General features: G+C 73.9%; 97 protein-coding genes, 1 tRNA gene and 2 pseudogenes (2 of these 100 running past the window's edge). 61 read left to right on the top strand and 39 right to left on the bottom strand.

Annotated elements, in window-relative coordinates:
• The 4 genes from GXW83_RS06970 to GXW83_RS06955 all read right to left on the bottom strand — a co-directional run.
• On the bottom strand, positions 1-565 hold the 5' portion of the coding sequence (locus tag GXW83_RS06970; protein WP_182442003.1) for a DUF2637 domain-containing protein. Its footprint begins 92 nt before the window's first position; the window shows 565 of its 657 coding nt (coding positions 1-565); it begins with the start codon at positions 563-565; its stop codon lies off the left edge, out of view.
• A gap of 84 nt (positions 566-649) precedes the next feature.
• Positions 650-850, bottom strand: coding sequence for a hypothetical protein (locus GXW83_RS06965; RefSeq protein WP_182442002.1), 201 nt, complete (start codon positions 848-850; stop codon positions 650-652).
• An 87-nt stretch (positions 851-937) separates the two neighbouring features.
• Positions 938-2,311: an FtsK/SpoIIIE domain-containing protein gene (locus GXW83_RS06960; protein WP_182442001.1), complete on the bottom strand. Its 1,374-nt coding sequence runs from the start codon at positions 2,309-2,311 to the stop codon at positions 938-940.
• A gap of 5 nt (positions 2,312-2,316) precedes the next feature.
• Positions 2,317-2,664, bottom strand: coding sequence for a hypothetical protein (locus GXW83_RS06955; protein ID WP_182442000.1), 348 nt, complete (start codon positions 2,662-2,664; stop codon positions 2,317-2,319).
• Between the two features lie 159 nt (positions 2,665-2,823).
• Here GXW83_RS06955 and GXW83_RS06950 point away from each other — a divergent pair, with 159 nt between their 5' ends.
• Entirely contained in the window at positions 2,824-3,567 is a 744-nt protein-coding gene (locus GXW83_RS06950; protein ID WP_182441999.1) for a transposase family protein, read from the top strand.
• Positions 3,568-3,585: 18 nt separating this feature from the next.
• The gene (locus GXW83_RS06945) at positions 3,586-4,056 is read left to right on the top strand and encodes an NUDIX hydrolase (RefSeq protein ID WP_182441998.1); all 471 of its coding nucleotides are present in this window, start codon (positions 3,586-3,588) and stop codon (positions 4,054-4,056) included.
• Here the strand turns inward: GXW83_RS06945 and GXW83_RS06940 are convergent.
• Positions 4,053-4,613, bottom strand: a complete 561-nt coding sequence (locus GXW83_RS06940) for an HD domain-containing protein (RefSeq protein ID WP_182441997.1) — start codon at positions 4,611-4,613, stop codon at positions 4,053-4,055. The two genes, GXW83_RS06945 and GXW83_RS06940, sit on opposite strands and share 4 nt — an antisense overlap.
• Before the next feature lie 1,185 nt (positions 4,614-5,798).
• Here GXW83_RS06940 and GXW83_RS06935 point away from each other — a divergent pair.
• From GXW83_RS06935 to GXW83_RS06925, 3 genes are all read left to right on the top strand, one after another.
• Complete coding sequence (locus GXW83_RS06935; RefSeq protein ID WP_182441996.1) at positions 5,799-6,143, top strand: hypothetical protein; 345 nt, start codon at positions 5,799-5,801, stop codon at positions 6,141-6,143.
• Positions 6,144-6,155: 12 nt separating this feature from the next.
• Positions 6,156-6,557, top strand: a complete 402-nt coding sequence (locus GXW83_RS06930; protein ID WP_182441995.1) for a VOC family protein — start codon at positions 6,156-6,158, stop codon at positions 6,555-6,557.
• Positions 6,558-6,626: 69 nt separating this feature from the next.
• Positions 6,627-7,394: a DUF6348 family protein gene (locus tag GXW83_RS06925; protein WP_225446815.1), complete on the top strand. Its 768-nt coding sequence runs from the start codon at positions 6,627-6,629 to the stop codon at positions 7,392-7,394.
• Positions 7,395-7,462: 68 nt separating this feature from the next.
• Here the strand turns inward: GXW83_RS06925 and GXW83_RS06920 are convergent, their stop codons facing one another.
• From GXW83_RS06920 to GXW83_RS06895, 6 genes are all read right to left on the bottom strand, one after another.
• A complete protein-coding gene (locus GXW83_RS06920) occupies positions 7,463-7,660 on the bottom strand; it encodes a hypothetical protein (RefSeq protein ID WP_182441993.1) in 198 nt (65 codons plus the stop codon).
• Positions 7,661-7,918: 258 nt separating this feature from the next.
• Complete coding sequence (locus tag GXW83_RS06915) at positions 7,919-9,079, bottom strand: PP2C family protein-serine/threonine phosphatase (protein WP_182441992.1); 1,161 nt, start codon at positions 9,077-9,079, stop codon at positions 7,919-7,921.
• A 586-nt stretch (positions 9,080-9,665) separates the two neighbouring features.
• Positions 9,666-10,493 carry an Fpg/Nei family DNA glycosylase gene (locus GXW83_RS06910; protein WP_182441991.1) on the bottom strand — a complete coding sequence of 276 codons (828 nt, stop codon included), beginning with the start codon at positions 10,491-10,493 and terminating at the stop codon, positions 9,666-9,668.
• A 10-nt stretch (positions 10,494-10,503) separates the two neighbouring features.
• The gene (locus GXW83_RS06905; RefSeq protein WP_182441990.1) at positions 10,504-10,989 is read right to left on the bottom strand and encodes a ribose-5-phosphate isomerase; all 486 of its coding nucleotides are present in this window, start codon (positions 10,987-10,989) and stop codon (positions 10,504-10,506) included.
• 98 nt (positions 10,990-11,087) lie between these two features.
• Positions 11,088-11,684: a biotin transporter BioY gene (locus tag GXW83_RS06900; protein WP_182441989.1), complete on the bottom strand. Its 597-nt coding sequence runs from the start codon at positions 11,682-11,684 to the stop codon at positions 11,088-11,090.
• Between the two features lie 256 nt (positions 11,685-11,940).
• Entirely contained in the window at positions 11,941-12,579 is a 639-nt protein-coding gene (locus tag GXW83_RS06895; RefSeq protein WP_182441988.1) for a DsbA family protein, read from the bottom strand.
• A 243-nt stretch (positions 12,580-12,822) separates the two neighbouring features.
• Here GXW83_RS06895 and pepN (GXW83_RS06890) point away from each other — a divergent pair, with 243 nt between their 5' ends.
• Positions 12,823-15,429: an aminopeptidase N gene (pepN, locus tag GXW83_RS06890; protein WP_182441987.1), complete on the top strand. Its 2,607-nt coding sequence runs from the start codon at positions 12,823-12,825 to the stop codon at positions 15,427-15,429.
• Positions 15,430-15,507: 78 nt separating this feature from the next.
• Here pepN (GXW83_RS06890) and GXW83_RS06885 read toward each other — a convergent pair whose 3' ends face one another.
• The gene (locus tag GXW83_RS06885; RefSeq protein WP_182441986.1) at positions 15,508-16,155 is read right to left on the bottom strand and encodes an alpha/beta family hydrolase; all 648 of its coding nucleotides are present in this window, start codon (positions 16,153-16,155) and stop codon (positions 15,508-15,510) included.
• Between the two features lie 112 nt (positions 16,156-16,267).
• Here GXW83_RS06885 and pepN (GXW83_RS06880) point away from each other — a divergent pair, with 112 nt between their 5' ends.
• Complete coding sequence (pepN, locus tag GXW83_RS06880) at positions 16,268-18,868, top strand: aminopeptidase N (RefSeq protein ID WP_182441985.1); 2,601 nt, start codon at positions 16,268-16,270, stop codon at positions 18,866-18,868.
• Positions 18,869-18,960: 92 nt separating this feature from the next.
• Here the strand turns inward: pepN (GXW83_RS06880) and GXW83_RS06875 are convergent, their stop codons facing one another.
• The 3 genes from GXW83_RS06875 to GXW83_RS06865 form a co-directional block, all read right to left on the bottom strand.
• On the bottom strand, positions 18,961-19,122 hold the full coding sequence (locus tag GXW83_RS06875) for a hypothetical protein (protein ID WP_370466587.1): 162 nt from the start codon (positions 19,120-19,122) through the stop codon (positions 18,961-18,963).
• A gap of 183 nt (positions 19,123-19,305) precedes the next feature.
• Entirely contained in the window at positions 19,306-21,690 is a 2,385-nt protein-coding gene (malQ, locus tag GXW83_RS06870) for a 4-alpha-glucanotransferase (protein ID WP_225446814.1), read from the bottom strand.
• A 335-nt stretch (positions 21,691-22,025) separates the two neighbouring features.
• A complete protein-coding gene (locus GXW83_RS06865) occupies positions 22,026-22,592 on the bottom strand; it encodes an HNH endonuclease (protein ID WP_182441983.1) in 567 nt (188 codons plus the stop codon).
• Between the two features lie 373 nt (positions 22,593-22,965).
• Here GXW83_RS06865 and GXW83_RS06860 point away from each other — a divergent pair, with 373 nt between their 5' ends.
• From GXW83_RS06860 to GXW83_RS06845, 4 genes are all read left to right on the top strand, one after another.
• Positions 22,966-24,021: a mechanosensitive ion channel family protein gene (locus GXW83_RS06860; protein ID WP_182441982.1), complete on the top strand. Its 1,056-nt coding sequence runs from the start codon at positions 22,966-22,968 to the stop codon at positions 24,019-24,021.
• Positions 24,022-24,235: 214 nt separating this feature from the next.
• Positions 24,236-25,429 carry an ROK family transcriptional regulator gene (locus GXW83_RS06855; protein ID WP_182441981.1) on the top strand — a complete coding sequence of 398 codons (1,194 nt, stop codon included), beginning with the start codon at positions 24,236-24,238 and terminating at the stop codon, positions 25,427-25,429.
• 234 nt (positions 25,430-25,663) lie between these two features.
• Positions 25,664-27,019 (top strand): 6-phospho-beta-glucosidase, encoded by a 1,356-nt coding sequence (locus GXW83_RS06850; RefSeq protein ID WP_182441980.1) that lies wholly within the window; start codon positions 25,664-25,666, stop codon positions 27,017-27,019.
• The gene (locus tag GXW83_RS06845; protein ID WP_182441979.1) at positions 27,010-28,125 is read left to right on the top strand and encodes an N-acetylglucosamine kinase; all 1,116 of its coding nucleotides are present in this window, start codon (positions 27,010-27,012) and stop codon (positions 28,123-28,125) included. Before GXW83_RS06850 ends, GXW83_RS06845 begins: the two co-directional genes overlap by 10 nt.
• Before the next feature lie 94 nt (positions 28,126-28,219).
• Here GXW83_RS06845 and GXW83_RS06840 read toward each other — a convergent pair whose 3' ends face one another.
• A complete protein-coding gene (locus GXW83_RS06840) occupies positions 28,220-28,594 on the bottom strand; it encodes a cupin domain-containing protein (protein WP_182447141.1) in 375 nt (124 codons plus the stop codon).
• Between the two features lie 116 nt (positions 28,595-28,710).
• Between GXW83_RS06840 and GXW83_RS06835 the strand changes: the two genes are divergently transcribed.
• The 9 genes from GXW83_RS06835 to GXW83_RS06795 all read left to right on the top strand — a co-directional run bounded on the left by GXW83_RS06835 (position 28,711) and on the right by GXW83_RS06795 (position 40,584).
• Positions 28,711-29,160, top strand: a complete 450-nt coding sequence (locus GXW83_RS06835) for a MarR family winged helix-turn-helix transcriptional regulator (protein WP_182441978.1) — start codon at positions 28,711-28,713, stop codon at positions 29,158-29,160.
• Between the two features lie 157 nt (positions 29,161-29,317).
• A complete protein-coding gene (locus GXW83_RS06830; RefSeq protein WP_182441977.1) occupies positions 29,318-30,796 on the top strand; it encodes a hypothetical protein in 1,479 nt (492 codons plus the stop codon).
• Positions 30,797-30,864: 68 nt separating this feature from the next.
• Positions 30,865-31,875, top strand: a complete 1,011-nt coding sequence (locus GXW83_RS06825; RefSeq protein WP_225446813.1) for a glutamate ABC transporter substrate-binding protein — start codon at positions 30,865-30,867, stop codon at positions 31,873-31,875.
• Positions 31,876-32,052: 177 nt separating this feature from the next.
• Positions 32,053-33,453 carry a hypothetical protein gene (locus tag GXW83_RS06820; protein WP_225446812.1) on the top strand — a complete coding sequence of 467 codons (1,401 nt, stop codon included), beginning with the start codon at positions 32,053-32,055 and terminating at the stop codon, positions 33,451-33,453.
• Positions 33,454-33,467: 14 nt separating this feature from the next.
• Complete coding sequence (locus tag GXW83_RS06815; RefSeq protein WP_225446811.1) at positions 33,468-36,143, top strand: serine/threonine-protein kinase; 2,676 nt, start codon at positions 33,468-33,470, stop codon at positions 36,141-36,143.
• 6 nt (positions 36,144-36,149) lie between these two features.
• Positions 36,150-37,466, top strand: a complete 1,317-nt coding sequence (locus GXW83_RS06810; RefSeq protein ID WP_182441976.1) for a PP2C family serine/threonine-protein phosphatase — start codon at positions 36,150-36,152, stop codon at positions 37,464-37,466.
• A 3-nt stretch (positions 37,467-37,469) separates the two neighbouring features.
• Positions 37,470-38,810, top strand: a complete 1,341-nt coding sequence (locus GXW83_RS06805; protein WP_182441975.1) for a VWA domain-containing protein — start codon at positions 37,470-37,472, stop codon at positions 38,808-38,810.
• A gap of 46 nt (positions 38,811-38,856) precedes the next feature.
• On the top strand, positions 38,857-40,077 hold the full coding sequence (locus tag GXW83_RS06800) for an FHA domain-containing protein (protein WP_182441974.1): 1,221 nt from the start codon (positions 38,857-38,859) through the stop codon (positions 40,075-40,077).
• A gap of 102 nt (positions 40,078-40,179) precedes the next feature.
• Complete coding sequence (locus GXW83_RS06795) at positions 40,180-40,584, top strand: globin (RefSeq protein ID WP_182441973.1); 405 nt, start codon at positions 40,180-40,182, stop codon at positions 40,582-40,584.
• A gap of 10 nt (positions 40,585-40,594) precedes the next feature.
• Here the strand turns inward: GXW83_RS06795 and GXW83_RS06790 are convergent, their stop codons facing one another.
• Together GXW83_RS06790 and GXW83_RS06785 are read right to left on the bottom strand one after the other, a co-directional pair.
• Positions 40,595-41,755 carry a dihydrofolate reductase family protein gene (locus GXW83_RS06790; RefSeq protein ID WP_182441972.1) on the bottom strand — a complete coding sequence of 387 codons (1,161 nt, stop codon included), beginning with the start codon at positions 41,753-41,755 and terminating at the stop codon, positions 40,595-40,597.
• Positions 41,756-41,803: 48 nt separating this feature from the next.
• Positions 41,804-42,502: a 4'-phosphopantetheinyl transferase superfamily protein gene (locus GXW83_RS06785; protein ID WP_225446810.1), complete on the bottom strand. Its 699-nt coding sequence runs from the start codon at positions 42,500-42,502 to the stop codon at positions 41,804-41,806.
• A gap of 144 nt (positions 42,503-42,646) precedes the next feature.
• On the opposite strand from GXW83_RS06785, the gene GXW83_RS06780 reads away from it, so the two are divergent.
• A complete protein-coding gene (locus tag GXW83_RS06780; RefSeq protein ID WP_225446809.1) occupies positions 42,647-43,093 on the top strand; it encodes a YchJ family protein in 447 nt (148 codons plus the stop codon).
• 31 nt (positions 43,094-43,124) lie between these two features.
• Here the strand turns inward: GXW83_RS06780 and GXW83_RS06775 are convergent, their stop codons facing one another.
• Positions 43,125-43,424, bottom strand: coding sequence for an SCO5918 family protein (locus tag GXW83_RS06775; RefSeq protein ID WP_182447137.1), 300 nt, complete (start codon positions 43,422-43,424; stop codon positions 43,125-43,127).
• A gap of 311 nt (positions 43,425-43,735) precedes the next feature.
• On the opposite strand from GXW83_RS06775, the gene GXW83_RS06770 reads away from it, so the two are divergent.
• The gene (locus GXW83_RS06770; protein ID WP_034088259.1) at positions 43,736-43,939 is read left to right on the top strand and encodes a cold-shock protein; all 204 of its coding nucleotides are present in this window, start codon (positions 43,736-43,738) and stop codon (positions 43,937-43,939) included.
• A 151-nt stretch (positions 43,940-44,090) separates the two neighbouring features.
• On the opposite strand, the gene GXW83_RS06765 is transcribed toward GXW83_RS06770, so the two are convergent.
• Positions 44,091-44,834, bottom strand: coding sequence for a G1 family glutamic endopeptidase (locus tag GXW83_RS06765; RefSeq protein ID WP_182441970.1), 744 nt, complete (start codon positions 44,832-44,834; stop codon positions 44,091-44,093).
• 247 nt (positions 44,835-45,081) lie between these two features.
• Here GXW83_RS06765 and GXW83_RS06760 point away from each other — a divergent pair, with 247 nt between their 5' ends.
• Positions 45,082-46,083 (top strand): LuxR family transcriptional regulator, encoded by a 1,002-nt coding sequence (locus tag GXW83_RS06760; protein WP_182441969.1) that lies wholly within the window; start codon positions 45,082-45,084, stop codon positions 46,081-46,083.
• A 130-nt stretch (positions 46,084-46,213) separates the two neighbouring features.
• Here GXW83_RS06760 and GXW83_RS06755 read toward each other — a convergent pair whose 3' ends face one another.
• A complete protein-coding gene (locus GXW83_RS06755; RefSeq protein ID WP_182441968.1) occupies positions 46,214-46,546 on the bottom strand; it encodes a cupin in 333 nt (110 codons plus the stop codon).
• A gap of 311 nt (positions 46,547-46,857) precedes the next feature.
• On the opposite strand from GXW83_RS06755, the gene GXW83_RS34805 reads away from it, so the two are divergent.
• From GXW83_RS34805 to GXW83_RS06730, 6 genes are all read left to right on the top strand, one after another.
• Positions 46,858-46,989 (top strand): putative leader peptide, encoded by a 132-nt coding sequence (locus GXW83_RS34805; protein WP_255431287.1) that lies wholly within the window; start codon positions 46,858-46,860, stop codon positions 46,987-46,989.
• Between the two features lie 262 nt (positions 46,990-47,251).
• Complete coding sequence (locus GXW83_RS06750) at positions 47,252-48,514, top strand: LLM class flavin-dependent oxidoreductase (RefSeq protein WP_182441967.1); 1,263 nt, start codon at positions 47,252-47,254, stop codon at positions 48,512-48,514.
• A 21-nt stretch (positions 48,515-48,535) separates the two neighbouring features.
• Positions 48,536-49,912 carry an NtaA/DmoA family FMN-dependent monooxygenase gene (locus GXW83_RS06745; RefSeq protein ID WP_182441966.1) on the top strand — a complete coding sequence of 459 codons (1,377 nt, stop codon included), beginning with the start codon at positions 48,536-48,538 and terminating at the stop codon, positions 49,910-49,912.
• Positions 49,909-51,042 (top strand): LLM class flavin-dependent oxidoreductase, encoded by a 1,134-nt coding sequence (locus GXW83_RS06740; RefSeq protein WP_182441965.1) that lies wholly within the window; start codon positions 49,909-49,911, stop codon positions 51,040-51,042. Before GXW83_RS06745 ends, GXW83_RS06740 begins: the two co-directional genes overlap by 4 nt.
• A 213-nt stretch (positions 51,043-51,255) precedes the next feature.
• Positions 51,256-52,722 (top strand): MFS transporter, encoded by a 1,467-nt coding sequence (locus GXW83_RS06735; protein WP_182441964.1) that lies wholly within the window; start codon positions 51,256-51,258, stop codon positions 52,720-52,722.
• Positions 52,719-53,396, top strand: coding sequence for a TetR/AcrR family transcriptional regulator (locus GXW83_RS06730; protein WP_182441963.1), 678 nt, complete (start codon positions 52,719-52,721; stop codon positions 53,394-53,396). Before GXW83_RS06735 ends, GXW83_RS06730 begins: the two co-directional genes overlap by 4 nt.
• Before the next feature lie 7 nt (positions 53,397-53,403).
• Here GXW83_RS06730 and GXW83_RS06725 read toward each other — a convergent pair whose 3' ends face one another.
• From GXW83_RS06725 to GXW83_RS06715, 3 genes are read right to left on the bottom strand one after another with little or no spacing between them, the layout of a single operon-like run.
• Positions 53,404-53,988 carry an alpha/beta hydrolase gene (locus GXW83_RS06725; protein ID WP_182441962.1) on the bottom strand — a complete coding sequence of 195 codons (585 nt, stop codon included), beginning with the start codon at positions 53,986-53,988 and terminating at the stop codon, positions 53,404-53,406.
• Between the two features lie 57 nt (positions 53,989-54,045).
• Positions 54,046-55,413, bottom strand: a complete 1,368-nt coding sequence (locus GXW83_RS06720; protein ID WP_182441961.1) for a hypothetical protein — start codon at positions 55,411-55,413, stop codon at positions 54,046-54,048.
• Positions 55,410-56,480, bottom strand: a complete 1,071-nt coding sequence (locus GXW83_RS06715) for a ribonuclease BN (RefSeq protein ID WP_182441960.1) — start codon at positions 56,478-56,480, stop codon at positions 55,410-55,412. Before GXW83_RS06715 ends, GXW83_RS06720 begins: the two co-directional genes overlap by 4 nt.
• Positions 56,481-56,704: 224 nt before the next feature.
• Between GXW83_RS06715 and GXW83_RS06710 the strand changes: the two genes are divergently transcribed.
• Positions 56,705-57,382: a DedA family protein gene (locus GXW83_RS06710; protein WP_182441959.1), complete on the top strand. Its 678-nt coding sequence runs from the start codon at positions 56,705-56,707 to the stop codon at positions 57,380-57,382.
• Positions 57,383-57,515: 133 nt separating this feature from the next.
• A complete protein-coding gene (locus tag GXW83_RS06705; protein ID WP_225446808.1) occupies positions 57,516-57,785 on the top strand; it encodes a hypothetical protein in 270 nt (89 codons plus the stop codon).
• A gap of 13 nt (positions 57,786-57,798) precedes the next feature.
• Here GXW83_RS06705 and GXW83_RS06700 read toward each other — a convergent pair whose 3' ends face one another.
• A complete protein-coding gene (locus GXW83_RS06700; RefSeq protein WP_182441957.1) occupies positions 57,799-58,266 on the bottom strand; it encodes a hypothetical protein in 468 nt (155 codons plus the stop codon).
• A gap of 298 nt (positions 58,267-58,564) precedes the next feature.
• Here GXW83_RS06700 and hemC point away from each other — a divergent pair, with 298 nt between their 5' ends.
• The 4 genes from hemC to GXW83_RS06680 all read left to right on the top strand — a co-directional run bounded on the left by hemC (position 58,565) and on the right by GXW83_RS06680 (position 64,605).
• Complete coding sequence (hemC, locus tag GXW83_RS06695; RefSeq protein WP_182441956.1) at positions 58,565-59,524, top strand: hydroxymethylbilane synthase; 960 nt, start codon at positions 58,565-58,567, stop codon at positions 59,522-59,524.
• Between the two features lie 186 nt (positions 59,525-59,710).
• On the top strand, positions 59,711-60,751 hold the full coding sequence (locus GXW83_RS06690) for an Ig-like domain-containing protein (protein WP_182441955.1): 1,041 nt from the start codon (positions 59,711-59,713) through the stop codon (positions 60,749-60,751).
• 607 nt (positions 60,752-61,358) lie between these two features.
• Positions 61,359-63,644 (top strand): hypothetical protein, encoded by a 2,286-nt coding sequence (locus GXW83_RS06685; protein ID WP_182441954.1) that lies wholly within the window; start codon positions 61,359-61,361, stop codon positions 63,642-63,644.
• 244 nt (positions 63,645-63,888) lie between these two features.
• Positions 63,889-64,605, top strand: a complete 717-nt coding sequence (locus tag GXW83_RS06680; RefSeq protein ID WP_182441953.1) for a hypothetical protein — start codon at positions 63,889-63,891, stop codon at positions 64,603-64,605.
• A 183-nt stretch (positions 64,606-64,788) separates the two neighbouring features.
• Here GXW83_RS06680 and GXW83_RS06675 read toward each other — a convergent pair.
• Positions 64,789-64,861, bottom strand: a tRNA-Arg gene (locus tag GXW83_RS06675).
• Positions 64,862-65,321: 460 nt separating this feature from the next.
• On the opposite strand from GXW83_RS06675, the gene GXW83_RS06670 reads away from it, so the two are divergent.
• The 8 genes from GXW83_RS06670 to hrpA all read left to right on the top strand — a co-directional run bounded on the left by GXW83_RS06670 (position 65,322) and on the right by hrpA (position 77,036).
• The gene (locus GXW83_RS06670) at positions 65,322-65,882 is read left to right on the top strand and encodes a single-stranded DNA-binding protein (protein WP_182441952.1); all 561 of its coding nucleotides are present in this window, start codon (positions 65,322-65,324) and stop codon (positions 65,880-65,882) included.
• Between the two features lie 95 nt (positions 65,883-65,977).
• Entirely contained in the window at positions 65,978-67,642 is a 1,665-nt protein-coding gene (gene ettA / locus GXW83_RS06665; RefSeq protein WP_182447136.1) for an energy-dependent translational throttle protein EttA, read from the top strand.
• A 142-nt stretch (positions 67,643-67,784) separates the two neighbouring features.
• On the top strand, positions 67,785-68,207 hold the full coding sequence (locus tag GXW83_RS06660) for an acyl-CoA thioesterase (protein WP_370466582.1): 423 nt from the start codon (positions 67,785-67,787) through the stop codon (positions 68,205-68,207).
• Positions 68,204-68,896, top strand: a complete 693-nt coding sequence (locus GXW83_RS06655) for a hypothetical protein (protein WP_182441951.1) — start codon at positions 68,204-68,206, stop codon at positions 68,894-68,896. Before GXW83_RS06660 ends, GXW83_RS06655 begins: the two co-directional genes overlap by 4 nt.
• An 86-nt stretch (positions 68,897-68,982) precedes the next feature.
• The gene (locus GXW83_RS06650) at positions 68,983-70,149 is read left to right on the top strand and encodes a MerR family transcriptional regulator (protein WP_182447134.1); all 1,167 of its coding nucleotides are present in this window, start codon (positions 68,983-68,985) and stop codon (positions 70,147-70,149) included.
• A gap of 169 nt (positions 70,150-70,318) precedes the next feature.
• Positions 70,319-72,079, top strand: coding sequence for a bifunctional 3'-5' exonuclease/DNA polymerase (locus GXW83_RS06645; RefSeq protein ID WP_182441950.1), 1,761 nt, complete (start codon positions 70,319-70,321; stop codon positions 72,077-72,079).
• 64 nt (positions 72,080-72,143) lie between these two features.
• On the top strand, positions 72,144-72,641 hold the full coding sequence (locus tag GXW83_RS06640) for a GNAT family N-acetyltransferase (protein ID WP_225446806.1): 498 nt from the start codon (positions 72,144-72,146) through the stop codon (positions 72,639-72,641).
• A 30-nt stretch (positions 72,642-72,671) separates the two neighbouring features.
• Positions 72,672-77,036, top strand: coding sequence for an ATP-dependent RNA helicase HrpA (gene hrpA, locus GXW83_RS06635; protein WP_182441948.1), 4,365 nt, complete (start codon positions 72,672-72,674; stop codon positions 77,034-77,036).
• 75 nt (positions 77,037-77,111) lie between these two features.
• Here hrpA and GXW83_RS06630 read toward each other — a convergent pair whose 3' ends face one another.
• Positions 77,112-77,561 (bottom strand): MarR family winged helix-turn-helix transcriptional regulator, encoded by a 450-nt coding sequence (locus tag GXW83_RS06630; RefSeq protein ID WP_182441947.1) that lies wholly within the window; start codon positions 77,559-77,561, stop codon positions 77,112-77,114.
• A gap of 82 nt (positions 77,562-77,643) precedes the next feature.
• Here GXW83_RS06630 and GXW83_RS06625 point away from each other — a divergent pair, with 82 nt between their 5' ends.
• The 4 genes and pseudogenes from GXW83_RS06625 (at position 77,644) to GXW83_RS06610 (ending at position 80,993) form a co-directional block, all read left to right on the top strand.
• Positions 77,644-78,657 (top strand): hypothetical protein, encoded by a 1,014-nt coding sequence (locus GXW83_RS06625; RefSeq protein ID WP_182441946.1) that lies wholly within the window; start codon positions 77,644-77,646, stop codon positions 78,655-78,657.
• Positions 78,658-78,709: 52 nt separating this feature from the next.
• Complete coding sequence (locus GXW83_RS06620; RefSeq protein ID WP_182441945.1) at positions 78,710-79,564, top strand: MerR family transcriptional regulator; 855 nt, start codon at positions 78,710-78,712, stop codon at positions 79,562-79,564.
• A gap of 127 nt (positions 79,565-79,691) precedes the next feature.
• Positions 79,692-80,659 (top strand): annotated as a pseudogene (locus GXW83_RS06615) (aldo/keto reductase).
• Between the two features lie 97 nt (positions 80,660-80,756).
• Positions 80,757-80,993 (top strand): hypothetical protein, encoded by a 237-nt coding sequence (locus GXW83_RS06610; RefSeq protein WP_182441944.1) that lies wholly within the window; start codon positions 80,757-80,759, stop codon positions 80,991-80,993.
• A gap of 376 nt (positions 80,994-81,369) precedes the next feature.
• On the opposite strand, the gene GXW83_RS06605 is transcribed toward GXW83_RS06610, so the two are convergent.
• The 3 genes from GXW83_RS06605 to GXW83_RS06595 form a co-directional block, all read right to left on the bottom strand.
• A complete protein-coding gene (locus GXW83_RS06605; RefSeq protein WP_182441943.1) occupies positions 81,370-82,473 on the bottom strand; it encodes a hypothetical protein in 1,104 nt (367 codons plus the stop codon).
• Positions 82,474-82,504: 31 nt separating this feature from the next.
• Positions 82,505-82,774 carry a GlsB/YeaQ/YmgE family stress response membrane protein gene (locus GXW83_RS06600; protein ID WP_182441942.1) on the bottom strand — a complete coding sequence of 90 codons (270 nt, stop codon included), beginning with the start codon at positions 82,772-82,774 and terminating at the stop codon, positions 82,505-82,507.
• Positions 82,775-82,920: 146 nt separating this feature from the next.
• A complete protein-coding gene (locus tag GXW83_RS06595; RefSeq protein ID WP_225446805.1) occupies positions 82,921-84,102 on the bottom strand; it encodes a PP2C family protein-serine/threonine phosphatase in 1,182 nt (393 codons plus the stop codon).
• Between the two features lie 142 nt (positions 84,103-84,244).
• Here GXW83_RS06595 and GXW83_RS06590 point away from each other — a divergent pair, with 142 nt between their 5' ends.
• From GXW83_RS06590 to GXW83_RS06575, 4 genes are all read left to right on the top strand, one after another.
• Positions 84,245-85,231, top strand: a complete 987-nt coding sequence (locus tag GXW83_RS06590; protein ID WP_182441941.1) for a PrsW family intramembrane metalloprotease — start codon at positions 84,245-84,247, stop codon at positions 85,229-85,231.
• Positions 85,232-85,347: 116 nt separating this feature from the next.
• Entirely contained in the window at positions 85,348-86,145 is a 798-nt protein-coding gene (locus tag GXW83_RS06585) for an SGNH/GDSL hydrolase family protein (protein WP_182441940.1), read from the top strand.
• A gap of 287 nt (positions 86,146-86,432) precedes the next feature.
• Positions 86,433-86,645, top strand: a complete 213-nt coding sequence (locus GXW83_RS06580; RefSeq protein ID WP_182441939.1) for a heavy-metal-associated domain-containing protein — start codon at positions 86,433-86,435, stop codon at positions 86,643-86,645.
• 50 nt (positions 86,646-86,695) lie between these two features.
• A complete protein-coding gene (locus GXW83_RS06575; RefSeq protein ID WP_182441938.1) occupies positions 86,696-89,053 on the top strand; it encodes a cation-translocating P-type ATPase in 2,358 nt (785 codons plus the stop codon).
• A gap of 573 nt (positions 89,054-89,626) precedes the next feature.
• Here GXW83_RS06575 and GXW83_RS06570 read toward each other — a convergent pair.
• Together GXW83_RS06570 and GXW83_RS06565 are read right to left on the bottom strand one after the other, a co-directional pair.
• Positions 89,627-90,916 (bottom strand): citrate synthase, encoded by a 1,290-nt coding sequence (locus GXW83_RS06570; protein WP_182441937.1) that lies wholly within the window; start codon positions 90,914-90,916, stop codon positions 89,627-89,629.
• A 193-nt stretch (positions 90,917-91,109) separates the two neighbouring features.
• Complete coding sequence (locus tag GXW83_RS06565) at positions 91,110-93,371, bottom strand: ATP-dependent RecD-like DNA helicase (protein WP_182441936.1); 2,262 nt, start codon at positions 93,369-93,371, stop codon at positions 91,110-91,112.
• Positions 93,372-93,579: 208 nt separating this feature from the next.
• Between GXW83_RS06565 and GXW83_RS06560 the strand changes: the two genes are divergently transcribed.
• Complete coding sequence (locus GXW83_RS06560) at positions 93,580-94,068, top strand: glutathione peroxidase (RefSeq protein WP_182441935.1); 489 nt, start codon at positions 93,580-93,582, stop codon at positions 94,066-94,068.
• 87 nt (positions 94,069-94,155) lie between these two features.
• Here the strand turns inward: GXW83_RS06560 and GXW83_RS06555 are convergent, their stop codons facing one another.
• Complete coding sequence (locus GXW83_RS06555) at positions 94,156-94,494, bottom strand: DUF2218 domain-containing protein (protein WP_182441934.1); 339 nt, start codon at positions 94,492-94,494, stop codon at positions 94,156-94,158.
• Between the two features lie 170 nt (positions 94,495-94,664).
• On the opposite strand from GXW83_RS06555, the gene GXW83_RS06550 reads away from it, so the two are divergent.
• The 3 genes from GXW83_RS06550 to GXW83_RS06540 all read left to right on the top strand — a co-directional run bounded on the left by GXW83_RS06550 (position 94,665) and on the right by GXW83_RS06540 (position 97,114).
• Positions 94,665-95,216, top strand: a complete 552-nt coding sequence (locus GXW83_RS06550; protein ID WP_225446804.1) for a MarR family winged helix-turn-helix transcriptional regulator — start codon at positions 94,665-94,667, stop codon at positions 95,214-95,216.
• A 78-nt stretch (positions 95,217-95,294) separates the two neighbouring features.
• Positions 95,295-96,086: a serine protease gene (locus tag GXW83_RS06545; protein ID WP_182441933.1), complete on the top strand. Its 792-nt coding sequence runs from the start codon at positions 95,295-95,297 to the stop codon at positions 96,084-96,086.
• Between the two features lie 86 nt (positions 96,087-96,172).
• Entirely contained in the window at positions 96,173-97,114 is a 942-nt protein-coding gene (locus GXW83_RS06540) for a LysR family transcriptional regulator (RefSeq protein ID WP_182441932.1), read from the top strand.
• Here GXW83_RS06540 and GXW83_RS06535 read toward each other — a convergent pair.
• The 3 genes from GXW83_RS06535 to GXW83_RS06525 form a co-directional block, all read right to left on the bottom strand.
• A complete protein-coding gene (locus GXW83_RS06535; protein WP_225446803.1) occupies positions 97,095-97,955 on the bottom strand; it encodes a ZIP family metal transporter in 861 nt (286 codons plus the stop codon). The two genes, GXW83_RS06540 and GXW83_RS06535, sit on opposite strands and share 20 nt — an antisense overlap.
• A gap of 368 nt (positions 97,956-98,323) precedes the next feature.
• Entirely contained in the window at positions 98,324-99,688 is a 1,365-nt protein-coding gene (locus GXW83_RS06530; RefSeq protein ID WP_182441931.1) for a restriction endonuclease, read from the bottom strand.
• Positions 99,689-99,798: 110 nt separating this feature from the next.
• The gene (locus tag GXW83_RS06525; RefSeq protein ID WP_182441930.1) at positions 99,799-100,455 is read right to left on the bottom strand and encodes a helix-turn-helix domain-containing protein; all 657 of its coding nucleotides are present in this window, start codon (positions 100,453-100,455) and stop codon (positions 99,799-99,801) included.
• 97 nt (positions 100,456-100,552) lie between these two features.
• Here GXW83_RS06525 and GXW83_RS06520 point away from each other — a divergent pair, with 97 nt between their 5' ends.
• Positions 100,553-101,842 carry an MFS transporter gene (locus GXW83_RS06520; RefSeq protein WP_182441929.1) on the top strand — a complete coding sequence of 430 codons (1,290 nt, stop codon included), beginning with the start codon at positions 100,553-100,555 and terminating at the stop codon, positions 101,840-101,842.
• Positions 101,843-101,898: 56 nt separating this feature from the next.
• Entirely contained in the window at positions 101,899-102,768 is an 870-nt protein-coding gene (locus GXW83_RS06515) for a hypothetical protein (RefSeq protein ID WP_182441928.1), read from the top strand.
• Positions 102,769-102,870: 102 nt separating this feature from the next.
• On the opposite strand, the gene GXW83_RS06510 is transcribed toward GXW83_RS06515, so the two are convergent.
• From GXW83_RS06510 to GXW83_RS06500, 3 genes are all read right to left on the bottom strand, one after another.
• Complete coding sequence (locus GXW83_RS06510) at positions 102,871-106,908, bottom strand: ABC transporter ATP-binding protein (protein ID WP_182441927.1); 4,038 nt, start codon at positions 106,906-106,908, stop codon at positions 102,871-102,873.
• Between the two features lie 110 nt (positions 106,909-107,018).
• Positions 107,019-107,441 (bottom strand): PPOX class F420-dependent oxidoreductase, encoded by a 423-nt coding sequence (locus GXW83_RS06505; protein WP_182441926.1) that lies wholly within the window; start codon positions 107,439-107,441, stop codon positions 107,019-107,021.
• 202 nt (positions 107,442-107,643) lie between these two features.
• Entirely contained in the window at positions 107,644-108,243 is a 600-nt protein-coding gene (locus GXW83_RS06500; protein WP_182441925.1) for a TetR/AcrR family transcriptional regulator, read from the bottom strand.
• Positions 108,244-108,358: 115 nt separating this feature from the next.
• Here GXW83_RS06500 and GXW83_RS06495 point away from each other — a divergent pair, with 115 nt between their 5' ends.
• The 4 genes and pseudogenes from GXW83_RS06495 to GXW83_RS06480 form a co-directional block, all read left to right on the top strand.
• Complete coding sequence (locus tag GXW83_RS06495) at positions 108,359-109,987, top strand: carboxyl transferase domain-containing protein (RefSeq protein ID WP_370466865.1); 1,629 nt, start codon at positions 108,359-108,361, stop codon at positions 109,985-109,987.
• A gap of 16 nt (positions 109,988-110,003) precedes the next feature.
• Positions 110,004-112,090, top strand: a pseudogene (locus GXW83_RS06490) (biotin carboxylase N-terminal domain-containing protein).
• Positions 112,090-113,076 (top strand): hydroxymethylglutaryl-CoA lyase, encoded by a 987-nt coding sequence (locus GXW83_RS06485; protein WP_182441923.1) that lies wholly within the window; start codon positions 112,090-112,092, stop codon positions 113,074-113,076. The pseudogene GXW83_RS06490 and the gene GXW83_RS06485 overlap by 1 nt, the downstream one beginning before the upstream one ends.
• 95 nt (positions 113,077-113,171) lie before the next feature.
• Positions 113,172-113,883 carry the 5' portion of an acyl-CoA dehydrogenase family protein gene (locus GXW83_RS06480; RefSeq protein WP_225447445.1) on the top strand. 467 nt of this gene lie beyond the right edge of the window, so the window shows 712 of its 1,179 coding nt (coding positions 1-712); the start codon lies at positions 113,172-113,174; its stop codon lies beyond the right edge, outside the window.

The following is a 113,883-nucleotide window of genomic DNA, read 5'->3' as shown; positions in this document are numbered from 1 at the left end:
CGCGGTGGTCGGCGGCAACCTTGCGGGCGTGCGCCAGCAGCGCGGCCGGGACCTCCATGGCCGCAGCGGCGGGCGGTAGCGCGGGCACCGGGTCCGGCTCGGCGGGCAGAGCGGCCACCGGGTCCGGGACGGACACGGGCATCGGCGCGGGCGGGACGGGTGCGGGCTGGTCCGGTTCGGTGGCCGGGGTGGCGGGGGTGTGGGCGAGGAGGGTTCCGCCGAGGAACGCGGCGGCGGGCCACCCGGCGACCAGGATGCGCAGCCAGGCCGGGACGTTGCGCAGGTCCAGGAGTCCGGCGGTGGCGACGTTGGCACCCAGGGATGCGATCAGGGCGACCAGGAACCAGACCCACACCAGGCGGACCGGGGTACCGGCGGCGCGACCAGCGCGCAGGCGACGCCAGGCGGCGACGAACAGCAGGTCCACCGAGATCGGGTAGGCCCATGCCTTCCAGCCGGACTGACCGGCGGCGCTGGCGATGTCGTGCAGATGGGCGAAGGACAGGGACGCGGCGATCACGGCCTGCACCAGCACCGGGTCAACGCGGTGCAGTAGGCGGCGCATAGAGGTTCACCTCCAAAGTGGGGTTGGTGCCGGGGCCGGGCGGGGCGAGGAGCAACCGGCCGCCCGGTCCTGGCGGTCGAGGGTTCAGGCGGGGTCGGCAGCGGGGGCTTCGCCGCTGCCCCAGCAGGCCAGGCACGCGCCCTGCTGCTCGCCGACGTTGCGGTGTCGGCGGCCCACGCGGACGGGATTGCCGACCTGTCCGGTGCCCTGACAGGGCTCGCACGGCACGGGCACGGTCGGGGCGGGCACGGTCTTGGCTGCGGCGCGCTTGCAGGCGGTTGCCATCGGGCTCACCGGTCCTTCCGGGTCGAGGCATGGCGGGGGTAGGGACCTGGCGCGAAGCGGTCACGCCGACCGTGGTGCGGGAAGCTGCTACGGGGTGACCGGCACCGGCTTGACCAGCGGGACCGGGGCCAAGAGCGCGGCCGGGCGGAAGCGGGCCAGTTCGGGCAGGTCCGGGGTCATGTGCGCGTGAGCCCGGCACATAGCCGCGACCTCTTCCAGGGACCGAGCGGGAGTGCGGACCCGGGACCAGTGCCCGGAGGTGTCGCCCACCACCGCCGTCCCCGGACGCTCCGGAGCGATCTGGGTAGCGGCGTACACAGCGGCAGCGGCCACGTCCGCAAGCGCCATCTTGGCCGAGGCTTCGTCGTTGACCCGGTGGCACACCCGGCCGGTGAGCTGGGCGCGCAGTGCGGTTGCGCCCTTGCCCAGGTCGGAGCCGAAGCGCTGACCGGCGATCTCCATGTACATCCCGGCGGCGCGGCCGAGCTGGGCCAGCCGGATCAGGTCGGTGACCATCTGGTCCCGGCGCTTGTCGTCCTTGGCCGAGGCGGTCAAGAACACCTCCGCGATCTCGTCGATCAGCAGCACGACCGGCACCGGACGGATGTCCTCAGGCAAGCCCCAGATGTCGGAGGTGATCTCCTCATCCGGGGTGCTGCGAGCGATGCCCTGGCGCTCCCGGATCAGCTCGTACCGATCCTCCATCATCTGGATCAGGATCGGCAGCAACTCTGAGGCTTCCTGCGGGTCGATGGCCAGGGCGGAAAGCCGGGAGCCGAACGGGGCCAGCTCCACACCCCACTTGCAGTCGATCCCCACCAGCGCGACCGGCTGGGGAGCCAGGCCCCACAGCAGGTTCCGCAGCAGCATCGACTTGCCCGACTGGTTCGCCCCCAAGCTCAGCTCATGCGGGATCACCCGGAAGTCACGCACGAACACCGTGCCGTCCTCCCGCAACGCCACCGGCACCCGCAGCAGACCAGCCGCCTTGGCGCTGGCCCGCTTGGGCATCCGCACCGACCGCAGCACATCGAACGCGGTCAGCCGCAGCTCCACCATCCCGGGCCGGACCTCGGCCACATGGACGCCATGGACCTCCCAGGCGTGCCGTAGGCGCTCGGCCACCTCGGCCACATCAGCGGTCTCCTGCCCACGAGCCAGCCGCAGCCGAAGCCGCAACCCGGTCGCGGTCGGCACCACGCCCCGCACACGCGGCGGAACCGGACGAAGCTCACGCCGGGCAACGGCCGTCGAGGCCATCGTGCGCCACAGCGAGGGCTCGACCGTCAGCCCGCACGCCTCCATCACCCGGGCGTAGGAGTGCGCGATCCGGCCAGCGGTCACCGGCAGACCCACCACGGACCAGTACAGCCGGGGCGTCTTGGCCCGGGCCACCGCCAGACCGGCCCCGCCGACTACCAGCGGGGAGCCCAGCTCCAGCAGCGAAGCCAGCTCGGACACCGCACTCAGCCCTTCACCGCAGCGGGGACCATCGAGGTGATGGCGACGGCCCGGAACGAGATCCCGTGCCGCTTCTGCCCGTTGAACTCGTTCTCCCAGTCCCGAGCCCGCAGGCCCACGATGGTCACCGGGGTGCCGACCGCGATGTCCGGCGCGATCCCCGACTCCAGCACCGACACGGTGAGCAGGTTCGCCTCACCCTCGTCAGCCACGGTCAGACCCACCGTGACCATCCGACCACCGGTCTCCCGGTCCAACGCGATCTCACCCGTCTTCTGGTTCACGAGCTTGAGCTTCGGGGGGACCGCCACGAACGCGATGGCGGTCGAAGTGTCGATCTTGAAGGAAGGCATGTTCCCAACTCCCTTGCCGGGGACTTCTGATGGCTTCACCGGGCGACCCCGGCAACATCAGGAAACCGCTCGGAGGGGTGGACGTATCACGGTCGCCATGGACCTTTAGGGACGTCTGATGTATCGTCAAAACGTCCCTAGGTTCCGGGAAGGTGTCCCATGCCGAACGACCGGCTGCGCGCAACCATCGCCGCCAAGAACCACACGATTCAATCGGTCGCCGACCACGTTCAGGTCGATCCCAAGACAGTTGAGCGCTGGATCACGAGGGATCGCGTCCCGCACCGGGGGCATCGCTGGAAGACTGCCCAGTTGCTGGCGACGGATGAGCTGTACCTCTGGCCTTCGGTCGAGCCCGAGGCCAAGACCGCCAGCGCGGCCGAGTTGGCGACGTTCTACCCGAACAGGGGAGCGGTCCCCGGCTCCCTGTGGTCATCACTGATCGACAACGCCACCAGCCAGATCGACATCCTTGTGTACGCCGGGCTGTTCCTCTTCGACAGCCATCCTGACTTCGCCGATGATCTGGCGGACAAGGCCGCCGCGGGAGCCCAAGTTCGCATCCTCTTGGGTGACCCGAGCTCAGAGGCTATCCGCCACCGTGGCGAGGAGGAGGGCATAGGTGATGATCTCGCTGCCCGCGCGAGGCTCAGCCTGAAGTACCTGAGGCCCGCCACACGCACGCCCGGCGTGGAGGTGCGGCTGCACGACACGATCCTCTACAACTCGGTCTACCGGTTCGATGACGACGTGCTGGTCAACCCGCACGTCTTCGGGGCACCGGCCGGACAGAACCCCATGATGCACTTCCGCTACGTCCCCGGAGGGCGGACGTTCCGTCACTACCTGCGCAGCTTTGATCGAGTCTGGGAGCTCGGAACACCAGCACCCGCCGGACGATGATCGTGGCAGTCTTGGGGCATGGCTCGCGTCGACTACTTCAATGACCCGGATGCACCTGTGGCGAACAGCATCGTCCCCTCAGTGACTGTGGTTGCCCTGAACGACCTCGGAGAGGTCCTGCTCGTCCACAAGACCGACAACGATCTCTGGGCGCTGCCGGGCGGCGGTGTCGACCTCGGCGAGTCCGCCCCACAGGCGGCCGTACGCGAGACCAAGGAGGAAACCGGATTCGACGTCGAGATCAACGACATCGTCGGCACGTACACCAACCCGCACCACGTCATTGCCTACGACGATGGCGAGGTCCGGCAGCAGTTCTCGATCTGCTTCACTGCCACCATCCTCGGAGGAGAGCCCCACACCAGCAGCGAGACCAAGGAAGTTGCCTTCATCGCACCGAGCCGCTTGGACGAGCTGAACATCCACCCGTCCATGCGCCTTCGCATCGAACACGGGCTGAGCCACCGGACACGGCCCCACGTCGGCTAGACGCCGATACCGGCCAGCCGCTCACGGACCCGTGCCACCGCTGCACCCAGGTACGGACGGGCATTGCTGATCGCAGTGTGCACCTCGTTGCCTGGGGCGTAGCGGACGAGGATCTCGTCCACCCGCTCGTCGAAGTCGAAGGACTCGCCAGCGGGACCAGTGGTCATGTCGGCACAGATCAGCGCATCCAAGATCGGGCCGTCTTCTCGCTCGAATGCGCTCAGCTCGGCGGTGAGGCCACGCTGCTCGGCCTCGAACACGGCCCCGGAGTGGTGAGCCACCAGGCACACCAGCCTCCGAGGGGCACCCAGCGTCACCAGGTGCCGGGCACCGTCGATGGGGTGAAATCCCGTGTCGCGCAGCTCGGGGGCGTAGCCCAGATCATGCAGCCAGGCAGCGGCGACTAGCAGCTCTCGATCATCCACAGGGACGGCTGCACTGATCTCCGCCGCCCGCGCGGCTACGGCCTGCGTGTGCAGCCACCGATTGCCCAGCGGAGGCAAATACGCCTCGGCGAGCTGCGCCGCAGCACTCGGAGTGTCCAAGCTAGAACCCATGGCACCCACCGTAGTGGAGCCGCCCGCCACCGTAGGAGAGGCTGTCCGGCCAACCGCCGGAGCCCGGGGCGGCGGGGCGGCAGCGGGCGGGTGATGACTTTCCCTACTTCATCAAGGCACCCGGCGGTCGCTGACGCTCCGCCGGGCGCGCCGCTCGCCCCGCTCGCGCCCGCGCTCCTGTCTTCGCCCCGCGCTGGCGCGGCAGGTCGGCTCCGCGCCCGCTGGATAGGCCCCGAAGGGCATGAAGCAGGAATAACCCCGGTGCCGACGAGATAGACCGCTCAGGCCAAGACAGACGCCTCCGGCGGGGGCGCTCCGGCTCCGGGATGGGGAGCACTGCCCGCGAGTACCGGTTCGTTCATGGCTGAGGAGGAGGCTGCCATCCCGCCCACCACCGGCCCAGGCAAAGCCGAGCAGCCTTGCCCCCTGGTGTCCAGGTCGTTCGTCCAGCCGGGCGCTCCACCTGGACACCAGGGGGCAAGCCCGCTCCACTGCGTGTGGGCCGATGGCAGACGGGATGGCAGCAGGGGACGTCGTGGTTCCTGCGGAGGCGAATCGACTCCCGAAAGCCTTCGCTACATGGCAGACTTCATGCGTCGCTGAGCTGAGCCCGGCACTGCTGGGTTCCGCGCTGCTGCTGTCTGTCTCGCTCATTTGTCGCCTTCCTGCACGTGACGTTGCATCGACAAAGGTGCTGGCGAAGGGAGACAAGGTGGGCAAAGAAGAGAAGGCCCCCAAGCGGGGCTGGTGGGAATCCGTGCGTGATGTTGCTGCGGGCCTCGGTGAGGCGTGTGGTGGCGCTGTGATCTTCGCACTTCTAACAGGCGCAGCAGTGGCGGGCTGAGCCCAGCGGCAAGCCCTCTAACGTGCCCCTTCCGTGCCCGGGCGGAGGGGAAGCAGCAGGGAATCAGGGGGACTGTCGGCGCGATCGGCGCTCCGCCGCAGGTCAGCGGATCGCCAGGTCAGGCGCAATTCGGTAACGGACTCTTCCAAACTAGCTACGCGGGTTCGATTCCCGTCGCCCGCTCGGAATGGTTCGGCCCCAGCTCAGCGACTCGGTCGCAGGGCTGGGGCCGAACGTCGTTCCGGGGGGGCGGCAGTGTCCGGGCGGGCCCCCTGGGAGGGTGTCGGTGCTCGGGAGTAGGGTCGGGCCGTCTGATCATCGTGCCCGAGGGGGGTGGCGTCATGACGACGCCGAAGCACGTGCCGAAGGTGAGCGACGAACGCCTGTGCTGGCTGGCCGTACGCGACCAGCTCAACAAGAAGGCCAACAAACTGGGGCCGCTCGGCTGGCTCACCGCGCTGGCGGGGGCCGGCAACCGCGGGGGGCAGCGCGCCAGCGGGCTGGGCGGGGACATGCGGCGCGAGGGCCGCGCCGACACGATGGACGACTACGCCTTCGCCGTCGACGACGCGGCCGGCAAGCTCTCGGCCGAGGAGCGCGCCCACCTGCGGGCCACCGGCGAGTTGCCGGAGTGGTTCCTCGGCGAGGTGGAGCGGCTGGCGGCCGTGATCAAGAAGCAGCGCTAGGGGGCGCCGGCGATGGAACTGGTTCAGGTCCGGCTGGTGGTGCGGGACTTCGGGGAGTGCTTCCGGTTCTACCGGGACGTCCTCGGCCTCACCCCGCAGACGGACGACGAGGCGGGCCCGTACGGCAAGTTCACGCTCCCGGGGGGCACCGCGGCGGTCGCGTTGCAGCAGCGCGCGCACCTGGCGCGGGACGCGCCCTGGCTGCGCGGGCGCGCGACCGGCGGCGGCGATGCCGCGCTGCTGGTGCTCAAGGTGGACGACCTGGACGCGATCACCGCCGAACTGCGCTCGCGCGGGGCGCCGTTGGAGGCCGGGCCGGAGGACCGGTGGGAGCGGCTGCGGGTGGCCTACCTGCGCGATCCCGAGGGGAACCTGATCGAGCTGCAGCAGTGGACAGCCCCCCGGCAGGCGTGACCCGGACCGAACACCGGTACGCTCACCTGCAGTAGGTGCTCACCACTAGGCACAAGCGGAGATGCCCCCTTGCGCTCCTCCCGGCGGCTGCAGGTGATCCAGCACAGCATTGTGCGCGAAATGGCCTGCCTGGGTCTCGAGTTCGAGATCGACGGCAGTGTCGTCCGCGGGCCGGGGACCACGGCCGTGGCGGTGCGCGACCACGCCGACGACACCGGCGGGCATGTGGACCTCGGGTATGTGCTGCGGCTCGGCGACGGCGTCGGCCCGGTCGTGTGGGACTGCGCCGCCGGGCTCGGCCGCACCGAGGAGGAGCGGCTCAACAATGCCGTCCAGATGTGGCGCACCACCACCGCCTCGACCGTGGTCGAGCTGCTGGAGCGGCGCGGCGTCCACGGGGACCATTTCGCGCCGGGCGCGGTCGGCGGGGTGCCGGGGTGGCACGCCGTCCAGGGGCCTGCCTGCGTCTTCGGCTTCGACAGTGAGCCGCTGGGCGACTGGGTGGCCGAGCATCAGCTGCTCGCGGCCGTCGCCGGGGAGGTGCTCCCCCGGCTGCGCCAACCCGACCTCAACGGGGTGCGGTTCTTCTTCGGCGGCCGCTCCGGCGACGAGGTCGCCGAGGTCCGGGTGAACGGAGAGCCTGCGGCGGACGCCTCGGCGGCCCTGCGGCGGCTCGCCTGGCCCCGCGGCGAACGGCTGGCCTGGGCCCGCTGCTTCGTGCTGCTGGCTGCCGACCCCGAAGCGCTGGCGGGCGCCGAGGGACGCCCCGCGCAGCCCCGTACGCGCGTCGGGGCCGGAGCGGGCGCGCGGCTGCTCCGGCGCTGGCTCCAGGCATGACGGCGCGCAGCCTCGAAGGCGTGAGGGCGGGGAACTGGCGTACCAGCAGGTGATACGGCGTCAGCAGGCTACTTGACGATGCCGTTGATGGTGTTGGCCACCTGGTCGATGAAACTCTGCAGCGGGGCGGCGGCCGAGGTCTTCGCCAGGAAGAAGCCGAAGAGGATGGCAAGGATCGAGTATCCGAGCCGCATGCTCTTGTTCCTGATGAAGACGATCAGAAGGATGCCCAGCAGGACGACGGCGGAGACGGAGAAGGTTGTCACTCGGGTCCACTTCCTCGTTTGGGGCACGCTGAGGTCTGGGCCACCTGGCAGGCCGGTCCGCTGGGCCGTACTGCGGCACAGTTCCCCTCCTCCCCCTCGCCCGACCCCAAGTGTCTCCGGAGGGAACGACTCCGTAAAGCACTTCTGGGGTCACAGCTGCTCAAGGTGATCCAATTCGGCCGAGATTGGCCGAAGTCCGCGTGAAGATCTCGGAGGAAGATCTCAACGCGGATATTACAAGTCCAAGCTCAGGTAGGGCTATTCGCGCCAGATCAGCAGCAGCGCGCGGTCGTCGTTGAGGTCCTTGGCGACCGACTCGATGAGCCGCCAGGCCGTGCCCGCGAAGGCCGATCCCATCAGCCGGTCGGCCTCGCCCATCAACCGGTCCATGCCCTCGGCGAGATCGCGCCCGGGGACCTCCACCATCCCGTCCGTGCACAGCATCAGCAGATCGCCGTGGCGCAACTGCCCGCGCAGGCCGGTGAACTTGGCGCCCTCGTAGATGCCCAGCAGCGGGCCCTCGGCCTCCTTGGTCTCCCAGTTGCCGTCGCCCATGTGCCGCTGCATGCCCGGCAGATGGCCCGCCGAGAGCAGTTCGAACTCACCGGTGTCCAGATCCAGCACCAGGTGGACGGCGCTGGCGAAGCCCTCCTCCCACTCCTGCCGCAGCAGGTAGCCGTTGGCGGCGGGCAGGAAGTCGTGCGGCGGCAGCGAGCCCAGCAGGCCGCCGAAGGCGCCGGAGAGCAGCAGCGCGCGGGAGCCGGCGTCCATGCCCTTGCCGGAGACGTCCGCGAGGACGGCCTCCAGCACCCGCTTGCCCTCACCGGTCCGGGACGCCACCAGGAAGTCCCCGGAGAAGGACTGGCCACCGGCCGGGCGCAGCGCCATCTCGGCGTGCCAGCCCTCCGGCAGCGGCGGGATCTGGCTCTGCACCTTGAGCCGTTCCCGCAGGTCGAACAGCATCGACCCGCCGCCGCGCCAGGGCACGCCGACCCGGTTGCGCAGCTGGGCGACCAGCAGCCCGCCCGCGCCGACCGCGCCCACGACCAGCACGTCGCCGGGCGTGACCCGGCCCGGCCCGAGGCCGTTGTACGGACCGAGGACGGCCGACTCGACGCCGAGCGCGGTCGCGGCGACGGCGTACAGCAGCACCAGGCTGCCGGGGCGCAGCAGCAGCGCGCCGGTGAGGACCGGCAGGACCAGCGCCGGCGGCGGGCACCAGACCGGGGCGAGGAGCGTGGCGAGGGTGATCAGGGGCACGAGCAGCAGCAGCCCGGCGAAGGGCAGCCAGTCGGAGGCGTCGCCTCGGAAGTAGTCCACGGCGGATCGGCGCAGCTTGCGGCGGGCCCGGTAGAGCGCCCTGCGCCCGCGAGCCACGAGAGGGTCCGGGGGTGGTGACCCGGGCGATCCGCCTGCCATGGAGGCTGACCCTACCGAGCCGACGTGTCGGCCGTCGATGTCGCCGGTCACGCCGGTCCGATCATCGGCTCGCCTCCGGGGCATCCACGGTCTCCCCCGCCACTTCGTCACCGCCCCGGCGGGGTTGGTGGCTGGACAGTACCCCGGCTGTGGCCAGGGGCAGGGCCGTTCGCACGGAACCCCGCCGGGAACGTCGCCCGGAATGCGGCAGGCGGGGGCCGGAATCCGGCGGGATTCGGCTGGGCGCGCGGGGTGGATGCGGGGCGCGCACGGGCAGTCCCCACGCCGGAGCGGAGCGGCGCACGCCCGGCGCTGCTTCTACTCGAACGCGCCGGGGGTCGTGACGCGGCGGCAGGGGCGGCGTTGCGCGGCGAGGTCGGTTGCACGGCGGGGGGCGAGGGCGGCGAGGACGCCGTGAGGTGCGGGGAGGTGCGGCAGGGCGGGGCTGGCCGCAGCAGGCGTCGTGGGCGGTCGCGCCGGGCGGTGGTGCCGGGTCACGCCCCGGACAGCCCCGGCGGCGGCCACCCCGCTGCTGCCGCCCCGCGCGTCCTCCGGGCGGTTCCGGCTGCGGGGGGGCGGCTGCGGGTTACGGCGCGTGTCGGGGGCGGGGCGGCTGGCAGGTGGGGCACCAGAAGAGGTTGCGGGCGGCGTGGGTCTCGGTGCGGACGGGGGTGCCGCAGACCAGGCAGGGGCTGCCGGCGCGGCGGTAGACGTACACCTCGCCGCCGTGGGCGTCCTGCCGCGCGGCGCGGCCCATGGCCTCCGGGGTGTGCTCGGGGCGGACGGTGTCGATCCAGCCGTCCCGCACGCCGTCGCGCATCAGCCCGCGCAGGTCGGACCAGATGGCGTCCCACTCGGCGCGGTCGAGCTCGCGGCCGGGGCGGTGCGGATCGACGGCCTGCCGGAACAGCACCTCGGCGCGGTAGATGTTGCCGACCCCGGAGAGCACCTTCTGATCCATCAGCAGCGCCGCGACCGTGCTGCCGCTACGGCTGATCCGCTGCCAGGCCGGTTCCGGGGAGTCGTCCGGACGCAGCGGGTCGGGGCCGAGCCGCTGCTGGACCGCGTCCTTCTCGTCCTCGCCTATCAACGCGCAGGTGGTGGGTCCGCGCAGGTCGGCGTAGTGGCCGTCGGCGGCTATCCGCAGCCGGACCTGTCCGACCGGCGCCGGGGCCGGGCCCTCGCCGAAGCGGACCTTGCCGTACAGGCCGAGGTGGACGTGGATCCAGCCCACGCCCTCGAAGCCGAGGAAGAGGTTCTTGCCGTGCGCCTCGGCACCGGTGAACAGGCGGCCGTCCAGGCGCAGCGCGGACGGCGCGAAGGGCCCCTGCGGGCTGCTGACACGCACGGACTCGCCGCCGAACACCCGGTGGTATTCGGCGGCGAGTCGGTGCAGGGTGTGGCCTTCTGGCATGGGGTCCGGTTCAGCCCTGCGGGTGATGGGCCGGGACCGGGGGCAGCTCGCCGGTGGTCTCGTACTCGCTGATCATGTCGATCCGGCGGATGTGCCGGGGGTCCTGCGAGAACGGCGTGTTGATGAACACCTCGACGAACTTGGTGGCCTCGTCCAGGGTGTGCATCCGCGCGCCGACGCTGACGACGTTGGCGTTGTTGTGCTCCCGGCCCAGCTCGGCCGTCTCGACGCTCCAGGCCAGCGCCGCGCGGACGCCCTTGACCTTGTTGGCGGCGATGGCCTCGCCGTTGCCCGAGCCACCGATGACGATGCCCAGGGCCTCGGGGTCGGCGGCGGTGCGCTCGGCGGCCCGCAGGATGAACGGCGGGTAGTCGTCCACCGCGTCGTAGATGTGCGGGCCGCAGTCGACCGGCTCGTGACCGGCGCTGGTCAGCCACTGGACCAGGTGCTGCTTGAGTTCGTATCCGGCATGGTCGGATCCCAGGTACACGCGCATGGTCGCCAGTGTGGCACGACCGCAGCCGGTGCCGCGCGTCAGCCCTTGCGGCGTCGGCCCGTTCGGCGTCAGCCCTTGCAACCTCAGCCTTTGCAATCTCAGCCCTTGCGGCCGACCAGCTTCCAGGCGGCCGGGAGCAGGCCCATGGCGAGCACGATCTTCAGGGCGTCGCCGATCAGGTACGGGTACAGCCCGAGCGAGGCCGCCTCGGACACCGAGACGTGCAGGTCGGCCGCCAGGTAGCTGACGCCGACGGCGTAGATGGCCAGGTTGCCCAGGACCATGGCTCCGGCGGTGCGCAGCGCGCCGCGGTCCGCGCCGCGCCGGGCCAGCGCGCCGACCAGACCGGCCGCCGCCACGAAGCCGATGACGTAGCCGAAGGTCGCGCCCAGGCCGGAGGTGCCCTGCGCGAACCAGGGCAGCCCGGCCACGCCCGCCAGCAGGTACAGCGCCAGCGAGGCGATGCCGCGGCGGGCGCCCAGGGCGGTGCCGACCAGCAGCACGGCCAGGGTCTGGCCGGTCACCGGGACGGGCGAGCCGGGGACGGGCACCGCTATCTGGGCGGCCAGGCCGGTGACCGCCGCGCCGCCGACGACCAGCGCCAGGTCGCGGACGTGGCCACGGGCGCGGGTGGAGGCGGGGACGAGGTCGGCGAGGACGGTGCCGGGGCGCAGCGTGGCGCTGGTGAGGCTCATGGGTCATCTCCGCGAGGGCAGGAAGGAGGGGTGGACGGCGTGTGCGGTGAACGGCCGTTCACCTCCGTCCACCTCAGTGAACCTATCGGCTGCGGCGCGCGGCGCGCGTATGGCAATCCCCACAAAAAGGCAGGCCGAAGCCTTGGAGCGGGCCGCAGCAGGGCACGCCGGGCCGCGTCGCGGTACGGCCGGGGCGGGCCCCGGCCGTACCGCGGCGGGCCGTACCCGACGGGCGGGCCGTACCCGACGGGCGGGCCTACTCGAAGTTCGGGCCCACCGTGCGAGTGCGCTTCAGCTCGAAGAACCCCGGGGTGGCGGCCACCAGCAGCGTGCCGTCCCACAGCCGGGCGGCGGCCTCGCCGCGCGGGGTCGGGGTGACCACCGGGCCGAAGAACGCGACCTGCTCGCCGTCGGCGCCGGGCACGGCGATCACCGGGGTGCCGACGTCCTCGCCGACCAGGGTGATGCCCTCGGAGTGCGAGGCGCGCAGGGCCTCGTCGTACTCGGTCGAGTCGGCCGCGTCGGCCAGCTCCACCGGCAGGCCGGCCTCGGTCAGCGCGGCCTCGATGGTCTCCCGGGTGCGCGGCTGGCCGAGGTTGTGGAACCGGGTGCCGAGCGCGGTGTACAGCGGGCCGAGCACGTCGTCGCCGTGCTTCTGCGCGGCCGCGATACACACCCGGACCGGGCCCCACGCCTCGTCCATCAGCGCGCGGTACTTCTCCGGCAGGTCGCGGCCCTCGTTCAGCACGGCCAGGCTCATCACGTGCCAGTGCACCCGCACCGGACGCTGCTGCTCGACCTCCAGCATCCAGCGGGAGGTCATCCAGGCCCAGGGGCAGAGCGGGTCGAACCAGAAGTCGGCGGGCGTGGGGGTGGTCGCTTCCGCAGCGGACATGGGTGCTCCTCGTCAGTCTTGCCGGGCAGGTGAGAACAGGTGCCTCTGCAGCGGCAACATGCCGCCGCCGCCGTCCATTCCCGTCCCCCGCCGAGTGCTGTCCGCAGGTTCGCCCGCACGGCTGGGCCAAGCCGGTGGGCGCGGTCCGTGGCCCGTGAAAGGATGCGCGGGAGCCGTGCGCAGCGGTTCGACGTCCGGGCCCCTCACTTGGACGAACGACGCCGAAGGTTAGGGAGTAGCGCAGTGCCCGGGACCAATCTCACCCGCGACGAAGCCCGTGAGCGGGCCCGCATCCTCAGCGTCGACAGCTATGACGTCCGGCTCGACCTCCGCTCGGCCGTCCTGCCGATCGCGGACGGCCAGGGCGCGGGGCGCTTCGACTCGCGGACGGTGCTGCGGTTCCGCTGTTCGGAGCCGGGCGCGGACAGCTTCGCGGACCTGCTGGCCCCGTCGGTGAGCCGGGTCGTGCTGAACGGCGTCGAGCTGGACCCGGCCGTGGTCTTCGACGGCGCGCGCGTCGCCCTGCCCGGGCTGGCCGAGAGCAACGAGCTGGTGGTCGAGGCCGCGTGCGCGTACAGCCGCACCGGCGAGGGCCTGCACCGCTTCACCGACCCGGTCGACGGCGAGACGTACCTCTACACCCAGTACGAACCCGCCGACGCCCGCCGGGTGTTCGCCACCTTCGAGCAGCCCGACCTGAAGGCGCCGTTCAGCTTCACCGTGGTCGCGCCGACGCACTGGACGGTGTTCTCCAACTCCCCCGCCGGCGGCGACCCGGTGCCGGTGGAGTCCGGCCTGAGCTGGAGCTTCGCCCCCACGCCGCGGATCTCCAGCTACATCACCGCCGTCGTCGCCGGGCCGTACCACGTGGCCCGCGACCACTACAGCCGGGTGCTGGAGGACGGCCGCCGGCTGGAGATCCCGCTGGGCGCGCTGTGCCGGGCCTCGCTGGCGTCGTACTTCGACTCGGACGAGATCTTCACCGTCACCAAGCAGGGCCTGGACTTCTTCCACGAGGAGTTCGACTACCCGTACCCCTTCGGCAAGTACGACCAGGCGTTCGTGCCCGAGTACAACATCGGCGCGATGGAGAACCCGGGGCTGGTGACCTTCCGCGAGGAGTACGTCTTCCGCTCCAAGGTCACCGAGGCGGCCTACGAGGGGCGGGCCAACGTCATCCTGCACGAGATGGCGCACATGTGGTTCGGCGACCTGGTCACCATGCAGTGGTGGGACGACCTGTGGCTCAAGGAGTCCTTCGCCGACTTCATGGGGGCCTTCTCGCAGGTCGCGGCCACCAAGTACGGCGCCGGGTGGATCACCTTCGCCAACCGCCGCAAGGCGTGGGCGTACCGGCAGGACCAGCTGCCGACGACGCACCCGATCACCGCCGACATCCGCGACCTCGAGGACGCCAAGCTCAACTTCGACGGCATCACCTACGCCAAGGGCGCCTCGGTGCTCAAGCAGCTGGTGGCGTACGTCGGCCGGGACGCCTTCTTCGAGGGCGCGCGCCGCTACTTCAAGCGCCACGCGTACGGCAACACCACCCTGACCGATCTGCTGGCCGTGCTCGCCGAGACCTCCGGGCGCGGCGCGGACGCCATGGCGCAGTGGTCCAGCGCGTGGCTGCAGACGGCGGGCGTGAACGCGCTCACGCCCCAACTGGTGACCGACGCCGAGGGCGCCATCACCTCCTTCGCGGTGCTTCAGGACGCCGCCGCGAGCCACCCGACGCTGCGGCCGCACCGGATCGCCGTCGGCCTGTACGACCACGACGAGGAGGGGCGGCTGGTCCGCACCCACAAGGTCGAACTGGACGTCGCCGCCGCGCCGCGCACCGAGGTGCCGGAACTGGTCGGCGTGGCCCGGCCCGCGCTGGTCCTGGTCAACGACGAGGACCTGACCTACTGCAAGATCCGCTTCGACGAGCCCTCGCTGACGGCGCTGCGCGCGGGCCTCGGCGACCTGGCCGACCCGCTGGCGCGGGCGCTGGCCTGGTCCGCGCTGTGGAACCTGACCCGCGACGGCCTGATGCCCGCCCGGGACTACCTCGGCCTGGTGCTGGGCTTCGCCGGGCGCGAGAGCGACATCGGCGTCCTGCAGTCGCTGCACCAGCAGGCCAAGGCGGCGCTGGACCTGTACGTCGCCCCGGAGCACCGCGCCGCGTGGGCCGCGAAGCTCGCCGAGGGCGCGCTGACCGAACTGCGCGCAGCCGCGCCCGGCAGCGACCACCAGCTGGCCTGGGCCCGGTTCCTGACCCAGACCGCGACGTCCGAGACCGACCTGCAGCTGGTGTCCGGGCTGCTCGCGGGCACCGCCCGGATCGACGGCCTGGCCGTCGACCAGGAGCTGCGCTGGTCACTGCTGCACGCCCTCGCGTCGGGCGGCGCGGCCACCGGCGCCGAGCTGGAGGCGGAGCTTCAGCGCGACGACACCGCCAGCGGCAAGCGGCAGTTGACGGAATGTCAGGCCGCCCTGCCGGAGCCGCAGGCGAAGGCCGACACCTGGCGCCTGGTGGTCGACTCCGACGAACTGCCCAACGCCCTGGTCGAAGCCCGGATCTCGGGCTTCCAGCAGGCGGACCAGCGCGAGCTGCTGGAGCCGTACGCGGACCGGTACTTCGAGGTGCTGGAGAAGGTCTGGGCCGAGCGCTCCATCGAGATCGCCATGCGCATCGTCAGCGGCCTCTTCCCGCGCCTGGTCACCACCGAGGAGACGCTGACGCGCACCGACGAGTGGCTCACCACCCACGAGGACGCCGCCCCCGCCCTCCGCCGCCTCGTCCTCGAATGCCGCGACGACCTGGCCCGCGCCCTCCACGCCCAATCCACCGACACCACCAACTAACCCCGATTTTCTTTTTATTGACGCCCCGTCACCAACCCTTTGGTGGCGGGGCGTTACCCACTCAGCCGCCTTCGGCGGTCAGGTGGAGGTGGTGGTGAGGGCCCAGGGGGTGACGGTGGTGGTGATGAGGGCGAGGAGGGCGGTGGGGGTGAGGGGGGCGGATTTCGGTGCGGTGAAGGAGTGGTTGCCCTGGGGGAGGGCGAGGAGGCGGTGGGTCGGTGGGAGGTCGGGGAACTCGGCGGGGGTGCCGAAGGGGTCGGTGGCGCCCTGGACGATCAGGGTGGGCAGGTTGGAGGAGAGAAGTTCGTCGGCGCGGCTGCGCTCCGGCTTGCCCGGCGGGTGCAGCGGGAAGGCCAGGGCCAGGACGGCGGCCGCGCCGGACGCGGCGCCGGTGCGGCAGGCGACGCGGGCGCCCGCGCTGCGCCCGCCGACGATCAGCGGCAGGCCGGGGAACTGCGCGGTCAGCGCGGCGACCACCGGCAGCCAGCCGGCGTCCAGGGTCTTCGGCGCGGGCGCGACCTTGCGGCCGGCCACCCGCCAGGGCTGCTCGACCAGCGCCACCGCGATCCCGCGCGGGGGGAGCGCCTCGGCCAGCGCCTGCAGATCGGCGGATTCGATGCCGCCGCCCGCGCCGTGGCCGAGGGCGAGCAGGGCGCGGGGCGGGCCCTCGGCAGCACGGAGCGTGACCGCCGCGTCGCCCGCAGGTGTGGGAACGATGGTGCGCATGGGGAAGACGATAAGCCGTCCGGGCCCGGCCTCCCGGGAGGCTGCTCGGCCACGCGTCCGACGTGGGAGGATGCCGGGAAGCTGAGAGAACCTGACGAAGGAGTCACGCAGCGTGCCTGGCACCAACCTGACCCGTGAGGAGGCCCGTACCCGGGCCGCGCTCCTCACCGTGGACGCATACGCAGTCGAGCTGGACCTGAGCACCGCCCCCGAGGGCGGGACGTTCCGGTCGACCACCGTGGTCCGCTTCACAGCGTCCACTCCTGGCGCGTCCACATTCATCGACCTGATCGCGCCGACCGTGCACGAGGTCGTACTGAACGGCACGGCGCTGGACCCCACCGAGGTCTTCGCCGACAGCCGGATCGCGCTGCCCGAGCTGGCCGCCGAGAACGAGCTGCGCGTGGTCGCGGACTGCGCGTACAGCAACACCGGTGAGGGCCTGCACCGGTTCGTCGACCCGGTCGACAAGGAGACCTACCTCTACACCCAGTTCGAGGTCCCCGACGCCCGCCGGGTGTTCGCCACCTTCGAGCAGCCCGACCTCAAGGCGACCTTCGCGTTCACCGTCACCGCCCCCACCGGGTGGAAGGTGGTCAGCAACGAGGCCTCGCCCGAGCCCGAGAAGGGCGAGGTGCTGGGCACCCAGGTGCACCGGTTCGCGCCCACGCCGCGGATCTCCTCGTACATCACCGCGCTGATCGCCGGACCGTACTCGTCCGTCCACGACGAGTACGTCGACGCCAGGGACGGCCGCCGGGTGCCGCTCGGCGTCTTCTGCCGCGCCTCGCTGGCCTCCTACCTGGACGCCGACGCGATCTTCGAGGTCACCCGGCAGGGCTTCGACTACTTCCAGGAGAAGTTCGACACCCGCTACCCGTTCAGCAAGTACGACCAGCTGTTCGTGCCGGAGTTCAACGCCGGCGCGATGGAGAACGCGGGCGCGGTCACCTTCCGCGACCAGTACGTGTTCCGCTCCAAGGTCACCGACGCCGCGTACGAGACCCGCGCCGAGACGATCCTGCACGAGCTGGCGCACATGTGGTTCGGCGACCTGGTCACCATGGAATGGTGGAACGACCTGTGGCTGAACGAGTCGTTCGCCACCTTCACCAGCATCCTGTGCCAGGCCGACGCCCCCGGCAGCCGCTGGCCGCAGGCGTGGACGACCTTCGCCAACTCCATGAAGACCTGGGCGTACCGGCAGGACCAGCTGCCGTCCACGCACCCGATCATGGCGGAGATCAACGACCTGGAGGATGTCCAGGTCAACTTCGACGGCATCACCTACGCCAAGGGCGCCTCGGTGCTCAAGCAGCTGGTGGCGTACGTCGGCCAGGACGCGTTCTTCGCGGGCGTGCAGGCGTACATGAAGCGCCACGCCTGGGGCAACGCCCGGCTGTCCGACCTGCTGGGCGCGCTGGAGCAGACCTCCGGCCGCGACCTCAAGGCGTGGTCCAAGGCGTGGCTGGAGACCGCCGGGATCAACATCCTGCGCCCGGAGATCGAGGTGGACGCCGACGGCGTGCTGACCTCGCTCGCCGTCCGCCAGGAGGCCCCCGCGCTGCCCGCCGGCGCCGTCGGCCAGGCCGTGCTGCGCCCGCACCGCATCGCCGTCGGCCTGTACGACCTGGACGGCAGCGGCGCGCTGGTGCGCACCGACCGGATCGAGCTGGACGTCGACGGCGAGCTGACGGCCGTGCCGGTCCCGGCCGGACGCAAGCGGCCCGCGGTGGTGCTGCTCAACGACGACGACCTGTCGTACGCCAAGGTCCGGCTGGACGCCGAGTCGCTGGCCACGGTCACCGCGCACATCGCCGACTTCACCGAGTCGCTGCCGCGCGCGCTGTGCTGGGCCGCCGCCTGGGACATGACCCGCGACGGCGAGATGGCCGCCCGGGACTACCTGACGCTGGTGCTCAGCGGCGTCGGCCGGGAGTCCGACATCGGCGTCGTCCAGTCGTTGCAGCGGCAGGCCAAGACCGCCCTGGACATGTACGTGGCCGCCGAGTGGCGCGCCGAGGGGCTGGAGCAGTACGCGGCCGCCGCCCTGGAGCAGCTGCACGCGGCCCAGCCCGGAGGCGACCACCAGCTGGCGTGGGCGCGTTCGTTCGCCGGTGTCGCCCGCACCGAGGAGCAGCTCGCGCTGCTCGGCGGGCTGCTCGACGGCAGCGTGACCGTCCCCGGCCTGGCCGTCGACGACGAACTGCGCTGGAGCCTGCTGGAGCGGCTGTCCGCGGTCGGCCTCGCCGACGAGGACACCCTGATGGCCGAACTGGACCGCGACAACACCGCGGCCGGGCAGCAGCACGCGGCCACCTGCCGGGCGGCGCGCCCCACGGCCGAGGCCAAGGCCGAGGCGTGGGCGTCGATCGTCGAGGAGGAGCGGCTGACCAACACCGTCCAGGAGGCGGCGATCGTCGGCTTCGTCCAGGCGGACCAGCGGGAGCTGCTGGCCGGTTGGACGGACAAGTACTTCGCCGCGATCAAGGGCATCTTCGAGCAGCGCACGCACGAGATGGGCCAGCAGATCATCGTCGGCCTGTTCCCGGCGCTGCAGGTCACGCAGGCCACCCTGGACGCGACGGACGCCTGGCTGGCCTCGGCCGAGCCGGCCCCGGCGCTGCGGCGCATGGTCGTCGAGGCGCGGGCGGGCGTGGAGCGGGCGCTGCGCGCGCAGGAGGTCGACCGCGCGGCCGGTGCCCGGGGCTGACGGTCCCGCGCACGGCCGTCGGCGGCACGCAGGCAGACAGCAGCCCCCGCTGCTCCTCCCGAGGAGCGGCGGGGGCTGTGACGTGCCGTGGGTCAGATCTTCTTGTCGGGCTTGGTGAGCAAGAGGACCAGGCCGGAAATGATGACGAAGAGCGCGATCGGGCAGCCCACGTACAGGCCGAGGGACTCGGCCACGGTGAGGCCCGCCAGCTGTACGTCACCCGCCGGGGCGGCGGCGAACGACGGGGCAGTCATGAGAAGCAGCGTGAGCGCGGTGCCGGCGGCTACGGAACCGGCGCGCAGGGAGTTTCGAGTCATCACGCTCCAACGGTAGAGGCCCGGTCCGCAGCCCTGCGCGGCGGGGTGGCCCCTTTGGGTGGCCCTTTACTTTCCACCGGCCCGGTGGGCGGGGTGCGGGCGCGGCTCGTGCGGGCGGTTTTACCGGGCTCGGTCGGCCCGGGGGGCACTGTCGGGCCCGGGAGTGGGCTCGGGGACGGCGGGGACGGGTGTCGCGGGGGCGGGGCTGGACGGGCCCGGGTCGGCCGGGGCCGGGGTGTGGGCGGGGAGGGCGTTCATGAGGGCGGTGAGGGCGGCGGTGCGAGGGGATCGCGTCAGCTGGTCGAAGCTGACCGGGCGGCCTTGGGCGTCGGCGATCGGGAGCCGCCAGTTGGGGTACTCGGTGGAGGTGCCCGGGAGGTTCTGCGGGCGGGGGTCGCCCAGCGCGTCCGGCAGCCACACGCCGACCAGCTTCGCCGGCGTGCGCAGCAGGTAGCGGTGCAGGGCGGCGAACGCCTCGGGCAGGGCGTCCGCACCGGTCGGACCGGCCGCCTCCTCCGGGCCGTTCACGTCGGCGGCCGGGCCCTCGCCGTACGGGGAGACCGACAGCAGCCCCTCGCGGGCCAGCTCGCCCAGCCACTCCTCGCGGTCCGCGTCGGCGTCGGCCTGCTCCTCCGCCAGCGGGCGGCTGAGCAGCCCCAGCCGGTGCCGCAGGTCGACGTGCTCGCCGCTGAGCCGGGCGGCGGTGCTGGGCAGGTCGTGCGTGGTGAGCGTGGCCAGGCACTGCTCGCGCCAGCGCTCCGGCGGCAGCGGTCCGCCCTTGCCCTCGCCGTAGTCGCGTTCGAACCAGAGCACGGACGTCCCCAGGATGCCGCGTTCGGCCAGGTCCTCGCGGACGCCGGGCTCGACCGTGCCCAGGTCCTCGCCGATGACGGCGGTCCCGGCGCGGTGCGCCTCCAGTGCGAGCACGCCCAGCATCGCCTCGTGGTCGTACCTGACGTACGCGCCCTCGGTCGGCGGGCGGCCCTCCGGCACCCACCACAGCCGGAACAGGCCCATCACATGGTCGATCCGCAGCGCGCCCGCGTGCCGCATCGCGCCGCGCAGCAGGTCAGCGTAGGGGGCGTAGCCGGCGGCGGCCAGGGCGTCCGGGCGCCACGGCGGCAGGCCCCAGTCCTGGCCGTGCGAGGTGAAGGCGTCCGGCGGGGCGCCGACGGAGATGCCGGCCGCCAGGAATCCCTGGAGCGCCCAGGCGTCCGCGCCCTCGGGGTGGACGCCCACGGCCAGGTCGTGGACCAGGCCGACGGCCATGCCCGCGCCGCGCGCGGCGTCCCCGGCGGCGGCGAGCTGGTCGTCCACCAGCCAGGCCAGCCAGCGGTGGAACTCGACCCGCTCGCGGACGCCCGGGCTGTCGGCGGTCTGCCGGACGGCGGCGCTGCCCGGGTCGCGCAGCCCCTCCGGCCAGCTGCGCCAGGCCGGGCCGTGGATCTCGGCCAGCGCGCACCAGGTGGCGTAGTCGTCCAGCGGGCGGCCCTCGCGGTGCAGGAACGCGCGGTACGCGGCCTCCCGGCCGGGGCTGCGGGGGACGGCGTGCAGCAGGCCGAGGGCCTCGTGCTTCAGCGCCCACACCGCGTCCCGGTCGATCAGCCCGTCGTGCCGGAGCACCTCCTCGCGCAGCCGGGCCGCGCGCCCGGCCAGCCCGGCCACCTGCTCGCGGGCGGCGGGGGCCAGATAGGGGAATTCCGGCACGGCCTCGATCCGCAGGTGCACCGGGTCGGCGAAGCGGCGCGAGGAGGGCCGGTACGGCGAGGGGTCGGCCGGGTGCCCGCCCTCGCCGGGACGCCCCGCATGCAGCGGGTTGACCTGGACGAAGTCGGCGCCGTGGGCGTGGCCGGCCCACTGGGCCAGGTCGGCCAGGTCGCCGAGGTCGCCCATGCCCCAGGAGCGCCGGGACAGCACCGAGTACAGCTGGGCGAGGAAGCCCCAGCCGCGCCCGTCCGGGCAGGGCACCCGGGCCGGGGCGACGATCAGCGGGGCGGCCGAGGCGCGGTCGCGCTGCCGGGCGCAGAGGGTGTGCCGTCCGACCGGCAGGTCCTGCGGCAGCCGCCCGCCGACGACGCTGCGCACCGCCCCGGCGGGCCCGTCGTCGTGCCGGGAGGCGTCGTGTCGGGAGCCGTCGTGCCGGGAGCCGTCGTGCCCGGAGCGGGACGCGTCGGGGTGTTCCAGTTCGATCCAGACCTCCGCCGAGGAGGGCACGCCGTGGCGCGCGCCGAGGTCCAGCGGGCGGCCGGTGCGGGTGACCAGGCAGCGCGGCAGCAGCCGGGCGGCCTCGGTGTGGCGGTGCCGCTCCAGGGCGTCCCGGGCGGCCTGCTCGGTGGAGGCGTCGGCGCCCAGCGCGGCCAGCACCGCGACCAGCGTGCCGGTCGGCACCTCGACCGGTCCCTGCGGGGAGTCCGTGGCGGTGTCGATGCCGTGGGCCCGCGCCAGCTCCCTGATCGCGTCGGAGGCGAGGTGCTGGGAGGCGGACGGGCGGGCTGCTGTGGCCACGGGAAGGCTCCTCGGCGCTGCGGCGCGGCTGGACGCGGACGGGCGGTGCTCCTGACCCGACGTGCCTCCTACCCGCACCCGGGGGGTTCCGACACCGGCCGTTGGAGTGATCGTCCGCAGGGCTCCTCCGGGCGCCGCCTTCGAGAGCACTGCTCTCGTTTCAGTGCACCGGACATGGACCGGACATGAAACGGCGCTCTTGGACGAGAGCACTGCTCTCGGATCCGCAGCGGCCGCCGCCGACTGACAGCGCGGCGCCCCCCGGGCCCGCTGGTGCGGGGCGGAGGGCGTCGTCGTCAGCAGTGCCGCGGGGTGGTGCGGTGCCGCACGGGCTCTCAGGCGCTGAGTTCGGTCGGGGCCTCCCACGGCGGCCCGTCCGGGGCGGCGTGGGACACCTCCTCCCGGGAGCCGTAGGGCTCCAGGTAGGGACGCCAGCGGGGGTCGCGGTGCCCGGTCCCGATGATCCGCCAGGCGAGGCCGGACGGCGGGGCGGGCGGTCGCTTCATCCGCCAGCCGAGGTCGGCCAGGTGGCGGTCGGCCTTGACGTGGTTGCAGCGGCGGCAGGCCGCCACCACGTTGTCCCACCGGTGCTGGCCGCCCCTGCTGCGCGGCACCACGTGGTCGACGCTGGTTGCGACGCCACCGCAGTACACGCACCGGCCACCGTCGCGCGCGAACAGCGCTCGCCGGGTCAGCGGAACGGGACCACGAAAAGGAACCCGCACGAAGCGGGTCAGTCGGACGACGGACGGCGCCGAGACGGCGCTGGTGGCGCTATGCATCAGTACCCCGGAGTCCTCAAGGCTGACTGCCTTCTTGTCGAGGACCAGAACGAGGGCGCGGCGCATCGAGACGACGCCGAGTGGCTCGTACGACGCGTTGAGGACCAGGACATGCGGCACGATGGCCTCCCTTTCCGCCGACGGCGCGTGGCTCGCGCCGGGACGAGCACTCCGTCCGGGTGGACGGTGTGCCGGTCACGCATGATTCTTCGGTTGTCCGGCCGGGGGCGCCCGCTCTGGTAGCAGGCCCCCGGGCGATCTCCCCACCAGTGTCGCCTCAGGATTCCCCGCCGCGCCACCATTCCAGGAGAACAGGGGCGGCGGTGTGTGCTGCCCCACACCAGTCATGCCCAGGATCTTGCCCGTATGCACGTACGGCCCCGGCCCCGCGCACGTCCGGCGCACGTCGGGCCGGTTGCGCGGCCCTCCCGGGGCCGTCCGGTGGACGCCTGTGCGAGCCGTCCGACACCTCCTCCCTGGGTACGATGCGCTGATGGCAACGCAGAATCCCACCGCTCCGCCGACCTTGACGGACGCCACTCAGACCGCAGGCCAGGCCGTCAGCTACCTGGACAGCCACTGGCAGGGCTGGGTGACCGGCGGGTTCCAGATCGTCTTCATCACCGTGGTCGCGCTGGTGATCCGGGCCACGGTCCGGCAGCTGATCAGCCGAATGGTGAGCCGGATGGCCCACGGCGGCCGCCGGGAGCACCCCGGTCCGCTGCTGAGCAACCTGCTGGAGAACGCCGAGCGGCGCAAGCAGCGCTCCCAGGCGATGGGCTCGGTCCTGCGCAGCGTCGCCTCGTTCGCCATCATGAGCACCGCCGCGCTGACCGCGCTGTCGGTGCTGGGCATCAACCTGGCGCCGCTGCTGGCCAGCGCCGGCGTGGCGGGCGTGGCCATCGGCTTCGGCGCGCGCAACCTGGTGACCGACTTCCTCTCCGGGGTGTTCATGATCCTGGAGGACCAGTACGGCGTGGGCGACCAGATCGACACCGGGGTGGCCGTCGGGACGGTGCTGGAGGTCGGCCTGCGGGTGACCAAACTGCGCGGGGCCAACGGCGAGATCTGGTACATCCGCAACGGCGAGGTGAAGCGGATCGCCAACCTGAGCCAGGGCTGGGCGACGGCGGCGGTCGAGGTGCCGGTCGGCTACCACGAGGACCTGGACAAGGTGGAGCGGCTGATCCTGGACGCGGCCGAGGAGATGGCCAAGGAGGAGCCCTGGAGCGAGCAGCTCTGGGAGCCGGTGCAGGTGCTGGGCGTGGACACGCTGTCGGCCGACTCGGTGCTGGTGCAGGTGTCGGCGAAGACCATGCCGGGCAAGGCCCAGCCGGTGGCGCGGGAGCTGCGGCGGCGGATCAAGCTGGTGCTGGACCAGGCCGGGATCCAGGTGGGCACGGCCTCGCTGCCCTCGCCCCGGGCCAAGGCCTCCGACGTGGCGGAGATCAACGCGCCCTCGGTGCTCGCCGATCCGATGTCCGCGCAGTCGCGCGCCACGGCGGCCATACCGCCGCAGGACGAGCCGGTCACGACCGTCAAGCGCTAGGCCCGCGCGCCGCCGTCCAGGTGACCGGTCCCCGGCCGGTCGCCCCCGCCCTGGTCGCCCCCGCCTGGTCGCCCCCGCCCGGGCACTCGCGCGGCACGGCCGTTCACGCAATCCTGTTGGTCCGTTCCATTGACAGTGTCCCCGCCCGGCCCGTACGTTCCTGTTCATAAGTTAGGAAGGTTTCCTAACAGTGACTCCAGGAGGAGCGAGGCAGATGACCAGCGGCCCCGGGGGCACGGTTCAACCAGGCACCCCCAGCCTCCTGCGCGCCATCAACGACCGCGCCGCCCTGGAGCTGCTGCTGGACCGCGGACCGCTCTCACGCAGCCAGCTCGGCGCGCTCACCGGACTGTCCAAGCCCACCGCCTCGCAACTGCTGGCCCGACTGGAGAGCGCCGGCCTGGTCGTCCCGGTCGGCACCACCGCCGGACGCCCGGGGCCCGGGGCGCAGCTGTACGAGATCAACCCGGAGGCCGCCTTCGTCGCCGGGCTGGACGTCAACGCCTCCCGGATCAGGATCGCCGTCGCCGACATCACCGGCACCGTCGTCGCCGAGCACCGGGTGGACACCCCGGGCCGGCAGGCGACCGGCACCGCCGAGCGGGTCCGCGAGGCGGTGGACGCCACCGTCGCCGTCGTCGGCCTGGAGCGGCGCATCCTGCGCCAGGTCGTGATCGGCACCCCGGGCGCGCTGGACCCGGGCACCGGCAAGCTCCGCTATGCGCCGCACCTCCCCGGCTGGCACTCCCCCAGGCTGCTGGAGGAGCTCACCGAGCACCTGGGCGTACCGGTCGCGGTGGAGAACGACGTCAACCTCGCCGCCATCGCCGAGCAGCGCCTGGGCGCGGCCAAGGGCGTCGCCGACTTCGTGCTGCTGTGGATCGAGGACGGCGTGGGCGCGGCTGTGGTGTTGGCCGGACGGCTGCACCGCGGGCACACCGGCGGCGCGGGCGAGGTCGGCTACATGCCGCTGCCGGGCGCGCCGCTGATCCGCAACGTCCGCCGGGAGAACTCCGGCGGGTTCCAGCAGCTCACCGGGGCGCCCGCGGTGCTGGCCCTGGCCCGGGAGCACGGTATCAGCGCCCGGTCCGCGCCGGAGGCGGTGACCGCCGCCGTGGCCGCGGCCCGGGCCGGGGACGCCACCGTCCTGACCGGGCTGGCCCGGCGGATCGCCACCGGGCTGGCCGCGATCGTCGCGGTGGTCGACCCGGAGCTGGTGCTGCTCAGCGGGGACATCCCGCTGGCCGGCGGCGAGGACCTGCGCGCCCTGGTGCAGGACGAGTTGACGGGCCTGGCGGTGCCGCGCCCCCGGCTCGCACTGAGCACCGTGCAGGGCTCCCCGGTGGTCGCCGGGGCCCTGCAGACCGCGCTGGAGACGGCCCGGGAGAGCGTCTTCACCACCTCCTAGCCGCCCGGCGCACGCGTACGCCCCCGCATCCCCGCCGTCCGCAACGAAGCTGACGACGGGTCATATTCCTTGCCATGGACGGACGTCGGCCCAGGCCGTCGGTCCGCCGACCTTCGACGCCCGTGCGCGTGAACGCCGTCGCCGCGCACCGGCACCGCCATGCCCACACGTACCGCACCGAACGCCTTCGGCCGCTCCCGCGCGAAGGCACGACACGACAGGGGTCACGGGCCGATGAGCCGCACCACCACCTCCGCCACCTCCACCAGTGCCGCCACCACCAGCGCTGCCGCGTCCACCCGGGCGCTCAAGCTCGTCGTGGTCGGCGGCGGCTCCACCTACACGCCGGAGCTGATCGACGGTTTCGCCCGGCTCCGCGACACCCTCCCGATCAGCGAACTCGTGCTGGTGGACCCGGCCGAGGACCGGCTCGCCCTGGTCGGCGGCCTGGCCCGGCGGATCTTCGCCAAGCAGGGCCACCCGGGGACGATCACCACCAGCACCGACCTGGACTCCTCGGTCGAGGGCGCCGACGCGGTGCTGCTGCAACTGCGCGTCGGCGGCCAGGATGCCCGCAACCAGGACGAGACCTGGCCGCTGGAGTGCGGCTGCGTCGGCCAGGAGACCACCGGCGCGGGCGGGTTGGCCAAAGCGCTGCGCACCGTCCCGGTGGTGCTGGACATCGCCGAGCGGGTGCGCCGGGCCAATCCGGACGCCTGGATCGTGGACTTCACCAACCCGGTCGGCATCGTCACCCGCGCGCTGCAGACCGCCGGGCACCGGGCCGTCGGGCTGTGCAACGTCGCCATCGGCTTCCAGCGGAAGTTCGCCGGGCTGCTCGGGGTGGTCCCGGAGCGCATCCGGCTGGACCACGTCGGCCTGAACCACCTGACCTGGGAGCGCGGCGTCCACCTGCTGGACTCCCCCGGCTCGGCCACCGGCCGGGACGTGCTGCCGGAGCTGCTGGAGAACTTCGGCCCGGCCATCGCCGAGGACCTGGAGCTGCCGCTGGGCCTGGTCCGGGAGCTGGGCACCGTCCCCTCCTACTACCTGCGCTACTTCTACCAGCACGACCGGGTGGTGGAGGAGCTGCGGACCAAGGGCTCGCGGGCGTCGGCCGTGGCCGCCATCGAGCGGCAGCTGCTGGAGATGTACGGCGACCCGTCGCTGGACGAGAAGCCGGAGCTGCTGGCCCAGCGCGGCGGCGCGTACTACTCCGAGGCCGCCGTCAACCTGGTCGCCTCGCTGCTGGGCACCGGCTCGGCGGCCGGGGACGTCCAGGTCGTCAACGTCGCCAACCGGGGGACGCTGCCGTTCCTGCCGGACGACGCGGTGATCGAGGTCCCGGCGCGGGTGGACGCCACCGGTGCGGCGCCGCTGCCCGTGCCGCCGGTCGAGCCGCTGTACGCCGGGCTGATCGCGCACGTCACCGGCTACGAGCAGCTGGCCCTGGAGGCGGCCCTGCACGGCGGGCGCAGGCGGGTGTTCCGGGCGCTGCTGGCGCACCCGCTGGTCGGCCAGATCGACCTCGCCGAGCAGCTGACCGACCGTCTGCTCGACCACAACCGGGAGCACCTGGCATGGGCGTGACCGGAACGCAGACCCACCCCGCGCACCTGCACGCCCCGCCCCGCGGAGGGCCGCTGGACTCCGGCAGCGCCGGGGCCCCCGGCCAGGAGCTGGTGCCCGGGGTGCTGGCCGTCGACGGCGGCAACAGCAAGACCGACGTGGCCCTGGTCGGCGCCGGGGGGCAGGTGCTCGGCACCGCGCGCGGCGGCGGCTTCGTGCCGCAGCGCGTCGGCACCGAAGCCGCCGTGGCCGGGCTGGCGCCACTGGTCGCGCAGGCCGCCGCGCAGGCCGGGATCGACCTCGCGGCCTGCACCGGACCGCTGGTCACGCACGTCTCGGCGTGCCTGGCCGGGGCCGACATGCCGGTCGAAGAGCAGCAGTTGCAGGAGGCGATCGCCGCTTACGGCTGGGCCCGGACGGTGTCCGTCGCCAATGACACGTTCGCGCTGCTGCGCTCGGGCACGGACGCGCCGCGCGGGGTCGCGGTGGTCTGCGGCGCGGGCATCAACTGCGTCGGGCTGCTCCCGGACGGGCGCACCGCACGCTTCCCGGCCCTCGGTGCCCTCACCGGGGACTGGGGCGGCGGCGGCGGACTGGCCACCTCGGTCATGTTCGCCGCCACCCGGGCGGAGGACGGGCGCGGACCGCACACCGCGCTCGCCTCCGCCGCGGCCGGGCACTTCGGGCTGCCCAGCGTCGACGCGGTGGCGCAGGCGGTGCACCTGGGCTCGCTGCCGGAGTCCCGGCTGCACGAGCTCGTGCCGGTGCTGTTCGCCACCGCCGAGGCGGGCGATCCGGTCGCGCGGGAGCTGGTGGCGCGGCAGGCCGACGAGATCGCCGCGATGGCGCTGGTGGCGCTGCGCCGACTGGACCTGCTGGACGCCCCGGCGGACGTGGTGCTCGGCGGCGGGGTGCTGGCATCCCGGCGGCCGCTGCTGCTGGACGGCGTCACGGCCCGGCTGGCGGCGGACGCCCCGCAGGCGGTGCCGCGGGTGGTGGACACCCCGCCGGTGGTGGGCGCGGCCCTGTTGGGGCTGGACTACCTGGCGGCGGCCGGGCACGGCAGCGCGCCCGGCGCGCAGGAGCGCCTGCGCGCCTCGTACCCGCGCGGGGCGGGTACCGCCTGAGGAGGCGGCGCGCCCCCGGCGGCCCGGGTCGGACGACACGTCCGCCCGGGCCGCACCCGCGCCCGCGCCGGGGCGCCCTCGGGCGCTGGGCGGCTCAGGCGGCCCAGGGCGGGGCCATCAGGCTGCCGTCGGCGAGGGTGGCGGTGAGCCCGGTTCCGGTGCTGACCCAGGCGCTGGCGGGGTGCGCGCCGGTGTTGTCGATGGCGAACCGGGCCCCGGCCGGGACGATGCCGGTGTCCCCGGCGGACAGCTCGGCGACGTCACCGTCCACGCTGAAGCGCAGGCTGCCGGAGAGGACGTACAGCACCTCCTCCCGGCTGACGGTGTGCGGGACGCCGATGGTCCCGGCCGGGATCTCGACGCGCCAGGCGCAGAGCTCGCTGCTGCCCTGGGCGGTGTTGGCGTAGGAGACGAAGCGGACGCCGTGGACCTCGTGGGTCACGGCGTCGGCGCTGCGGACGAACGGCATGGCGGACTCCCTCGGATAATTGGACAAGCTGCTTGTCCTCCTGAGAACAGTCAAGCCGCTTGCCTTTTTATAGTCAAGTCGCTTGTCCTTTGCCCGGGGGCTGGGAGACTGGGCCCATGGACACCTCCGCCGACGCCCGCGCCCTGCCCGCCCTGCTGCTCGCCCTGTCCGGCGAACTCGTCGCCGGCATCCAGGCCGGGGGCGCGGCGCGCGGCTTCGACGACGTGCGCCCCGCCCACGGCTTCGCCTTCGCCCGGCTGGCCCCCGACGGTGCGACCGTCGGCGAGCTGGCCGAGCACCTGGGCGTGACCAAGCAGGCCGCGAGCCAGCTGGTCGAGGAGCTGGTCCGCAAGGGCTACGTGGAGCGCCACCCCCATCCGTCCGACGCCCGGGCCCGGCTGGTGGTCCTCACCGAGCGCGGCTGGGCCTGCACCCGCGCCGCCGACGACGCCGCCGCCGACACCGTCCGGCCCTGGATCGACGCCCTGGGCGAGGAGCGCTTCCACAGCCTGTGCGCGGACCTCGCCCGGCTCGCGCCGCGCGGGCCGATCCGCCCGAACTGGTGAACCGGCCGGTCGGCGCGCCCCCTGGCACACAGCTCCCGCTGGTCACAGCTGTACGACGAAATCTCAAGATCGACGCAACTCCCGTGTGGATGTCCGAGGGGGCGGCCATACTTCTGCCGAAGAAGTCGGGGCGGGTCGGGGGAGAGGGGCAGGCGCCATGACGACGCCGGGAGAGAGCGGCGGCGCGGGCCGGGGCCCGGCGCATCCGCCCGCACCACGGGGGGCAGCGGCGGGCGGGAGCACGCCCGCGGCCGGACCGGTGGCGACGCTCGCGCAGCGCCCGGCCCCGGCGCGCACCGGAGCGCGCACGCCCGCGCCCCCGGCGTCGCCCGCCCGGGCGCGCACCGGCGCCCGGCTGCGGCGCGCGATCGGCACGCCGCCCCGGCGGCTGTGGTCGGCGGGGTCGCTGCTGGCCCTGCTGGCCGTGGTGTTCGGGGTGCTCACCTACGTCCAGGTGGTGCAGCGGTCGGACGCGGCGACCAGCGTGGTCGAGCACAGCCAGCCGCTCAGCGACGACGCCGCGCAGATCTTCCGCACCCTGGCCGACGCCGACACCACCGCCGCCACCGGCTTCCTCCAGGCCGGGCACGAGACCGCGGCCGTCCGCAACCAGTACACCAGCGACATCCGGACCGCCTCCACGCTGCTGGCGCAGGCCGCCGCCAGCGCCTCCGCGGCCGACCCCGGGCAGCGGCAGATCCAGCAGCTGAGCTCGCAACTCCCGAGCTACACCGATCTGGTGGGCGTGGCAGGGGCGGACGACCGGGTGGGCTACCCGCTCGGCGGCGCCTACCTGCGCTACGCCTCCGGCCAGATGCAGACCACCATGCTCGCCGAGGCGCAGACGCTCTACCAGGTGGAGACCGCCCGGCTGCACCAGGACTACGGCAGCGCCCGCTCGCTGCCCTGGGCCGCCCTGGGCCTCGGACTGGTGGTGCTGCTGGCGCTGGTCCGGGCGCAGATACGCCTCTACCGGGCCACCAACCGGGTGTTCAACGTGGGCCTGGTGCTGGCGTCCGCCTCGGTGGTGCTGGCCCTGGTCTGGCTGGCCGCCGCGCAGAGCCTGGCGGCGTCCGCGCTCGGCCAGAGCGACGCCCGGGGCTCGGCGCCGCTCCAGGTGCTCAACGAGGCGCAGATCAAGGCGCTCCAGTGCCGGGGCGCGGAGAACCTCAACCTGGTGGCCCGCGGCTCGACCGACATCTACGAGACCTCCTGGTCCACCGTCAGCGCCCAACTGGCCGGTCCCACCGGCTATCTGCACACTGCGGCGGCGATGACCTCGGCCGACGGCAGCGTGCAGCAGGAGGTCGGGGCCGCCCAGGCCGACTTCGCCACCTGGCAGCAGCGGCACGACACCGCCCTGAGGGCCAACGACAACGGCGACTACGACACCGCCGTCGCCGACACCATCGGCACGCCCGGCGGCGCCTCCGCGCAGACCACCGACGCCGCCTTCACCCGGCTCGACGCCAGCCTCAACGCGGCCATCGCGCACGAGCGGACCAACTTCGACCACCTGGCCTCGCAGGGCCGCGGCGACACCTCCGGCCTGGCGGCGGGCGCACTGGCGCTGACCGTGCTGGCCGCCTTCGCCGCGCTGTGGGGCGTCAGCCGCCGTACAGCGGAGTACCGGTGAGCGCGCCGGGCCCGGAGCGCGGGCCGAACGACGCGCCAGGACACATGCCAGCACACGGGGGTGGGACAGTGACCGACGACCGGACGACCGGCCACGCGCGCACGGGCCTCTCCGGCCGGGTGCGGATCGCGGTACTGGCGGCGGGGGCGCTGCTGCTCGGCACGGTGGCGCTGCCCAGCGGCTCGGCGGCCCCGGCCCCGGCCGCCGTCGTCGCCCGCGCGGCCACGGGCAGCGCTGCGGCCGGCGCCGACAGCGCCGTCGAGAGCGCCGACAGCAGTTCGTGCACCCCGGACAGTCAGAACGTCAGCCTCACCCCGAGCACCGACGACTCCGGCCCGGACGTGCAGCGGATCATCCGGCGCGGCAAGCTGATCGCCGGCATCGACACCAACAGCTACCTGTGGGGCTTCCGCGACCCCTCCACCGGGCAGCTCGCGGGCTTCGACATCGACCTGGTGCACGCCCTGGCCAAGGCCATCCTGGGCGACGCCGACGCCGTGGAGTTCCTCTCCGTGCCGACCGCCGACCGGATATCGGCCCTGCAGAGCGGCGAGGTCGACGTGGTCGTGCGGACGATGACCATCACCTGCGCCCGTGAGCAGCAGGTCGCCTTCTCCTCGCCGTACTTCGACGCCGGGCAGGAGGTGCTGGTGCCCGTGTCGTCCACCGTCACCGGCTACAACGCGACGCTCAAGGGCAAGCGGGTCTGCGCCGCCACCGGCTCCACCGCGCTCCAGTTCCTCCAGTCCGACAGCCACGGCTCGACCGTCGTCCAGGTCGAGAACCAGCTCGACTGCCTGGTCCTGATGCAGTTGGGCACGGTCGACGCGACCATCACCGACAACGCCCTGGGCGCCGGGCAGGTGGCCCAGGACCCGACCGTGCACCTGGTCGGCGGGCTGATCGACAGCGAGACCTACGGCGTGGCGATGAAGCTCGGCGAGAGCGACCTGGTCCGCCGGGTCAACGCGGTGCTGGACAGCTTCCGCGCCGACCAGTGGAACGCCGAGTACCAGAAGTGGCTGCAGTCCGCGATGGGCTCCTCCGGCGGACCGCCGACGGTGAGCTACGCGGGGTGACCGGATGACGGAACGACAGGACGAGCGGTCGGCGCGGTGAGGAGCGCGCCGGGAGCGGGGCGGGGCGGGGCGGCCGGACTGCCCAGCGGGTCACGGGTCTGACAGTCTGGCTACCGGCAGACGCGACCACAGCCGGTGGACGGCACGACGGGGGCGGGGCGAGCGAATGGCAGAGCAATGGCGTTGACGGGGCCGGGCGGCTCGGTGATGACCCGGGAGGAGGTCGACCGCGCGCTGGCACGGCTCAGTGCCGAGCGCGAGGCCGTCGAGGCCTCCCTGCTCGCGCTCCAGGACCACCCGGGCTGCCGGCTGCTCGACGGCGCCGCGCTGTCCGGCCGCACCCTGGAACGCTGGAGCCAGGCCGAGCCCGGCCTCGGCCGACTGTGGGCCATGTTCGACACCTACACCGAGGCGCTGGCCGCCGCCCGCGCCGTCCGCTCCCGCCGCTCCCGGCCCAACCAGGCCGAGCTGGTCGAGCTGACGGACCTGCTGCGCGGCACCGGCGTCACGGTCTCGGCGGGCCGCAGCGGCGGGCTGAGCCTGACCGGCGGCGCCCGGCTGAGCGAGCAGGTCAGCCTGAACGAGCTGGTCGAGCGGATGAACGCCTGGTACGGCCGGATCATCGAGGTGGCCTCGGCCGCCGACGCGGTCTGGTCGGCGCTGCCCGCCCGGATCGACCTGCTGCTGACCGAGCTCGGCCGGGTCCGGGCCCTCGCCCGCTCGGTCGGCGTCCACCCCGGCGAGCACCCGGCCGGGGACGCGCTGGAGGAGATGGGCCGGGAGCTGGCGTCGCTGCGCGCCGAGGTCGTCGCCGACCCGCTGGCGTTCTGGACGCCCCGGCCCGGCGGCGACCAGGGCTCCCCGGCCGGGGGCCGCGCGGGCAGCGTGGACACCGGCCGCTACGACCGCTCCGCGCGCGCGCTGGACGACCTGCGGCTGGAGCTGCAGGACCTGCTGCGGCTGCGGGACGACGCCGACGAGCGGCTGGAGGGCGTCGGCGACCTGCTGGCCCGGGCGGACGCCACGCTGGCGGAGTCCCGCCGGGCGCGCGGCGAGGTGCTGGCGAAGATAGCCGCCACCGAGGTCCCGGCGGTGCCGGGCCCGGCCAGCGCGCTGCGCGAACGCCTCTCCCAGGCCGACCAGTTGCGGCGGCACGGGCAGTGGCACCGGCTCGGCCCGCTGCTGGACACGCTGGAGGGCGCGGCCCAGCGCGAACTGCTGCGCGCCCGCGAGTCGTTGACGGCGGTGACCGCGCCGCTGGCGCTGCGGGCCGAGCTCCGCGGGCGGCTGGACGCCTACAGGGCGATGGCGGCGCGGCTGGGCGTCTCGGAGGACCCGGAGCTGATCGAGCACTACGACCAGGCCCGCCGGATGCTCTGGAGCGCGCCCTGCGACCTGCGGGCGGCGGAGCACGCGGTGCAGCGCTACCAGCAGGCGCTGCGGCAGGGCCGCGCGGCGGACCGGACGGCGGAGCCCGGCCCCGCGCCCGGGCCCGGCGGGGGCACCGGCCACGGCGGGCACGGGCACGGGCACGACCGACAGAACCGGCCGGTGGACGGCCGACCGTACGGGGTTTGAGGGGGATGACAGCCATGACCGGCACACCGTGCGCGCGGCCGGACTGCACCGGCCAGGGGGTGATCGACGCCGACGGCTACTGCACCGAGTGCGGACTGGCCCCGGCGCCCGCCGCCGCCCGACCGGCCGCCGCCGCCCAGCCGCCCGCCGCCTCCCGGCCGGCCACGGCTCCGGCTGCGGCCCCCGCCGGGCCGGTGCCGCTGTCGGCCGCCACCGGGCCGGGCTCGGCCTGCCTGCGGCCGGACTGCACCGGCCAGGGGGTGATCGACGCCGACGGCTACTGCACCGAGTGCGGACTGGCCCCGGCGCCCGCCGCCGTGCCGGGCGCCCGCAGCGGCTCGGGCCTGTCCGCGCCCACCGGCCCGTACGACCCGGGCGGTTCGGCGCGTTCGGGCAGTGCCCGCAACGGCTCCTCCCGCTCGCTGTCGGGGCGCTCCCGGGCGTCCCGGGGCACTTCGGGGCGGACCTCGGTGTCGGTGCGCAGCAGCCGCAGCGGCAGCAGCCAGTCCAGCCGGGGGCGGCTGGGCGCGGGCCTGGTGACCGTCCCGCCGATCCCCGGCCACGACCCGCGCAGCGTGGTGCAGCAGCGCCCGGAGGTGCCGGAGCGCAAGCGCTACTGCAGCAGGTGCGAGGCGCCGGTGGGGCGTGCCCGCAACGGCAACCCGGGGCGTCCGGAGGGCTTCTGCAGCACCTGCGGCACCGAGTACTCGTTCTCGCCGAAGCTGTTCGCCGGGGACGTCGTCGGCGGCCAGTACGAGGTGGTGGGCTGCCTGGCGCACGGCGGCCTGGGCTGGATCTACCTGGGCATCGACCGTCGGGTGAACGACAAGTGGGTGGTGCTGAAGGGCCTGCTGGACACCGGCGACGCGGAGGCGCTGGAGGTGGCCATCGCCGAGCGGCGCTACCTGGCCGAGGTGGACCACCCCAACATCGTCCGCATCATCAACTTCGTCGAGCACCCCGACCTGCGCAAGGGCGGCACCGACGGCTACATCGTGATGGAGTACGTCGGCGGCAAGTCGCTGAAGGACATCGCCGACGCCCGCCGCGCGCCGGACGGCCGACGCGAGCCGCTGGCCGTGGAGCAGGCCATCGCCTACGCGCTGGAGGCCCTGCCCGCGTTGGGCTACCTGCACAGCCGGGGGCTGATCTACTGCGACTTCAAGCTGGACAACGTGATCCAGTCCGAGGACCAGCTGAAGATCATCGACATGGGCGCGGTCCGCCGCCAGGACGACGACGGCCCGATCTACGGCACCATCGGCTACCAGGCGCCGGAGATCGCCACCGACGGCGTCTCCCCCGCGTCCGACCTGTACACCGTGGCCCGCTCGCTGGCCGTGCTCACCTTCGACTTCCAGGGCTACGCCACGGTCTACCGGCACAGCCTGCCGGGCCCGGAGGACGTCGAGGTCTTCGCCCGGTACGAGTCCTTCTACCGGCTGCTGGTCCGGGCCACCGATCCCGATCCGGGCAAGCGGTTCTCCTCGGCGCAGGAGATGGCGGACCAGCTCACCGGCGTGCTGCGGGAGATCCTGGCGCTCCAGGACGAGGCGCCCCGCCCGGCGCTGTCCACCCTGTTCGGGCCGGAGCTGCGGGTGGTGGACACCGAGCTGGTGGGCCCGGCAGCCTTCGACGCCCCGGCCGCCGCGCGCGGCGACAGCCGGCGTCGGCGCGGCCGGACGGCGACAGCGGCCGAGCCCGCCGAGCGGACCACCCGGCCCGGCGCCGTGCCCGCGGTGGTGCGGCTGGCCACCCGTCAGGCGGCGCTGGCGCTGCCCGTCCCGCGGACCGACCCGGACGACCCCAACGCCGGGTTCCTGGCAGCGCTGATGGCCACCGCCCCCGCCGACGTGCTGTCCGCGCTGCGCTCCGCGCCGGTGAACTCGGTGGAGCTGCGGCTGCGCGAGCTGCGGGCGCTGATCGAGCTGGGCGACCTGCCCGCGGTGGACGCCGCCCGGGCCGCGCTGTCGGCGGACCACCCGGACGACTGGCGGGTCGTCTGGTACCGGGGCCTGGCCGCGATGGCGGCCTCCGGCACGCCCGGCGGCCCCGAGCCCCGGGCGGCGGCGCAGGCGGCGGCCGAGGCGTTCGACGCCGTCTACGACGCCTTTCCCGGCGAGGCCGCGCCCAAGCTGGCGCTGGCCATCTGCGCCGAGACGCTGGGCGAGCGCGGGGACGCCGCCGAGTTCTACCGGCTGGTCTGGACGACCGACCGGGCCTATGTCAGCGCGGCCTTCGGCCTGGCCCGGGTGCGGCTGGCCGCCGGTGACCGGGCCGGGGCGGTGCACGCGCTGGAGTCGGTCCCGGAGACCTCCAACCACTACGTGGCCGCGCGGGTCGCCGCCGTCCGGGCGCGGCTGCGCGGGCGGGCCGACGACGAGCCGCTCCGCGCCGACCTGGACGCCTGCTCGACCCAGCTCGCCGGGCTGGGCCTGGACGCCCGGCGGCGCGAGGAGCTGTCGGCGGAGGTCCTGGGCAAGGCCCTGGGCTGGGTGGTGTCCGGGCGTCCGGACGGCGCGGCCGGGGCCGGGCCGATCCTGCTGCTGGGGCATCCGGCGCAGGAGCGGGAACTGCGGTTCGCGCTGGAACAGTCGTACCGAGTACTGGCGCGTCTCGCGGAGCAGCCCGAGAAGCGCATCGAGTGGGTGGATCGGGCGAACCGGACCCGGCCCAGGACGTGGGTGTAGGCGCACATGGACCAGTTGACTCTTTCCTGTCCCCGGTGCGCACAGCCGGTCGCCGAGGGTGACCGCTTCTGCGAGGGCTGTGGCATCGAGCTGCCGGCGGCGGCCCCGGCCGTGCCGCCGATGCCGGCCGAGGCGCCGGTGACCGACCCGCGCGCGGGCCTGGCCGCCGCGCCCCCGGCCACGCCCTCCGCCGCAGCGCCGCCGCCCCCGCCGCCGGTGCCGCCGTCCGTGCCGCCGGGCAGTACCGGCGACTTCCTGTTGGCCGCGCCCGCCGGGGTGCTGGTCAGCGAGCCGGACGCGGACGCCGACGCCGAGCCGGACCACGAGCCCACCGAGGTGGTGCCGGTGGTCGATCCCGAGGCCGGGCCGGTCTGCATCGGCTGCGGCGCCCGGCGCTTCGACACCGACGGCTACTGCGAGGCGTGCGGGCGCTCGCAGCCCCGCCCGAGGGACCATCAGGAGCGCGCCCTGGCGGGGGTGTGCGGGGTCAGCGACCGGGGCCACCGGCACCACCGCAACGAGGACGCCTTCGCGGTCGCCGCCACCTCCCGCCCGGGCGGGGTGCCGGCCGTGGTCGCGGTGGTCTGCGACGGCGTGTCCTCGGCGACCCGGCCCGACGAGGCGTCACAGGCCGCCGCGGACATCGCCAGCGAGCACCTGCTGGAGGCGCTGGAGTCCGGCACCGAGCCCAAGGCGGCCATGCACGACGCCATCATGGCCGCCGCCGCCCGGGTGGAACGGCTGGCCGCCGAGGGCCCGTTGGAGCCCAGCCGGAACTCCCCCGCCTGCACCGTGGTCAGCGCCGTGGCCAGCGAGGGCGAGGTGACCATCGGCTGGGTCGGCGACAGCCGCGCGTACTGGATCCCGGACGAGCGCTCCGGCTCCGAACGGCTGACCCTGGACGACTCCTGGGCGGCCCGGATGGTCGAGGCCGGGCTGATGGAGGAGGCCGAGGCGTACGCCGATCCGCGCGCCCACGCCATCACCGGCTGGCTGGGCGCGGACGCGGTGGAGGTGGAGCCGCACACCACCGTCTTCACCCCGGACGCCCCCGGCGTGGTCCTGGTCTGCACCGACGGGCTGTGGAACTACGAGGAGTCGGCGGCGGCCCTGGCCGCGGTCGTCCCGGCGGACGCCCGCACCCGGCCGCTGGAGGCCGCCCAGGAGCTGGTCAGGTTCGCCTGTGCCCGGGGCGGGCACGACAACGTCACCGTCGCCGTCCTGCCCTGCCTGCCCCTCGACGTACCGGAGGAGCCCACGCCCACCCTGAAGCTCACCCCGCTGAACCCGCAGGCGCCGCACGCACAGGACCAGGAGAGCTGAACCATGGCCAGACTGACCAAGTCCAACCTCCCCCAGTTCGCCGTCGACATCTTCCAGAACGAGTACCTGGCGGAGGGCGCGCGCGAGGTCAACGCGATCGTCACGGTCACCGCGACCGGCGGCGGCACCAGCGGGCGCAGCCTCGCGGGCTCCGGCGGCTACAGCGACGGGCCGGACGCGGCCGTGGTGATCATGGTGGACTGCTCGGGCTCGATGGACTACCCGTCCGCGAAGATCCACGCCGCCCGCGAGGCCACCGCCGCCGCCATCGACGCCGTCCGCGACGGGGTGGCCTTCGCGGTGGTCGCCGGGACGCACGAGGCCAGGGAGGTCTACCCGGGCGGCGGGCAGCTGGCCGTCTCGCACCCGGGCAGCCGCGAGGAGGCCAAGCAGTCGCTGCGGCGGCTCACCCCCGGCGGCGGCACCGCCATCGGCACCTGGCTGAGCAAGGCCGAGCAGCTGTTCCTGTCCCGCCGGGACATCTCCATCCGGCACGGCATCCTGCTGACCGACGGCCGCAACGAGCACGAGAACCCCGCCGACCTGCAACGCACCCTGGACCGGGTGCAGGGGCACTTCACCGCCGACTGCCGCGGCGTGGGCACCGACTGGGAGGTCGAGGAGCTGCGCCGGGTGTCCTCGGCGCTGCTGGGCACGGTCGACATCGTCGCGGACCCCTCCGGCCTGGCCGCCGACTTCCGCTCGATGATGTCCGACGCCATGGGCAAGGAGGTCGCGGACGTCGCCCTGCGGGTGTGGACGCCCGCCAACGCGTCCGTGCGCTTCGTCAAGCAGGTCGCGCCCAGCGTGGAGGACCTCAGCGGCCGCCGCAAGGAGTCCGGGCCCCGGGCCGGGGACTACCCGACCGGCTCCTGGGGCGACGAGAGCCGGGACTACCACGTGTGCATCGACGTCCCGGCGGCAGCCGTGGGCAGCGAGATGCTGGCCGGGCGGATCAGCCTGGTGGTGCCGCAGCCGGACGGCGGCACCGAGGTGCTGTCGCAGGGCCTGGTGAAGGCGGTGTGGACGGACAACCTGGCCGCCTCCACCAAGATCAGCCCGCAGGTCGCCCACTACACCGGCCAGGCCGACCTCGCCGTCGCCATCCAGGAGGGCCTGGACGCCCACCGGCGCGGGGACGTGGACCATGCGACGGCCAAGCTCGGCCGGGCCGTCCAGCTGGCGCACGAATCGGGCAATGAGGACACCTTCCGGCTGCTGGCGAAGGTGGTGGACGTGGTGGACGCGAAGGAAGGTACCGTTCGATTCCGTAAGAACGTGAGCGAGGCGGACTCGATGACGCTCGAGACCCGCTCGACCAAGACCGTTCGCGTCAAGAAGTAACCGCCCGACCACGCACCGAACACCCACGAGCCAGAGGGGGGCTCCCATGCCGATCTGTCCGCAGGGCCACGACTCGCCGACCGCCGACTACTGCGACTACTGCGGCTGGCCCATGGCCGCCCCCGGCCGCCAGGGGCAGCAGTCCGCCGCGCCGCAGCAGCCCCAGCAGCAGGCTCCGCAGTACCAGCAGCACCCGCCGAGCACCACCGGGCTGGTGATGTGCCCGATCTGCAGCACCCCGCAGACCGACCGCTACTGCGAGGAGTGCGGCTACGACTACGAGCTGACGCCGTCCTCGCGGCGGGTCCAGCAGTCGCCGCCGCCCCCGCAGGCGCCGGCCGGGCCCGGCTACCCCGGCTTCCCGCCGCCGCAGCAGGCGCAGCAGCAGCCCGCGCCGCCGCAGCCGACCCAGCAGTCCGCCCCGCAGGCCCCCAGGCCGACGCCGGACTACGGGCTCTCCCAGCCGTACCAGCAGCCCGCGCAGCCGCAGCAGCCGTACGAGCCGAAGCCGTACGAGCAGCAGCCGTACGAGCAGCAGCGGCCCGGGTACGAGCAGCCCGGCTTCGAGCGGCAGTCGTACCAGCAGCCCGGCCGGCGGCCGGAGCCCGGGCAGGGGCAGCCGCCCGCGCCGCCGCAGGGCGCCCGGGGCTACGAGCAGCAGGCCCCGCCGCAGCAGCCCCGGCAGCAGCAGCCCCAGCAGCCGCAGCAGTCGCCGCCGTACGGGGTGCCGGCCGGGACGTACGGCGGGGTCAGCTACTCCACCGGCGACACCAGCGGCGGCTTCGGCACCGACTTCATGCTGCAACCGCCCGCCGGTGAGCAGCAGCAGCAGCAGCACCAGCCGCCGCAGGGCGGCCGGGGCACCTGGGTCGCGGTGGTCGCCGCCGACCGGGAGTACTTCGACGACATGATGGCGCGCAGCGGCCCGGACGCCGCCGGGCTGTACTTCCCGCCGTACTCGCCGGAGCGGCGGGTGCCGATGACCGGGCGCGGGCAGCTGCGCATCGGCCGGCGCAGCCACCAGCGCGGCACCGTCCCGGAGATCGACCTGTCGATCGCCCCGGAGGACCCGGGCGCCTCGCACCAGCACGCGCTGCTGCAGGAGCAGCCGGACGGCGGCTGGGTGGTGATCGACCAGGACTCCACCAACGGCACCAGCCTCAACGGCGCCCCGGACCCGATCGCCGCGCACCAGCCGGTCCCGGTCAAGGACGGCGACCGGATCCACGTCGGCGCCTGGACCACCATCACCGTCCACCGCGCCTGACCGGCCGGGGACCGCGCGCCGCCCGCCGTCCGCCGCCCGCCGTCCCCGGTCGGCTCCCGGGGAGGGTGGAGGCGGCGCGCGAGCGTCTGAGACGATGGTCACGTGGACCAGACCGAGCACGGAGCGCCCCAACCGCCGACCTTCTTCGACCAGGTCGGCGGTGAGCCGACGTTCCGGCGCCTGGTGCACGCCTTCTACCAGGGCGTCGCCGGGGACGAGCTGCTCCGGCCGATGTACCCGGAGCAGGACCTGGGCCCGGCCGAGGAGCGGCTGACGCTGTTCCTGATGCAGTACTGGGGCGGTCCGCGCACCTACAGCGACGAGCGCGGCCACCCGCGGCTGCGGATGCGGCACGCGCCGTTCGCGGTGGACCGGGCCGCGCACGACGCCTGGCTGCGGCACATGCGCACGGCCGTGGACGGCCTGGGCCTGAGCCCGGAGCTGGAGCGGCAGCTGTGGGACTACCTGGCGTACGCGGCCACCTCGATGATCAACACCCCGGGCTAGGGCCCGGCCGTCAGCAGGGCTGGACGCCGCCGGGCCGCACCAGGTGCGCGTTGACCGCGCGGGCCTCGGCGGCCAGTTCCGGGCACTCCAGCACGGTCACCCCGGCCTGCTCCAGCAGCTCCACGCCCTGGCAGTCGGCGACGAACAGCGAGGGCTCGCGCCAGGCCAGCACCACCCGCGGGATGCCCGCCGCGAGCACCAGCCGCGCGCAGGGCACCGGGGCGGACGCGCGGGTCGAGCAGGGCTCCAGGGTGGTGTAGAGGGTGGCGGCGCGCAGCCGGGGGTCGGCCGGGTCGAGCTTGGCCAGCGCGGCCTGCTCGGCGTGGACGGCCGGGCCGGTCTCGCGGGAGTAGCCGCGCGCCAGCTCGGTGCCGTCGGCGGCGACGACGACCGCGCCGACCGAGTAGGCGGTGGCCGAGGGCGGGCACTGCCGGGAGAGCTCCACGGCCAGCCGCAGCCGGCGGCGGTCGTCCTCGTCCAGGCGCTGCGGGTCGGCCGGGCGGGGCACCACGTAGCGCAGCACGGCGACATCGCCGGCGGTCGCGGTCCCGGCCAGCTGCATCCGGTGCAGCGCGTCCTGCGGGAAGCGCCCGGGGCCGACGAAGCGCGGCGCGGCGGGGTCGCCGACGAAGAACGGCGCCACCGCGAGCTGGATCTCGTCGGCCAGCCCGGAGGTCAGCACCAGGGTGTGGACGGCGCTGCCGCCCTCCACCATCAGCCGCCGCACGCCGCGCGCGCCGAGGTCGTCCAGGACCGCGCCGAAGTCCAGCCCGGCGCCGGTGCCGACGATCTCGGCGAGGCCCGCCAGCGGCTTCAGCCGGGGCAGGGCCGCGTCCGGGGCGTACACCAGCCGGTCGTCGCCCTGGTGCCACAGCCGCAGCCCGGGGTCGAGCTCGCCGCTGCCGGTCAGCACCACCCGCAGCGGGTTGGCGGGCAGCCCCAGGGCCAGCCGCTCGGCCCGCAGCCCCGGCGCGTACACCAGCAGCCGGGGATCGTCGACGCGCAGGGTGCCCGCGCCGACCAGGATGGCGTCGCAGCCGGCCCGCAGCCGGTCGACCCGCTCGAAGTCCTCCGCGCCGGACAGCACCAGCCGCTCGGGCCCGGCGTCGTCGATGTACCCGTCGACCGACATGGCGACGCTGAGCAGGACATAGGGACGGCGTTGGCTCATGGGGCAACCGTGCCACACAGCCGCAGCCCGGCGCGGCCGGTGCGGGTGTCAGCGCGGGACGATGGCCAGGGTGTCGGCGCGGAGGGCGACGGCGGCGGCGTAGCCGGGGCGGGCCGGGGCGTCGGCCAAAGTCCAGCCGTCCGGGCCCGGCTGCCGGTCGCCGACGTAGTCCAGCTCCATGGCCCGGCCGAGGCCCGTACCCAGGCCCTTCAGGTACGCCTCCTTGCGGGTCCACAGCCGGGTGAACGCCTCCCGGCCGTGCCCCGCGGCGGCCAGCTCCGCCTGCTCGGCCGGGTGCAGCACACCGGCGAGCCCGGCGACGGAGTCGGCCGCCGGCCACTCCTCGACGTCGGCGCCGACCGGCTCGGCGGCGACGGCGACCAGCACCAGCGCCCCGGCGTGCGACAGCGAGAAGTGCGGCGCCCGGGCCTGCCCGGCCAGCGCCGGGCGGCCGTGCGGCTCGCCGCAGCAGGGGCAGTCCTCGCGGGTGAAGCCGAGCTGCTCGGGCGGCGTGCCCGTGTACCGGCTGAGGATGCGGCGCAGCAGCACGTGCGAGGCGACGTAGCGGTGGCGGTCGGCGTCGCGGACGAAGCGGGCGGCGCGGACCCTCTCATCGGCGTCCAGCAGCGCGGGCTCCTCGGGCACCCCGGCCGTCTCCCGCAGCCACAGGTGCACCTCGCCCGGCCCCGGCTGCCACTGCTCCCGGCCCCCGGACACGCCCTGCTCCAACGCCGTTTCCTGGTCCACGGGTCGACCCTAGCGGTTGCCGGGCCGCCGTCCGGGCAAAGCTGCCGTCACGGGCACACATCCGGGGCGCGAGCAGACGTTCGACGGGCATGCGGTGGCCCGAGCGGTGCGCCGGGCCGGGCCGTACCGGGCAGAATGCTCGGCATGGCGAAGGTACGGGCGAGGACCAGGACGGGCGCGTCACCACGGCCGGGGCGGCCGCCGGGCGGCGACGGGGCGGTGACCTGCCCGTGCGGGCTGGGGCGGCCGTACGCCGAGTGCTGCGGGGTGTTCCACGCGGGCCGGGCGGCGGCGCCCACCGCCGAGGCGCTGATGCGCTCGCGCTTCAGCGCGTTCGCCCTGGGCGACGAGCCGTACCTGCTGCGCAGCTGGCACCCGCGGACCAGGCCGTCCCGGCTGGGGCTCGACCCCGCCCAGCACTGGCTTCGGCTGGAGGTCCTGGCGACGGAGGGCGGCAGCGCCTTCCACAGCGAGGGGGCGGTGGAGTTCCGGGCGTACTACAGCGAGCACGGTCAGGAGGACGTCCTGCACGAGCACAGCCGCTTCGTCCGGGTGGACGGCGCCTGGGTGTACCTGGACGGCCGGGCGTAGCAGCGGCCTTCGCTGCGGCGGCCGGCGTCGGCTACAGCTGGTAGGCGTCGCCGGTGGTGCCGGGCTCGGGGGTGAGCTCGGCGGGGGGCGCGGGGGCGGGCGCGGGGCTGCAGGTGAAGCCCAGGCGCTCCATCGCACGGATGACGTCGGCGGCGCTGAAATCCCGCCGGTCCTGCTTGGTGATCATCGCCCCGACCTGCTTGATCGGGTACGAACGGCGGCCGATTTTGACGGACTCCCCGGTGACGGGCTCAGCTTTCACGTCACGCATGAGCGCCACGACCTCGCTCGCCTGCAGATAGAAGGAGCAGCCGGCGATGGTGAAGCGCATCATGCCTCGCAGTTTGAAGAGATGTCAGTGCACCCAGCCTCGCACAGCGCGGGGCGGACGGAAAGGTCGGTTCCCCCGTAGGCGGTATCGCGGTCAGGAGGTTCGGCCACACGTGTGCTAGCTTTGGCGGTGTTGCAGTTTTGGTTCCCATGAACGTTGTGTGCGCCTTGCGGGTTGTAACCCAAGGCGCACTTTTGTTTTATTCCGGTCTTCTGTGGTCATTGTCGCAGTCCGGAGCGGGGCGATCATCGCGGCGACTCGGCGTCCGCACAGTGCGGATCCCGAACTCTGCCCCCTGAAGGAGATTTGACATGGCTACTGGCACCGTGAAGTGGTTCAACGCGGAAAAGGGCTTCGGCTTCATCGAGCAGGACGGCGGCGGCGCCGACGTCTTCGCCCACTACTCGAACATCAACGCCCAGGGCTTCCGCGAGCTGCTCGAGGGCCAGAAGGTCGAGTTCGACGTCACGCAGGGCCCGAAGGGCCCGCAGGCCGAGAACATCCGCCCGCTCTGAATCCACGCGCAGCCGACGCCGGGCCGCAGCGGGGCATCCCCCGCGCGCCGCGTTGACCTGAGCTCGTACGAGGGGCCCCGCCGTTGCGACGGCGGGGCCCCTCGTCGTGCGTGCTGCCGACCGTTGTGCCGTTCGTCAGTGCGTCAGTGCGTCAGGGGACGAGCGAGAACGAGCCGCCGTTGAGCGCGGTCGGCGAGTAGCCGCCGCTGGACAGCGGGATCGGGTTGTAGGCGCTGAAGGTGTTGCCGTTGACGGTGATGCCGCTGAAGCTGGTCGCGGTGAACTTGGGGTAGCTGGAGGTCGGCGACTCGATGATGGCCTCGGCACTGACGTTCTGGGCGCTCAGCCGCTGGGTGGTGTTGTAGGTCCAGCCCTGGGTGTTGTCGCTGAGGCTGATCTTGTAGCTGCCGTTGCCGGTGGTGGTGACCGAGCCGGTGAAGCTGTCACCGGCGGCGACCGGGTTGCTCAGGTACACCGGGTTGGCCGGGTACATCTCGTACCAGGCGCTGTAGACCGCGCGGCCGGAGGAGCAGGAGACCTGCGCGCCGGTCTGCTCGACGGTCTGCGAGCCGTAGCCGTCGATGCCGACCCAGGGGGCGAACAGGTTGTTCCGGCTGGTGCAGGTGACCGGGGGCTCGGTCCAGGAGCCGACGATGCTGCGGAACCCGCTGCCGGTGGCGACGTAGCCGCCCCAGGGGCTGCTGCTCGCCCACTGGCTGCCGTGCACCGAGGCCAGCCCGACGGGGGCGTAGCCGAACGGCTGCGCGCTCGCCGCCGCGGCACTGGCCGGGAGCACCGCGGTGGCCAGCGCGGCGGCCGCCGCCAGCGTCAACGCCTTTGCGCGGAAAGGGGATCGGCCGGCGGTCGCGGTGCCGCGGGCTATCGGAGAGGACATGTCTGACTCCTTGGTCGGACGTGTGGGGGTACGTGGGGGTGTGGGGGTTGCGGGACGGCGGAGCGGGCCTGGACGGCTCCGCGCCGGTCCCACTGGAATGCTGATCACCCGCCACCCGTCGCGGTAGCGGCAGCGCACTGCGGGAACCAGACATGACAGGTTTCCGTCAACGGCCGTCCATGCCCTCTTGCCGGGCTCCCGCCGGAGGGCGCAGAGTTCCCACAGAGGCAGGGGAGGCGGAGGCGCGGTGCTCACAGAGAACGTCTGGGACCGGGACCAGGACGCGGTGAGCTGCGCCGAGGAAGCCGTCTACCTGGAGCTGTGCCGGCTGGGCAGCGCGACCCTGGCCGAGCTGGCGTCCGCGCTGCGGATGCCGCCGACCGTCGTCCTGCAGGCCCTGGTCGGCCTGCACGCGCGCTCACTGGCGCGCAGACCCTACGGCGACTGGAGCGGCCAGGACGGCGACGGCGCCCCTCCCCCGGCCCGGTGGAGCGCCACCGCCCCGGATGTGGCGCTGCAGCAGTTCCTGCGCGACCGCGAGGAGGAGACCCGCCGCCTGCGCGCCGACATCACCCGGCTGCTGGACGGCTACCACCGCTCGCGCGGACTGCGCGACCCCTCCCTGGGCGACCTGGTCGAGGTGGTCACCGGGCGCGACGCCATCGAGCACCTGTGGCTGACCCTGCTGGACGGCGCACGCGAGCAGGTCGCCATCCTGGACAAGCCGCCGTTCATCCAACTCGACGGCGTGGGGCCGGAGTTGCCGGTCCTGGCCCGGGGCGTGCGGGTGCGCTCGGTGTACGAGCGGGCGACGCTGCTGCAACCGGACAAGCTGGAGCAGGTACGGGTGCTGGTGGCCGCCGGGGAGCAGGCCGGGACGGCGATCGGGCTGCCGTTCAAACTGGCGCTGGTGGACGCCCGTTGGGCGCTGCTGCCGCTGGCCCCCGGCACCGAGCTGACCGGCGCACTGGTGGTCCGGCCGTCACCGCTGCTGGACGCGCTGGCGCAGACCTTCGAGGCGCAGTGGGCCCGCGCCATGCCGGTCCCGGTGCCCGATCCGCAGGCCGACGACGGCCGAGTGGAGCTGCTGACGCTGCTGGCGGCGGGCATGACCGACGAGGGCATCGCCCGGCGGCTCGGCGTGTCCGCGCGCACCGTGCAGCGCCGGGTGAGCGCGCTGATGGGCGGCCTGGGCGCGAGCAACCGCTTCCAGGCCGGGATCCAGGCCAACCGGCGTGGCCTGCTCTGACGCGGGTGCCTGCACTGACGCCGGGGCCCGGACGGCCGTCAGCCGGGTGTCGGGGCGGGCGTCAGCCGGGGGCCCGGACGGGCGTCAGCCGGGTGTCGGGGCGGGCGTCAGCCGGGGGCCCGGACGGGCGTCAGCCGGGTGTCGGGACCGCGGTGACGGCGGTGAGCAGGACCACCGAGTCCTCCAGGGCGCGCAGCCCGTGCCGCTCCTGCGGGACGGGGTGGATCGCGCCCGTGGGGACGGTGCGGTCGCCGCCCGCCGCCGTCAGCACCACGCTGCCGCGCAGCGTCTGCAGGCTGGCCGCGATCGGCGCGTTGTGCTCGTCCAGGGCTGCCCCGGCGGTCAGCGCGATCACGGTCTGGCGCAGCGGGCCCTGGTGGAGCAGCAGGTGCGCGCTGCGCCCGTGGGCGTCGGCGCGGGCCTTGGCGAGGTGCTCCTCGCAGAGCTGTCCGAGGTCGTCCACGGTGCCTCCGGTCCTGTCCTGTCGGCGTGCGCTCTCCGGTCTCCGCCCCCGGGTACCACTCTCCGCGCTGCGCTGCCCGGCGCAAGCCGCGCCCGGGCCGGGCGGCTGCGCGCGGCGGCCCGCCACCGGCGATCACAGCGACCGCCGACGGGCCGCGACCACCGCGCTGAGCTGCGGTTTTCCCGAGGGAGGAGCCGTCGGGAGGCGGTCGGCGGGTCCGGTGGGGATTGCGACGGACTCCCGTGCCCGGATAGCCTCCAAGCAGGTCATGCGCGCCCGGTCCGGGCCGATCGAGGCGGGAGGTGACGGCAGTGCGGACGACAGTCCCCCTGCGGCGGTCGCACGCCGCCGCCGTGGTCCGGCCGTGCCGCGGCCTGGTCGGCTCCTTCTCGCGCCGCCACATCGACCTGCAGCGCGTCGCCGCCGCCCTGTGTACGGGCTGACCGAGCCCCTCCCGCGCCTCCGCCTCCAGCGGCGCCCCCGCGCACGCGTCCACGCCCGTCCGGCGTAGCCGCAGCGGGCCGCCACCGGCCCGGGGCCGCCGTCCGGCCCGTCCTGCGGTCCGGTCCCGGCGCGTCCCCCGGCCCGTCCTCCGGCCCTCCTGAGCACAGCGCCCGCCACGGCACCACACCGCACCCAGCGCCACCCACTCCGGGGTTGCGGGCGACACCTGCCTGCCCGCAGCCGAGTAGAGAGCGAACTGCCATGCCCTCCGCACACATACCGTCCTCCGACCCTTCGTCACCCGAGCCGCTGCACCTGGCCGTCGCCCTCGACGGCACCGGCTGGCACCCCGCCGCCTGGCGCGAACCGCAAGCGCAGCCAAGGGAGTTGCTCACCGCCCGGTACTGGGGCGAGCTGGTCGCCGAGGCCGAGCGCGGGCTGCTGGACTTCGTCACGCTCGAGGACTCGCTGGGCCTGCAGTCCTCCACCCACACCGGCCCGGACGGCCGGACCGACCAGGTGCGCGGGCGGCTGGACGCCGTCCTGACCGCCGCCCGGATCGCGCCGCTGACCAGCAACATCGGCCTGGTCCCGACGGCGGTGGTGACCCACACCGAGCCGTTCCACCTCTCCAAGGCCATCGCCACGCTCGACTACGTCAGCAACGGCCGTGCCGGGGTGCGGGTGCAGGTCTCCGCCCGGCCGGACGAGGCGCGCCACTTCGGCCGCCGCACCTTCCCCGAACTCCCGGCGGACGTCGCCGACTTCGCCGCCCCGCAGGTGCAGCACCAGCTCACCGAGCTGTTCGGCGAGGCCGCCGACTACGTCGAGGTGCTGCGCCGGCTCTGGGACAGCTGGGAGGACGACGCGGAGATCCGCGACACCGCCACCGGGCGCTTCGTGGACCGCGCCAAGCTGCACTACATCGACTTCCAGGGCGGGCACTTCAGCGTCAAGGGCCCCTCGATCACGCCCCGGCCGCCGCAGGGCCAGCCGATCGTCACCGCGCTCGGCCACCTGACCGTGCCCTACCGGCTGATCGCCGGCTCGGCCGACGTCGGCTACGTGACCCCGCTGGACGCGGCCCACGCCCGGGACATCGTCACCGAGATCCGCACCGAGCAGGACGCTGCCGGGCGCACCGGCGAGACCGTGCACCTCTTCGGCGACCTGGTGGTCTTCCTGGACGCGGAGGAGGACGCCGCAGCCGCCCGCAAGGCCCGGCTGGACGCACTGGCCGGGGCCGAACTCCGCAGCGACGCCCGGATCTTCACCGGTACCCCGGCCCAACTGGCCGATCTGCTGCTGGAGTTGCAGCAGGCCGGGCTGAGCGGCTTCCGGCTGCGGCCGGGCGCGCTGCCGCACGACCTGGAGCAGATCACCCGGGCGCTGGTGCCCGAACTGCAGCGCCGGGGCGTCTTCCGCGAGCGCTACGAGGCCGACACCCTGCGCGGCCTGCTGGGCCTGGAGCGCCCCGCCAACCGCTACGCCGCCCCTGCCGCGTCCGCCGTCGCGTCCGCCTGAGCCCGGAAGGACCGTCCGTCCATGAGCAAGCCCGTCAAGCAGATCCACCTCGCCGCGCACTTCCCGGGCGTCAACAACACCACCGTGTGGAGCGACCCGCGGGCCGGGAGCCACATCGAGTTCGCGTCCTTCGCGCACTTCGCGCGGACCGCCGAGCGCGCCAAGTTCGACTTCCTGTTCCTCGCCGAGGGGCTGCGGCTGCGCGAACAGGGCGGCCAGATCTACGACTTGGACGTCGTCGGCCGCCCGGACACCTTCACCGTGCTGGCCGCGCTGGCGGCCGTCACCGAACGCCTGGGCCTGACCGGCACCATCAACTCGACCTTCAACGAGCCCTACGAGGTGGCCCGGCAGTTCGCCAGCCTGGACCACCTCTCGGCCGGGCGGGCCGCCTGGAACGTGGTCACCTCCTGGGACGCCTTCACCGGGGAGAACTTCCGCCGGGGCGGCTTCCTGGAGCAGCAGGACCGCTACTCGCGCGCCGACCGGTTCCTGCGCACCGCCTGGGAGTTGTTCGACTCCTGGCAGGGCGGCGAGATCGTCGCCGACAAGGAGTCCGGGACCTTCCTGGCCGATCCGCTGGCCGGTTCGTTCGCCCACCGGGACCAGCACTTCGACATCGCCGGGCAGTTCAACGTCCCGCGCAGCCCGCAGGGGCGTCCGGTGATCTTCCAGGCCGGGGACTCGGACGAGGGGCGGGAGTTCGCCGCCGCCACCGCCGACGCCATCTTCAGCCGGCACAGCACCCTGGACGCCGGGCAGGCGTTCTACGCCGACGTCAAGGGCCGGCTGGCCCGGCACGGCCGCCGCCACGACCAGCTGCTGATCCTCCCGGCGGCGACCTTCGTCCTCGGCGACACCGCCGAGGACGCCGCCGAGCTGGCCCGCGAGGTCCGGTTGCAGCAGGTCAGCGGGCAGACCGCGATCCGGTACCTGGAGCAGTTGTGGAACCGGGACCTGTCCGACTACGACCCGGACGGTCCGCTGCCGGAGATCGACCCGCTGGTGGGCGAGCACACCATCGCCCGCGGCCGGGCCAGTGTGCGGATGTTCGGCGATCCGATCGCCACCGCGCGGCAGTGGCGCGAGCGCGCCCGGGCCGAGAAGCTCTCCATCCGCGAGCTCATCGTCGAGGTCACCGGCCGGCAGTCGTTCGTCGGCACCCCGGCCGTGGTCGCCGAGACCATCAACCGCTTCGTGCAGGAGGACGCCAGCGACGGCTTCATCCTGGTCCCGCACATCACCCCGACCGGCCTGGACGAGTTCGCCGACAGGGTCGTGCCGCTGCTCCAGGAGCGCGGCGTGTTCCGCTCCGAGTACCAGGGCACGACGCTCCGCGACCACCTGGGCCTGGACGCGCCCGCCGACACCGACGACGCCAAGGAGAACGGACGATGAGCAGCACCCCGCTCGCCGTGCTCGACCTGGTCCCGATCTCCTCGGGATCGAACGCCGCCCAGGCCCTGCGCAACAGCGTCGACCTGGCCCAGCGGGCCGAGCGGCTGGGATACACCCGCTACTGGTTCGCCGAGCACCACCTCAACCCCGGCGTCGCCGGGACCTCCCCGGCGGTGCTGCTGGCGCTGACCGCCGCCGCGACCTCGACCATCCGGATCGGCTCCGGCGCGGTCCAGCTGGGCCACCGCACCGCCCTGTCCACGGTGGAGGAGTTCGGGCTGATCGAGGCCCTGCACCCGGGCCGGATCGATCTGGGGCTGGGCCGCTCCGGCGGGCGGCCGCCCGCCTCGGTGCGCGAGCCGGCGCTGGTGGGCGCGACCGGCGTGGTGGACGGCCGGGCCCCGAACGGGCTGCTCATCCCGCCGCCGTTCTCCTTCGCCGGGCTGCTCGCCTCGCCGCGCTTCGCCCTGCACAAGCAGTTGCTGCTGCTGCCGGGCGCGCAGGCGCAGGACTACGCCGAGCAGGTCGGCGACATCCTGGCGCTGCTGCGCGGCGAGTTCCGGGCGGCCAACGGCGCGCAGGCGCACATCGTCCCCGGCGAGGGCGCGGATCTGCAGGTGTGGATCCTGGGCAGCAGCGGCGGGCAGAGCGCCGAGGTCGCGGGCGCCAACGGGCTGCGCTTCGCCGCCAACTACCACGTCAGCCCGGGCACGGTGCTGGAGGCCGCGGAGGGCTACCGGGCGGCGTTCCGCCCCTCGGCGGTGCTGGACCGGCCCTATGTGACGGTCTCGGCGGACGTCGTGGTCGGCGACAGCGAGGCGGCGGCGCGGGAGCTGGCCGCCGGCTACGGCCCGTGGGTGCGCAGCATCCGCACCGGCGAGGGCGCGATCCCGTTCCCCACCCCGGAGGAGGCCCGGGCGCTGCCGTGGTCGGACGAGGACCGGGCGCTGGTGGCAGACCGGGTGGACACCCAGTTCGTCGGCACCGCCCGGCAGGTGGCCGACCAGCTGGAGCTGCTGCGGGACGCCACCGGCGCGGACGAGCTGGTGGTCACCACCATCACCCATGACCACGCCGACCGGGTGCGCTCGTACGAGCTGCTTGCCGAGGAGTGGTCGCGGCGCAGCTGAGCACGGCCCGGGGCCGCCGGGGACGGTAGTTCAACTTCCTTCTCCCCGGCGGCCTTTGGCGTTTCCCGAGGCGGCTGCGAGTGGACGCTGCGAGGGTGCCGAAGGTCACAGCCGCCATGGCCGGAAACCATGCGGAGCTTATTCTCCGCTTATGTTAGCGTAGCCATGCGGAGTCGAATCTCCGGTTAACTTCTCCAGTGGGATCACTACCTCATGGCCCGAACAGGCACCCGTCCGCACTACAACGTCACCTTCGCCGTCCTGCTCCTCGGAGTGTCGGCCTACGCCCTGCTGCAGTCGATGGTCATCCCGGTGCTGCCGACCCTGATGCAGGCCCTGCACACCAGCCAGGACAACGTGACCTGGCTGATGACCGGGTACCTGCTGTCCGCCTCCGTCGCCACGCCGATCCTCGGGCGCATAGGCGACATGGTCGGCAAGGAGCGCATGCTCATCGTCACCCTGCTGGCGCTGACCGTGGGCTCGGCGCTGGCGGGCCTGGCCCACGCGATGCCGCTGATGATCGTCGCCCGGGTGATCCAGGGGCTCGGCGGCGGCGTGCTGCCGATCTCCTTCGGCATCATCCGGGACGAGTTCCCGGCCGAGCGGGTGCGCGGAGCCGTGGGCATCACCGCCGCCCTCACCGCCGTCGGCGGCGGCCTCGGCCTGCTGCTGGCCGGACCCATCGTGGACAACCTCAACTACCACTGGCTGTTCTGGATCCCGATGGCCATGACCGCCATCGCCACCGTCGCCACCTTCCTGTTCGTCCCCGAATCCCCCGTGCGCACCCCGGGCCGGATCAGCTGGGGCGCGGCACTGCTGCTCTCCGGCTGGCTGGTCGCCCTGCTGCTGGCCGTCAGCGAGGGCCCCACCTGGGGCTGGGGCTCGGCCCGGATCATCGGCCTCTTCGTCGCCACCGTCGTCTGCGCCGCGCTGTGGATCCTGGTGGAGCTGCGCTCGGACGCGCCGCTGATCGACATGCGGATGATGCGCATCCCCGCCGTGTGGACCTCCAACCTGGTGGCGCTGCTCTTCGGCGTGGTGATGTACACCGTCATGACCTTCCTGCCGCAGCTGGTGCAGACCCCGGAGAAACTGGCCGGCTACGGCTTCGGCGCCAGCATCACCCAGTCCGGCGTCTACATGCTGCCGATGACCATCGGCATGTTCGTCTTCGGCGTCCTCAGCGGCCCGCTCTCGGCCCGCTTCGGCTCCAAGACGGTCCTGGTCGCCGGAAGCCTCTTCACCATCGTCCCGTTCGTGATGCTCGGCCTCGCCGACAACCGCTCCTGGGAGATCTACACCGCCTCCAGCCTGATGGGCGTCGGCATGGGCCTGGCCTTCTCCTCGATGTCCTCGATCGTGGTCGAGGCCGTCTCGCCCTCGCAGACCGGCGTGGCCAGCGGCATGAACGCCAACATCCGCACCATCGGCGGCGCGATCGGCAGCGGCATCGCGGCCAGTATCCTGGCCTCAGGCGTCACCGCGGCGCACCCGTTCCCCAAGGAGTCGGGCTACACCACCACCTTCTGGCTGCTGGCCGGATCGGCGGTGCTGGCAGCCGCCGCGGCGATGATCATCCCCGCCGTCCGCAGGGGCGGCGGCGGCCTGACCGTGACGGAGCAGCGGGTGCCCGAGGACCTGGCGCCCGAGGGTGAGGAAGCGAACGCCGTATGACCGACAGCCCGGAGCAGACCGCGACCACCGGCACCCGTACGCTGCGCCGGGACGCGGCGGAGAACCGGGAGCGGCTGCTCCGGGCCGCCTGGGAGGTCTTCGCCGAGCACGGCACGGAGGCGGGCGTCGAGGAGATCGCCCGCCGGGCCGGGGTCGGCATGGGCACGCTGTACCGGCGCTTCCCCACCAAGGAGGCGCTGATCCAGGCGCTGAACGACGCGCTGATGGAGAAGATCCTCGGCTACGCCCGGCAGGTCCTGGCCGAGGAGCAGGGCGGCGGCCTGGAGGCGTACCTGTGGTTCACCGGCACGGTGATGTCCGCGCACCACGGCGGCCTCTCCCGGCTGTGGCAGGCCAAACTGCCCGGCGCCGACCCGCGCCGCGAGGAGCTGTGGACGACGGTCGGGCAGCTGCTGGAGCGGGCCAAGCAGGCGGGCGAGGTCCGCGAGGACCTCACCCTGACCGACGTCTACCTGTGCGTGGTGGCGCTGCGCAGCCTGATCGACGACACCGCCGCCCCCGCCCCGGAGGTCTGGCGGCGCTACCTGGCGGTGGTGCTGGCCGGGTTCCGCCCGGCCGCGCAGCCGCTGGACTTCCGCCCGGCGGACGACTCGCTGGTGCAGACCGGCATCCCGGGCTGCGGCGCCGACCGGGCCCGCGCAGCGCGTTCCTGACGATTCGTCACCAGGCTTCGGCCACCGTCCCGTTGAGGCACCAGTCGAGGACGGCCGGCCACGGCCCGTAGCCCTCGGCGGCGGAGAGGTGGCCGCCGCCGGGCACCACCGTCACCGCGCAGCCCAGCGGCCGGGCATAGACCTCGGCCGCGGGCTCGGGGCAGTACGGGTCGTTGTCGGTGCACACCAGGCGCGCCGACGCGGCGAGTTGCAGCGAGCCCAGCTCCAGGCCGGAGGGGTCGAACCCGGCGACGGCCTGCCACCCGAACACGCCCGGCCCCGGCGGGCACACCAGCAGCAGCCGGTCCACCGGCGGCGCGTCCGGCCGCCTGGCGGCCCGCTGCATCCACAGCACCGAGGACAGGCTGTGGCAGACCACCACCCGCTCGCCCCGCGCCAACCGCAGCTCCGCCTCGACCACTTCGAGCCAGGCGTCGAGTGACGGAGCGTCAGGATCGGGCAGCTGGGGGTAGAACACCTGCTCCCCGCGCGAGCGCAGCTCCCCGGCCAGCCAGCACTGCCAGTGCTCGGCCGGGCGCCGGTTCTCCACCCCGTGCAGGATCAGAAAAGTCCGACGCCACTCGTACGCCACTGCCTGCTCCCTTTCCGCCACGGACGCGACGAGTGACTCACGCGCGGTTCGGCGCCGTCAAGGATGAGTCCGCAGTGCGGGCGGCTCGGCGCCGTCCGCCGGGCCGCCGCCGGGGTCGTCCAGAAACTCGATCACGGCCAGCGCGAACAGCAGCCCCAGCGCCAGGCCGACCACCACCCAGGGGGTCGGGTAGGACCACAGCGCCAGCGCCAGCGCGGCGGCCAGCACCGCCAGCCAGGTCAGCCACGGCCGCGCCCGGTGCACCCAGGGCCCGACCGGGCCGGTGCGCAGCCCGGCGCGTCCGGCGGCGGTGCGGGTGGCGGCCAGACCGGAGCTCCAGACCGTCCGCGCCTGCCCGGCCCGCTCCCCCGGCCCGCTGAGCCACGCCCCGAGGGCCACCGCGATGCCCAGCACCACGACCGTGCGCACCTCCACCCGCAGGAACCGCACCAGCGTGTTGTAGACGTCGTTGGCGGCCGGCTGCGAGATGTCGGCGGGCAGATCGGCCAGGTAGACATTGCGGAACACCACCAGCGCCGCGCCCAGCACGAGCGTCGCCCCGGCCACGCCCAGGGCCGCCGCCACCAGCGCCCGGCGGCGGCGTCCGGCCAGCAGCACCCCGGCGGCGGCGAGCAGCACCGCGACCACCGGCAGCCAGTCGCCGGCGAGCTGCAGCAGCCGGAACCAGGTGCGGGCCTTGCCGATGTTCTCGGCGCTGAACACGGTGATGTCGGTGTGGATCTCCGGGATGTTCGCGGCGACGCTGATGCCGTTGTCCACCAGCCGCTGCTTCACCTGGTCGATCACCGGCGCCAGGTCGATCACCACCGCGTCGTCGGTGAGCTGCACCGCGCCGCCGCCCTGACCGGTGAGGGCCTTGACCACCTCGGTGTGGATGCGGCGGTTGGACTCGCGCCAGAAGCCCTGGAACCAGTCGCCGGCGATGACACTGCGGGTCTGCGACTGCACCAGGCTGGCGAGGGCGCTGTCCAGCGGGCCGCCGAGCTTGCCGAGGGCGGCGGCGATCAGCGGCTGGTCCGACGGCCCGAGCTGCTTCAGCACGTCGCCCAGGTCCAGGTGCTGCGTCACCGCCGTCGCCGCCTGGGCGGCCACCGCGTCCCGCACCGCCTCGGAGGCGGACAGCGGCGCGACCGTGGCGACATAACGGTCGGTGTTGCCCGCGATGTCCGCCAGCCACACCGAGGCCACGCTCAGCGGCGCGAGCACGCAGGCCACCACGATCAGCAGCGCCGAGCAGGCCGAACGCAGCCGGTGCCGGGGCGGGGGCTGCGGCGGACGCTCGGCGGCAGCGGCAGCGGCCACCTCGGCCCTGATCAGCCGCACCAGCTCGGCGCGGTCCTCGGCGCGGTCCTCGGGGCCTGGCGAGCCGGACGGCTCGGGGGTCGGGGCGGGGCTGCTGGTCATCCGGGCCTCCCGGGCGGATCGACGGGTCGCGGCGGGTCGTCGGGGCTGGTCGGGCTGTCGGGGCTGGTCGGGCTGTCGGGGCTGGTCGGGCCCGGACTGTCCGGGTCCGGGGCGTCGGGCGGGACGTCGGGGTGCGGTTCCGGCGGCTCCGGCGGCTGCGGCGGCTGCGGCGGCTGCGGGTGCAGGTAGCGGTCGAGCGGCGGGCCCTCGGCCAGCACCGCGCCGATGGTGAAGGCCAGGGTGAGGGCGGCGCAGACGGCGATCAGCCAGGACAGCAGCGTCAGCACCAGGCCCAGCGAGCCGTAGTCGCTCAGCGCCCGGTTCAGCGCGCGCGGGATGTACAGCCGGGCGGTGATCGCCATCGCCGACAGTGCGGCCCCGGCGAGCACCGCGCCCGGCAGCAGCGGCAGCCACGCCACCCGTCCGCCCAGCAGCAGGTGCTGGGTCCACCACCACACCAGGATGCCGGTGACGAAGCTCAGCGGCAGACCCAGCCATTCGCCCAGGCCGAAGCCGTCCCGCAGCGGCGCCTGGCACACCAGGATCGCCACCCAGCAGGCCACCCACACCAGCCAGCGCCAGGCGCCCACCCGGGTGCCGCACTTGGGCAGCTGCCAGGCGCGCTCGCACACCCGGGCCACGGCGCGGCTGCAACTGGTCGCCGAGAGCAGCGCCATCAGCACCCCGACCGCCCCCGAGGTCTGCCGCAGCTCCTCCTCCCCCTTGGTGTGCGTCGCTCCGGTACCCAGCACCATCTGCAACTGCTGGGAGGAGCCGCCGGAGAGGCCGAACAGCGAGCGCAGGGAGCTGAGCAGCTGGTCGCGCACGGCCGTCGGGGCGAAGGCCGCGACCGCGAACAGCAGCGGCACCGAGGTCAGGAACACCTGCGCGGCCAGCCGGCTGGCGGCGTCCAGCAGATTGACCGACAGCAGACGGGACGTCACCTCGGTCAGCACCGGGAACATCCGCTCGGCCTCGGCCCGGTGCCGGTCGAACGAGTCCCGCGCCCGGACCGCCCGGGCCCGGACGCGGGCCGCCGCCTGCGTCCGGACCGGCGGGGCGCGCATGGGGTCTCCTGTCGCTGCGGGCGGAGCGCCGGGGGGCGGACGTCGGCGGTCGGGGCGGGGTCGTGGCGGTCGGGGGCGCGGGCGGGGCGGTCCGGCTCCCAGTCAAGGCGATGCCGGTTCCGTCCGCGATCCGGGACCGGCCAACGGCGGCCGATAGGGGGCATTCGCGCGGATCCAGCGGGTCGGGGGCGGCGTCCGGGCCCCCGGCGGTGAAGGGTGGGGCCGTGCACGAGATCACCGACTGGCTCGCCGGCCTCTCCGGCCCCGTCGTCTACGCGGTGGTCGGCGCCCTGGTCTTCTGCGAGGACGCCCTGTTCTTCGGCTTCGTGCTGCCCGGCGAGACGGCGGTGCTGCTGGGCGGCGCGCTGGCCGCCCAGGGCCACGCCGTGCTGGCCTGGGTCGTCGTCACGGTGGTGGTCGCCGCCGTCGTCGGGGACTCCGTGGGCTACGAGGTGGGCCGCCGGTTCGGGCCGTCGATCCTCTCCTCGCGCCCGCTGCGCGGCCACCAGGACCGGATCGCGGGCGCCCGGGACCTGGTCCGCCGCCGGGGCGCGGCCGCCGTCTTCCTGGGGCGCTTCATCGCCTTCTTCCGCGCGCTGATGCCCGCCATCGCCGGTACCAGCGGCATGCGCTACCGGACGTTCCTGCTGTTCAACGCCCTGGGCGGGGTGGTGTGGGGGGTCGGCTACACCCTCCTCGGCTACGCCGCCGGGGCCGCGTACGGCAGGGTCGCCAAGCAGGCGGGCACGGCTGCGGCCATCGCCCTGGGGGTGGTGGTGGTCGCCGCGCTGGTGGTCTGGCGCCGGCGCGAGCACCACAGGCCCGGCGGCGGCGCGGACCCGGCGGACGCCTCCGGGGCCGGGGACGACCAGGACGCCGCCGAGCACACCGGCGGCGAGTAGCCGCCACCGGCCGCCGCCCGGACCGGCCACGGCCGACCGGTCCGGCCGACGTCACCTGCTCGGAGCAGCGCGTGCGCCCCCCGGGTCGGCGTAGTGGCCGTGACGCTGCCCGGTGCGGCGCCGTTGGCCGGGCGTGACCTCGCCCCGGTGGACCGCCGTGACCCTGCTGCCCGCGCAGGGGCGGCTCGCCGAGCCGCCCGCTCCCCCGCGCCGGACGGTGCCGGTGCCCGCGCCGCTGCCCGCACCCCTGGCGCCGCCGCCCGCCGCCGGAGCGGACGGGCCGGTGTACGCGCGGATGGTCGCGGACTGGCGGGCGGCCGGGCGTACCGTCCCCGGCGAGCCGGACCGCGAATGGGAGCAGCTGCTGCGACCGCGCACCGCTTGGCGCGGGCCGCGCCGGTGAGGCCCGGCCCGGCTCAGTGCCGGAGGGCCGCGGTGACCTCGGCGCTGGTGGCGCCGGTGAGGTCGTGCGTGGAGCGGGCGGTCGCGTGCCCGCTGCCGTGCGCGGGCACATTCGGGACGTTGACCACGACCACGTCGAGCAGGGAGCCGTCCTGGGCCTTGAAGGAGATCGAGACGGTGTAGGTGTGCTGGTCCGAGGTGGGGTTGTCGATCGTGAGCTCGGCTGTGGTGCGGCCGTCCGAGGCGGTGGCGGGCGTCCCGGCCTTCACGTCCGCGGTGGCGTCCACACCGGCCTTGACCGACGCCAGCGCCGACGAGGCGGCGGAGGCGGCTGCCGAGGCGGCCCGGGAGCCGAGCGCGGCGGCGGCCGAGGTCGCCTGGGAGGCCAGGTCGGAGGCGGCGCCGCTGCCGCACCCGGCGAGCGGACCGGCCACGAGCAGCGCGACCAGGGCCGCGCCCGCTATCTGACGCTTCGTCATCATCAGAGAATCTCCAGGAAGTTGACGGCCGGCAGCGGCCCGCACGGGGCTACCTCGGCCGAAGCCGGCCGTACCGCGACCAGTTTCCGCCGCCGGGCGCCGGTGCACCCGCCGTGCTGGGCCGTCCGGGTGACCCCCGGGCACCGGCCGGGACCAGCGCGAACGCCTGTTCCGACGGCCGCGCGAAAGCACCGGAAAGGACCGGCCGGGCATTTTTCCGACCGGTTGTCGGAATGGCCGGCATTCCCCGGCGAGTAGCCTTTCCCCGGGGAGCGCACACCCACGCGTCCCGAATTGCCCCATGGATCGGGAGGGGACCTCCGTGCCTGCGTTCGTCGTCGGATCACGCGCCAGCAATCTGGCGAAAGCCCAGGTCAGAGAGCATCTCGCGCCGATCAGGGCGCGCTTCCCCGAGGTGGTGTTCACACATCGGACCATCCTCGAGGGCGGCGACCGGGACCGCCGGTCACTGCTTTCGGATGTGAGTGCGATCAGCGGCGGAAGCGCATTCAGCACCGAACAGGAAGCCGCCCTGGTGCGCGGCGATGTGGATGTGGTCATCCATTCCCTGAAGGACCTTCCGACGGCCAATCCCGAGGGCCTGGTGCTGATGCCGCCGCCCGGCCGGGAGGACGTCCGGGACGCCCTCTGCGGCTCCACCCTGGCCGGTCTGCGCCGGGGCGCCCGGGTGGGTACCGGCGCGCCCCGGCGGATCGCCCAACTCCTCGCCGTACGACCGGATCTGCAGATCGTCCCGATCCGGGGCAATGTGCCGCCGCGGCTGCAGAAGATCAAGACCGAGGGCCTGGACGCCGTCGTCCTCGCCGCCGCGGGCCTGCACCGGCTGGGCCTGGACGACGCGATCGGGGAGCTGTTGCCGCTGGAGCTGTTCCCGCCGAGTCCGGGACAGGGCGCGCTCGGGGTGCAGGTCCGCGAGGACAACCAGGCCGTGCAGGCGGTGCTGTCCACGGCGGGCGACACCGGCACGGACCGGGAGGTCCGGGCGGAGCGGGCGCTGCTCGCCGAGCTGCACGGCGGGTGCAGCGTCCCCGTGGGCGCCTGGGCGCACACCCGGCCCGACGGCTCGCTCTCGCTTTTCGCCCAGGTCACCTCGCTGGACGGGACCAGGCGCGTCTCCGGCACCCTGACCGGACCGGCCGCCGCCCCGGAACGGCTCGGCGCAGCCCTGGCCCGGGACCTGCTCGACCAGGGCGCGGGCGCGATCCTCGCAGCCATCAGGCCGACCCCGGCGGCCGTCTGACCTGCCCGGCGAGGGTCCGCGCGGCCGTCCATACAGCCTGCTCACAGCGTTGACGCAGGAGCCGGTGACACGGCCGTGTCCCAATCTTGGCCTTCGCTTTACTAGTCCGCCGCAACCGCCTGCGTACAGTCCGAGGTCTCTAGGATTGTCGGCGTATCTGATGAGTGACGTGAGCGGAGCAGGCGCGTGGGGCGGATCAAGGGCAGCATCGGGATCGCACTCCTGGTGAGTGCGGTACTGGCAAGCGCGAGCGCGTGCGGCGGCAGTGCCTCTGCCACCGCCGGGAAGCCGGCCGCAGGGAGCAGCGCCGGTGCGAGCAGCAGCACCGGCGCGAGCACCGGCAGCGGCTCGACCGCGAGCGCCGGCACCAGCAGCACCCCCAGCGCATCGCCGACGCCCACGCACCCGTCCGGGCCGCCGATGCTGCTGAACACCATAGAACCGGAGACTGGCAGCACGGTGGGCGTGGCCATGCCCATATCCGTGGTCTTCAGCAACCCGGTCGCCTCCTCGGCCCGCGCCGCGGTCGAGAAGGCCATGAAGATCACCACCTCGGTGCCGGTCACCGGCGCCTGGCACTGGTTCACCAGCACCCGGGCCGACTGGCGTCCGGAGAAGTACTGGCCGAGCGGCACCAAGGTCACCGTGGACGCGGACCTGACCAACGTAAGCGACGGCAACGGCCGCTACGGCGTCCACAGCTACACCCACAGCTTCACCGTCGGCGCCGACGTCGAGACCAAGGTGTCCGCGCCCGACCACTCCATGAAGGTCTACCGCAACGGCACCCTGGTGAAGACCATGCCGATCGACGCGGGCAGCCCGCAGTTCCCGTCCTGGGACGGCACGATGGCGGTCATGGACAAGCAGCCCGAGGTGCGGATGACCTCGTGCAGCGTCGACATCACCTGCGACAAGAACAACCCGAACTTCTACGACATCACGCTGCCCTGGGACGTCCAGCTGACGACGTCCGGCACGTACGTCCACTACTCCACCGGCGACCCGTACCCGGGCCACAGCTACGGCTCGCACGGCTGCGTGCACCTGTCGCTGGACAACGCCAAGTGGTTCTACAACTACGTGGAGCAGGGCGACCCGATCACCATCACCGGCTCCCCGCGCGGCCTGGCCGCCGGCGACAACGGCTACGCCGACTTCAACCTGAGCTGGACGCAGTGGCTGTCCGGCAGCGCGAGCGGGCAGCAGACCACCACCACGTCCTGACGCCCCGACCGTGACACCCGCCGCGCGTTGACCCCCCGGTGCGCCCGCAGGCCCCGCCTGCGGGCGCACCGCCGCGTCCGGGACCGGGGCCGCAAGTCGGATGATATGTCAGCAGCCTTGTCCTACCGGCGCGTTGACCGCGCGGCCGCCGACACCCCGGCCGTCCGCGCGACACCGCCCGCACCGGCAAGCCCGCCGACGGACCCGGCCGCGTCCGCCGCTCACCCGGCCGCGCGGAACCGCCCGGCGCGGCCCCCGGCCGTGCTGTCGCCGACCGCGACCGGCGGAACCGCCCCCGCAGCGGCCCGCGTTGCCGCGCACCTCCCCCACGCCGCCCGCGCGTCCCCCACGCGTCACCCGCACCCCGCGCATGCGCGCAGGTCGCAGCGGTACGCACGGAACGCTGCCCCATACGGGAGCGCAGCCGGGCAATAGCGACGTGGGTGCGTGCACGGCACCGGGGCTCACCCGTATCGTGAGCGTTCGCGCCGTACGGAACCCCGCGTCGGACGGAGCCGCCCGCAAGGGACCGTCCGGCAGCAGTTCGCGTGCAGCGCCGCCTCCAGCCCGGCGCCGCAGTCCTCCCTGCCACGAATCGGACCACACTATGACCGCGCTCCAACCGTCCACCGATGAGACGTCCCAGGCTCCAGCGAGCGAACCCAGCAACGAAAACCCGTCAGGTGTCCGTGCGGACCTGCTCAGCTACGCCGAGCTGGGCGGCTTCACCCTGACCGCGAAGACCCACGCCTGGTACGCGGCGGTCGACACGGTCGCCACCCCCGAGGAGGCCCGTGCCGCCTCCACCGTCCTCGCCGAGCTGCGCGGCCGCGACCTGCCCGCCACCCGGGAGACCGCCGCCCGGCTGGTCGCCGAGACCACGCTGGGCGAGCTGAACACCGCCGCGGCGGTCAGCGAGGCCGTCGCCCTGCTGCTCCGGGTCAGGGCCACCCTGGCGACGGTGACCCCCGCCGCGTTCGCCGCGCTCGACCTGGACGAGCTCACCGCCGCCACCGCGAGCGGCCGCTGGCGCAAGGAGCACGGAGTCACGCTGTCCTGGAGCCGCCGCCGCGCCCTGCGCCGGGAGGCCCGCGCCCTGGCCACCTCGCCGGCGGTCCGCCGGGGAGCGCTGCACGAGGCCCTCGCCGCCATCCCGGCCGAGTGCACCGAATGGTCCGCGCTCTCGCCGAACGGCGCCCGGCCCGCGCTCCCCGCCGACGCGACCGTCCTCGACAACGCCGCCCAGGCCATCGAAGCCGCCCGGACCGGCCTGCGCGAGCTGGACCGGCTGCTGCCCGAGTACGACCTGACCGCGATGCCGTTCCCGGAGCTGGCCGACCTCGTCGACGAACTCGCCGCCGACGAGGGCACCCTCTACCGGCTGCCCACGCTGCGCGCCCTGCGCGACGGCATCGAGCAGCAGGGCCACGGCGAGCTGCTGGCCGAGCTCGCCGAACAGCACGCCGACAGCGAGGCCGTCGCCGCCGCCTGCGACCGCACCCTCGGCACGACCCGCTCCGACGACCTGCAGACCCTGCTCCCCGGCCCGAGGGAGGACGGCGACGCCCGCGACACGACGCCACTCGAAGCCGTCACCGCCGCCGCCACCGCAGTCGCCCCCCCGACCCCCACCGTCGAGACCGAGGTCCAGGCGGAGACCCCCCCGACGACCCCGACCGAGGCAAACGCCGAGGCCAAGCCCGCTCCCGAGGCCGAGGTCCAGGCGGAAGCAGCCGCCGAGGCAAACGCCGAGGCAGCCCCCGAAGCCGAGGCCGAGATCGAGGCGAAGATCGAGGCGGAGGCGCCCAAGGCCACCCCCGACGCCGAGGCGGAAGCCGACCAGGACGCCGAGGCAGCCCCCGAAGCCGAAGCGACGACCACCGAGATCGAGGCCACCCCCGAGCCCGCAGCGGAGGTCGACGCCGAGGCAGAGGCGGCCAAAACCACCTCCGAGGCCGCAGCCGAAGCCGACGAGGACACGGCGACTGCCCCCAAGGTCCAAGAGGCAGCAGCCCCCGAGGCCGAGACGGCGGAGACGGCCCCCGAGGCCGAGGCCGAGGCGGAGACCGTTGCGGCGGAGGCAGCGCCGGAGGCCGAGGTTGCCGCCGACCCGCAGCCCGCGACCGAGGCACAGGCCGAGGAGGAGGCCGCCGCCGAGGCAGAGTCCGAGGCCGACGCAGCGGCTGCAACCGAGCCGGCAGCTGACGTCGAGCCCGAGGCGGAGTCCGACGCCGACGCCGACGTCGAGGCGCTCGCCGTGGTCGAGCCTGAGGCGGACGCCGTGGTCGAGCCCGAGGCTGAGCCCGAGACCGTCGCAGTCACCGACGAGGCCGTGACCGAGGACGCCCCGCAGGCCGAGACCCCGGCAGAGGCCGTCGCCGAAGGCGAGGCCCCCGCCGCCGAGATCGAGCCGGTAGCCGCCACCGAAGCCGAAGCCGCCACCGAAGCCGATCCCGCTGCCGAGGCCGAGCCGGTGCACGCCACCGCCACCGACGCCGAGGCCGAGCCCGCCACCGACGCCGAACCGGTCGCCGAGGCCAAGCCCGTCGCCGAAGCCGAGCCCGTCGCTGAGCCGGTACCCGCCACCGACGCCGCCCCCGCGCCGGAGCCCGCACCCGCCGCCGAGGCGTCCCCCGCCCCCGCTGCGGCCCCCGCGCCCGCCGCAGGCGTCCCCGCGGCGCGGTCGGCGAAGCCGGCCGTCACGCCGGGGCGGCCGGTCAGCGCCTACTCGGCAGCGGAGCTGCTGTCGGTCGTGCACTGGATCGACGGCGACGGCGTCGACCGCACGGACGACGAGCTTCTCCGGGCGGCCATGAAGGAGCTGGGCTTCTCCCGGCTCGGCCCGCGCATCAAGGAGTCGCTCGGCGCGGCAGTCGCCGAAGCCCGCAGCTGACCTCCTGCAACCCCGCAGCCGACAGCCCCACGGCCCCACGCCTCACGGCCCCACCGCCTCCGCGGCCAGCGGCCTGCGGCCCGGCGCTCGGACCCGATCCGACCGCCGGGCCGCTGCCGTTCCCGCCGCCCCCGGCAACCCCTTTTCCCCAGAGCCCTCCTGACGCCCCACCAGCCATTCCCGCCACCCGCCCCCACCGTCTCCCCGCTTGGAGCACTGCCGAGGGCGTGACACTCTGGTCCCCATGAACGACACGCGACGCAACCAGCGCTACGCCGTTCCTACCGGCAGGCCCTTCCTCCTCGGAGAGTTCCGCACCAAGCTCGCGGCGCTCGACGGCACCGTCCGCGCACTGTACGCGGACTCGCATCCGGCCGAGCTGGAGGTCGTGACCGACGAGCTGTACCTGCTGTTCACCGTCGCCCGGAACCTCGCTCCGGCGCGGACGTACACCGGCTGCGACCGGCACCCCAACGGGGCGATCGACCCGGAGGCCCCGCAGGGCTGGTCCCGCTGCCTGCTGTGCAACGACGCCCGGCGCCGGGGCACCGCCGTCGCCGACCTGCCGGCGGTCGCGCCCCGGGCGAACGCGCTGGGGTATCCGATCCCGGCGCCCCCGTACACCTTCGAGCTGCTGCAGCGCTTCGTCCGGACGACCGGCGATCTGGCCTACGGGCTGTCGCTGCGCTCGGCGGACGCCGAGTTCTCGCAGCTGGCGGACGCGGTGCACCAGGCGTTCATCGTGGCCCGCGAGCTGTCCCGGCCGCGCAACACCTCCGGCTGCGAGGTCCACCCCGGCGCGCCGACGGACCCGACGGCGGACGGCGCCTGCCTGTTCTGCGTGTCGGACCGGCAGCGGCGGCTCGACCTCCAGAACGGCGTGCCGGTCATACTGGAGCGTCCGGCCCGGGGCATCCGCCCGCGTCGGCCGCTCCCGCGCACGGCTCCCGGCCCGCGCTGAGCGTCCCGGAGGCGCGCCGGGACGGCATTGCGGCGTCCGCATTGCCGGGAGTCGATTCGCCCAGAACCGGGGCATCCGGATATCGCCGGATATGGGCCCGCAGCACTGTTTAAGGCTAAACAGACGGCCTCTGACCTGCACCATTAGGTTCAGGCATGGCATGTCCATGGGAAATTCGTAGGGTGCCCCCAGCAGGACTCGAACCTGCGGCCAAGTGCTTAGAAGGCACCTGCTCTATCCGCTGAGCTATGGGGGCGGGACGGGGAGCCTGAAGATGCCGGGAGACTCCTGTCGAGGGACAGGATAAGCGCGACAGGACTCCGTACCTGGCGCTCCGGCGGAAGTATGGTAGGCCGGTTCCTCCGTGGAGCGGTCTGATAATCGCAGGTGGAGTCGGTGCGCGCAGCGGTGCGGGACCCCAGAGCGCGGGCTGTTGTTCAGTCGTTACGGCGCTGCTGCCTCAGCCGTTATGGACGCGCCGGGTTGCGGTAGCGGTCGGTCGCCCCGGAACTGAGAGAGGCCGGAACCGGGCCGGATCACCTGAATGGCGGGGCCGTACCGGAACAAGTGCACCCGATCGAGTGGCAGCGTTTTCCACAGGGCACTACTTGTCCACAGTTCGCCCTTATCCGTCCCGGATTGTCGTCCGGCTCGTGCAGGCTCGTGCCAGAAGCCGCCGCTACGGAAGCGGCGAGGGAATGGAAACGGGGCTGGGCATGAACGGCACGATGGTGACTCTGGTGGGCAATGTCGTCTCCGAGGTGAAGTACTCCACGACGATCGGCGGCGTGCCGGTGGCCAACTTCCGCCTGGCGGCCACCGACCGGCGGTTCGACCGGCAGCGGCAGTGCTGGGTGGACGGCGACACCAGCCTGTTCGTCGTGTGGAGCTGGCGCTGGCTGGCGGAGAACGTCCTGGGCTCGGTGGGGCGCGGCGATCCGCTGCTGGTCACCGGGCGGCTGCGGATCCGCGAGTGGGAGAGCGGCGAGGGCAGGCCCAAGGGGCTGGTCCCGGAGATCGAGGCCGCAGCCATCGGCCACGACCTGTGCCGGGGCACCTCCGCCTTCCGACGAGCCGTGCGGGGCCGCCCGGAGCTGGTGGCGGCTCTGGCCACGCGGACGGCCCCGGCGCAGCGCGACAGCCTCCCGGCCCCGACCGGCCCCGCCGCCACCGGCCCCGCCAGTGCCACCGCCCCCGCCGACATGCCTGCCGACATGCCCGCCGCCGTCCCGGTGGGTGCGGGCGCGGGCGTCGCCGCCGGGGTCGCGGGGGACTGACCCGGGCGGCCGCCCCCGCGCTGCCCGGAGCCCGCCTCCGGTGCGGCACAATGGAAGGCTGTAGCCACCCCACCAACGACGCCGGACGGTTCATCTTGGCTGAGTACATCTACACCATGCGCAAGACCCGGAAGGCGCACGGCGACAAGGTCATTCTTGACGACGTGACGCTCAGTTTCCTGCCTGGGGCAAAGATCGGCGTCGTGGGCCCCAACGGCGCGGGCAAGTCCACTGTGCTGAAGATCATGGCCGGGCTGGAGCAGCCCTCCAACGGCGAGGCGTTCCTCTCCCCCGGCTTCAGCGTCGGCATGCTCCTGCAGGAGCCCCCGCTCGACGAGAGCAAGACCGTCCTGGAGAACGTCGAGGACGGCGTCAAGGAGATCAAGGCGAAGCTCAACCGCTTCAACGAGATCGCCGAGCTCATGGCGACCGACTACTCCGACGCGCTGCTGGAGGAGATGGGCACGCTCCAGGACGTCCTGGACCACGCCAACGCCTGGGATCTCGACGCCCAGTTGGAGCAGGCCATGGACGCCCTGGGCTGCCCCCCCGGCGACTGGCCGGTGACCACCCTCTCCGGTGGCGAGAAGCGCCGGGTCGCCCTGTGCAAGCTGCTGCTCGAGGCCCCGGACCTGCTCCTCCTCGACGAGCCCACCAACCACCTGGACGCCGAGTCCGTCCAGTGGCTGGAGCAGCACCTGGAGAAGTACGCCGGGACCGTCGTCGCCGTCACCCACGACCGGTACTTCCTGGACAACGTCGCCGAGTGGATCCTGGAGCTGGACCGCGGCCGCGCCTTCCCGTACGAGGGCAACTACTCCACCTACCTGGACACCAAGGCCACCCGCCTCAAGGTCGAGGGCCAGAAGGACGCCAAGCGCGCCAAGCGGCTCAAGGAGGAGTTGGAGTGGGTCCGCTCCAACGCCAAGGGCCGCCAGGCGAAGTCCAAGGCGCGTCTGGCCCGCTACGAGGAGATGGCGGCCGAGGCCGACAAGATGCGGAAGCTGGACTTCGAGGAGATCCAGATCCCGCCGGGCCCGCGCCTGGGCAACGTCGTCGTCGAGGTCAACAACCTCTCCAAGTCCTTCGGCGAGAAGCTGCTGGTCGAGGACCTCAGCTTCACCCTGCCGCGCAACGGCATCGTCGGCGTGATCGGCCCCAACGGCGCCGGCAAGACCACACTGTTCAAGATGCTGCTCGGGCTGGAGGAGCCGGACTCCGGCAAGGTCCGGATCGGCGACACGGTCAAGGTCTCGTACGTCGACCAGAGCCGCGCCAACATCGACCCCAAGAAGTCGCTGTGGGCCGTGGTCTCCGACGAGCTGGACTACATCAACGTCGGGCAGGTCGAGATGCCGTCCCGCGCCTACGTGTCGGCCTTCGGCTTCAAGGGCCCGGACCAGCAGAAGCCCGCGGGCATCCTCTCCGGCGGTGAGCGGAACCGGCTCAACCTGGCGCTGACGCTCAAGGTCGGCGGCAATCTGCTGCTGCTCGACGAGCCCACCAACGACCTGGACGTCGAGACCCTCGGCTCGCTGGAGAACGCCCTGCTGGAGTTCCCCGGCTGCGCCGTGGTCATCTCCCACGACCGCTGGTTCCTGGACCGGGTCACCACGCACATCCTCGCGTACGAGGGCGACTCCAAGTGGTACTGGTTCGAGGGCAACTTCGAGGCGTACGAGAAGAACAAGGTCGAGCGCCTGGGCGCCGACGCGGCCCGTCCGCACCGCGCCACCTACAAGAAGCTGACCCGGGGCTGACCGGGCGTCCGCCGGTCGATCCGCGCTGACCCGCGCGACACCTGTCCGCAACACCGCCGGGGCAGGCTGGGCCTCCTGTACCGCACCGCATGTGCGGCAGGCGGCCCGCCTGCCCCGGTATCCAGCCCCATCGGAGAACTCAGTGGCCCGCCACATATACGCCTGTCCCCTGCGCTGGTCCGACATGGACGCGTTCGGGCACGTCAACAACGTGGTCTTCCTGCGCTATCTGGAAGAGGCACGCATCGACCTCACCTTCACCAACGCGGGCGAGGCCGGGGAGAAGGCGTTCTCCGAGGGCTCGGTGGTGGCCAGGCACGAGATCGACTACCTGCGGCCGCTGGTCTACCGGCCGACGCCGGTCACCATCGAGACCTGGCTGACGCGGCTCGGCCACGCCTCGTTCACGGTCGCCTACGAGATCAAGGACGAGGAGACGGTGTACGTCCGCGCCTCCACGGTCGTCGTCCCCTACGACATCGCGGAGGGCAGGCCGCGCCGGCTGACCACGTCCGAGCGGGCCTTCCTCGCCGACTATGTGGAGAAGGCAACGGTAGCGGCGTGACCGCGCTGCAGCTGGCCGACGTCCGGGAGGCGGCCGATCTGGGCGCCTTCCTCAGCAGGCTGATCCGCTTCGACAAGGCCGCCGCGGTGCGGCTGCAGACGGCAGGGCTGGGGCTGGCCGTGTTCGCTCGGCTGCCGCTCGGGGAGACCGGCCCGCTGGCGGTCCGCACCGCCCGGCTCTCCGAGGAGGCCCCGGCGGACCTCACCGTCTCCGCCGGGCAGCTGCTGGACGCCGTCGACGCCCTGGCGGGGACGGCCTCAGCGACCCCGCCGGAGGCCGTCCCCGCGCCGCGGACGTCCGGCGCACCGACCGCCCTGGACCTCCCCTCCCCCATCACCGGCCCCGCCTGGGCCGGGCTGCTGCCGCCGCGCAGGGGCTGGGAGCACCTCGGCGACCTTCCCAGCGAGCCGCTGCGCGCGGCCGTCCGGGCGGCGATCACCGAGTTCCGGCGGGAGAGCGCCGACCCGGACGCCCTGGCCGAGTCCATCTGGTCCCGGCAGCTCCACCCCTCCGGCCTCACCCTGCGCGCCGTCCACGCGGCCTACCTGGTCGGGCTGCTGCACCAGGCCGAGAGCGTGGCGCTGCACCGGCACCCGGCGTGGCTGCGGCTGTCCGGCCCGCGCGGCTACGTGATCACCCGTCGCGCCCCGGCCCCCGGCACCGGCCTCGGCCTCACCCCGACGCGCTGAACCACCGGCTCAGCGGCGGCCGAGCACTGCTGCTTGACCCTCGACCAGGTCGAGCCCGCAGAGTCCCGGGTGTGGAGAGCGACGACATGCGCAGCATCGGCGAACTGGCCCGCGACAGCGGTCTGACGGTCAGCGCCCTGAGGTTCTACGACGGCGCAGGGGTGCTCGTGCCGTCCTGGGTCGATCCGGACAGCGGCTACCGCTGGTACGCCCCGGAGCAGCTCGGGGAGGCCCGACTGCTGGCCCGGCTGCGCCGGGTGCGGATGCCGCTGGCGGACATCCGGCTGATCCTGGCGGGCTGGTCCAGCGAGGACGCCTCGCTGGTCCGGACGCTGCTGGACGCCCATCTGCTGCGCCTCGAGAGCGGTCTGGCCGATGCCCGCCGCGAGCTCTCCTCCGTCCGAGCACTTCTCGCACTGAGGGAGACCCCTGTGAACACCACCGCCACCAGCACCACCCGCCTCACCCTGTCCGCCTCCGAGCTGGCCGGGGCCCTGGGCTCGGTCCGCTTCGCGGTCAGCACCGACGACGCGCTCCCCATGCTGGGCGGCGTCCTGTTCGACGCCGACGCAGACGCAGACGCAGACGGCGCGGCCGGAGCCGGGACCGGATCGCTCCGGCTGGCGGCGACGGACCGCTACCGGATGGCCCTGTCCGGCGCATCCGCCGGATTCGACGGCCCGTCGGCACGGGCCGTCGTCCCGGCGGCGCTGGTGGACGCCATGCGGGCGCTGCTCGGCGGCAGCGCCGAGGGCGAGGCGGTGCTCAGCCTGGAGGGCGACCGGGTCGCGCTGGAAGTCGGCGGGAGCCAGGCGGCCGGGGTGCGGCTGGATGCCGACTTCCCCGACTACCGGCGGCTGTCCCGGCTCCCGGCCGGCCGACTGGTCCCGGTGGACGTGGCCGCGCTGCGCCGGGCCCTGGCCGAGGGCCCGACCCGCATCCAGCGCCGCGAGCAGGACGGCGCCGAGTTCGAGATCTCGGTCCTGGCCCTGGCGGCGGACGACACGATCACCGTCGAGGCCCCGGACGCGGCCCCCGCCGAGGAGCCGGACGCAGCGCCGGGCGGCCCGTCCGGCGACGGGACGCTCCGCGTGGCGGTGAACCGGCAGTTCCTGCTGGACGCCCTCCGGCTGGACGGCCGGGAGCAGCTGCTGCTGGAGGTCGGCGGCCCGGTCACCCCGCTGGCGATCCGCCTGCCCGAGCCCGGGGCCGACAGCTTCTCGCTGCTGATGCCGGTCCGGCTCACCTCCTGACCCAGCGACCCCCTGACGCCGTGACGCCCTGACGTCCCGCCGTGGCGCCGTCCCGACCCGCCGACGACCGGCGGCGGCCCGCTGTCAGTGCCCGGTGGTACGTTCCGCAGCAGGCCCGGGCACCTCGCCCGACCAGCGCCGGTACGGAACGCAGGCAGGGACGACAGGGATGGTGAGCCGCCAGGTGGCAGGCCAGGCAGCACCCCGGGTGGCGGTGGCGGCGGACCAGGACGGCCCCGGCGGTCGGCTGCAGCCGCTGGCCGAGGGCGGCGCGCCGCTGGACGGGCCGGTGCGGGTCCGCGACCTGGCCTCGGCGCTGGCGCAGTGGGAGGCGGCGGCAGCCCCCCGCTGGGTGTGGGCGGCGACGGACGAGGTCTACGGCCGGCTGTTGCCCGCCCTGGGCGACCGCCGCCTGGGCCGCTGCCATGACGTCAAGCTGGTCGAGCCGCTGCTGCTCGGCCAGGAGGACCGCTACGGCCAGCCGCGCTCGCTGGGCGCGGCCTGGGCCCGGCTGCACGGCGGGCAGGTGCCCGAGGACCTGCCCGAGGGCCACGGCGGCGGCGACCAGGACTCCCTCTTCGCCCCCGACCGCAGCCGGCTGCCGCCCGGCGTGGACGCCCTCGACGCGCTGGTCGCCGTCCACGCCGAGCAGCAGCGCCGGATCGCCGCCGGGAGCGACCCGGCGCGGACCAGGCTGCTGTGCGCGGCCGAGTCGGCGGGCGGCCTGGCCGCGGCCGAGCTGGGCTTCGACGGCCTGCCGTGGAGCGCGCAGGCCCATGACGCGCTGCTGACCGAGCTGCTGGGCCCGCGCCCGCACGGCGGCGCACAGCCCGCCAAGCTGGCGGCCCTGATCGTGGAGCTGCAGCAGGCCCTGGGCGGCCGTCCGCTCAATCCGGACTCGCCCTCGCAGGTGCTGCGCGCCTTCGCCGAGCAGGGCGTCAGCCTGACGTCCACCCGCAACTGGGTGCTGCGCGCGGTGGACCACCCGGCCGCGCCGCTGCTGCTGCGCTACAAGGAGCTGTCGCGCATCCACGCGGCGCACGGCTGGGCCTGGCGGGACGCCTGGGTACGGGACGGCCGCTTCCGTCCGGAGTACGTCGTCGGCGGGGTGGTGTCGGGGCGCTGGGCGAGCCGGGGCGGCGGGGCGCTGCAGATCCCCCGGATCATGCGCGGGGCGGCCGTGGCCGATCCGGGCTGGCTGCTGGTGGTCGCGGACGCCGGGCAGCTGGAGCCCCGGGTGCTGGCGGCGATGTCCGGCGATCCCGGCATGATCCGGGCGGGCGCGCAGGGCGATCTGTACGCGGGGCTGGCCGCCGACGCCTTCGGCGGCGACCGGGCCCGCGCCAAGCTGGGGCTGCTGGGCGCGATGTACGGGCAGACCAGCGGCGAGACCGGCCAGCTGGTGGCGGTGCTGCGGCGCAGGTTTCCGCAGGCCATGGGCCTGGTGGAGGCGGCGGCGCGGACCGGCGAGGCCGGCGGGGTGGTCCGCTCCCGGCTCGGCCGGGTGTGCCCGCCGCCGTCGGCCGGATGGCTGGACCTGACCGAGGGCGCGTCGGACGGCTCGGCCGAGGACGCCGCCCGGGACACCCGCTCGCGGGGGCGCTTCACCCGGAACTTCGTCATCCAGGCCAGCGCCGCCGACTGGGCGCTGGCGTTGATCGCGGCGCTGCGGCGGCGGCTGGCGCAGATCCCGACCAGCCTCCCCGGGGACCGGCCCCGGCTGGTGTTCTTCCAGCACGACGAGGTGGTGGTGCACACCCCGGCGCAGCTGGCGGACGCCGTCCGGGAGGCGGTGGCCGCAGCCGGGGAGGAGGCCCGGCGACTGGTCTTCGGCGACACACCGGTCCGCTTCCCGCTGGACACGCACGTGGCCGAGACCTACCTCGACGCCAAGGACGGCTCCGACGAGGACGACCCGGAAGAGGACTGACCCACGCCGGGCGGTCGGCCGTGTGCGGGGACGGGCTGGGGGCCGGGCGCGGGATACTCGCTCTGTGATCCCGTGCAGCGTCATCCCCACCGAGCGGCTGCGGCTGCAGCCTGCCTCCGCCGGGGCCGCCCGGCTGCTCGCCCGCGGCGGCGACGGCGGGTGGACCTGGCTCGGCGGCGCGCCGGGCACCGGCACGCGGGATCTGGCCGGGATCGTGGAGCGCGCCGACGAGGTCGGCTGGCACCGGCCGCCCTGGGGCCTGTTCGTGATCGTCCGCGACGCCGACGGCCTGGCCGTGGGCGGCTCCGGCTTCCACGGGCCGCCGGACGCCGAAGGCTCGGTCGAGGTCGGCTACGAGCTGGTGGCGCAGGCCAGGGGCCTCGGCTACGCCACCGAGACGCTGCGAGCGCTCACCGCGTTCGCCTTCACCCACCCCGCCGTACGCGCGGTCACGGCCGGCACCTACCCGGAGAACACCGCCTCCCAGCAGGTGCTGCTGCGGGCGGGTTTCGGCCGCGAGGGCGACCTCGGCGGGCTGCACCGATATCGGGTCGACAGGTGAGGGGGCCGCTTGCGTAGGCTTGGGGGCGCAATGGGTACCCCGCAGAGCACCACCGACGCAGTCCAGTCCGCCGCCGAGTCGTCCAGCACCACCCCCAGCACGGACGACACCGCGAGGACCCCCCGCAACAGCCGCAGTCGCAACCGCCGCCCACGCGGGCCGCGCGGCGACGCGCGCTCCGGCGTGCCCGACGGCGGCACTCCCGACGGCGCGCCCGACAGCGGCACTCCTGACAGCGGCGCGCCCGACGGCAGCGTGCCCGACAGGAACGCACCGGACCCCGCCACGCCCGACCCCGCCACGCCCGACCGCGCCCCGTCCGGCCGCGCCCGGGCGCGCGGGCGCAGGCCCGGCACGGACCGCCGTCCGCCCCGGGACGTCCGGGACGCCGAGACCCGGGACGCCGAGGAGACCGGCGAGCCACGGGACGCGGGCAGCGCCGGGGACGCGCCCGCGCCGCTCGGCAGCCTGGCCGCGCGGCTGAGCGGCCTCACCCTGCGCGACGAGGAGCGGCTGGGCCGCCGTCTGGAGGGTCTGCGCAAGGTCCGCGAGCCGGAGAAGCGCGAGCGCCAGCAGAGCGCGATCACCGCCGAGATCGAGGCCGCCGAGCTGCGGGTGGCCAACCGCCGGGCGTCGGTGCCGACCCCGGTCTACCCGGAGTCGCTGCCGGTGAGCGCCCGCCGGGAGGACATCCTGGCGGCCATCCGGGACCACCAGGTGGTGATCATCGCGGGTGAGACCGGCTCGGGGAAGACCACCCAGATCCCCAAGATCTGCCTGGAGCTGGGCCGGGGGGTGCGCGGCCTGATCGGCCACACCCAGCCGCGCCGGATCGCCGCCCGCACCGTGGCCGAGCGGGTCGCCGAGGAGCTGGGCACGGAGCTGGGCTCGACCGTCGGTTGGAAGGTCCGCTTCACCGACCAGGTCGGCCCGGAGACGGCCGTCAAGGTGATGACCGACGGCATCCTGCTGGCGGAGATCCAGAACGACCGGCTGCTGCGCCAGTACGACACCCTGATCATCGACGAGGCGCACGAGCGCAGCCTGAACATCGACTTCATCCTGGGCTATCTGAAGCAGCTGCTGCCCAAGCGGCCGGATCTCAAGCTGGTCATCACCTCGGCCACGATCGACCCGGAGCGATTCGCCCGCCACTTCGCCGATCCCCGCTCCGGCGAGGAGGCGCCGATCATCGAGGTGTCCGGGCGGACCTTCCCGGTGGAGGTCCGCTACCGCCCGATCGTGGACGATTCCGCCGAGGACGACGAGGGCGGCCCGGACGAGATCGACCGCGACCGCGACCAGGTGCAGGCGATCTGCGACGCAGTGGACGAGCTGGGCGCCGAGGGCCAGGGCGACATCCTGGTGTTCCTCTCCGGTGAGCGCGAGATCCGCGACACCGCCGACGCCCTGGAGAAGCAGAACCTGCGCTCCACCGAGGTCGTCCCGCTGTACGCCCGGCTGTCCTCGGCCGAGCAGCACCGGGTGTTCCAGCAGCACAACGGACGCCGGATCGTGCTGGCCACCAACGTCGCCGAGACCTCGCTGACCGTCCCCGGCATCCGCTACGTGATCGACCCGGGCACCGCCCGGATCTCCCGCTACAGCCACCGCACCAAGGTGCAGCGGCTGCCGATCGAGGCGGTCTCGCAGGCCAGCGCCAACCAGCGCAAGGGCCGCTGCGGGCGTACCTCGGACGGCATCTGCATCCGGCTGTACTCGGAGGAGGACTTCGAGTCCCGCCCCGAGTTCACCGACCCGGAGATCCTGCGCACCAACCTGGCGTCGGTCATCCTGCAGATGACGGCCGCCGGGCTGGGCGACATCGGGGCCTTCCCGTTCCTGGAGCCGCCGGACCGGCGGAACATCAAGGACGGCGTGGACCTGCTGCAGGAGCTGGGCGCGCTGGACACCTCCGAGCGCACCAACCGGCTGACCCCGGTCGGCCGCAAGCTGTCCGCCCTGCCGGTGGATCCGCGCCTGGCGCGGATGGTGCTGGAGGCCGAGCGCCACGGCGTGGTCCGCGAGGTCATGGTGATCGCCGCCGCACTGTCCATCCAGGACCCGCGCGAGCGGCCGGTCGAGAAGCGGGCCCACGCCGACCAGCTGCACGCCCGCTTCACCGACCCCACCTCGGACTTCCTCACCTACCTCAATCTCTGGCGGTACTTGAAGGACCGTCAGAAAGAGCTGTCCTCCAGCCAGTTCCGGCGGATGTGCAAGTCGGAGTTCCTGAACTACCTGCGGATACGGGAGTGGCAGGACATCGACGCCCAACTGCGCCAGGTGGCGCGGTCGTTGGACATCGAAGCCGGGCACCCCGGGGACGAGGTCGACGGTGACGCCGTCCACCGCTCGCTGCTGGCCGGGCTGTTGTCGCACATCGGCCTCAAGGACGCCGAGAAGCAGGAGTACTTCGGCGCGCGCGGCGCCAAGTTCGCGGTCTTCCCCGGCTCGGCGCTGTTCAAGAAGACCCCGCGCTGGGTGATCGCCGCCGAGCTGGTGGAGACCTCGCGGCTGTGGGCCCGGATCGCCGCCAAGGTCGAGCCGGAGTGGATCGAGGAGCAGGCGCAGCACCTGCTGCGGCGCAGCTACAGCGAGCCGCACTGGGAGAAGGACCGCGGCCAGGTCGTCGCCTTCGAGAAGGTCACGCTGTACGGGGTGACGCTGGTCGCGCAGCGCAAGGTCGGCTACGGGAAGATCGACCCCGAGCTGTCCCGGGAGCTGTTCATCCGCCGGGCCCTGGTCGAGGGCGAATGGCGGACGCACCACCGCTTCTTCCACGACAACCGCAAACTCCTGGACGAGGTCGAGGAGTTGGAGAACCGGGCGCGGCGCCGGGACATCCTGGTGGACGAGGAGACGCTGTTCGACTTCTACGACCAGCGGATCGGCGCGGAGGTCGTCTCCGGGGCGCACTTCGACAGCTGGTGGAAGAAGGCCCACCGGACCCGTCCGGACCTGCTGACCTTCACCCCCGACCTGTTGGTCAACGACAACGCCACCGCCGTCACCGAGCGGGACTACCCCTCGGTCTGGCAGCAGGGCGAGATCACCCTTCCGCTCACCTACCAGTTCGAGCCGGGCGCGGAGGCGGACGGCGTCACCGTGCACATCCCGCTGACGCTGCTGAACCAGGTCCGCCCGGCCGGTTTCGATTGGCAGATCCCGGGCCTGCGCGAGGACCTGGTGACCGCGCTGATCCGCTCGCTGCCCAAGCAGCTGCGCCGCAACTTCGTCCCCGCGCCGGACTTCGCCAAGCACGTGATGCGCGGCCTGGCGGCGACCTCGCCGGACGACAAGCCGCTGGTGGAGCTGCTGGAGTGGCAGCTGCACCGGCTCCGGGGCATCCCGGTGCCGCGCGACAGCTGGAACTACGAGGCCGTCCCGGACCACCTGCGGATCACCTTCCGGGTGGTCGACGACAAGGGCCGCAAGCTCGGCGAGTCCAAGGATCTGGACGCCCTCAAGATCGACCTGCGGACCCGCACCCAGGCCGCGATCGCCGAGGCCGCCGGCGGCCTGGAGAAGCGCGGGATGAAGGAGTGGACCATCGGCGAACTGCCGCACTCCTTCGTGCAGAAGCGCGGCGCGCAGACCGTCAAGGGCTATCCGGCGCTGGTGGACGACGGCGACTCGGTGTCGGTGCGGCTGCTGGACACGCCCCGGGCGCAGCAGCGGGCCATGCTCGGCGGCACCCGCAGGCTGCTGCTGCTGGGCACGGCCTCGCCGGTCAACTCGATCCAGTCGCGCCTGGGCAACGGCGCCAAGCTGGCGCTGGCGGCCAATCCGCACGGCTCCACCGAGGCGCTGTTCGCGGACTGCCTGACCGCCGCCGCCGACAAGCTGATCGCGGACGCGGGCGGCCCGGTCTGGGACGAGGAGTCGTACACCCGGCTGCGCGACGACGTCCGGGCGGAACTGTACGACGCCACCGCCGACGCGGTGGTGAAGGTGGCCAATATCCTCGCGGTGAACCACCGGATCGCCGAGCGGCTGAAGACCATCGGCAACAGCCTGCTGCTGCTCACCGGGCTGACCGACATCCGGGCACAGCTGGCCGAGTTGATCCACCCGGGCTTCGTCGCCGACACCGGGCACCGGCGGCTGCCGGACCTGCTGCGCTACCTGAAGGCGGTGGAGCGCCGGCTGGTGAAGCTGCCCGAGGACCCGCACCGGGACCGGGACCGCACCAGCGTGATGCTCAGGATGCGGGACGCCTACGACGAGCTGCTGGCGGGGCTGGAGCCGGACCGGCGCGAGGACGAGGACGTGGTGCAGATCCGCTGGATGCTGGAGGAGCTGCGGGTGAGCCTGTGGGCGCAGCCGCTGGGCACCCCGTACCCGGTCTCCGAGCAGCGGATCCTGCGCGCGGTGGAGGCGGTCCGGGGCTGATCCCCCGGGCCGCCGGGGCTGCCGGGGCCGCCCGTCCGCACGGGCCGCGCAGGCGGGCCGGGACGGTCCGCAGGGTCAGCCGGACTGCTCCAGGACCGGGCGCAGCCGGGTCAGCAGGTCGTACAGGACGGTCCGCTCCTGGTCGTCGAGCAGGTCCAGGGCCTCGTGCGTGGTCTGCATGTCGTCGCGGACGGCGCGGATCGCGTCCGCCCCGGCTTCGGTCGCCACGACGATCTTGATGCGCCGGTCGACGGCGCTGACCTCGCGCCGGACCAGGCCGCGCACCTCCAGCCGGTCGACCAGGCCGGTGACGTTGGAGGCGTCGCAGACCAGCGCGTCGGCCAGGCCGCGCATCGGCACCGGCGTGCGCACCAGCACCGCGAGCGCCTTGGCCTGGACCGACGTCAGGCCGTGCCGGGCTGCGACCGCGGCGAAGTCCTGGAAGTAGGCTGCGCCCAGCGCGGCGAACTCCTCGATGAGGTCCGCCTTGGTGGGGGCCTGGGGTGCAGGCGTGGTGCTGCTCATGGATCGGAGCATACTCCGACAACTTGACATCATCAACTATTCAGGTTCGCTGCTACTTCTGCTGAGCTGAAACGGAGTCACGGTGTCCGGCATTTCCACCCTGCTGGCGGCGGCCGACCGCCGACGGCGCCGGTACGCCCGGCTGGGCCGCGTGCTGCCGCAGCTGCTGGTCGCCCTCCCCGGCGTGCTGCTCATCGCCGTCCCGGGCAGCCGCCTGAAGGTCTGCCACGACCTGGGCCTGACCCTGCTGGTGGCCGCGCTCTCGCTGCCGGTCTGGCGCGCGCCCGAGGCCGGGCTGCCCGACCCGCTGCGCTTCCGCGAACGCCACCGGCGCGTGTTCTGGCGGATCGGCGCCGTGCTACTGGCCGCCGCCACGCTCTGCCTGGCCGTCGACCGCCGGTTCGACGGGCGGCACGCCCTGGGCAGCGCCCACGCCGCCGCCGACACCGGAGCCGCCCTGACCTGCGCCGCCCTGCTGGTGCTGCTGCTCGAACGCCAGGTGTGGCGGCTGTGGCCGGGACAGCTGCGGCGGGCCGCCGCGACAGCGGAGGTGCTGCGCAGGATCAGCCGCAGGTCGCTCGCGGCCGGCGGCCCGATGGTCACCGGGCTGCCCGAGCCGGAGCTGCGGCAGCCGGCCGGCGAGCCCTCGCCCACGCCCTGCACGACGTACGGCCGCAAGCGCCGGCACCGGGTGGACCGCTCCCGGCCGGGCATGACCGTGCTGCGCTGGGACGGGCGGAACCTCACCCTCAACAACACCGGCGTCCCCGTGCCGCTGCCGATGGGGCGACCGGGCGAGGCCCCGCAGGCGGACTGGGCGCAGGTGAGCCCGGTCGCCGAGGTGGTCTGGGTCGGCCATCGGGCGCTGCCCGAGTACGGGCAGACCAAGGCGACGCTGCTGCTGCTGGACGCCGAGGGGCGCCGCAGCGTCCACATGAGCCATGTGCGCTTCGACCGGCTCAGCGCCGCCGAGGTGTCCGCCGCCGCCGGGATCCCGTTCACCGCGTACGACCTGACCTTCGCCGCGAGCTGGTACGACGAGCTGGTCGACGCCCTGTTCCCGAAGGCCCGCAAGAGCCTTGACCTGTACGGTTGACCCTGCCCCTGGGGCAGAGGGAACCGTGGTCCCCGTACCAAGGAGGAGCGCCATGAGCCCCGATCCCGGCGACGGCAGCCGTCCACCGCAGGGCGCACTGCTGGGCATCGGCGTCTTCGGCCGCCGGTCCCGGCTCTCGCCCAAGGCCCTGCGCCTGTACGACGGGCTGGGACTGCTGGTCCCGGCGGACGTCGACCCGGTCAGCGGATACCGCCGCTACCGGGAGGAGCAGCTGGCGACCGCCCGGCTGATCGTCCAGCTGCGGCGGCTCGACATGCCGCTGGCCGAGGTCGCCGAGGTGCTGGCGGCGCCCGGCCCGCAGGCGGCGCAGCTGGTCGAGGCGTACTGGGACGGCGTGGAGCGGCGGGTCGCGGCCCGGCGCGGGCTCGCGGCGCACCTCCGGATCCGATTGTCAGGCGGAGCAGGGAGCACGGAGATGTTCGACATCAAGGAGCGGGAGGTGCCCGCGCAGCGGGTACTGACGGAGCAGCGACACCTGTCGCCGGAGGAGCTGCCGGGGTTCATCGGCGGCGCCACCGGCCGGCTGACGCGCGCCGCCGAGAAGCTCGGCGGCCCCAGCGGGAACGTGTTCGTCGTCTACCACGGCGAGGTGGACGAGGACGGCGACGGCCCGGTGGAGGTGTGCGTGCCGGTGGCGCCCGCGCCCGGCACGGACCTGGGCGGCGTGGCGGTCCGGGAGGAGCCCGGGCACCGGGAGGCGTACACCCGGCTGACCAAGGGCCAGGTGGAGTTCCCACAGATCCTGTCGGCGTACGAGGCGGTCTCCGCCTGGGTGACCGGCCGGGGCCACCGGGTCTCCGGCGAGCCCAGGGAGGTGTACTTCACCGACTGGGAGGCCACCGCGCCCGACCAGGACGCCTGCGACGTGGCCTTCCCCTTCGCGTAGCGGCCGCTTCGCCCAGCGGCCGCCCCGATCCGCCCGGCACGCCCCCGTCGGCGTGGGCTTGACCTGGAGTGCGCTCCAAGGGGCAGGCTGGGCGGGTACGGGACGTCCGCGAAGGAGAGCGACACAGATGCGAACCACCACGCTGGGCAGCAAGGGTCCTGAGGTCGGCGTCGTCGGGCTGGGCTGCATGGGGATGTCCCATGCGTACGACCCGACCGGGCACGACGACGACACCTCCGTCCGGGTGATCCGGCGGGCCGTCGACCTCGGGGTGACCCTGATCGACACGGCCGACGCCTACGGCCCCTACACCAACGAGGCTCTGGTCGGCCGGGCGCTGGCGGACGGCTGGCGGGAGCGGGTGGTCCTGGCCACCAAGGTGGGGCTGACCCGGAACCCCGCGGCGGACTCGGCGACCGCCCCGCTGGTCCGCAACGGGCGGCCGGAGCACGTCCGCCGGTCCATCGACGAGAGCCTACGCCGCCTGGGCACCGACCATGTGGACCTCTACCAGCTGCACCGGGTGGACCCGGACGTCCCGGTCGAGGAGACCTGGGGCGCGCTGGCGGAGGCGGTGGCGGCCGGGAAGGCGCTGCAGATCGGGCTGTCCGAAGTGACCGTGGAGGAGATCCGCCGGGCCCGGACGGTGCACCCGGTGGCCTCCGTGCAGTCGGAGCTGTCGCTGTGGACCCGCGACCCGCTGGCGGAGGTGCTGCCCTACTGCGAGCGCGAGGGCATCGCCTTCCTGCCGTTCTCGCCGCTCGGACGAGGCTTCCTCACCGGCCGCTTCGCCTCCGTCGAGGACCTCCCGGAGGACGACTGGCGGCGGACCATGCCGCGCTTCCAGGCCGAGGCCATGGCCGCCAACCAGTCGCTGGTGCAGGCCGTGCGCGGGATCGCCGAGCAGCACCGGGCGACCCCGGCCCAGGTGGCGCTGGCCTGGGTGCTGGCGCAGGGCCGCTACGTGGTGCCGATCCCGGGCACCAAGACCCCGCCTACCTGGAGGACAACGCGGGCGCGGCCGAGGTGGAGCTGACCGCCGAGGACCTGGCCCGCCTGGACGCGCTGCCCGCCCCCACCGGCAGCCGCTACTGACGTCCCGTCGGCGGAACCCGCCGCCCCGCTCCCGCGTCCCAGCAGCGAAGCAGGCACGCGCACGAGCGATCCAGGGGGAGGCATGATGGCGGACGCGGTGGCACAGCCAGCAGTACCGGCAGCCGAGGCAGAGCCGGGAGCGGAGGCGTATCGGGCAGCGGGGGCGCAGCCGCCAGCGGCGGAGGCCGGACAGGCGGCGGACCGGCCGGGCAGCCGACGGCGGGCGCTGCTGGTCACGCTGCCGCTGCTGCTGGGGCTGGCCGTCGCGGCGGTGGTGCTGATCTGGTACCTGGGCCCGTCCGCAGGCGCAGCCGGGGGCTGCGGCGGCGGCTGACGACCCGGGGCGGGGCCCCGGTGGCAGCTGGCTGCCCGGCGGGCAGCGGCCCACGGCCGGGCGGACTCCGACAGCAGCTGACTGCCCGACAGGCACCGGCAGCAGCCCCCGGCCCGGGCGGCCCCCGGCGGCAGCCGACGCCCGGCGGGCACCGGTGGCAGCTGGCTGCCCGACGGCCCCCGGTGGCAGCTGACTGCCCGACAGGCACCGGCAGCAGCCCCCGGCCCGGGCGGCCCCCGGCGGCAGCCGACGCCCGGGCGGCCCCCGGCGGCAGCCGGAGGTCCGGCCGTGGCTGACGGTCCGCTGGCGGCTGGCGGCCCGGCGGGCAGCGGGCCCACGGCCGGGCGGGCCCGGCGGCCAACGGCCGGGCCGGGGGTCAGCGGCCGAGGAGGTAGGGGAGCCTGCGGCCGAGGAAGGTGCGGGGGAAATCGTCGCGCAGCTTCCAGAGTCCGGCGTCGACCACGAAGTGCCCCATCACCGCGCCCAGGTAGGCGCCGTAGACGGCGCGGTCGAGGCGTCCGCCGGTGTGCAGGTGCGAGGCCAGGTTCAGGCCCAGGCCGAGGACCAGCCCGAGGTTGAGCAGTACCGCCAGCGAGACCAGCCGCTGCGCCCGGGGCGCGCCGCCGCCCCCGGCGACCAGGCCGACGACCAGCAGGTACTGGTAGCCGTGGGCGACGGTCATCCCGGCCACGGCGGCGTACGGCGAGCGGAACAGGAAGACCGGCAGGAAGAACAGCAGCGAGGTCAGGTAGACCGCCCCGGCGCAGCCCCGGCGGTCCTCGGGGGCGCGCCGCATCAGCTGCACCACCCCGTAGCCGAGGGCCAGCGCGTACGCCCCGGCCGCGACCGGGAACAGCGGGCCCACCCGGGGGACGTCGCCGAGTTGCAGCAGCGCCGGGTGGCTGAGCAGCCCGGCGATACCGGCCAGTCCGGCGGCGGTGATGGCCCGGCGCTCGCCGCCGGCCAGCGGCGCGCCGCCGTACGCGGAGCGGGCCAGCGCCGCCAGGCCCAGATTCTGCTTCTGGAAGTGGAAGAACTGCCAGCCGAAGTAGGCCAGCAGCAGCAGATCGAAGGGCCCGGCCGGGACGGCGGCGGCGAGCAGGGCGGTGCCGAGGACCAGCGCCAGCGGTGCGGTGACATAGCGTCCGCGGTGGGCGGCGACGTGCCGCCGCACCTCGGGCACGGTGTAGAACCACGCGGTCGTGGCGACGTGCACGGAGGAGCCGAGGAACAGCAGCCCGCCCAGGGCCGGGCCGGGCGCGGCGCCGTCGGCGGGGGCCAGCAGCGCCGCGCCGACCAGCGCGCCGAGGGTCAGCAGCAGCGTCCCGAGCAGCCAGGCGGCGCGCAGCCCGGCGCCCGCGCCGCCCTCGGCCACCGGGCCGCGCGGGCCTCCGGCGGCGCCGCCGCCGACCCGCCCGGCCGTGGCCGGATTTCGCCCTGCGGTGGCGTGCGCGGCTGGTATTCGTCCCTCGACTGGCATCGCGCCAGCATAGGGGAGAGCCGACCGGGCATCAGTTCCTGGACCTGGCCTGCGGGTAGAGCGCGGAGCCCGCGGCCACCACCACCAGCGCGCCGACGACCTGCAGCAGGTGCCGGATCCAGTCGATGCCGCTGGTGTGGCGGACGCCGATGACCGAGCTGATGTAGTTGCCGAGCAGCGCGCCGACCATGCCGCAGAGCACGGTCAGCCAGATCGGGATGGCCTGCCTGCCCGGCAGCAGCAGCTTCGCCAGGAAGCCGAGAATCGCGCCGACGATGACGATCCAGATGATCTGGAACATGGCCGCTCCCTTGTCGGTGGCCCAGGTATGGCCGGTGGCCCCAGCCTGGTCGGGGCTCGGGCGGCGCGCATGCCGCCGCACCCGTTCGGGTGACGCGCGGAGCGGGGGCAGGACAGGGCGGACCTCAGCGAGGCGGCGCGGGGGGCTCAGTCCGCACCCGGCTCCAGCGCCGCCGGCTCGCCGTCGCGGGCCAGCAGCAGCAGGACGGCGTCGTCGCGCAGTTCGCCGCCGGTGTGCCGGAGCAGGTCCGCGTAGACCCGGGCGACGGCCGCCTCCAGATCCGCGCTGCTGCCGGCGGTCAGCGCGGGCGCCCGCTCCTCCAGCGGGTAGAACCGGCCGTCCTCGTGGCTGCGCGCCTCCACCACCCCGTCGGTGCACAGCAGCAGCACGTCGCCGGGGCCGAACGGCACCGTCCACGGGCGCGGCGAGCCCACGGCCATAGCGCCCAGCCCGAGCGGCACCCACGGATCGGGCGGGTAGAGCACGGCCACCGAGCCGTCCGGGGAGATCCGCAGCGGCGCGACATGGCCCAGGTGGACCAGCTCCACCGTCTCCGGGCAGCTGAGCCCGACCAGCAGCGCGGTGGTGAACTCCCCGGAGGGCACGTGGCGGACCACGCTGCTCTCCAGCCGCCGGGCCACCCCGACCAGCTCCGGCTCGTCGTACGCGGCCTCGCGGAACGCCCCCAGCACCACCGACGCGGCCTGGACCGCGCCCAGTCCCTTGCCCCGGACGTCCCCGATGACGGCCCGTACGCCGTACGGGGTGTCCAGGACGGCGTAGAGGTCGCCGCCGATCTGCGCCGAGTCGGCGGCGGAGACGTAGCGGGCGGCCAGCAGGATGCCGCCGACGTGCGGGCCGGGCGGGCGCAGCAGCGCCAACTGGGCCGCCTCGGCGACGGTGCTGACGGCGACCAGGTGCCGGCTGCGCTCCACCCGCAGCTGGGAGATGACGGCCCCGGCCACGGTCAGCGCCGCGTAGGCGATCAGCGTGCCCAGGAACAGCCGGTGGTCGTGCGAGTCGTCCAGGCCGTCGTACCGGCTCAGCCCGACCAGCCCGATCAGGCCCAGGGCGCTGGTGAGCACGACCTCCAGCGGGTACAGGGTGAGCGCGGCCAGCGGCGGCACCACCGACATCAGCGAGGCCAGGTAGGTGTCCGGACCGGAGACCAGGTCGAAGAAGACGACCAGCAGCATCGCGGTGAGCGGGGTGAGCACCCGCAGCCGGAACGGGGCCTGTAGCAGGGCCGCGTCGTCGCGCAGCCGCAGCGACGAGGAGGGGGCGAGCGCGGCGGATCCGCTGTCGTGGTCCTCGGAGGGCTGCTGCACAGCAGAAAATCTATCCGAAGAACGACATACACGACACATCACGGCATTCCGCGCATAAGCCGTCCAACCCTCCGAATGCCGTGCCATAGTGCTGCCGCCCCCTGCCCTGCGGGGCCGCGAGCGGAAGAAGGCCCAGCAGCACATGTCCAGCCCAGCCACGCCCCCGGCGCCGCCGGCCCGCGCCCGGTACTGGGCGACCTGGTTCTTCGGCGGCCTGGCCCTGTGGCTGGCCACCGTGGTGGTCACCTACCGGACCGGGAACAGCAACCTGGTGCCGACGATCGTGCTGCTGGGCAGCTTCCTGGTGCCGGCCAGCTTCGTCGTCTGGGCCCACGAGCGGTACGGCGCGGACATCGGCACCGACCGGATCACCGCCTGCTTCGCCGCCGGGGGGCTGATGGGGGTGCTCGGCGCGTCGCTGCTGGAGTACTACCTGCTCTCCGACTCCGTGTGGGTGTACGCCGGGGTGGGGCTGATCGAGGAGGCGGTGAAGGCGTGGGCGCTGGTCATGCTCACCCGGCGGATCCCGGCCTCCGGGCTGCGGCACGGCCTGGTGCTGGGCGCCACCGTGGGCTTCGGCTTCGCCGCGTTCGAGACGGCCGGCTACGCCTTCAACGCCGTCCTCACCGAGCAGGGGCTGTCGCTGCGGGACCTGGTCTCCACCGAGATCCTGCGCGGGGTGCTGGCACCGGTCGGGCACGGGCTGTGGACGGCCATCCTGGGCGGAGTGCTGTTCCGCGAGCGCCGGAACAACCGCTTCGTGCTCACCCCAACGGTGCTGCTCACCTACCTCGGGGTCTCCGCGCTGCACGCGCTGTGGGACAGCTCGCACGGGATCGCCGCCTGGATCGTCTCCCGGGTCACCGAGCCCGGCCGGAACCGACCGGCGCTGGACCTGGGCTTCCTGCCGCACCCGACCGAGAACCAGGTGTGGCTGTTCACCGTGCTCTCCACCACCGCGCTGGCGCTGGTGGCCTGGGTCGGGCTGCTGTGGCTGCTGTGGCTGGTCCGCAGCGCGCGCCGGGCCGGGCACCCGACCGGCCCGCAGCCGCCGTACGACCCCGCCCGGCCGCCCACGCCGCCCGGCTGGGGCGGCCCGCCGCGCCGCCTGCCGCCACCGGGCCGCTGACCTCGGGACGCAGGCGGTCGCCGGGCCGTATTCCCGAACGGCGCGTGGGGGAAATCACGTCCGTCAAGGTCTACCTACGGTGGCGTAGGTCACTTCATGCAGTGAAGTATCTTCCCATGTCCGAGCTGCCGACCCACACCGCCGACCTCACCTCTTACGTCGCCCTCGGGGACAGCTTCACCGAGGGCCTCAACGACCCCGACCCCGACGGCGGCTTCACCGGATGGGCCGACCGCCTGGCCCGCCTGCTGGCCGAGCGCCGCCCGCGCACCGACGACGGGCGCTACGACTTCCGCTACGCCAACCTCGCCGTGCGCGGCCGCCTGCTCGACCAGGTCGTCGCCGAGCAGGTCCCGCAGATCGAGCGGATGCAGCCCGACCTGGTCAGCTTCTGCGCCGGGGGCAACGACATCCTGCGCCCCGGCAGCGACCCGGACGAGGTCGCCGAGCGCTTCGAGGCGGCGGCGGCCCAGCTGCGCGCGTCCGCCGGCACGGTGCTGATCTGCACCGGCTTCGACACCCGGGACACCCCGGTGCTGCGCCACCTGCGCGGCAAGATCGCCACCTACAACGCCCACCTGCGGGCCATCGCCGACCGCAACGGCCTGGCCGTGGTGGACATCTGGGCGCTGCGGGCCATGCGCGACCGTCGGGCCTGGAGCGAGGACCGGCTGCACCTCTCCCCCGAGGGGCACCAGCGGGTCGCGCTGCACGCCGGGCGGGCGCTCGGGCTGGACGTCGCCGACCCGGACGCCCCCTGGCCGCCGCAGCTCGCACACACCCCGGCCGAGCTGCGCCGGGAGAACCTGCACTGGGCCCGCGAGTACCTGCTGCCCTGGGTCGGCCGCCGACTGCGCGGGGAGTCCTCCGGCGACCACGTCGAGGCCAAGCGCCCGGAGCTGCTGCCGCTGTAGCGGCGCGCCCCGCAGCCGCTCCGAACGCCTCCACGCCAGCCCGCCCGGTGCACCACCGGGCGGGCCTGCTGCGTTCCGGGGCCCCGGCCCGGCGTCCGCCGCCGGACACGCCCGCGGCTGCGCGAGCTGACGAGACGGGGCAAAACGCCCGCCGGTGGTTACTCTCGCTTCGGCCGTCCGCTCGGGACGGCCGACTGACCCCCCTGCCGAGGAATACCCCCCAGGGGTATGGTGTTGGACCGGGGGAAGCAGACGACGAGCAGCGCCGACGAACACCAGGAGGAACCATGTCCACTGCCGTATTCACCGTCTCCGGCATGAGCTGCGGCCACTGCGAGAAGTCGGTGAGCGAGGAGCTGGGCGCGCTGCCCGGCGTCACCGGCGTCAGCGCGGACGCCAAGGCGGGGACGGTCACCGTCTCCTCCGAGCACCCGCTGGACGACGAGGCGGTGCGCAGCGCCGTGGACGAGGCCGGCTACCAGCTGGTCAGCCGGGCCTGACCCCGGCGCGGCAGCGGGCCGGGCGGAACGAGCAGGAAGGGCGCAGGATCATGAACACCACCACCCCGGGCACCGGGACGCGGCAGTCCGAGGCGCTGGCCGCCGCTGCGCCGGCCGGCGGGCGGGTCGAGCTGGCCATCGGCGGCATGACCTGCGCCAGCTGCGCCGCCCGCATCGAGAAGAAGCTCAACCGGATGGAGGGCGTCGAGGCGACGGTGAACTACGCCACCGCCAAGGCGGTCGTGTCGCACGCGCCCGGCGTCGGCGTGCAGGAGCTGATCGCCACCGTCGAGCGCACCGGCTACACCGCCGAGCTGCCGCCCCGGCCGGTGCCGTCCGCCGCCCCCGGCTCCGCCTCCGACTCCGCTTCCGTCGCCGACTCCGAGCACGGGCACGGCCCGGGCACCGGCTCCGGCGCTGACCCGGATCCGGAGTCGGCCGGGCTGCGGCAGCGGCTGCTGGTGACGGCCGCGCTGGCGGTCCCGGTGGTGCTGCTGGCGATGATGCCCGCGCTCCAGTTCCGCAACTGGCAGTGGCTGTCCTTCGCCCTGGCCGGCCCGGCCGTCGCGTACGGCGGTTGGCCGTTCCACCGGGCCGCCTGGACCAACCTGCGGCACGGCGCGGCCACCATGGACACCCTGGTGTCCATCGGCACCCTGGCCGCCTTCGGCTGGTCCGCCTGGGCGCTGTTCCTGGGCACGGCCGGTACGCCGGGGATGGTCCACGGCTTCAGCCTGGGCCTGTCCTCCGGCGACGCCTCCGACACGCTCTACCTGGAGACCGCCGCCGGGGTCACCGCCTTCATCCTGCTGGGCCGCTACCTGGAGGCGCGGGCCAAGCGCCGCGCCGGGGCGGCCCTGCACGCCCTGCTGTCGCTCGGCGCCAGGGACGCGGCGGTACTGCGGGACGGGCGCGAGGTCCGGGTGCCGATCGCCGAACTGGCGGTCGGGGACCGGTTCGTGGTCCGGCCCGGGGAGAAGATCGCCACCGACGGGACCGTGGTGGAGGGCACCTCGGCCGTGGACACCTCGCTGCTCACCGGCGAGTCGGTGCCGACCGAGACCGGGCCGGGCGACCACGTCACCGGAGCCACCGTCAACTCCGGCGGGCGGCTGGTGGTGGAGGCGACCCGGGTGGGCGCCGACACCCAGCTCGCCCGGATGGCCCGGCTGGTGGAGGACGCGCAGAACGGCAAGGCCGCCGCGCAGCGGCTGGCCGACCGGATCTCCGCCGTCTTCGTCCCGGCGGTCCTGGTGATCGCCGCGGTCACGCTGGTGAGCTGGCTGGTCGTCAGCGGCAGCGCCACCGAGGCGTTCACCGCCGCCGTGGCGGTACTGATCATCGCCTGCCCGTGCGCGCTGGGCCTGGCCACGCCGACCGCGCTGATGGTCGGCACCGGGCGCGGGGCCCAGCTCGGCATCCTGATCCGGGGCCCGGAGGTGCTGGAGTCCACCCGGGCGGTGGACACCGTCGTCCTCGACAAGACCGGGACGCTCACCACCGGCGTGATGACGCTGCTGGCCGTGCACACCGCGGCGGGCACCACCGAGGCCGAGGCGCTGCGGCTGGCCGGGGCACTGGAGCACGCCTCCGAGCACCCGATCGCCCGGGCCGTCGCCGAGGCCGCCGCCCGGGCCGGGGAGCTGCCCGGCGTCACCGACTTCGTGTCCGTGCCCGGACGCGGCGTCCAGGGCGTCGTCGAGGGCCGCGCGGTGGTGGCCGGGCGCGAGCAGTTCCTGGCCGACTGGGCGCAGCACCTGCCGGCGCCGCTGGCAGCCGCCAAGACGGCCGCGGAGGCCGCCGGGCGGACGGCGGTGGCGGTCGGCTGGGACGGCGCCGCACGCGCCGTGCTGGAGGTCGCCGACGCGGTTCGGCCGACCAGCGCCGAGGCCGTCTCCCGGCTGCGGGCGCTGGGGCTGACGCCGGTGCTGCTGACCGGGGACAACCGCGCGGTGGCGCTGAGCGTCGCGGCCGAGGTCGGCATCGACGCCGACCGGGTGGTCGCCGAGGTGCTGCCGGAGGACAAGGCCGCCGTCGTCGGCCGGCTCCAGGCGCAGGGCCGGACGGTCGCCATGGTCGGCGACGGCGTCAACGACGCAGCCGCCCTGGCCAGGGCCGACCTGGGGCTGGCCATGGGCACCGGGACGGACGCGGCGATGGAGGCGGCCGACCTGACCCTGGTCCGCGGCGACCTGCTGGCGGCGGCGGACGCCATTCGGCTCTCCCGGCGCACCCTGGGCACGATCAAGGGCAACCTGTTCTGGGCCTTCGGCTACAACGTGGCGGCGCTGCCGCTGGCCGCCCTCGGCCTGCTCAACCCGATGATCGCGGGCGCGGCGATGGCGTTCTCGTCCGTCTTTGTCGTCAGCAACAGCCTGCGGCTGCGCGGCTTCCGCGCCCAGGACTGAACCCCGCGCCCCCGCCGGGCGCCTCAGCCACGCGCCTCCGCCGGGCGCCGCTCGGGCCGCCAACACCCGAGCGGCGCTCGGCCGTTGGCGGCGGCCGCGACCGCTTGGGGCGGCTTCCACCCGGTTTGCCGCGCTTCGCCCGGACGCGGATTCTTACCATGGCCGAAATTGGCCGAACAGCGCCCGGGGCGCGGGTTTCCGGCCTTCTTGCGGCGGTGTGAGGGGACTTGGGCCAGGTACGGGGCGTAGGCGGGCTCGCACGCTACGGTGTGAGAGGAGAGTCACATGCGCCAGTCGTAACCTTGCGACCCCGTCGACGTGTTACAACACGTGTGCCGGATGAACGAGCGGTCAGCCGCTCGGCCCCCGGCTGGAGTTCCGGCGGACTCCACCGTCGGCCGCCGTCGCTGGACGGCCGACCACGCACGGCGCACGTGTACGACGGGGTGGGTTGAGCGGCCTCCCCCGGCGTACCGGGCGCCGTGCGCCCCGGCTTGCAAGGTGTATTGGCAGGTACGCCGAAGGGCCCGGCCGCAGCGGCCGGGCCCTTCGCGCAGTGCGGCTGAGGCGGTGTCAGCGCGACTCGATGGCGACGAAGTCGCGGATCTCGACGCCGGTGTAGATCTGCCGCGGGCGGCCGATCTTGCTGGTCGGGTCGGTGATCATCTCCTGCCAGTGGGCGATCCAGCCGGGCAGCCGGCCCAGGGCGAACAGCACGGTGAACATGCTGGTCGGGAAGCCCATGGCGCGGTAGATCAGGCCGGTGTAGAAGTCCACGTTCGGGTAGAGCTTGCGCGAGATGAAGTAGTCGTCGGTGAGCGCGTGCTCCTCGAGCTTGAGCGCGATGTCGAGCAGCTCGTCGGCCTTGCCCAGCTGCGCCAGGACGTCGTGCGCGGCGCCCTTGATGATCTGCGCGCGCGGGTCGAAGCTCTTGTAGACGCGGTGCCCGAAGCCCATGAGCTTCACGCCGTCCTCGCGGTTCTTCACCTTGCGGATGAAGGCGTCGACGTCGCCGCCGTCGTTCTTGATCTTGGTGAGCATCTCCAGCACGGCCTGGTTGGCGCCGCCGTGCAGCGGGCCCCAGAGGGCGTTGATGCCGGCCGAGATGGACGCGAACAGGTTGGCCTGCGAGGAGCCGACCAGGCGCACGGTCGAGGTGGAGCAGTTCTGCTCGTGGTCGGCGTGCAGGATCAGCAGCTTCTCCAGCGCGTTCACCACGACCGGGTTCAGCTCGAACTCCTCAGCGGGCACCGCGAAGGTCATCCGCAGGAAGTTCTCGACGTAGCCGAGGTCGTTGCGCGGGTAGACGAACGGGTGGCCCTGCGACTTCTTGAAGGCGTAGGCCGCTATGGTCGGCAGCTTCGCCAGCAGGCGCACCGCGGAGAGGTAGCGCTGCTCGGGGTCGAACGGGTTGTGGCTGTCCTGGTAGAACGTGGACAGCGCACTGACCACCGAGGACAGCATGGCCATCGGGTGGGCGTCGCGGGGGAAGCCCTGGTAGAAGCGCTTGACGTCCTCGTGCAGCAGGGTGTGCTGCGAGATGTCGTGCTGGAAGCCGGAGAGCTGGTCGGTGTTGGGCAGCTCCCCGTTGATCAGCAGGTAGGCGGTCTCCAGGAAGGTCCCGTGCTCGGCCAGCTGCTCGATGGGGTAGCCGCGGTAGCGCAGGATGCCCTGGTCGCCGTCGATGTAGGTGATCGCGGACTTGCAGGCGGCGGTGTTGCCGAAGCCGTTGTCCAGCGTGGTCAGGCCGGTCTGGCTCAGCAGCTTCGAGATGTCGAAGCCGGCGTTGCCGACGGTGGCGTCGACCACCGGGTACTCGTACTCGTTGCCCTGGTAGCCGAGTACTACAGAGTTGTCGCTCACGTCTTCCCTCACCAGCGAAATGAACCTCTTCAAGGGGTGCCCTGACTTAAGTACTACCATCGCCCATTCGAGCGACCTAGGGGTAGTCAGGGTCACCCAAAAGGGATAGGCCCTACAAAACTCGCGGCCCGGTTCCTTCACTTCCTGACAATGGACGATCCTCGGCCGATCCGCACGCCGGTGGTTGCAGGACTCAACCGGATCGCAGCCGGTGATCCAGGGCAGTGTGGCGTCGACCTGCGGAAACGGCCCGGACGGCCTGCGCCAGCGCCCGCCGGGAGCCCACCAGCACGACGATCTTCTTGGCGCGGGTCACCGCGGTGTAGAGCAGGTTCCGCTGGAGCATCATCCAGGCGCTGGTAGTGACAGGGATCACCACGCACGGATACTCGCTGCCCTGGGAGCGGTGGATGGTCACCGCGTAGGCGTGCGCCAGCTCGTCCAGCTCGTCGAAGTCGTAGGGGACCTCCTCGTCCTCGTCGGTGAGGACGGTGAGGCGCTGCTCCTCCAGGCTGAGCGCGGTGACCACGCCGACCGTGCCGTTGAAGACGCCGTTGACGCCCTTGTCGTAGTTGTTGCGGATCTGCGTGACCTTGTCGCCGACCCGGAAGGTCCGGCCGCCGAAGCGTCGCTCGGGCGTGTCCGGGCGGGAGGGCGTGACCGCGCCCTGGAGCAGGACGTTGAGGTTGCCCGCCCCGGCCGGGCCCCGGTGCATGGGGGCGAGGACTTGGACGTCCCGACGCGGGTCCAGCCCGAAGCGGGCCGGGATGCGCCGGGCGACGACGTCCACCGTCAGCCCGGCGGCCAGCTCGGCGTCCTCCTCCGGGAAGAGGAAGAAGTCGGCCATGCCGTCGGTGATCGGCGGGACGCCCTCGTTGATCCGGTGCGCGTTGGTCACCACGCCCGACTGCGCCGCCTGCCGGAAGATCCGGGTGAGCCGGACCGACGGGACCGGGCTGCCCGGCGCCAGCAGGTCGCGCAGCACCTCCCCGGCGCCCACGGACGGCAGCTGGTCGACGTCCCCCACCAGCAGCAGGTGCGCGCCCGGGGCGACGGCCTTGGCCAGCTTGTTGGCCAGCAGCAGGTCAAGCATGGACGCCTCGTCCACCACCACCAGGTCGGCGTCGAGCGGCCGGTCCCGGTCATAGGCGGCGTCCCCGCCCGGCTTCAGCTCCAGCAGCCGGTGCACGGTGGACGCCTCGCAGCCGGTCAGCTCGGCCAGCCGCTTGGCGGCCCGGCCGGTGGGCGCGGCCAGCACCACCTTGGCCTTGCGGGCCAGCGCCAGGGTGACGATGGAGCGGACCGTGAAGGACTTGCCGCAGCCGGGCCCGCCGGTCAGCACGGCCACCCTCTCGGTCAGCGCCAGCCGCACCGACTGCTCCTGCTCGGGCGCCAGATCGGCCCCGGTCTGCCCCCGGAGCCAGCCCAGGGCGCGCTCCCAGTCCACCCCGGCGAAGGAGCCCAGGCGGTCCTCGGGGGCCCGCAGCAGCCGCAGCAGCTGTCCGGCCAGCGACTGCTCGGCGCGGTGGAAGGGCACCAGGTAGACCGCCGACAGCCGCTCCCCGGCCGGATCGCCGGGGACGGCGTGCTCGGCCGGCAGCTCCTCGCGGACCACGCCCTCCTCGGCGATCAACTCGGCCAGGCACTCGATGACCAGGCCGACGTCCACCGCCAGCAGCTTCACCGCGTCGGAGATCAGCCGCTCCTCGGGCAGGAAGCAGTGCCCCTGGTCGGCGCTCTGGGAGAGGGCGTACTGCAGCCCGGCCTTGACCCGCTGCGGGCTGTCGTGCGGTATCCCGACGGCCTGGGCGATCCGGTCGGCGGTCAGGAAGCCGATCCCCCAGACGTCGGCGGCCAGCTTGTAGGGCTCGTTCCGGACCACCGCGATGGAGGCGTCGCCGTAGTTCTTGTAGATGCGCACCGCGAGCGAGGTGGAGACCCCCACGCTCTGCAGGAAGATCATCACCTCCTTGATCGCCTTCTGCTCCTCCCAGGCGGCGGCGATCAGCCCGGTGCGCTTGGGCCCCAGCTTGGGGACCTCGATCAGCCGCTCCGGCTGCCGCTCGATGACGTCCAGGGTCTCGGTGCCGAAGTGGTCGACGATGCGCTCGGCCAGCCGTGGGCCGATGCCCTTGATCAGCCCCGAGCCCAGGTAGCGGCGGATGCCCTGGACGGTCGCCGGGAGCACCGTGGTGTAGTTCTCCACGGTGAACTGCTTGCCGTACTGCGGGTGGCTGCCCCAGCGGCCCTGGAGCCGCAGGCTCTCGCCCGGCTGCGCCCCGAGCAGCGCGCCGACGACGGTGAGCAGGTCGTTGGCGCCGCGGCCGGTGTCCACCCGGGCCACGGTGTAGCCGGTCTCCTCGTTGGCGTAGGTGATGCGCTCCAGCACCCCCTCGACGACCGCGAGTTGGATCTGCGGGGCGGACGGGTCCGCCGCCCGGGGCCGTGCGGCCATGCCCGCTCCCCCTCTCGGCTGCCGGTGTCGGGACGCTCGCGGTTGCACCGTACCGCCCGCCTCCGACAACGCGCCGCCGCCGGGCACCACCGGACGCCCACCGGGCGCTGCCGGCCTCCCGGCCGACGGGAAGCAGCGGCGATGCGGCAGTGTTGTGACCGACACTGCCGCCGGCGCCCGCGCCGCCCCGATCCCGGAGGTCCCACCGATGAGCCTGTACGACATCCCGCTGCGCACCCTCGACGGCGAGGCCACCTCGCTGGCCGCCTACCAGGGCAAGGCCGTGCTGCTGGTCAACGTCGCGTCCAAGTGCGGCCTGACGCCGCAGTACGCGGGCCTGGAGCGGCTGCAGCAGCAGTACGGCGGGCGCGGCTTCACCGTGCTCGGCGTGCCCTGCAACCAGTTCGCCGGGCAGGAGCCGGGCAGCTCCGAGGAGATCCAGACCTTCTGCTCCACCACCTACGGCGTCACCTTCCCGCTGCTGGAGAAGATCGACGTGAACGGCGAGGCCCGGCACCCGCTCTACGCCGAGCTGACGCGGACCGCCGACGAGGCGGGCGAGGCCGGGGACGTCCAGTGGAACTTCGAGAAGTTCCTGCTCTCGCCCGAGGGCGAGGTCGCCGCGCGGTTCCGGCCGCGCACCGAGCCGGAGGCGGCCGAGGTGGTCAGCGCGATCGAGGCCCAGCTCACGGCCTGATCCCGCCGGAAACGGGTCGGCCCGCACCGCCGCAGGGGCGGTGCGGGCCGTCGGTTGCGGGCCTGGTGGCTCGGGGCGGGTCGGCGCTCAGCCGGCGGCGTCCTCGGCGTCGTTGCGCTGCACGCTGCCGGGCGTGCCGTTGTCGCGGTGCCACTCGGCGACCAGCTCGTCCTTGGCGCCGAAGCGCACCAGGTGGCGGCCGACGACGTCCTCCAGCCGGTCGAGGCTGTCGGCCTCGCCCTCGACGGCGAGCAGCAGCACGCCGGGCTCGGCGGTGAGGGTCGCGGTCCCGGCCGAGAAGGTCAGCGCGCCGTGGCCGGTCTCGTCGTCCCAGCTGCTCTCGACCTTGCGGCCGAGATGGGAGGCGAGCTGCTTGGCGTAGCGGTGCGGGCGGTCGGTGGTGACGCGGGCTTCGGAGCGGGGCATGGGTGTCCTCCTGGACGTGGCTGGGAGAGCCTGACTTAGGCCAGCCTAATCGAAAATATGAGCAAGGCTCTCTAATTTCTCCATGACATCCGCCGACATCCGCCGCCGAGCCGTCCGACCCGGTGTTCGAGCCCGATATCCTGGTGCTCCCGCCTAGCCAGGAGCCTGCCGTGACCGCCGATCTCCCCGCAGATCCCCCCAGTGCGGCGCCGGACGAGGTCGAGCTGGCCGACGCGGTGATGCGGGCCGGCAAGCGGATGCGCCGGGAGAGCTTCCACCGGCTGTCGCCGTACGGCATCACCCCCTCGCAGGGCCGGGCGCTGGAGGTGCTGGCGCGCGGCGCGCACCACGGCGCCATGATCCGGCTGAACCAGCTGGCCGAGCGGCTGCGGATCGCCCCGCGCTCGGTCACCACGGTGGTGGACGCCCTGGAGACCGCCGGACTGGTCGCCCGCACCCAGGACCCGGAGGACCGCCGGGCCATCCTGCTGCAGCTCACCGAGGCCGGGCAGCAGATGGTCGAGCAGATCGGCCGGATCCGGCAGGAGGTCGCCGCGGAGTACTTCGGCGCGATCAGCAGCGAGCAGCGCGGCGAGCTGCTGCGGCTGCTGCGCACCTCGGACGCGGCCTACGAGCAGGCGCACCCGCATCACGGCCACCACCCGCACCACCCGCACCATTCGGTGGACAGCGACAACAGCGAGACCCGGAAAGCCTCCTGACCCAGCGTCAGCATCAGTCGTCACCCGCATGCCGTCGGTGCTGGCGGCGCTCCCCGGCATCCGTCAGAATCCGTGCATATGACGCACCATTCGCTGACGAACCGTCTGCGCCTCGCGCTGGCGACGCTCACCGCCTGCTCGACGGCCGCACTGCTCCCCGCCGCCGCCCAGGCCGCGCCGCCGGTGCGCTCCCCCGGGGCGGCGGCGTTCGCCGGTACGCCCCGGGTCGGAGCCCTGTTCTCGGTCCGGAACGGCGCTCTGGACGGGCACTTCTGCACCGCCTCGGTCGTCGCCAGCCCCCACCACGACCTGCTGGTGACCGCCGCGCACTGCGTCGTCGCCCCCGGCAGCGGCAAGGCCCGCGACGACCTGGCGTTCGTCCCCGGCTACAGCGCGGGCCGCTCCCCCTACGGCCGCTGGACGGTCCGCACCGCCGTGGTGGACCACCGCTGGGCGCAGTCCGGGAACCCGGACTACGACGTCGCCTTCCTGACCACCGCCCCGGTCGGCGACGAGGGCCCGGTGGAGGAGACGGTCGGCGCGGAGACCCTGGCCGTCGACGCGCCGGGCACCCCGGGCTCGGCCGTCGCCGTCGGCTACCCCTCGCACGCCGAACAGCCGGTCCACTGCGCGGGCCCGCTGCGCCACCACGGCGCCGGCCAGCTGGAGTTCGACTGCCCCGGGCTGTCCACCGGCACCAGCGGCGGCCCGCTGCTCACCGGCGTGGACCCGGCCGGCTCCGGCCCGGGCGAGGTGGTCGGGGTGATCGGCGGCTACCAGGCGGGCGGGGCCACCGACGCCGTCTCCTACAGCCCCCACCTGGGCCCGGGCATCGTGGCCGTCTACCGCTCGGCCGTGGCCCAGGGCTGAGGCCCGTACCGCCCGGCCGCAGCGTCCGCCGCCGCGGGGCGCTGCGGGGGCCGGACGCTGTCGGGGCTGCTGGCTACGCTGGGCCCATGATGGACCTCGGACGCCTGCGGGCCCTGCACGCCGTCGCGGTGCACGGCTCCGTGGGCCGCGCCGCCACCGCACTGGGCTTCACCCCCTCCGCCGTCTCGCAGCAGATCACCAAGCTGGAGCGGGAGACCCGGACCCCGCTGCTGGAGAAGCGCGGCCGGGGCGTCGTGCTGACCGATGCCGCCCGGGAGCTGGCGGCCACCGCGGAGCAGGTGCTGGCGCTGGTGGAGGCCGCCGAGGTGTCGCTGGAGGAGCGCCGCGGGCAGGTCTCCGGGCGGCTGGTGCTGGCCGCGTTCGCCACCGCCGCGCGCGGCCTGCTGCCCGGCGTCCTGGCCGATCTGGCGCGGCTCCACCCCGAGCTGGAGCTGCGGCTGCTCGAGGGCGAACCGTACCTGGTCGCGGATCTGGTGGCGCGCGGCGAGGTGGATCTGGCGGTCGTGCTGGACTGGCCGAACACCCCGCTGCCGGTGCCCGAGGGGGTGGCCAGGCTGCCGCTGGGCGAGGACCCGGTGGACGTGCTGCTGCCGATCGGCCATCCGCTGGCGGCGCTGCCCGAGTTGACCGTGCCGGATCTCAGCGGGCAGCGGTGGATCAGCATCCAGCCGGGCACCATCTGCCACGACTGGCTGGTGCGGACCATGCGCGACATCGGCGAGGAGCCGGACATCCGGTTCCAGGTCGGCGAGTTCGAGACGCAGATCGCGCTGATCGCGGCCGGGCTGGGGGCCGGGCTGGTGCCCCGGCTCGGACGCGGCGCGCTCCCGCCCGGGGTGGTCGCCCGCCCGGCGCGGCCGGAGCCGACCCGGCGGGTGTTCGCGCTGTGGCGGCAGCACGCCTCGCGCCGCCCGGCGATCGCCGCCGCGCTGATGGCGCTGCGCGAGCGCTGGCCGCAGCGGGAGGCGGCGCCGGAGCCCGAGCGGCTCAGCTCGCCAGGCCGATGACCAGCCACATGAACCCGGCGCCCAGCACGGTGCACAGCAGCGTCGTCCGGGAGGGGTGCGGGCTGTGCGCCTCCGGCAGGATGTCCGAGGTGGCCAGATACATCAGGAACCCGGCGAAGAAGCCCAGGTAGAGGCCGACGATGTGCTCCGGGATGGTGAACAGCAGGGTGATCCCGGCACCCAGCACCGGCGCGGCGGCGTCGCACAGCAGCAGCGTGACCGCCCGGCGGCGATCGTTCCCGTAGAGCCGGGTGATGGTGTAGGTGTTGAAGCCGTCGGCGAAGTCATGGGCGATGACGGCGATGGCCACGACCGAGCCGAAGCCGTCGCCGACCTGGAAGGCCGCGCCGATGGCGAAGCCGTCCATCACGCTGTGCAGGCACAGGGCGGAGGCCGCGGCCAGGCCCAGGTTCTCGCTGCGCCCGTGGACGTGGCTGCCACCGGTGGTCCAGGCGTCGGCGGACGGCGGCGCTGCGGCTGAGGGCTGGGCTGCGGTTGACGGCTGGGCTGCGGCTGAGGGCTGGGCTGTCGGCGCGTCGGGGCGGTGGCCGTGGTGGTGCTCGGCGTACTCGGACTCGTGCGCCCGGTGGATCGCCACCGAACGCTCCACGATGTGCAGCACCAGGAAGCCCAGGACGAACATCAGCAGGCCCTGGGCCACGCCGAACAGCTTGCCGGGGGCGGCGTCCAGGGCCTCCGGCAGCAGGTCGAAGCCGACCACGCCGAGCATCAGCCCGGCGGCCAGCCCGAGCACCAGGTGACGCCTGTCGCCGACCCGGCCCGCGACCAGGCCGCCGACCAGGGTCATCAGAAAGGCCCCGAGGGCCACCAGTACCGGCACCCGCGCACGCTCGCTCTCATCACGCCCCGAGCGGCCGCGGTCGGCGGCCCGGGACGGCCTGCGGCTCCTGCCTCGGCCCGGGCGGGGAGGGCGGCGGCGCCCTGCCCAGTCACCGCCGCCCTCGGCACGGGCCGGACACGCGCCCTCCCCGCCATCCTGGCCCGGCCCGCGCCCGCCTGCCCGCCCGGCTGGGCCGGACGGGCGGCGGCCCGACGTCCTGGCGTCCGGCGTCCGGCGGCCTCGCGTCCGGCGTCCCGGCGTCCCGGCGTCCAGGCGTCCGGGCGTCCGGCGGCCTGGCGTCCTGTGCCTGGCGGCCCGGCGTCCGGCGGCCTCGCGTCCTCGCGGCCCGGCGTCCGGCGGCCTGGGCGTCAGCCGCCGAGTTCGGTGCCCAGGTGGGCGCGGATCAGCGCCCGCAGTTCGCCGCCGTCGATCAGCCGCAGCTCCGGCAGCGAGGCGGCGGCGATCACCGCGTCCGGGTGGAAGCTGCCGGTGGTCGCCCAGATGCCCTGCTCGGCGGCCTCCTCCTCGACCACCTCGGCGACGTTGCGCACCGCCTCCGCGCTCACGACCAGCGGCCGCCGGGCCGCGCAGACCACGTACGGCGCCTCGGCCAGGTGTCGGCCGTCGCCGTGCCCCAGCGCCAGCAGGCCGTCCCGGCCGTGCAGCCGCAGCTCCCACTCGTCCAGCCCCAGGTGCTCGAACAGCTCGGCGACCAGCGCCGCGAACTCGCCCGGCGACAGCTCCTCCGGGGCCGGTGCGGCGGCGCAGGCGACCGCGTACGGGGTGACCGGCGCGGGCGCGAACGGGTCGTCGGTCAGCACCGAGGGCAGGTCCCGCAGCCGCTCCACCGCCTCGTGGTGGGCCTGCGGCAGCAGCGTCCGCGCGTACAGGTCGCCGCGCCGGGCGTCGACGCTGACCACGCAGGTCTCCCCGGCCTCGGCGGTCACCGCGCGGCCGTTCAGGACGATGCCGTCCAGCTGGGACTCGGTGTCGGCGGCGAGGATCGCGTCCAGGGCGCGCAGCACCAGCCGGGCGATCAATTGCTGGTAGCGGGCCAGGGATTCCTGCCGGGGGCGGGGCACCGGCTCGACGCCGCCGTCCTCGACCACCTGGAACTCCAGCGCCGGGGGCACCACCGCCGGGCTCGGCAGCACCAGATCCACCACCGCCGTCCGGGTGAGCGCGCGGTAGGAGACCCGGGCGGGCACCTCCAGGCCGGGCAGCCGCCCGGCGGCGGCGAGCGCGCGCTCCAGCACCGACTCGACCGCGGCCGGCTCGCCCTGCTCGTACGCGGCACGGTAGTTGCGCAGCCGGTCGTTGTACTCCCGGACGCTGCGGGCCCGTTGCTGCTCGTCCTGCTCGTGGGAGAGCCGGGCCTCCTCGGCGCGGCGGCGCAACTCCTTCTCGTGGTCCCGGTATTCGCGCAGGGCGCGCTGGTGCACCAGCCGGGCCGCCGCGAGCTGCTGCTGGTAGGCCCCGCTGAGCAGGGGCTTGCCGGGGGCGGCGGCGGTGACCGGGCCCGGGTCGGGCGCGTAGTCGGCCCAGCGCGGCGGCTCGGCGACCGCCTCGGGCGGCAGCGGCCGCGGCTCGTAGGTGCGCTGCAGCGCGTCGAAGTCGACGGCGGGCGAGGGTTCGGCCGCCAGCGAGAGCAGTTCGTCGAGGCGCAGTTCGGCGTCCTGCGCGACCTCGGTGTACTGCAGTGCGAGGTATGCCCGTCCGCCGCCTGGTGTCATCCCTGGTCCCCCGTGCCGCTGTCCAGCTGAAAGTCCAAGCATCTCATCAGCCAGGCCGTTCATCTCGTCCATCAGCCGATCAAAACGGGCGATCCCGGGAGGAGGACCGGTCACCCGGCGCCGTCGATCTCGGTGAAGCAGCCCAGCATGACGCTCAGTTCGACGCCGTCCGGCTCCTGGTACGACGGGATCCGGCCGTCGCTGCTGACGTACTCGTCCAGCAGCTCTGACAGCCGCCGGCGGAACTCGTCGGCGCGGGCGGGCGACAGCCGGACGTCGCCGAACATCAGCAGCGGCCTGCGGTAGGAGGCCCCCGGCTCGGGCTCGGCCTTGAGGTCGATCCGGCCGCCGTGCACGGCCGCGAGCAGGCCGCGCCGGTAGGTGTCGATCCCGGCGGCGAAGAGGTCCGCCGTCTCGTCGCGGGTGGTGGACTGCTCCAGGAAGTCGCGCTTGATCTCCATGCTGGTCTGCGCGGCGGCATACCGCTGCTCGACGATGCCGGAGACCAGCCTGGTCTCGACGACCCTGATCAGCCCGCACTCCTCCAACTGCTTGAGGTGGCGGTAGAGCTTGGTCTGCGGCTCGCCCAGCTCGGCGGCCAGCTCCTTGGCGGTCCAGGGCCGCATGTTCTCGCTGACGCCGGCGGCCATCATCCGCCGCAGCATGGCCAGCCGGAGCGGGTCGGCCATGGCCTTGAAGGTGGCGGCGTCATCCACCAGGCGGACGCCTGGCACGGCGTCTGCTGACCGGGTCCGTACATCGTCCATGGCGTCCATCTTGCCAGAGGCTCACCCATACGCAATCATTCACTCACTCGTGAATGCTTACTGATTGGTGAGCATTCGCACTCTGGGGAGGATTGTCGTGAACCAAACCGTTTCCGCCGCGCCCGCAGGCGCAGCCCCGGGGGCACCGATCCCTCCCGGCGTCACGCCGCTGCGCCACAACTGGCGGTTCCAGACCCTGTGGGCGGGCTCCACCACCGCCCTCACCGGGATGTCGGCGGCCGACGTGGCCTACCCCCTGGTGATCCTGGCGGTCACCGGCTCCCCCGCACTCGCCGGACTCTTCGGGTTCCTGCAGGCCAGCGCACTCGTGGTGTGCTCGCTGCCGGCCGGGCAGGTGGTCGACCGCTGCGACCGGCGGAGGGTGCTGATCGCCGCCGAGAGCGTCCGCACCGCCACCGCCGGTGGCGTCGCCCTGCTCTTCGCCGTGCACGCGCTCGCGCTCGCGCCACTGCTGGCCGCCGCGGTGCTGCTGGGCGCGGCCCAGCCGTTCGGCGGCTCGGCCCGGATGCTGATGGTGCGGTCGGTGGTCGCGCCCGAGCAGCTCACCGCCGCGCTCACCCAGGACGAGGTCCGCGGCGGCATCGCCGAACTGGCCGGACCGCCGCTCGGCGGCCTGCTCTACGGCCTCGCCCGGGCGCTGCCGTTCCTGTTCAGCGCGGCGTCCTTCGCCGTCTCCCTGGTGTGCGCGCTGGTGGTCCGCCCCGACCTGCCCCGGAGCGCCCCCGGGCCGGAACGGGCGCCCGGCGCGGCCGCCCTGGACGACGGCGGGATGTTCGCCGGGATCAGGGCCCTGTGGGCCGATCCGGCGCTGCGCGCCGCCGTCGTCCTGGTCTCCTTCCTCAACGCGGCCGGCGCGCCGCTCACCCTGGCCGCCATCTACCAGCTGCACCGCGATGCCGCCCCCTCCTGGAGCATCGGCCTGGCCCTGGGCGGGGCGGCGGTCGGCGGGCTCGCCGGAGCCGCCCTGGTCCGGCCGCTGCACCGGCGGTTCCGCCCCGGGTGGCTGCTGCTGGGCATCACCGCCACCGAGGTGCCGCTGAACATCGCCCTGGGCCTGGTCCACACCCCGTGGACGGTGGCGGTGATCCTCTTCGGCGGCACGCTGGGCGTGCCCACCCTGAGCGTGCTGCTGGACGTCCTGATCTTCCGCCAGGTCCCGGAGCACCAGCGCGGGCGGACCATCACCTCGGCGATGACCATCATCGGCCTGGGCATCCCCGTCGGCACCGGCGCGATCGGCCTGCTGCTGCAGTACCTGGGCGGCGCCGGGGCGATGTTCTGCCTGGCCGGGCTGCTGGCCTGCGGCGCGGTCTGGGCCGCCGCCCAGCCCCGGCTGCGGGCCGCGCGGTGGCCGGCGGCGGCGTAGCCGGGCCCGGTGCTGGGTAGGTCGCAGGGAACACCGGAGAGGTCGGGGGTGGCCCTGTGATCGGCGACATGTGGGTCCGGGTGACGCTGCTGGACAAGCCCGGCTACCTCAGCGCGGGCCGCAGCATCACCGTCGCCGAGCCGCAGCTGTACGCGCTGGCCGAGGAGGACGACTCCCCCGGCGGCGTGCGCATCCCGGTGGACCGCGCCGAGTGGGACGCCTGGCGGGCCGCCGCCGTCCGCTATCTGCTGGCGCTGGAGAGCGCCGCCGCCGACCTGCAGTCCGCCGAGCGGCGGGCCCGAAGGGCGGCCTCCCGCAGCCAGGCCGGGGCGCGGCGGCGGGCCATGGTGGCCGCCGAGGCCGCCTACGAGGAGGCCGCCGGACGCTACCCGGCGCTGGCCCGCGCCGCCTCGGACGCCTACTGGCCGATCCACTGCGAGATCCAGCGCCGGGTGGAGGCCCGGGCCGGGGCCGAGCGCTGGCTGCTGGTGCTGGAGCGCTTCGACGGCGCGGCCCAGGAGCAGCTGTGGGGGCTGGCCCTGGTCGAGCACGGCCACACCGCCTGCGAGGTGCACGTCTTCCGCTGGGACGTCCCCACCGAGCTGCCCGGCGACGCCGTCTGCTCGGAGCGGCAGCTGACCGCGATGGAGCTGGACCGGGCGCTGATGGGGCTGCGGGCCGAGTGGCGGGTGCGCCGGGTGCACTGGGCCGCCGAGGCCCGGGCCGCCGTGGAGCGGGAGACCGACGGCGTCCCCTTCGAACTGTGGTGGCGGGCGGCGACGGCCCGCACCGACGCCCAGGAGAAGGTGATCCCGCCGCGGTCGGCCGCACCCCGCCCGGGCGGTCCCCGTCGGCCGCCGAGATCCGGCCGCCGCCAGGAGATCCTGCAACTGCCCGAACCCGACGACGGCGAACCCCCGCTCTGACGGCAGGCTGCCGTCCGACGGCAGGCGCCGCTCCGGCGGCAGGCGGCCGGGCGCGGGGGCGGAGCCGGTGCCGGGCCGCTGGGGTGCGGCCCGGCGGTGGGGTCAGCGGGCTCCGGCCGCTTCCTCCTCGCCGACGAAGGCCCGCCAGAGCCGGGCGTAGGCGCCGTCCGCCTCCAGCAGGTCGGCGTGGGAGCCGTCCTCGACGATGCGGCCGTGGTCGAGGACGACCACCCGGTCGGCGCGGGCGGCGGTGCTCAGCCGGTGCGCGATGACCACGGTGGTGCGGCGGTTGCCGCCGCGCTGCGAGAGCCGGTCGGCGGCGCGGTTGACCGCCGCCTCGGTGGCCAGGTCCAGCGCGGCGGTGGCCTCGTCCAGCAGCAGGATGTCCGGGTCCACCAGCTCGGCCCGGGCCAGGGCGATCAGCTGCCGCTGCCCGGCCGACAGGTTCCGGCCGCGCTCGCTGACCTGGTGCAGGTAGCCGCCGACCAGCCCGGCGATCATCTCGTGCGCGCCGACCGCCCGGGCGGCCGCCTCGACCTCGGCGTCGGTGGCGTCCGCGCGGCCGTAGGCGATGGCGTCCCGGACCGTGCCCGCGAACAGGTACGCCTCCTGCGGCACCACGCCCAGGCGGTGCCGGTAGCCGGCCAGGTCCAGATCCCGGACGTCCATGCCGTCGACCCGGACCGCGCCGCCGGTGACGTCGTAGAACCGGGCCAGCAGCTTCACCAGCGTCGACTTGCCGGCCCCGGTCTCGCCCACCAGCGCCACGGTCTGACCGGCCGGGATGGTCAGGTTGACGCTGCTGATGACCTCGGGCTTGCGCCCGTTGTCAGTGGCGCCGGATAGCGTCGTCCCCGTGGTCCCCGACTGCTCACCGGCCTGCGGCGGCACGTTGTAGGCGAAGTGCACGTCCTCGAAGTCGATCTCGCCGCGCAGCCGTCCGACCGGCATCGGATCGGCTGCCTGCGGGGTCGAGGTGGGCGTGCGCAGCAGCTCCCGGATCCGGCTCAGCCCCACCACGGCCTGCTGGTAGCCGTCGAAGACCTGGGACAGCTGCTGCACGGGCGAGAAGAACAGGTCGATGTAGAGGAGGTAGGCGACCAGCGCGCCCGCCGTCAGGGTGCCCCCGACCACCCGGTGCGCCCCGACGATCAGCACCACCGCCGCGGCCACGCTGGACAGGAACTGCACGAACGGGAAGTAGAGCGATATGTACAGCTGCGCCCTGATCCGGGTGCGGCGGTAGTCGCTGCTGAGCGCCGAGAAGCGGGTGCGGTTGCGGTCCTCGCGCAGGAACGCCTGGACGACGCGCATCCCGGCGACGTTCTCCTGCAATGCGGCGTTGACGGTGCTGACCTTCTCCCGGGCCAGGGTGTAGCTGGCGGACGACTTCCGCCGGAACACCAGGGTGGCGATGACCAGCACCGGCAGCACCGCGAAGACGTACAGGGCGAGCTGGACGTCCAGCACCAGCAGCACCACGAAGATGCCGAAGAACGTCAGCAGGCTGACCACGGCGGTGACCACGCCGGTCTGCAGGAAGGAGCTCAGGGCGTCGACGTCGGTGGTCATCCGGGTCATGATCCGGCCGCCGAGTTCGCGCTCGTAGTAGTCCAGGCCGAGGCGCTGGAGGTGCGCGAAGATCTTGACCCGCAGCGAGTACAGCACGCGTTCGCCGGTGCGTCCGCTGATCTGCGTCTCGGACCACTCGACCAGCCAGTCGCCGAGGACGACGATCAGCGCGATCAGCGAGGCGGCCATGACGGCCGCCCCGGCCTTCTTGGTGACGCCGCTGTCGATGCCGTGGCGGACCAGGATCGGCAGCGCCAGCGAGGCCAGGGCGTCGACGGTGAGCAGCGCCAGGTCGATGCCCAGCGGTATCCGGAAGGGGGCGAGCATGCGGCGCAGGTTGAAGTGCGGGTCGGGGCGGCGGGCCTCGGCCAGGTCGATGTCGGGGGTGCCGTCGGCCGGGGGCAGGGCGGCGACCTTGGCCAGCAGCTCGGGGGTGGCGGGCATGGAGCCCATGGCGCCCATCACGCCCCCGGCGCCGCCGGATCCGCCGCGGCCCCCGCCGCCTCCGCCTCCGGCCCGGCCGCCGCGGGCGGCGCCCGCGGCCATACCGGCGGCAGCGCCCGCACCGGCGCCCGCGCCGGCTCCCGCTGCTGCGGGGGCGCGGCCCGCGCGCTGGAGCGCCTCGACGTCCAGGTCCGGGTCGGGGGTCGGGTAGCGCTCGCGGTCCCACAGGGCCGGGGTGATCCCCTGCCCGTCCACCTGGTCCGGGGCGTGCTCGGCCGCCTCGGCGAGCATCCGGCCGACCGGGTCGGCCTTGCGGGCCTCACCGGCCAGGGCGTCCGGGTCGGTCAGCAGCGAGCGGTAGAGCGCGCAGCGCTCCTCCAGCTCCTCGTGCGTGCCGGTGTCCACCAGTCGGCCGTGGTCCATGACCGCGATCCGGTCGGCGAGTTGGAGGGTGGAGCGGCGGTGCGCGATCAGCAGGGTGGTCCGCCCCTCCATCACGGTGCGCAGCGCCTCGTGGATCTCCGCCTCCACCCGGGCGTCCACGGCCGAGGTGGCGTCGTCCAGCAGCAGGATCCGCGGGTCGGTGAGGATGGCGCGGGCGAGGGCGACCCGCTGGCGCTGGCCGCCGGAGAGGGTCAGGCCCTGCTCGCCGACGACGGTGTCGTAGCCGTCGGGCAGTTCGCTGATGAACTCGTCGGCCTGGGCGGCCCGGGCGGCGGCCCGGATCTCGTCCGCGGTGGCGTCCGGGCGCCCGTAGCCGATGTTGGCGCGCACGGACTCGGAGAACAGGAAGCTGTCCTCGGGGACGATGCCGATGGCGGCGCGCAGCGAGCCGAGGGTCAGCTCGCGCACGTCGTGGCCGTGCACCCGGACGCTGCCGCCGGTGGTGTCGTAGAAGCGCGGGACGAGCATGCCCACGGTGGACTTGCCCGATCCGGAGGCGCCGACCAGGGCCACGGTCTCGCCGGGGGCCAGGGCCAGGCTGAACTGCCGGACGACCGGGTCGGCGTCGGAGGAGTAGGCGAAGTCGACGGCGTCGAAGGCGAGCGCGGGTATGCCGTCGGCCCGTTCGACCTCGGCGGCGTCCAGCACCACCGCGTCCGGCCGCTCGGTGACCTGCGGGCGCTCGTCGATCAGCTGGAACACCCGCTCCACGCTGGCCCGGGCCTGCTGGCCGACGGTCAGCAGCATGGTCAGCACCCGCACCGGCGCGGTCATCTGGGCGACGTAGGTGGAGAAGGCGACGAACGTGCCCAGGGTGACCTCGCCGCGCACGGCCAGGTAGCCGCCGAGCGCCAGCACCCCGACCTGTCCGAGCGAGGGGATGGCCTGCATGGCCGGGCCGTAGCGGGCGCTGAGCCGGACCCCGCGCAGCCGCTTGGCGAACAGCCTGCGGCTGGTCCGCTCCAGCCGGTCGAGTTCCTGCTCCTCCTGCCCGAAGCCCTTGACCACGCGGACGCCGGAGACCGCCCCGTCGACGACCCCGGCGACCGCTCCGGCCTCCTGCTGGGCGGCCCAGGTCGCCGGGAACAGCCGCTTCCGGCTGAGCTGGGCGAACCACCACAGGGCCGGGGCCATGGCGATGGCGATCAGGGTGAGCAGCGGGGAGAGGAACAGCATCACCACGATGGACAGGAAGAACAGCAGGAAGTTGCCGATCATCATCGGCAGCATCGACAGCAGCCCCTGGATCATCTGCAGGTCCGAGGTGGCGCGGCCGACGACCTGCCCGGTGTCCAGGGCGTCCTGGCGAGCGCCGTCCAGCCGGGTGAGCGAGTCGAAGAGGTCCTGGCGCAGGTCGTGCTGGACGTCCAGGGCGAGCTTGCCGCCCCAGTAGCGGCGGACCATGGTGGCCAGGAACACCACTGCGGCGGCGGCGACCAGGGCCACCGCCCAGGGGGTGAGGTGCCTGGTGTCGCCGGTGACGACGTCGTCGATGATCAGGCGGGGAATGAGCGGCACCAGGGCGCTGACGGCCATACCGAACAGCGAGGCCCCGACCGAGAGCAGGACATTGCGCCGGTAGCGCCAACAGTAGGAGTTGAGGCGCCGCAACCAGCCGGGGGCGGCGGCGGGTATGGCGTCAGCGTGGTGGTCCGCACGAGACCGGTGAGCCAAGAACATAATTAGCCATGCTAACTGTCTCGGGACTGGGGCGTCCACAGAGTTCCCGGGGCCGTACCCGGCGGTCGGCGTTTCAGCGGGCAGTCGACGGTTCAGCGGGCGGTCGGCGTTCAGTGGGCGGAGCCGTAGGTCCGCTCGACGGTGAGCCGGACGACCAGGCGCCGGTCGGCGACCATGGCGGCGCGGTACTCCTCCCAGTCCGGGTGCTCGCCGCCGATCAGCCGGTAGACCTCGACCAGCTCGTCCACCACCGCGTCGCGCGGATGGGCGGCGACCGGCGTGAGCTCCACGGTGCCCTCGGCGACGGCGTAGCTCCACTGGTCCGGCGAGGTGACGTAGTAGCTGGCCCGGGGGTCGCGGCGGAGGTTGGCCACCTTGGCGCGGTCGGCGGTGGTGGAGATCCGCAGCAGCCGGGTGGCCGGGTCGAAGACGTGGCTGACGTTGGAGAGCTGCGGCCGTCCGTCGCGCTTGAGCGTCACCAGGGCGCCCCCGCGCGCGCCGGCGATGAGCTGTTCCAGGTCCTCGGCTGCCATGGGGTCGCCCTCCGGTCGTGTGCCGCCGATCCTTCGGCGTCGATGCTGACAGCGTCCATGCTGCCCCCTCCTGTTCCCCGGCGCACCGGACCGCAGCCCGATCCGGCCACGACCGCAGGCGCGCGGCCGGCGACCTAGGACCGGCGGCGGAGGGGCGGCCCGGCGCGGGTCGTCGGGTGGTCGGAGGGCGGTCGGCGGGCGGTCAGCGGACGGTGGCCGCCGCCGAGGCCAGGGCGCCCAGGGCCAGCCGGTGCAGCAGCGCGGCCATGGCGGCGCGGTCGTCGTCCCGGCCGGCGGCGGCGCTGTGCGGGGTGGAGTTCAGCAGGCCGAAGACGGCGTGCACGGCGGCCCGGGCCTCGTCGCCGAGGCCGGGGAACGCCTCCCGGGCGACCGTCACCCACAGCTCCACGTACTGCCGCTGCAGGCTGCGGACCCGGTGCCGCTCCTCGTCCGGCAGGTGCAGCAGCTCGCGGTCGTGCAGGGTGATCAGCGCGCTCTCGTCCAGGGCGAAGTCGATGTGGCCCTGAAGCAGGGCATCCAGCGCGGCGCGGGCGTCCGGGGCGGCCTCGACACGCCGACGGCCCTCGGTGAGCAGCCGCTGGCTGATGCCGACCAGCAGGTCGGCGAGCATGGCGTCCTTGCCCGCGAAGTGCCGGTAGAGGCCGGGGCCGGAGATCCCCACGGCCTTGCCGATCTCGTCCACGCCCACCCCGAGGAAGCCCCGGGCGGCGAACAGCCGGGCCGCCTCGCGGCGGATCTGCGCCCGGCGGGGGCTCTCGACAGGGCTCGGCTGGCTCGGCATCCCACCATCCTAGACATCAGGGTTATTGAGCGTTAACCTGCCGGAGGAAGTTAACGCTGATTAACGTAAACGGTGATCAACCTATGGCGGGCTCACGAAGGAGCGCACGGCCATGATGCTCGCTCAGACCTCCGCGCCCCGGCTGGAAACGGCCGTCGACCCCGGCTCCGAGGCGTTCCGCAGCAACGACAGCGCCCAGCGGGCCCTCGTCGAGGAACTGCGGACCAAGCTGGCCGCCGCGGCCCAGGGCGGCGGGGAACGCGCCCGGCAGCGGCACACCTCCCGCGGCAAACTGCTGCCGCGCGACCGGGTCGACACCCTGCTCGACCCCGGCTCGCCCTTCCTGGAACTCTCGCCGCTGGCGGCGGACGGCCTGTACGGCGGGGACGCCCCCGCCGCCGGTGTGATCACCGGTATCGGCCGGGTCGCCGGGCGCGAGGTGGTGGTGGTCGCCAATGACGCCACGGTCAAAGGCGGCACCTACTACCCGATGACGGTCAAGAAGCACCTGCGCGCGCAGGAGATCGCCCAGGAGAACCGGCTCCCCTGCCTCTACCTGGTGGACTCCGGCGGCGCCTTCCTGCCGATGCAGGACGAGGTCTTCCCCGACCGGGACCACTTCGGACGGATCTTCTTCAACCAGGCCCGGCTGTCGGCCGCGGGCATCCCGCAGCTCGCCGCCGTCCTCGGCTCCTGCACCGCCGGCGGGGCGTACGTCCCGGCCATGAGCGACCAGGCGGTGATCGTCCGCAACCAGGGCACCATCTTCCTCGGCGGCCCACCGCTGGTGAAGGCCGCCACCGGCGAGGTGGTCACCGCCGAGGAGCTGGGCGGCGGCGAGCTGCACTCGCGCACCTCCGGCGTGACCGACCAGCTCGCCGAGAACGACGCGCACGCGCTGGCGCTGCTGCGCACCGCCGTCGCCGGCCTCGGCCCGCGCACCCCGCGCCCCTGGCCGGTGCGGCCCTCCGAGCCGCCGGCGGTCGACCCGGACACCCTGTACGGGGCCGTGCCCGCCGACCCGCGCACCCCCTACGACGTGCGCGAGGTGATCGCCCGGATCACCGACGGCAGCCGCTTCGCCGAGTTCAAGGCCGAGTACGGGCCGACCCTGGTCACCGGCTTCGCCCAGGTGCACGGCCACCCGGTCGGGATCGTCGCCAACAACGGCATCCTCTTCGCCGAGTCCGCGCTCAAGGGCGCGCACTTCATCGAGCTGTGCGACCAGCGCGGCATCCCGCTGCTGTTCCTGCAGAACATCTCCGGATTCATGGTCGGGCGCCAGTACGAGGCCGGGGGCATCGCCAAGCACGGGGCCAAGATGGTCACCGCCGTCGCCGGGACCAGGGTGCCCAAGCTGACGGTGGTCGTCGGCGGCTCCTACGGCGCGGGCAACTACTCGATGTGCGGCCGGGCCTACTCGCCCCGCTTCCTGTGGATGTGGCCGGGAGCCAAGATCTCGGTCATGGGCGGCGAGCAGGCCGCCTCGGTGCTGGCGACCGTCCGCCGCGACCAGTACGACCTGCGCGGCGAGAGCTGGTCGGCCGAGGACGAGGAGGAGTTCCGCCGTCCCGTGCGCGAGCAGTACGAGCGCCAGGGCAACGCCTACTACGCCACCGCCCGGCTCTGGGACGACGGGGTCATCGACCCGGCCGACACCCGCACCGTGCTCGGCCTCGCGCTCAGCGCCTGCGCCAACGCCCCCCTCCCCGACCCTCGCCCGTACGGCGTCTTCCGAATGTGACGGAGGCTCACCCCCAATGTTCGACAGCGTCCTGGTCGCCAACCGCGGCGAGATCGCGGTCCGCGTCACGCGCACCCTGCGACGGCTGGGCGTGCGCTCCGTCGCCGTGCACAGCGGAGTGGACGCCGACGCACCGCATGTGCGCGCCGCCGACACCGCCGTGCTGCTCGGGCCGGCCGACGGCGAGTCCGCCGCCGACAGCTACCTGCACATCGAACGCATCCTGGAGGCAGCCGCCCGGACCGGGGCGCAGGCGGTCCACCCCGGCTACGGCTTCCTCGCCGAGAACGCCGCCTTCGCCCGCGCCTGCGCGGACGCCGGACTGGTCTTCATCGGCCCACCCCCTCCAGCATCGAACTCATGGGCGACAAGATCCACGCCAAGGCGGCCGTCCAGGCCGCGGGCGTGCCGGTCGTCCCCGGCAGCGAGGGCGACGCGCTGACCGACGAGCAACTGCTCGCGGCGGCGCGGGAGATCGGCCTGCCCGTGCTGCTGAAGCCGTCCGCCGGCGGCGGCGGCAAGGGCATGCGGCTGGTCCGCGACGCGGCCCTGCTGCGGGACGAGATCGCCGCCGCCCGCCGGGAGGCCCGCGCCTCCTTCGGCGACGACACCCTGCTGCTGGAGCGGTGGGTCGACCGCCCGCGCCACATCGAGATCCAGCTCCTGGCCGACACCCACGGCACCGTCGTCCACCTCGGCGAGCGCGAGTGCAGCCTGCAGCGGCGGCACCAGAAGCTCATCGAGGAGGCCCCCTCCCCGCTGCTCACCCCGGAGATCCGGGCGGCCATGGGCCAGGCCGCGGTGCGCGCCGCGGAGTCCTGCGGCTACACCGGTGCGGGCACCGTCGAATTCATCGTCCCCGGCGACAACCCCTCCTCCTACTTCTTCATGGAGATGAACACCCGGCTCCAGGTGGAGCACCCCGTCACCGAGCTGACCGCCACCGTCCGCGGCGAGCGGCTGGACCTGGTGGAGCAGCAGCTGCGGATCGCCGCGGGCGAGCCCCTCGGCTTCCGGCAGCCGGACATCGGCAGCACCGGCCACGCCGTCGAGGCCCGGATCTGCGCCGAGGACCCGGGGCGCGGCTTCCTGCCGACCGGCGGCCGGGTGCTGCTGCTGGCCGAGCCCTCCGGCGAGGGCGTCCGGGTCGACTCCGGGCTCGCGCCCGGCGTCGCCGTCGGCAGCAGCTACGACCCCATGCTGTCCAAGGTCATCGCGTACGGCCACGACCGCGCCACGGCCCTGCGAAAGCTGCGCACCGCCCTCGCCGGGACCTGCTCGCTCGGGGTCACCACCAACGCCGGATACCTGCGCCGACTGATCAGCCACCAGGACGTGGTCGCCGGCCGCCTCGACACCGGCCTGGTCGAGCGCCACCCGGAACTCACCGCCACCGAGGACCCGACGCTCGCGTTCACCGCCGCCGCACTGGCCCGGCAGCTGGCCCTCGCCCCCGCACCCGCGCCGGGAGACGACGGCTGGATCGATCCCTTCGCCCTCCCTTCCGCCTGGCGGACCGGCGGGGAGCCCGCCTGGACCCTGCACCGGCTGCGCCTCCCCGGCGGCGAACCGGTCGAGGTCAGGACCCGCCCCGCCTCTCCTCGGACCGTACTCGACCCCACGGACAGCCCCGCCGCCGACGGCGCCCGGTTCGAGGCCGCCGTGGGCGCCGGCGCACCCTTCGCCGTCCGCGTCACGGCGGGCGCGGACCGGATCGCCGTCACCCGCGACGGCGTCACCCGTACCTTCTCGCACGCCACTGACAACGCCTCCGACGGCGTCGTGCACTGGCTCGGGCTGGACGGCGACAGCTGGGCCGTCCACCCCTACGACCCGGTCGACGACCTGGCCCACGGCCCCGCCGGGGCCCGGGGCGCGACCCTGAACGCGCCCATGCCGGGCACGGTCACCGTGGTCAAGGCCGCCGTAGGCGAGCGGGTGGCCAAGGGCCAGCCGCTGCTGATCCTGGAGGCGATGAAGATGGAGCACGTCATCACCGCGCCGCACGACGGCGTCGTGGAGCAGTTGCGCGCGGTCGCCGGAGCCACCGTCGCCATGGACGACGTGCTCGCCGTGGTCACCGCCGACGAGGAGGTCAGCTGATGTCCGCGAGTGAACCCACCGTCCTGGAGCTGGGGCTTCCGGTGCGGGCTCCGCTGGACGGGCTGCCCGCCGCGGTGCGCATCCACGAGGTCGGCCCGCGCGACGGCCTGCAGAACGAGCCCACCGCGCTGCCGGTCGAGGTGAAGGCCGAGTTCATCGCCCGGCTGGCCGCCGCCGGCCTGCGCACGGTCGAGGCCACCAGCTTCGTCCACCCCAAGTGGGTGCCCCAACTCGCCGACGCAGAGCAGCTGTTCCCGCTGGTGGCGGGGCTGCCCGAGGAGTACCCGGGGCTGCGGCTGCCGGTCCTGGTGCCGAACGAGCGCGGGCTGGAGCGGGCGCTGGCGCACGGGGTCGCCGACATCGCGGTGTTCGCCAGCGCCACCGAGAGCTTCGCCGTCAAGAACCTCGGCCGGGGCGTGGAGGCGTCGCTGGAGATGTTCGCGCCGGTCGTGCAGCGCGCGCGGGCGGCCGGGATCCGGGTCCGGGGCTACCTGTCGATGTGCTTCGGCGACCCCTGGGAAGGGCCGGTCCCGGCCGCCCAGGTGGTCGAGGTCGGCCGCCGGCTGCTGGACCTCGGCTGCGACCAGCTCAGCCTCGGCGACACCATCGGCACCGGCACACCGGGGCAGGTCACCGCGCTGCTCGGGGAGTTCGCCGACCGCGGCGTCGGCCCCGGGCAGCTGGCGGTGCACTTCCACGACACCTACGGGCAGGCGCTGGTCAACACTCTGGCGGCGCTGCGCTGCGGCGTCGCCACCGTGGACTCCTCGGCGGGCGGCCTCGGCGGCTGCCCCTACGCCAAGAGCGCCACCGGCAACCTGGCCACCGAGGACCTGGTCTGGATGCTGCACGGCCTCGGCATCGAGACCGGCGTCGACCTGCCCGCGCTGGCCGCCACCAGCCGGTGGCTGGCCGACCGGCTCGGCCGCCCCAGCCCCTCCCGCGCCGTCCGGGCCCTGACCGGCGACGGCGCGCCCCACCAGTAGGCGGCACCGGCGCCACCCGCGTCGGCACCGCCGCACCGGCAGCAGCAGCGGACACCCCCCGCACGCGCCCCTCCCTACCCTCAGGAGACACCATGCTGGACCATCGGCTCGACTCCGAGTACGAACAACTGCGACGTACCGTGGCCGAGTTCGCCCACGACGTGATCGCCCCCAAAATCGGCGAGTACTACGAGCACGACGAGTTCCCGTACGAGATCATCAGCGAGATGGGGCGGATGGGGCTGTTCGGCCTGCCCTTCCCGGAGGAGTACGGCGGCATGGGCGGCGACTATCTCGCGCTCTGCCTGGTCCTGGAGGAGCTGGCCCGGGTGGACTCCTCGGTGGCGATCACCCTGGAGGCCGCCGTCTCCCTGGGCGCGATGCCGATCCACCGCTTCGGCACCGAGGAGCAGAAGCGCACCTGGCTGCCCAAGCTGTGCTCCGGCGAGATGCTGGGGGCGTTCGGCCTGACCGAGCCCGAGGGCGGCTCGGACGCCGGGGCGACCAGGACCACCGCGCGCTACGACCAGGCCACCGACGAGTGGGTCATCAACGGCTCGAAGTGCTTCATCACCAACGCCGGGACGGAGATCACCGGGCTGGTCACGGTCGCCGCGCTCACTCTTTCGGGGGAAGAAGCGGGCCAGGCCTCGCCAACGCGCTCGATCTCCACCATCATCGTGCCCACCGGAACCCCCGGGTTCACGGCTTCGAAGAAGTACTCCAAGGTCGGCTGGAACGCCTCGGACACCCGGGAGCTCTCCTTCACCGACTGCCGCGTCCCGGCCGCCAACCTCCTCGGCGAGG

This window comes from Streptacidiphilus sp. PB12-B1b (assembly GCF_014084125.1).
Taxonomy (GTDB): Bacteria; Actinomycetota; Actinomycetes; order Streptomycetales; family Streptomycetaceae; genus Streptacidiphilus.
The sequence above is the reverse complement of the archived record's forward strand: the minus strand, read 5'-3'. Positions and strand labels throughout refer to the sequence as shown.

Excerpts from the sequence above, each read along its gene's own strand:
- GXW83_RS06965 (WP_182442002.1), bottom strand. The coding sequence starts at position 850 with ATGGCAACCGCCTGCAAGCGCGCCGCAGCCAAGACCGTGCCCGCCCCG.
- GXW83_RS06955 (WP_182442000.1), bottom strand. The coding sequence starts at position 2,664 with ATGCCTTCCTTCAAGATCGACACTTCGACCGCCATCGCGTTCGTGGCG.
- GXW83_RS06950 (WP_182441999.1), top strand. The coding sequence starts at position 2,824 with ATGCCGAACGACCGGCTGCGCGCAACCATCGCCGCCAAGAACCACACG.
- GXW83_RS06945 (WP_182441998.1), top strand. The coding sequence starts at position 3,586 with ATGGCTCGCGTCGACTACTTCAATGACCCGGATGCACCTGTGGCGAAC.
- GXW83_RS06940 (WP_182441997.1), bottom strand. The coding sequence starts at position 4,613 with ATGGGTTCTAGCTTGGACACTCCGAGTGCTGCGGCGCAGCTCGCCGAG.
- GXW83_RS06935 (WP_182441996.1), top strand. The coding sequence starts at position 5,799 with ATGACGACGCCGAAGCACGTGCCGAAGGTGAGCGACGAACGCCTGTGC.
- GXW83_RS06930 (WP_182441995.1), top strand. The coding sequence starts at position 6,156 with ATGGAACTGGTTCAGGTCCGGCTGGTGGTGCGGGACTTCGGGGAGTGC.
- GXW83_RS06915 (WP_182441992.1), bottom strand. The coding sequence starts at position 9,079 with ATGGCAGGCGGATCGCCCGGGTCACCACCCCCGGACCCTCTCGTGGCT.
- GXW83_RS06910 (WP_182441991.1), bottom strand. The coding sequence starts at position 10,493 with ATGCCAGAAGGCCACACCCTGCACCGACTCGCCGCCGAATACCACCGG.
- GXW83_RS06905 (WP_182441990.1), bottom strand. The coding sequence starts at position 10,989 with ATGCGCGTGTACCTGGGATCCGACCATGCCGGATACGAACTCAAGCAG.
- GXW83_RS06900 (WP_182441989.1), bottom strand. The coding sequence starts at position 11,684 with ATGAGCCTCACCAGCGCCACGCTGCGCCCCGGCACCGTCCTCGCCGAC.
- GXW83_RS06895 (WP_182441988.1), bottom strand. The coding sequence starts at position 12,579 with ATGTCCGCTGCGGAAGCGACCACCCCCACGCCCGCCGACTTCTGGTTC.
- GXW83_RS06885 (WP_182441986.1), bottom strand. The coding sequence starts at position 16,155 with ATGCGCACCATCGTTCCCACACCTGCGGGCGACGCGGCGGTCACGCTC.
- GXW83_RS06875 (WP_370466587.1), bottom strand. The coding sequence starts at position 19,122 with ATGACTGCCCCGTCGTTCGCCGCCGCCCCGGCGGGTGACGTACAGCTG.
- GXW83_RS06860 (WP_182441982.1), top strand. The coding sequence starts at position 22,966 with ATGGCAACGCAGAATCCCACCGCTCCGCCGACCTTGACGGACGCCACT.
- GXW83_RS06855 (WP_182441981.1), top strand. The coding sequence starts at position 24,236 with ATGACCAGCGGCCCCGGGGGCACGGTTCAACCAGGCACCCCCAGCCTC.
- GXW83_RS06850 (WP_182441980.1), top strand. The coding sequence starts at position 25,664 with ATGAGCCGCACCACCACCTCCGCCACCTCCACCAGTGCCGCCACCACC.
- GXW83_RS06845 (WP_182441979.1), top strand. The coding sequence starts at position 27,010 with ATGGGCGTGACCGGAACGCAGACCCACCCCGCGCACCTGCACGCCCCG.
- GXW83_RS06840 (WP_182447141.1), bottom strand. The coding sequence starts at position 28,594 with ATGCCGTTCGTCCGCAGCGCCGACGCCGTGACCCACGAGGTCCACGGC.
- GXW83_RS06835 (WP_182441978.1), top strand. The coding sequence starts at position 28,711 with ATGGACACCTCCGCCGACGCCCGCGCCCTGCCCGCCCTGCTGCTCGCC.
- GXW83_RS06830 (WP_182441977.1), top strand. The coding sequence starts at position 29,318 with ATGACGACGCCGGGAGAGAGCGGCGGCGCGGGCCGGGGCCCGGCGCAT.
- GXW83_RS06820 (WP_225446812.1), top strand. The coding sequence starts at position 32,053 with ATGGCGTTGACGGGGCCGGGCGGCTCGGTGATGACCCGGGAGGAGGTC.
- GXW83_RS06815 (WP_225446811.1), top strand. The coding sequence starts at position 33,468 with ATGACCGGCACACCGTGCGCGCGGCCGGACTGCACCGGCCAGGGGGTG.
- GXW83_RS06810 (WP_182441976.1), top strand. The coding sequence starts at position 36,150 with ATGGACCAGTTGACTCTTTCCTGTCCCCGGTGCGCACAGCCGGTCGCC.
- GXW83_RS06805 (WP_182441975.1), top strand. The coding sequence starts at position 37,470 with ATGGCCAGACTGACCAAGTCCAACCTCCCCCAGTTCGCCGTCGACATC.
- GXW83_RS06800 (WP_182441974.1), top strand. The coding sequence starts at position 38,857 with ATGCCGATCTGTCCGCAGGGCCACGACTCGCCGACCGCCGACTACTGC.
- GXW83_RS06790 (WP_182441972.1), bottom strand. The coding sequence starts at position 41,755 with ATGAGCCAACGCCGTCCCTATGTCCTGCTCAGCGTCGCCATGTCGGTC.
- GXW83_RS06780 (WP_225446809.1), top strand. The coding sequence starts at position 42,647 with ATGGCGAAGGTACGGGCGAGGACCAGGACGGGCGCGTCACCACGGCCG.
- GXW83_RS06775 (WP_182447137.1), bottom strand. The coding sequence starts at position 43,424 with ATGCGCTTCACCATCGCCGGCTGCTCCTTCTATCTGCAGGCGAGCGAG.
- GXW83_RS06770 (WP_034088259.1), top strand. The coding sequence starts at position 43,736 with ATGGCTACTGGCACCGTGAAGTGGTTCAACGCGGAAAAGGGCTTCGGC.
- GXW83_RS06765 (WP_182441970.1), bottom strand. The coding sequence starts at position 44,834 with ATGTCCTCTCCGATAGCCCGCGGCACCGCGACCGCCGGCCGATCCCCT.
- GXW83_RS06750 (WP_182441967.1), top strand. The coding sequence starts at position 47,252 with ATGCCCTCCGCACACATACCGTCCTCCGACCCTTCGTCACCCGAGCCG.
- GXW83_RS06745 (WP_182441966.1), top strand. The coding sequence starts at position 48,536 with ATGAGCAAGCCCGTCAAGCAGATCCACCTCGCCGCGCACTTCCCGGGC.
- GXW83_RS06740 (WP_182441965.1), top strand. The coding sequence starts at position 49,909 with ATGAGCAGCACCCCGCTCGCCGTGCTCGACCTGGTCCCGATCTCCTCG.
- GXW83_RS06735 (WP_182441964.1), top strand. The coding sequence starts at position 51,256 with ATGGCCCGAACAGGCACCCGTCCGCACTACAACGTCACCTTCGCCGTC.
- GXW83_RS06730 (WP_182441963.1), top strand. The coding sequence starts at position 52,719 with ATGACCGACAGCCCGGAGCAGACCGCGACCACCGGCACCCGTACGCTG.
- GXW83_RS06720 (WP_182441961.1), bottom strand. The coding sequence starts at position 55,413 with ATGACCAGCAGCCCCGCCCCGACCCCCGAGCCGTCCGGCTCGCCAGGC.
- GXW83_RS06715 (WP_182441960.1), bottom strand. The coding sequence starts at position 56,480 with ATGCGCGCCCCGCCGGTCCGGACGCAGGCGGCGGCCCGCGTCCGGGCC.
- GXW83_RS06700 (WP_182441957.1), bottom strand. The coding sequence starts at position 58,266 with ATGATGACGAAGCGTCAGATAGCGGGCGCGGCCCTGGTCGCGCTGCTC.
- hemC (WP_182441956.1), top strand. The coding sequence starts at position 58,565 with ATGGATCGGGAGGGGACCTCCGTGCCTGCGTTCGTCGTCGGATCACGC.
- GXW83_RS06685 (WP_182441954.1), top strand. The coding sequence starts at position 61,359 with ATGACCGCGCTCCAACCGTCCACCGATGAGACGTCCCAGGCTCCAGCG.
- GXW83_RS06680 (WP_182441953.1), top strand. The coding sequence starts at position 63,889 with ATGAACGACACGCGACGCAACCAGCGCTACGCCGTTCCTACCGGCAGG.
- GXW83_RS06670 (WP_182441952.1), top strand. The coding sequence starts at position 65,322 with ATGAACGGCACGATGGTGACTCTGGTGGGCAATGTCGTCTCCGAGGTG.
- GXW83_RS06650 (WP_182447134.1), top strand. The coding sequence starts at position 68,983 with ATGCGCAGCATCGGCGAACTGGCCCGCGACAGCGGTCTGACGGTCAGC.
- GXW83_RS06645 (WP_182441950.1), top strand. The coding sequence starts at position 70,319 with ATGGTGAGCCGCCAGGTGGCAGGCCAGGCAGCACCCCGGGTGGCGGTG.
- hrpA (WP_182441948.1), top strand. The coding sequence starts at position 72,672 with ATGGGTACCCCGCAGAGCACCACCGACGCAGTCCAGTCCGCCGCCGAG.
- GXW83_RS06630 (WP_182441947.1), bottom strand. The coding sequence starts at position 77,561 with ATGAGCAGCACCACGCCTGCACCCCAGGCCCCCACCAAGGCGGACCTC.
- GXW83_RS06620 (WP_182441945.1), top strand. The coding sequence starts at position 78,710 with ATGAGCCCCGATCCCGGCGACGGCAGCCGTCCACCGCAGGGCGCACTG.
- GXW83_RS06605 (WP_182441943.1), bottom strand. The coding sequence starts at position 82,473 with ATGCCAGTCGAGGGACGAATACCAGCCGCGCACGCCACCGCAGGGCGA.
- GXW83_RS06600 (WP_182441942.1), bottom strand. The coding sequence starts at position 82,774 with ATGTTCCAGATCATCTGGATCGTCATCGTCGGCGCGATTCTCGGCTTC.
- GXW83_RS06590 (WP_182441941.1), top strand. The coding sequence starts at position 84,245 with ATGTCCAGCCCAGCCACGCCCCCGGCGCCGCCGGCCCGCGCCCGGTAC.
- GXW83_RS06585 (WP_182441940.1), top strand. The coding sequence starts at position 85,348 with ATGTCCGAGCTGCCGACCCACACCGCCGACCTCACCTCTTACGTCGCC.
- GXW83_RS06580 (WP_182441939.1), top strand. The coding sequence starts at position 86,433 with ATGTCCACTGCCGTATTCACCGTCTCCGGCATGAGCTGCGGCCACTGC.
- GXW83_RS06575 (WP_182441938.1), top strand. The coding sequence starts at position 86,696 with ATGAACACCACCACCCCGGGCACCGGGACGCGGCAGTCCGAGGCGCTG.
- GXW83_RS06565 (WP_182441936.1), bottom strand. The coding sequence starts at position 93,371 with ATGGCCGCACGGCCCCGGGCGGCGGACCCGTCCGCCCCGCAGATCCAA.
- GXW83_RS06560 (WP_182441935.1), top strand. The coding sequence starts at position 93,580 with ATGAGCCTGTACGACATCCCGCTGCGCACCCTCGACGGCGAGGCCACC.
- GXW83_RS06555 (WP_182441934.1), bottom strand. The coding sequence starts at position 94,494 with ATGCCCCGCTCCGAAGCCCGCGTCACCACCGACCGCCCGCACCGCTAC.
- GXW83_RS06545 (WP_182441933.1), top strand. The coding sequence starts at position 95,295 with ATGACGCACCATTCGCTGACGAACCGTCTGCGCCTCGCGCTGGCGACG.
- GXW83_RS06540 (WP_182441932.1), top strand. The coding sequence starts at position 96,173 with ATGATGGACCTCGGACGCCTGCGGGCCCTGCACGCCGTCGCGGTGCAC.
- GXW83_RS06530 (WP_182441931.1), bottom strand. The coding sequence starts at position 99,688 with ATGACACCAGGCGGCGGACGGGCATACCTCGCACTGCAGTACACCGAG.
- GXW83_RS06525 (WP_182441930.1), bottom strand. The coding sequence starts at position 100,455 with ATGGACGATGTACGGACCCGGTCAGCAGACGCCGTGCCAGGCGTCCGC.
- GXW83_RS06510 (WP_182441927.1), bottom strand. The coding sequence starts at position 106,908 with ATGTTCTTGGCTCACCGGTCTCGTGCGGACCACCACGCTGACGCCATA.
- GXW83_RS06505 (WP_182441926.1), bottom strand. The coding sequence starts at position 107,441 with ATGGCAGCCGAGGACCTGGAACAGCTCATCGCCGGCGCGCGCGGGGGC.
- GXW83_RS06500 (WP_182441925.1), bottom strand. The coding sequence starts at position 108,243 with ATGCCGAGCCAGCCGAGCCCTGTCGAGAGCCCCCGCCGGGCGCAGATC.
- GXW83_RS06495 (WP_370466865.1), top strand. The coding sequence starts at position 108,359 with ATGCTCGCTCAGACCTCCGCGCCCCGGCTGGAAACGGCCGTCGACCCC.
- GXW83_RS06485 (WP_182441923.1), top strand. The coding sequence starts at position 112,090 with ATGTCCGCGAGTGAACCCACCGTCCTGGAGCTGGGGCTTCCGGTGCGG.